The sequence below is a fragment of the Burkholderia sp. SJZ089 genome (assembly GCF_007828315.1).
In the GTDB taxonomy this organism is placed as follows: domain Bacteria; phylum Pseudomonadota; class Gammaproteobacteria; order Burkholderiales; family Burkholderiaceae; genus Burkholderia; species Burkholderia gladioli.
Genome location: NZ_VIUM01000027.1, coordinates 1 through 88,997, shown reverse-complemented (window position 1 = coordinate 88,997; position 88,997 = coordinate 1). Strand labels below are relative to the sequence as shown.

Annotated in this window: 72 protein-coding genes; 25 read left to right on the top strand and 47 right to left on the bottom strand. The window is 69.3% G+C overall.

Annotation, left to right across the window (positions count from 1 at the left end; translation table 11 throughout):
* Positions 1–90: 90 nt before the first annotated feature.
* The 17 genes from FB600_RS33820 to cysC form a co-directional block, all read right to left on the bottom strand.
* Positions 91–906, bottom strand: a complete 816-nt coding sequence (locus tag FB600_RS33820) for a galactosyltransferase-related protein (protein WP_145757639.1) — start codon at positions 904–906, stop codon at positions 91–93.
* A 57-nt stretch (positions 907–963) separates the two neighbouring features.
* Entirely contained in the window at positions 964–2,058 is a 1,095-nt protein-coding gene (locus FB600_RS33815) for a phosphoserine transaminase (protein WP_096751773.1), read from the bottom strand.
* A gap of 40 nt (positions 2,059–2,098) precedes the next feature.
* Positions 2,099–3,229, bottom strand: coding sequence for an acyltransferase family protein (locus tag FB600_RS33810; RefSeq protein WP_096751774.1), 1,131 nt, complete (start codon positions 3,227–3,229; stop codon positions 2,099–2,101).
* The gene (locus tag FB600_RS33805) at positions 3,226–4,335 is read right to left on the bottom strand and encodes a hypothetical protein (protein ID WP_145757638.1); all 1,110 of its coding nucleotides are present in this window, start codon (positions 4,333–4,335) and stop codon (positions 3,226–3,228) included. Before FB600_RS33805 ends, FB600_RS33810 begins: the two co-directional genes overlap by 4 nt.
* The gene (locus FB600_RS33800; protein WP_105821213.1) at positions 4,332–5,285 is read right to left on the bottom strand and encodes a transketolase family protein; all 954 of its coding nucleotides are present in this window, start codon (positions 5,283–5,285) and stop codon (positions 4,332–4,334) included. Before FB600_RS33800 ends, FB600_RS33805 begins: the two co-directional genes overlap by 4 nt.
* A complete protein-coding gene (locus FB600_RS33795) occupies positions 5,282–6,100 on the bottom strand; it encodes a transketolase (protein WP_046578512.1) in 819 nt (272 codons plus the stop codon). The genes FB600_RS33800 and FB600_RS33795 overlap by 4 nt, the downstream gene beginning before the upstream one ends.
* Before the next feature lie 26 nt (positions 6,101–6,126).
* A complete protein-coding gene (locus tag FB600_RS33790; protein ID WP_036051943.1) occupies positions 6,127–7,143 on the bottom strand; it encodes a sulfotransferase family protein in 1,017 nt (338 codons plus the stop codon).
* A 13-nt stretch (positions 7,144–7,156) separates the two neighbouring features.
* Positions 7,157–7,897: an ATP-grasp fold amidoligase family protein gene (locus FB600_RS33785; RefSeq protein ID WP_164467700.1), complete on the bottom strand. Its 741-nt coding sequence runs from the start codon at positions 7,895–7,897 to the stop codon at positions 7,157–7,159.
* Between the two features lie 75 nt (positions 7,898–7,972).
* Positions 7,973–8,821, bottom strand: coding sequence for a class I SAM-dependent methyltransferase (locus FB600_RS33780; RefSeq protein WP_036051945.1), 849 nt, complete (start codon positions 8,819–8,821; stop codon positions 7,973–7,975).
* Between the two features lie 77 nt (positions 8,822–8,898).
* The gene (locus tag FB600_RS33775) at positions 8,899–9,777 is read right to left on the bottom strand and encodes a TauD/TfdA dioxygenase family protein (protein ID WP_145757637.1); all 879 of its coding nucleotides are present in this window, start codon (positions 9,775–9,777) and stop codon (positions 8,899–8,901) included.
* A 4-nt stretch (positions 9,778–9,781) separates the two neighbouring features.
* A complete protein-coding gene (locus FB600_RS33770) occupies positions 9,782–10,561 on the bottom strand; it encodes a sulfotransferase family 2 domain-containing protein (protein ID WP_080742149.1) in 780 nt (259 codons plus the stop codon).
* Positions 10,558–19,491, bottom strand: coding sequence for a non-ribosomal peptide synthetase (locus FB600_RS33765; RefSeq protein WP_145757636.1), 8,934 nt, complete (start codon positions 19,489–19,491; stop codon positions 10,558–10,560). The genes FB600_RS33770 and FB600_RS33765 overlap by 4 nt, the downstream gene beginning before the upstream one ends.
* 55 nt (positions 19,492–19,546) lie before the next feature.
* Entirely contained in the window at positions 19,547–20,953 is a 1,407-nt protein-coding gene (locus FB600_RS33760) for an FAD/NAD(P)-binding protein (RefSeq protein ID WP_096751782.1), read from the bottom strand.
* A 65-nt stretch (positions 20,954–21,018) separates the two neighbouring features.
* A complete protein-coding gene (locus FB600_RS33755) occupies positions 21,019–22,545 on the bottom strand; it encodes an efflux transporter outer membrane subunit (protein WP_241171112.1) in 1,527 nt (508 codons plus the stop codon).
* Positions 22,546–22,559: 14 nt separating this feature from the next.
* Complete coding sequence (locus FB600_RS33750; protein WP_145757635.1) at positions 22,560–23,885, bottom strand: MFS transporter; 1,326 nt, start codon at positions 23,883–23,885, stop codon at positions 22,560–22,562.
* Entirely contained in the window at positions 23,882–25,714 is a 1,833-nt protein-coding gene (locus FB600_RS33745; protein WP_096751785.1) for a non-ribosomal peptide synthetase, read from the bottom strand. Before FB600_RS33745 ends, FB600_RS33750 begins: the two co-directional genes overlap by 4 nt.
* A 41-nt stretch (positions 25,715–25,755) precedes the next feature.
* Positions 25,756–27,177 (bottom strand): adenylyl-sulfate kinase, encoded by a 1,422-nt coding sequence (cysC, locus tag FB600_RS33740; protein WP_164467634.1) that lies wholly within the window; start codon positions 27,175–27,177, stop codon positions 25,756–25,758.
* Between cysC and FB600_RS37425 the strand changes: the two genes are divergently transcribed.
* The 8 genes from FB600_RS37425 (at position 27,127) to FB600_RS33705 (ending at position 37,436) form a co-directional block, all read left to right on the top strand.
* Positions 27,127–27,507: a hypothetical protein gene (locus tag FB600_RS37425; RefSeq protein WP_164467613.1), complete on the top strand. Its 381-nt coding sequence runs from the start codon at positions 27,127–27,129 to the stop codon at positions 27,505–27,507. The genes cysC and FB600_RS37425 overlap by 51 nt on opposite strands.
* A 213-nt stretch (positions 27,508–27,720) precedes the next feature.
* Entirely contained in the window at positions 27,721–28,299 is a 579-nt protein-coding gene (locus FB600_RS33735; protein WP_127840946.1) for a ParB N-terminal domain-containing protein, read from the top strand.
* Positions 28,300–28,415: 116 nt separating this feature from the next.
* Positions 28,416–29,411, top strand: a complete 996-nt coding sequence (sbnA, locus tag FB600_RS33730) for a 2,3-diaminopropionate biosynthesis protein SbnA (protein WP_098153097.1) — start codon at positions 28,416–28,418, stop codon at positions 29,409–29,411.
* Positions 29,404–30,435, top strand: a complete 1,032-nt coding sequence (gene sbnB / locus FB600_RS33725; protein WP_145757634.1) for a 2,3-diaminopropionate biosynthesis protein SbnB — start codon at positions 29,404–29,406, stop codon at positions 30,433–30,435. The genes sbnA and sbnB overlap by 8 nt, the downstream gene beginning before the upstream one ends.
* A 124-nt stretch (positions 30,436–30,559) precedes the next feature.
* Positions 30,560–31,780 carry an efflux RND transporter periplasmic adaptor subunit gene (locus FB600_RS33720; protein ID WP_088555439.1) on the top strand — a complete coding sequence of 407 codons (1,221 nt, stop codon included), beginning with the start codon at positions 30,560–30,562 and terminating at the stop codon, positions 31,778–31,780.
* Position 31,781: 1 nt separating this feature from the next.
* Positions 31,782–34,928 carry an efflux RND transporter permease subunit gene (locus FB600_RS33715; protein WP_145757633.1) on the top strand — a complete coding sequence of 1,049 codons (3,147 nt, stop codon included), beginning with the start codon at positions 31,782–31,784 and terminating at the stop codon, positions 34,926–34,928.
* A 172-nt stretch (positions 34,929–35,100) separates the two neighbouring features.
* Positions 35,101–36,132: a class A beta-lactamase gene (gene bla, locus FB600_RS33710; protein ID WP_186467883.1), complete on the top strand. Its 1,032-nt coding sequence runs from the start codon at positions 35,101–35,103 to the stop codon at positions 36,130–36,132.
* Between the two features lie 59 nt (positions 36,133–36,191).
* Positions 36,192–37,436: a hypothetical protein gene (locus tag FB600_RS33705; RefSeq protein WP_096751793.1), complete on the top strand. Its 1,245-nt coding sequence runs from the start codon at positions 36,192–36,194 to the stop codon at positions 37,434–37,436.
* 8 nt (positions 37,437–37,444) lie between these two features.
* On the opposite strand, the gene FB600_RS33700 is transcribed toward FB600_RS33705, so the two are convergent.
* The 3 genes from FB600_RS33700 to FB600_RS37960 all read right to left on the bottom strand — a co-directional run bounded on the left by FB600_RS33700 (position 37,445) and on the right by FB600_RS37960 (position 41,123).
* Positions 37,445–39,292 carry an autotransporter domain-containing protein gene (locus tag FB600_RS33700; RefSeq protein ID WP_096751794.1) on the bottom strand — a complete coding sequence of 616 codons (1,848 nt, stop codon included), beginning with the start codon at positions 39,290–39,292 and terminating at the stop codon, positions 37,445–37,447.
* A gap of 93 nt (positions 39,293–39,385) precedes the next feature.
* Entirely contained in the window at positions 39,386–40,459 is a 1,074-nt protein-coding gene (locus FB600_RS33695; RefSeq protein WP_409995246.1) for an acetyltransferase, read from the bottom strand.
* A 190-nt stretch (positions 40,460–40,649) separates the two neighbouring features.
* Complete coding sequence (locus tag FB600_RS37960; RefSeq protein WP_227742819.1) at positions 40,650–41,123, bottom strand: hypothetical protein; 474 nt, start codon at positions 41,121–41,123, stop codon at positions 40,650–40,652.
* Between FB600_RS37960 and FB600_RS33685 the strand changes: the two genes are divergently transcribed.
* On the top strand, positions 41,112–41,969 hold the full coding sequence (locus FB600_RS33685; protein WP_409995245.1) for an IS30 family transposase: 858 nt from the start codon (positions 41,112–41,114) through the stop codon (positions 41,967–41,969). The genes FB600_RS37960 and FB600_RS33685 overlap by 12 nt on opposite strands.
* A gap of 453 nt (positions 41,970–42,422) precedes the next feature.
* Here FB600_RS33685 and FB600_RS33680 read toward each other — a convergent pair whose 3' ends face one another.
* The 3 genes from FB600_RS33680 to FB600_RS33670 all read right to left on the bottom strand — a co-directional run bounded on the left by FB600_RS33680 (position 42,423) and on the right by FB600_RS33670 (position 46,666).
* Positions 42,423–43,484: a phosphorylcholine phosphatase gene (locus FB600_RS33680; RefSeq protein WP_096751795.1), complete on the bottom strand. Its 1,062-nt coding sequence runs from the start codon at positions 43,482–43,484 to the stop codon at positions 42,423–42,425.
* 142 nt (positions 43,485–43,626) lie between these two features.
* Positions 43,627–44,880, bottom strand: a complete 1,254-nt coding sequence (locus tag FB600_RS33675; RefSeq protein WP_145757631.1) for a M20/M25/M40 family metallo-hydrolase — start codon at positions 44,878–44,880, stop codon at positions 43,627–43,629.
* 79 nt (positions 44,881–44,959) lie between these two features.
* Positions 44,960–46,666 (bottom strand): M36 family metallopeptidase, encoded by a 1,707-nt coding sequence (locus FB600_RS33670; protein WP_145757630.1) that lies wholly within the window; start codon positions 46,664–46,666, stop codon positions 44,960–44,962.
* Between the two features lie 451 nt (positions 46,667–47,117).
* Between FB600_RS33670 and FB600_RS37420 the strand changes: the two genes are divergently transcribed.
* The gene (locus FB600_RS37420; protein ID WP_186048082.1) at positions 47,118–47,285 is read left to right on the top strand and encodes a hypothetical protein; all 168 of its coding nucleotides are present in this window, start codon (positions 47,118–47,120) and stop codon (positions 47,283–47,285) included.
* A 113-nt stretch (positions 47,286–47,398) separates the two neighbouring features.
* The gene (locus tag FB600_RS33665) at positions 47,399–48,292 is read left to right on the top strand and encodes a LysR family transcriptional regulator (RefSeq protein WP_096751798.1); all 894 of its coding nucleotides are present in this window, start codon (positions 47,399–47,401) and stop codon (positions 48,290–48,292) included.
* A gap of 24 nt (positions 48,293–48,316) precedes the next feature.
* Here FB600_RS33665 and FB600_RS33660 read toward each other — a convergent pair whose 3' ends face one another.
* The 5 genes from FB600_RS33660 to FB600_RS33640 form a co-directional block, all read right to left on the bottom strand.
* Positions 48,317–49,249: a 2-hydroxyacid dehydrogenase gene (locus FB600_RS33660; RefSeq protein WP_145757629.1), complete on the bottom strand. Its 933-nt coding sequence runs from the start codon at positions 49,247–49,249 to the stop codon at positions 48,317–48,319.
* Complete coding sequence (locus FB600_RS33655) at positions 49,246–51,018, bottom strand: IlvD/Edd family dehydratase (protein WP_145757628.1); 1,773 nt, start codon at positions 51,016–51,018, stop codon at positions 49,246–49,248. The genes FB600_RS33660 and FB600_RS33655 overlap by 4 nt, the downstream gene beginning before the upstream one ends.
* A gap of 96 nt (positions 51,019–51,114) precedes the next feature.
* The gene (locus tag FB600_RS33650) at positions 51,115–52,062 is read right to left on the bottom strand and encodes a dihydrodipicolinate synthase family protein (RefSeq protein ID WP_145757627.1); all 948 of its coding nucleotides are present in this window, start codon (positions 52,060–52,062) and stop codon (positions 51,115–51,117) included.
* A 58-nt stretch (positions 52,063–52,120) separates the two neighbouring features.
* Positions 52,121–53,428 carry an MFS transporter gene (locus tag FB600_RS33645; RefSeq protein ID WP_013691278.1) on the bottom strand — a complete coding sequence of 436 codons (1,308 nt, stop codon included), beginning with the start codon at positions 53,426–53,428 and terminating at the stop codon, positions 52,121–52,123.
* 384 nt (positions 53,429–53,812) lie between these two features.
* Positions 53,813–54,472 (bottom strand): HAD family hydrolase, encoded by a 660-nt coding sequence (locus FB600_RS33640; protein WP_145757626.1) that lies wholly within the window; start codon positions 54,470–54,472, stop codon positions 53,813–53,815.
* Between the two features lie 219 nt (positions 54,473–54,691).
* Here FB600_RS33640 and FB600_RS33635 point away from each other — a divergent pair, with 219 nt between their 5' ends.
* Positions 54,692–55,159, top strand: a complete 468-nt coding sequence (locus tag FB600_RS33635) for an MEKHLA domain-containing protein (protein ID WP_175427841.1) — start codon at positions 54,692–54,694, stop codon at positions 55,157–55,159.
* A gap of 119 nt (positions 55,160–55,278) precedes the next feature.
* The gene (locus tag FB600_RS33630) at positions 55,279–56,334 is read left to right on the top strand and encodes a hypothetical protein (protein WP_098153106.1); all 1,056 of its coding nucleotides are present in this window, start codon (positions 55,279–55,281) and stop codon (positions 56,332–56,334) included.
* Between the two features lie 164 nt (positions 56,335–56,498).
* Here FB600_RS33630 and FB600_RS33625 read toward each other — a convergent pair whose 3' ends face one another.
* On the bottom strand, positions 56,499–57,158 hold the full coding sequence (locus tag FB600_RS33625) for a helix-turn-helix transcriptional regulator (RefSeq protein WP_145757625.1): 660 nt from the start codon (positions 57,156–57,158) through the stop codon (positions 56,499–56,501).
* A gap of 208 nt (positions 57,159–57,366) precedes the next feature.
* Here FB600_RS33625 and FB600_RS33620 point away from each other — a divergent pair, with 208 nt between their 5' ends.
* A complete protein-coding gene (locus FB600_RS33620; protein ID WP_145757624.1) occupies positions 57,367–58,833 on the top strand; it encodes an MFS transporter in 1,467 nt (488 codons plus the stop codon).
* A 203-nt stretch (positions 58,834–59,036) separates the two neighbouring features.
* On the opposite strand, the gene FB600_RS33615 is transcribed toward FB600_RS33620, so the two are convergent.
* Positions 59,037–59,843: a sulfite exporter TauE/SafE family protein gene (locus FB600_RS33615; protein WP_013691283.1), complete on the bottom strand. Its 807-nt coding sequence runs from the start codon at positions 59,841–59,843 to the stop codon at positions 59,037–59,039.
* 792 nt (positions 59,844–60,635) lie between these two features.
* Between FB600_RS33615 and FB600_RS33610 the strand changes: the two genes are divergently transcribed.
* Positions 60,636–61,739: an SAM-dependent methyltransferase gene (locus FB600_RS33610; RefSeq protein ID WP_098182173.1), complete on the top strand. Its 1,104-nt coding sequence runs from the start codon at positions 60,636–60,638 to the stop codon at positions 61,737–61,739.
* A gap of 117 nt (positions 61,740–61,856) precedes the next feature.
* Here the strand turns inward: FB600_RS33610 and FB600_RS33605 are convergent, their stop codons facing one another.
* The 5 genes from FB600_RS33605 to FB600_RS33585 all read right to left on the bottom strand — a co-directional run bounded on the left by FB600_RS33605 (position 61,857) and on the right by FB600_RS33585 (position 65,906).
* Positions 61,857–63,278, bottom strand: coding sequence for a purine-cytosine permease family protein (locus FB600_RS33605; protein WP_098182174.1), 1,422 nt, complete (start codon positions 63,276–63,278; stop codon positions 61,857–61,859).
* Between the two features lie 492 nt (positions 63,279–63,770).
* Entirely contained in the window at positions 63,771–64,112 is a 342-nt protein-coding gene (locus FB600_RS33600) for a hypothetical protein (RefSeq protein ID WP_145757623.1), read from the bottom strand.
* A complete protein-coding gene (locus FB600_RS33595; RefSeq protein ID WP_036055467.1) occupies positions 64,109–64,477 on the bottom strand; it encodes a phage holin family protein in 369 nt (122 codons plus the stop codon). Before FB600_RS33595 ends, FB600_RS33600 begins: the two co-directional genes overlap by 4 nt.
* Before the next feature lie 58 nt (positions 64,478–64,535).
* Positions 64,536–65,528 carry a YrzE family protein gene (locus tag FB600_RS33590; RefSeq protein ID WP_096751810.1) on the bottom strand — a complete coding sequence of 331 codons (993 nt, stop codon included), beginning with the start codon at positions 65,526–65,528 and terminating at the stop codon, positions 64,536–64,538.
* Positions 65,529–65,657: 129 nt separating this feature from the next.
* Positions 65,658–65,906, bottom strand: a complete 249-nt coding sequence (locus FB600_RS33585; RefSeq protein WP_013691289.1) for a CsbD family protein — start codon at positions 65,904–65,906, stop codon at positions 65,658–65,660.
* 461 nt (positions 65,907–66,367) lie between these two features.
* Between FB600_RS33585 and FB600_RS33580 the strand changes: the two genes are divergently transcribed.
* From FB600_RS33580 to FB600_RS33570, 3 genes are all read left to right on the top strand, one after another.
* Complete coding sequence (locus tag FB600_RS33580) at positions 66,368–67,897, top strand: helix-turn-helix transcriptional regulator (RefSeq protein ID WP_013691290.1); 1,530 nt, start codon at positions 66,368–66,370, stop codon at positions 67,895–67,897.
* 55 nt (positions 67,898–67,952) lie between these two features.
* The gene (locus tag FB600_RS33575; protein WP_013691291.1) at positions 67,953–68,516 is read left to right on the top strand and encodes a lipocalin family protein; all 564 of its coding nucleotides are present in this window, start codon (positions 67,953–67,955) and stop codon (positions 68,514–68,516) included.
* 139 nt (positions 68,517–68,655) lie between these two features.
* On the top strand, positions 68,656–69,579 hold the full coding sequence (locus FB600_RS33570) for a LysR family transcriptional regulator (protein WP_096751812.1): 924 nt from the start codon (positions 68,656–68,658) through the stop codon (positions 69,577–69,579).
* A gap of 44 nt (positions 69,580–69,623) precedes the next feature.
* Here the strand turns inward: FB600_RS33570 and FB600_RS33565 are convergent, their stop codons facing one another.
* Together FB600_RS33565 and FB600_RS33560 are read right to left on the bottom strand one after the other, a co-directional pair.
* The gene (locus tag FB600_RS33565; protein ID WP_082193651.1) at positions 69,624–69,908 is read right to left on the bottom strand and encodes a hypothetical protein; all 285 of its coding nucleotides are present in this window, start codon (positions 69,906–69,908) and stop codon (positions 69,624–69,626) included.
* Positions 69,905–70,387 (bottom strand): DUF2778 domain-containing protein, encoded by a 483-nt coding sequence (locus tag FB600_RS33560; protein WP_096751814.1) that lies wholly within the window; start codon positions 70,385–70,387, stop codon positions 69,905–69,907. The genes FB600_RS33565 and FB600_RS33560 overlap by 4 nt, the downstream gene beginning before the upstream one ends.
* A gap of 301 nt (positions 70,388–70,688) precedes the next feature.
* Here FB600_RS33560 and FB600_RS37955 point away from each other — a divergent pair, with 301 nt between their 5' ends.
* Both FB600_RS37955 and FB600_RS33555 read left to right on the top strand, forming a co-directional pair.
* The gene (locus FB600_RS37955) at positions 70,689–70,817 is read left to right on the top strand and encodes a hypothetical protein (protein WP_258182189.1); all 129 of its coding nucleotides are present in this window, start codon (positions 70,689–70,691) and stop codon (positions 70,815–70,817) included.
* Positions 70,818–70,866: 49 nt separating this feature from the next.
* Positions 70,867–71,922, top strand: a complete 1,056-nt coding sequence (locus FB600_RS33555) for an Ldh family oxidoreductase (RefSeq protein WP_145757622.1) — start codon at positions 70,867–70,869, stop codon at positions 71,920–71,922.
* 55 nt (positions 71,923–71,977) lie between these two features.
* Here the strand turns inward: FB600_RS33555 and argE are convergent, their stop codons facing one another.
* The 5 genes from argE to FB600_RS33530 form a co-directional block, all read right to left on the bottom strand.
* Positions 71,978–73,174: an acetylornithine deacetylase gene (gene argE / locus FB600_RS33550; protein ID WP_261383525.1), complete on the bottom strand. Its 1,197-nt coding sequence runs from the start codon at positions 73,172–73,174 to the stop codon at positions 71,978–71,980.
* Positions 73,167–73,844 carry a DUF1028 domain-containing protein gene (locus FB600_RS33545; protein WP_096751816.1) on the bottom strand — a complete coding sequence of 226 codons (678 nt, stop codon included), beginning with the start codon at positions 73,842–73,844 and terminating at the stop codon, positions 73,167–73,169. The genes argE and FB600_RS33545 overlap by 8 nt, the downstream gene beginning before the upstream one ends.
* 20 nt (positions 73,845–73,864) lie before the next feature.
* Positions 73,865–74,302: a RidA family protein gene (locus FB600_RS33540; RefSeq protein ID WP_096751817.1), complete on the bottom strand. Its 438-nt coding sequence runs from the start codon at positions 74,300–74,302 to the stop codon at positions 73,865–73,867.
* An 88-nt stretch (positions 74,303–74,390) separates the two neighbouring features.
* The gene (locus FB600_RS33535) at positions 74,391–74,825 is read right to left on the bottom strand and encodes a RidA family protein (protein WP_013691299.1); all 435 of its coding nucleotides are present in this window, start codon (positions 74,823–74,825) and stop codon (positions 74,391–74,393) included.
* The gene (locus FB600_RS33530) at positions 74,825–76,165 is read right to left on the bottom strand and encodes a flavin-containing monooxygenase (protein WP_098151244.1); all 1,341 of its coding nucleotides are present in this window, start codon (positions 76,163–76,165) and stop codon (positions 74,825–74,827) included. Before FB600_RS33530 ends, FB600_RS33535 begins: the two co-directional genes overlap by 1 nt.
* 304 nt (positions 76,166–76,469) lie before the next feature.
* On the opposite strand from FB600_RS33530, the gene FB600_RS33525 reads away from it, so the two are divergent.
* Both FB600_RS33525 and FB600_RS33520 read left to right on the top strand, forming a co-directional pair.
* Entirely contained in the window at positions 76,470–78,986 is a 2,517-nt protein-coding gene (locus tag FB600_RS33525; protein WP_096751819.1) for an RHS repeat domain-containing protein, read from the top strand.
* Positions 78,983–79,519 (top strand): hypothetical protein, encoded by a 537-nt coding sequence (locus tag FB600_RS33520; RefSeq protein WP_096751820.1) that lies wholly within the window; start codon positions 78,983–78,985, stop codon positions 79,517–79,519. The genes FB600_RS33525 and FB600_RS33520 overlap by 4 nt, the downstream gene beginning before the upstream one ends.
* Before the next feature lie 78 nt (positions 79,520–79,597).
* On the opposite strand, the gene FB600_RS33515 is transcribed toward FB600_RS33520, so the two are convergent.
* From FB600_RS33515 to FB600_RS33500, 4 genes are all read right to left on the bottom strand, one after another.
* A complete protein-coding gene (locus tag FB600_RS33515) occupies positions 79,598–80,788 on the bottom strand; it encodes a M20 aminoacylase family protein (protein WP_096751821.1) in 1,191 nt (396 codons plus the stop codon).
* A gap of 94 nt (positions 80,789–80,882) precedes the next feature.
* Entirely contained in the window at positions 80,883–82,217 is a 1,335-nt protein-coding gene (locus FB600_RS33510) for a DUF3100 domain-containing protein (RefSeq protein ID WP_096751822.1), read from the bottom strand.
* 47 nt (positions 82,218–82,264) lie between these two features.
* Positions 82,265–83,782 carry an aldehyde dehydrogenase family protein gene (locus tag FB600_RS33505; protein WP_096751823.1) on the bottom strand — a complete coding sequence of 506 codons (1,518 nt, stop codon included), beginning with the start codon at positions 83,780–83,782 and terminating at the stop codon, positions 82,265–82,267.
* 69 nt (positions 83,783–83,851) lie between these two features.
* Positions 83,852–84,724, bottom strand: a complete 873-nt coding sequence (locus tag FB600_RS33500) for an NAD(P)-dependent oxidoreductase (RefSeq protein WP_013691305.1) — start codon at positions 84,722–84,724, stop codon at positions 83,852–83,854.
* Positions 84,725–84,867: 143 nt separating this feature from the next.
* Between FB600_RS33500 and FB600_RS33495 the strand changes: the two genes are divergently transcribed.
* A complete protein-coding gene (locus tag FB600_RS33495) occupies positions 84,868–85,776 on the top strand; it encodes a LysR family transcriptional regulator (RefSeq protein WP_096751825.1) in 909 nt (302 codons plus the stop codon).
* Positions 85,777–85,871: 95 nt separating this feature from the next.
* Positions 85,872–86,591, top strand: a complete 720-nt coding sequence (locus tag FB600_RS33490; protein WP_098151245.1) for a YceH family protein — start codon at positions 85,872–85,874, stop codon at positions 86,589–86,591.
* Between the two features lie 129 nt (positions 86,592–86,720).
* On the opposite strand, the gene FB600_RS33485 is transcribed toward FB600_RS33490, so the two are convergent.
* A complete protein-coding gene (locus FB600_RS33485; protein WP_145757621.1) occupies positions 86,721–87,983 on the bottom strand; it encodes an MFS transporter in 1,263 nt (420 codons plus the stop codon).
* Between the two features lie 723 nt (positions 87,984–88,706).
* Between FB600_RS33485 and FB600_RS37415 the strand changes: the two genes are divergently transcribed.
* Complete coding sequence (locus tag FB600_RS37415) at positions 88,707–88,844, top strand: hypothetical protein (RefSeq protein ID WP_013691309.1); 138 nt, start codon at positions 88,707–88,709, stop codon at positions 88,842–88,844.
* The last annotated feature ends 153 nt before the right edge of the window (positions 88,845–88,997 follow it).

Below are 88,997 nucleotides of genomic sequence, written 5' to 3'. Positions count from 1 at the left end.
GGATCGACTCGGCCTCGAGCCAGTCGAGGTGGCCCATCCGGCTGGCGGTGCCGGCCGGCGATGCGAAGGCGGATTGTTCGAGCGTCGTGCTCATGCGACCGCCACGAGTTCGCCCGAGAGCTGCTCGACGTCCTGCGTGAAGGTACCGAGAAAATCGTCGTCGTCGTAGAAGGCCAGGGCCTGGCGAAACATCCTGTCGCGACTTTCCCAGCGATTCGTCACCGGATACTGCGAAATCCGCGCATGGTCGTCGTGCGAGATGTGCAGCGCATGGCCCTCCTGGATGCGCGTGAGCCCCGCGCCCAGCGTGAGCCGCGAGATCATGTCCTGATCCTCCCAGCCCCAGCCGTGCAGGCGGCCGTTGTAGCCGTTGACCGCCAGGAAATCGTCGCGCCGCACCAGCAGCAGCCCCGGTGCCTGGCGCGTGCCGTCCTGCGCATCCTCCTCGTTGTCGACGATCGCCAGTTCGCGCCCGTTGCGGATCTTCACGTCGAGCCGATATCCGAACCGCACCACGTTCTTCGCCTGGCGCGAATTGCGTTCGGTCTCTCGCACCCCTTTCAGCGTTGCGAACCGGCCCGGCTCGGCGCCCAGACGCGCGACCAGCGCGTCGATCGAGGCCGGCTCGACGATGATGTCGCAATCGCAGAAGAACAGCGTGTCGTGCCGCGCGAAGTGCGCGCCGAGGTTCTGAGCACGCGTCTTGTGGAAATACAGCTGCTCGCGCAGCTCGACGACGCGCACCGCGTCGCGATACATGTCGGTCTGGCGCGCGACGGCTTCGGCGTCGCCGCCGAAGTTCACCACGATCACTTCGCCGCCGACACGCCGTGCCGTCTCGACCAGCCCCGGCAGCGCGCCGCGCAGTTCCTCGCGATTGCGCCACGTCACAATGATGGAAAGCATGGGATCAATCTCCTCCGGCCGACGGCCGTGACATGGGTATGGGTAGGCGGCCGCGCATCAGGCGTGGCGCAGCGCGAAATCCTTCAGGAAGGCCGTCAGCCGGCTCACCGCCTGCTCCGACACGGCGTTGTAGAGCGAGGCGCGCAGGCCGCCGATCGATCGATGTCCGTTCAGACCGGAGAACCCCGCCTCGGTCGCGAGTTCGAGACAGCGCGCATCGAGTCGCGCGTCGCGGAAACGGAACGCCACGTTCATGGTGGAGCGGCATTCGCGCCGCGCGTGCGCATCCACCACTTCGCGCAGCTCGTCGAGCGTGGCGTACAACAGCGCCGCCTTGCGCGCGTTGCGCTCGGCCATGCGCTCGACGCCGCCCACCTCGTCGCGGATCCAGCGCAACACCCGCGCCATCACGTAGATCGCGAGCACCGGCGGCGTGTTGTAGTTGGAGCCATGGCGGATGTGGGTGCGATAGTCGAGCATCGGCGGCAAGGTATCGGGAATGCGCTCGAGCAAGGCATTGCGGATGATCGCCACCGTCACGCCGGCCGGCCCGAGATTCTTCTGCGCATGCGCATAGACCATGCCGTAGGCGCCGACGTCGAACGGCCGGGACACGAAATCCGAGGACATGTCCGCCACCCACGGCGCGCCGTCGTCGTCCGGCACGGCCGGGAACTGCAGGCCCTCCACCGTCTCGTTCGACACGAAGTGCCGATACGAGGCGCGCGGCGCCCACTCCAGCTCGGCCAGGCGCGGCAGCGTGCGATAGCCGCTCGCCGCGCCGTCCCAGACGGTGCGCATCGCCATCACGCGCGAGGCCTCGTCGATCGCCTTGCGGCTCCAGTAGCCGCCCGTCACGTAGTCCGGCGGCGGCGCGCCGGGCACGCGAAAGTTCATCGGGATCATCGAGAACTGCAGGCTGCTGCCGCCCTGCAGGTACACCACGCTGTAGTCGTCGGGAATGCGCAGCAGCGCGCGCAGGTCGGCCTCGCTCTCCTCCAGCAGCCGCGCGAACCACCGGGAACGGTGGCTCATGCCGAGCACGGACAGCTTCGTCTCCGGCAGGGCCACCACCGCCTGCTGCAACTCGTCGAGCACGCAGTCGGGCAGCGCGCCCGGGCCGCCGGAGAAGTTCAGTTGATTGGGATGCATGGAGCAAGACTCCTGGATCGTTGGATGAGGCGATGACGGGTCATTTCTCGAGCAGGCCCGCGGCAGGACGCGGCGCGCCGCGCCGCAGCATGGCGTTGAGCGGCTCGGAGAAGTGGCGGAACACGATCTGCGCGACCAGCGCCGCCACGCAGAGATAGAACAGCAGCCAGAGCGGCTTCGCATAAAGCCCGACGTTCTCGCGCGTCACGTACTCGCGCAGCACGCCGAGCACGATGATGTGGAACAGGTAGAGCTCGTAGCTGCGCTGCCCGAACCAGCGGATCACGCGCGCCACGCCCCACGCGCGTGCCGGCCGCGCGCTCGCCGCCTCGTGCTGGAAGCAGTACAGCAGCACGGCGGTGCACAGGGCGACCACCGACACCCCCCACACCACGTGCTGCATGATCGGCCCCGACAGATAGGTCACGGCCAGCACCAGGCCGGCCGCGCAGCGCAGCGCGACGCCGGTGCTCCGCGCGATGCGTCGCGCCGGCAGCAGCGCCACGAGGCTGCCCATCGCGATCGCGTCGAAGCACGACAGATAACCGTACAGCGCCACGATCTCGTCCTCGGCATGCAGGCTCCGGTAATACGGCGCGAACAGGATCGGCACCACCAGCCAGATGCCGATGTAGCGCGGCCGGCGCAGCAGCAGGAACACGATCGGGAAGCTCAGGTAGAACACCTCCTCCACCGATAGCGACCAGAGGATGTTCATCGCGTAGTTGAAGTAGCCGACCTGCGCCATCAGCACGTTGTGCCAGAACGTCAGCACCGAGAGCACCGCCACCGGCATGCTCGCCGTGTCGGGCTTGTTCACGAACGAGCGCATCTCGAACAGGCTCAGCACCACCATGATGGCCAGCGCCAGGACCAGGCAGGGCAGGATGCGCGAGGCGCGGAACCGATAGAAGGTGCCGGGCCGGATCCGCGTGGGCGAACCGAAGCGGCGCAGCGAGGTGGAGGTGATGAGGAAGCCCGACACGGTGAAGAACATGGTCACGCCATAGTTGCCGTTGCGCGCCACCGCCTTGATCGCGTCGGACAACCATGGCAGGTCGAACGGCAGCAGATGCAGCCGATAGGTCAGGTGGAAATGCAGGATCAGCACGAGCAGGATCGCGATGCCTCGCAGCATGTCCACGCCGTTGCTACGCTTGCCTTGGTTCATTGGGTTTCCTGTTGTTGGAGCGGCGGCGATGCCACCGCCTGTAATTCGGCGCGGGTGCGCAGCATCTGCCGCGCTACCTGCTCGACGGTCTCGATCGACCAGACGCACGGCAGCGGCGCGCCGCCCGGTATGTCGTCCTCGCCATCCCGTGCGCCGGTCCGCACCGTGCCCGAGGCGTCCAGTTCCACATGCTCCCGGGCACTCCATTCGCGGTTCAGCGCGACAGCTGCCTCGAGCTCGAGGCCCGCGGGCAGATCGAGCGAAAGCCGGCCCGCCTCGATCGCGACCGGATAGCCGCCCGGCAGCCCGTTCGGGCCGGGAGCATGGCCGGCGTAGCTGGCGATGCGCCCGAGCAGCGCGGCCAGCAGCATGGCGCCGGTCGCGCCGGTGACGCGGTTCAGCGACGCGTCGGCGGGCAGCCGCGGATCCGGCAGGGCCCTCGCCTCGCAAGCCCGCGCATCCACCCAGACGCGCGGCGCCTGACGGCGCCCGTGCCCGGCGATCGCCGCGCCGACATGCCAGTGATGCGCGAGCATGCGCAGGCGCGCGCCGGGCGCCAGATCCATCTCGGCGTGGTACGCGGCGGCCAGCGTCGCCACGTTGCCGATGCCGCACACGACATCGTGGCCGAGCCGCACCAGGATCTCGTTGACCGCGTCGGGGTAGCAGGCATTGACGAGGCGGCTGCCGGGGGAATGCGCCGCGATCGCGCGCGCCACGCGCAGCGCCAGCACCACCTGCAGCGGCAGCGTCGCGCCATAGCCCTGGGCGCGGATCGTCGCGGCCCAGGCATCGCGCCCGGCGGCGATCCCCCACATCGACTGCAGCGAGGCCACGTTGAACACCAGCGCCGGCCGCAGCGCGGCCAGCAGGCTGTCGAGCGCGCCCGCCGCATCCCAGTCGAGCCGATGGCCGACCACGCGATGCGGCGTGCCATGCACCACGGCGCGCGCGTTGGTGGCCTGCACCAGCCAGGCCAGGCGCGCCGCGTTGCGCCCGGCCAGCACGATCCGCAGCGGCCTCGCGCCCGCCGGCAGGGTGGCGAGATCGAACAGCACGGCCTCGGCGAGCGAGCCGGTGCCGGTCACCAGCAGATCCGCGCTCATCGGCCCGCCTCGCGGGCGGCCCGCGCGCCGCTCCTTGCCCCGCGCCCGCCGCCGCGCAGTTCGGCGGCCAGGCGCGCGGCGATATCGTCCGCGGCGAGCCCGTGGCGCTTGAGCAGCACCTCGGTCGGCCCGAAATCGCCGCTCCAGTCGGCCGGCCAGGAAAACACCGGGTCGCACACCGCGAACCCCTCGGCATGCAGCAGGTCGGCCAGGCCGCCGCGACGCGTGTGGTCGTCCACCACCCAGAGCCCATCCACGTCGCGCAGCAGGGCCGCGAACTCGGCAGCGGGAAACGGCGCGAGCCGCGTCAGGTGAATCACGCCGGCATCGACGTCGAGCTCGCGCAGCCGGCGCGCGGCGTCGAGCGCGACGTGCGTGAACAGCCCGCAGCTCACCAGCGCGAAACGCGCGCGCGCGCCGATCCAGCGACATTCGGCAGGCTCGCCGGGCAACGCGCCCAGCGGTTCGCGCGGATAGCGCAGATAGGCCGGGCGCTCCCGCGCCAGCACCGCGTCGACCACGAATCGCGTGTCCGCCTCGCAGCCGGGCGTCCAGATATCGAGGTTCGGCAGCGATCCGATCGCCGCGATGTCGTTGAGCGCCTGGTGGCTCTTGCCGTTCGGCCCGCCGCAGCCGCCCGCGTGCGAGCCGACCAGCGTGACCGGCACGCCGGTCTGCGCGAGCCCGACGCGAATCTGGTCGTAGGCGCGAAAGCACAGAAAGGCCGCGAACGAGAACACCCACGGCCGCAAGCCGCAGGCGGCCATGCCGGCCGCGGTCGACACCATGGTCTGCTCGGCGATCCCGGCCATCAGGAAGCGCTCCGGGTGCGCCTGCGCGAAGCGGTCCACACCGTAGGAATCGGCCAGGTCGCCGTCCACCACCCAGATCCGCGGGTCGTGCCGCGCCCGCTCGACGAGCGCCTGCGCGCAATGGGCGGCGGGCCTCATGCCGGCTCCCCGGCCGCCATCACGGCGTCGCGGAACTGCGCCTCGGTCAGGCTCAGGCAATGCGACAGCCCGGGCGCGTCGGCGAAGGCCGGAATGCCGTGGCCCTTCTCGGTATGGGCCAGCAGCACGCCGGGCTGGCCGCGCCGGCCCAGCATGTCGCGCATCGCGGCCTCGAGCCCGGCCGCGTCGTGCCCCGGCGCCTCGCTGACATGCCAGCCGAACGCCTCCCACTTGCGCGCCGCGTCGGGCAACGGCGCGGGCTCGATGCCCGGCATGCCGTGCCAGCCCATCTCCTGGTAACCGTTCAGGTCCAGCACCGCATGCAGGTTGTCGACGCGGTAGCGCGACGCCAATTGCGCGGCCTCCCACACCTGCCCTTCCTGGCATTCGCCGTCGCCGAGCACCACCCAGACGCGCGCGCCCGTGCCGCGCAGCGCGAGGGCCATGCCGAGTCCGACCGACAGGCCCTGGCCGAGCGAGCCGGTGGAAAAGTCGATCGCGTCGCACAGGCTCATGTCGGGATGGCACGCCAGGCGGCCGCCGTGCTGCCCGTAGCTGGCCAGCTCGGCCTCGGGCAGCGCGCCGACCGAGGCGAGCGTCGCGTACAGCGCGACCGAGGCATGCCCCTTCGACAGGATCAGGCGATCCGCCCGCCCCTGGGCGCGCCGCGCCGGATCGCGGTCGAGAATCCGGTGATGGAGCACCATCAAGCTGTCGAGCACGCTCATCGCGCCGCCGAAATGGCCGCCCTGCGCGCCGTGCAGCATCGTCAACACGCGCTTGCGGCTCTCCCGTATCTGAATCTCGAGGTTCATCGAATCTCCCGGTTCTTGAAATCAGTTCAGCGCAGCCGCGCGAGACCGTGCTCGCTCAGCAGCGCGTCGCTGCGGATGGCGCGCCAGCAGGCATCGAACGCCGCCAGCGCCTCGGCATCGGCGCCGCGCGTCGACAATCGCTCGCGAGACAGGCCGGAGCCCGCCTGCGCGTCCCTGCCCAGCGCCGTGGCGATGGCGTCGCCGCGCGCCGCCAGGGCGGCCGGATCGGACACGATGCGCCGCAACGCCGGCAGCGGGCCGGCCAGCAGGTCCTCGTACCAGACCGGCTGGGGCCGCACGCCGGCGCGATGCAGGCGGTCGAAGGCCTCGACCGATACCTTCAGCAGCTCGGCCAGCGTCTCGCCGCGCTCGCCGAACGCGCGCGAGGTGGAGCGCACCCAATCGTCCCGCTCGCGGAACATGAAGACGTAACGCGCCTGCGGGAAGGCCTGCAGAAACACGTCCACCGCCCGGTTGCAGCGCGCGCGCAGCTTGATGACCGGCGCGCGCCCGCACGCGAGCGCGAGCCCGCACACGGCGGCGCGCACCACGCTCGGCCCCCAGCGCCGCGCCGCCGCCAGCTCGGCGTCGTCGTCGACCCAGGCGACGTTGGTCAGCACGTCCGGCTCCGAGATCGCCGGCTCGCCGGCGGCGGCCAGCAGGCGCGACAGCAGCGTGGAGCCGCAGCGGCCGATCGAGAACACGAAGGTCGGCGTCAGGCCGGCATCGTCGTGCCAGGCGTCGAGCCGCTCGAACGGCAGCTCGGCCAGCCACTGCACATGGCGGCGCTGATGCTGGTAGAGGAAGGGCACGTCGCTCAACGCGGCATCGCCCTCCCAGCGGCCATGAACGAGCCGCTCGGCGCGCCAGTCCGCGTACAGCGGCACATAGCGCGCGCGCTCGGGCAACTCGGCCAGCGAGGCGTGGCGCGCGACGACGCGGCTGTCGAAGTCGCCGGGGCGCACCATGCGGGTCGAATCGGCATGGCGGACCCGCAGCACCTGCTTGACGCACACCGGGCCGGATGAATCGGCGGATGTCATGCTTGCACTCCTGTCAGGATGGACCGGGCCCGCCTCGCCACAAGGCGCCGAGCAGCCGCTGCGCCTCGTCGGTGAAGCCCTCGCCGCCGTTGGTGCCGCCGGCGTACTCGCCGAACACCGGCCCGCGGTCCGAATCGAACAGGTCGACGCGCACGTGCTCGATGCCGGTCCAGCCGCGGTAATAGTCGGCGAGCTGTTCGGCCAGCGTGATGACACGGTCGAAGTGCGCCGGCCGCGCGATCTCGCGCTCGATCGGCTGCGCGCTGTGATAGAGCGCGGCGCGCCGCCAGTCGCGGTCGTAGTCGTAGGCGACGCAGCCCAGGTCGTAGCCCACGCTCACGTAGTGGATGTACTCCACGCGACCGTGGAAGGTCAGGCACTTGAACTGCGACACGCAGGGCGAGCCGTCGCGGTTCTCGACCATCTCCTCGACGATCACGTGATTGTTCAGGCCGCGATAGCACCATTGGCGCGCGAAGAAGGCGCGGATCTCCTCGGGCGCGAACGCCGCGCCCGTCTTCAGGTCGGTGCCGCGATCCATCAGCATCAGCACGCCGGTCTGGCAGCGCGGCTTGATCACGTAGCGTGGCGGCAGCGCGGCGAAATCGCAGTCGGCCACGTCGCCCTGGAAATACAGCTTCGGCAGGTAGGCCTCGAAAGCCTGCAGATGCGTGCGGCAGGTCAGCTTGCAGTCGAGCTGCGTCTCGCTCGCCACGCGCCGCATTTCGTCGGGCGTGGCGCCGGCCTGGAAGATGCCGCGGCGATCGTCGTAGTGCGGCCAGCGCTCGCGCACCTTGTCTCGGAAGGTCGTGCTCACGGGCGCGCTCCCTCAGGCTCGCCGCGCACGGGCTACCCAGCTCTCGCGGGAGCCGCTGCGGTAGTCCTCGAGCTCGCTCCAGTCGGTGAGGCCCTGCGCGTGCCAGTCGACCCGCTCGTGATCGAGGCCGTAATGATCGAACAGCATCTCCACGGCCGAGCGATTGGCCCAGCCCATCAGGCCGCTCTGGCGCGCGGTGGCGCCCGGCGCCGCGGCGTCCTCGTACAGCAGCACCAGGTTGCCGGTGCGGCTGCGCTCGCTGGGCAGCACGTCGTCGAACCAGCCCTGCATGCGCGTGAGCAGCGAGCGCTTGCCGAAGCCGCCCTGCTGCATGTTGCGCACGAAGGCGTTGACGCGGCGGTTGCGCAGCCGCTCGCGCAGGTTCCAGCGCTCGCGCGCCACCCAGGTGTCGAGGATGAAGGCGCCCGGCGCGATGCGGCCGATCTCGCGCATCACGTCGATATGCTCGATCAGGTGGCTCAGCACGCCGAAGCAGAGGATCGTGTCGAAGCCGCCCGGCTCGACCGAGCGCAGGTATTCCACGAGATCGCCGGCCACCACCTCGTAGCGCTCGCGCGCATGGCCGCCCTGGGCCAGGTTCGCGCGCGCGGCGTCGAGGTGGCTTTCGCGCACCTCCACGCCCACCACCTTGGCCGCGCCGTGTGCGAGCGCGGCGTGCATGAAGCGTCCGTCGTGGCTGGCGAGATCCAGCACGCGCTTGCCGCGAAAATCCTGCTCATAGCCGCTGATGAGCACCTTCGCGCGCCAGTTCAGGCGCTGCGCGACCGCGCGCACGGTGCTGGAGGCGAGATAGACGGAGCCGGAGAAGTCGACGCCGGATTGCATGGTCGATGAGTTCATGATGAGGTTCGGATTCAGGTAGGAGAACCACGGCCCTGCCGGCCGTGGCGCAATCGATCGCGCCTCGCGCGACCTCGTCAGGCAGGTTCGGCGGCGGTGGCCGCCTCGCGGGTCACGCCGAACGGCACGTCGCCGCGCACGCACACGCGCCGCGCGAAGCGCCGCCCGGCGCCGTAGTCGTCCACCGCGGTGTGCATGGTGCAGCGGTTGTCCCAGAGCGCGACGTCGCCGTTCGACCAGTGCCAGCGCACCGTGAACTGCGGCTTCTCCATCTGCGCATACAGGTAGTTCAGGATCGTCGCGCTCTCGGCGGAATGGAAACCCGCCAGGTGCGAGGTCATGAAGGGATTGACGAACAGGCACTTGCGGCCGGTCTCCGGATGCACGCGCACCACGGGGTGCTCCGCGCCGAACAGGTTGCTCAGGTCGATGTCGGTGCGGCCCTTGCCCTGGAAGGCGCCCGGGCGCTGCGAATACTGCTCGGTGGTCATGTCGTGCACCGCGCGCTGGCCTTCGAGGAAGGCCTGCATGCCCGGCGACAGGCTCTCGTAGGCGGCCTCGAGGTCGGCCCACATGGTGTCGCCGCCGCTGGCCGGCGTCTCCATCACGCACAGCACGCCCAGCGCGGTCGGCGCCTTCGCGACGCTCAGGTCGGTATGCCAGATCGACGCGCGCCCGCTGGGCACGTCGGCGTCGAATACCGTTACCTCGGGGCGCCCGTCGGGCTTGGCCGAGAACGAGGGGAAATTCGTCTCGATCTCGCCGAACAGGCGCGCGAACGCGATCTGCGTGTCGACCTCGAGCGCGGGCTGGTCGGTGAAGAACAGCACCTTGTGGCGCAGCAGCGCCGCGCGGATCTCCTCGATGCCGCCGTGCTCGACGATGCCCGCCAGCGTACGGTTGCGCACTTGGGCGCCGATGGTGCCGCTCAGCGGCCTCAGGTCCAGGGTGGTCATGGGCTCAGCTCCTTGTAGTCCTTGCAGTGTCGGTGTCTCGAAGCTCGTCGTGAACGGCCGGGACGGCCTCCCGGTCGAAGCGTTCGAGCGCGAATCGGTACAACTCGATGTCGAAGCGATTGCTGTGTTCGACATGCTCCCGGCAGGCCGGGCTCAGCGTCAGGTCGCGCGCGTAGCTGCCCTCGTTGCGCCGCTCTACGCCGGCCGCGGGCCAGCCGAAGCGCGCGCAGAAGCGCCGCATCGATTCGTCGAAGCGCTCGGTCAGGCCGAAAGCCGCGAACCGCTCGACCAGGTTGTGCTTGGCCATCTCCAGGTGCTCGGGACCGACGCGCGCGCGCGGCGAATCGAAATGCGCGCCCGAGACGGCCCGCACCTGGGCGTTGTCGAGATCGATGCTCGCCTCGCTGGCGAGGAAGCGCTCGAGCCCGATGCGGCGCTGGAACAGGTACGCATGCAGGTAGTTGAGCGGCTCCTTGAGCGCGTAGAAGTAGTACGACACGAGCCGCGAGACCGGCTCGCGCAGCAGCGTCACGTAGCGGCTGCCGTGCTCGCTGTCGTCGAAGCCATACGGGAAATGGCCACGCAGCATCGCGTACGAGGCCTTGTCCGCCTCGTCGAGCGCGCGATACGCATCGATCCGGCCGTTCACCACCGGATGCTCGTCGTCGACGTAGAACTTCGCGATCCTGGCGCCCGCGTGGAGCTGGTCGAGATGCTCGCCGAACGCGGTGCCGGCCGTGCGCGGGATATGGACGAAGGCGATGCGGGAGCCCGACGCGCTCATGCCACGGCCTCCCTGTTCGTGGCCTGCGTGGCCTGCGCGGCGTCGCGCCAGACGTCGCCGAGCGCGCGCGCCAGCGCGTCGGGACAGTCGCGCAGCAGGTAATGGCCGATGCCGGCGTACTCGACGAGACGCACCTGGCGGCCAAGATTGAGCCAGTCCTCGTGGCGCTGCGCGTACCCCTCCACCAGCGGGTCCTCGGTGCCCACCATGCACCACACCGGCACGTCCAGCGCCTCCAGCGCGCCGGCCTGTATCTCGTCGTTCAGATGATCGTAGTAGACGTCGGCGAGCCAGCTGTCGTAACGGAAATCGTGCAGGAAGAAGGCCTGCTCGTCGGCCTGGGCCGGCAGGGTCGCGCCCATGCCGCCGAGGAAGGCGAAGATCTGCGCGTCGCTGCGGGTATCGGGCTTGCCGTGACGCATGCGCATCAGCGCGCCGCCGATGCAGAGCGCGCGCAGGTCGGCCTTGCGGCGCGAGAGTTCGCGTGCGATCGCGATCGCCAGCGCCGAGCCGTTGCATTGCGCGAACACGATCACCGGCAGCGTCGTGGCCGCCAACACGTCGTCGCAGACCTGGCCGGCCAGGCGCCGAATCTCGGCCAGCAACGCCGCGTCGTCGCCCACCGGCGTGCGCGGCAGCTTCACCGCGAACAAGGCCAGGTCGGACTCGTGCTGGCCCACCGCGCGGCTGATGTCGACGAAGCTGACCGGGCCGCCGGCCGCATTGGCCACGCACACCAGCACGGCCTTCGCGCGCGCCGTGTCGCCCGCCATCAGCACCACCGAGCCGGACTCGGTGGGCGCGCGCTCCAGGTACTCGGCCAGCGCCTCGATGCTCGGATGATCGTAGATGTCGGTCACTTCCAGGGGCGCGCCGTACTTGGCCGCGATCCGGATCGCCTTGAACGAGTCGCCGCCCAGCTCGAAGAAATCGTCGTGGATGCCGAAGCCGTCGTGGCCGAGCACTTCGGCGAACACCTCGGTCAGCCGGCACTGCACCGGCGTATGCGGCGCGACGCGCGCCACCCGCGACGGCTCGTGGCGGAATTCCTCGCGCAGGCGGTTGCGGTCGATCTTGCCGCTCGGCAGTTGCGGCAGCGCCGTCTCGAAGCGGAACACCGAGGGCACCATGTAGGGCGGCAGCTTCGCCTTGAGCGCCTCGACGATCGCCTCGCGCTGGTCGACCTCGTGCGGCACCACGTAGGCGCACAGGAAGGCCTCGCCCCGCTCGGGCTGGATCAGCAGCACGGCGGCCTGGCGCACGGCCTCGATCGCGCGCAGGCTGGCCTCCACCTCCTCCAGCTCGATGCGCATGCCGCGAACCTTCACCTGCCGGTCCTTGCGGCCGTGGAACATCAGCACGCCGTCCTCGCGCATCACGCCGAGATCGCCGGTGCGGTACAGGCGGCCCTTGTAGCGGTCGGGGAACGGGCTCTCGACGAAGGCCTTGGCGGTGGCCCCCGCCATGCCCACGTAGCCGCGCCCCACGCCCACGCCGGTCACCACGATCTCGCCGCGCGTGCCGATCGGCACCGGATTCAACTGCTCGTCGACGATGTAGATGTCGAAATTGGCGAGCGCGCGGCCGATCGGCACCGGATTCTCGATCACGTCGCCGGGCGACATCAGGTGGTGGGTGATGTCGTCCGAGGCCTCGGTGGGCCCGTAGGCGTTGAACACGTGGGTGTTCGGCATCAGCGCGAACCAGCGCTGCAGCAGCGCGGCATCGATGGTCTCGCCGTTGACCATCAGGTAGGTCATCGCCTCGGGCCGCGGCAGGCCGGGGTGCGCCTCGAGATGCTCGACCAGCGCCAGCAGGTAGGTGGGCACCACCTCCAGGATCGTGATGCGATCGTCGTGGAGCCGTCGCAGCAGCCCGTCGATGTCGTGCACGGTGCGATCGTCGTAGACGAAGGTCGTGCCGCCCTGGGCCAGCGCGATGAACATCTGCCAGACCGACACGTCGAAGCTCATCGACGCGTTCTGCGCGACGCGGCACTGCGCGTCGATGCGCATGTCGTGCGCCTTGTTGACGATGTTGTTGAGCATGCCGATGTGCTCGATCATGGCGCCCTTCGGCTTGCCGGTCGAGCCCGAGGTGAACAGCACGTAGGCGAGGTCGTGCCCCGACACGTGCACGTCCGGGTTGTGCTCGAGCGTCGCGTCGGGCGCGGCCAGCTCCTCGAACACGAAGCGGCTCACGCCGGCGGTGGCCGGCTCGACGGCGGCCACCGCGGCATCGGCGATCACCACCGTCGCGGCGGCCGATTCGAGCATCTCCTGCATGCGCTGGGGCGGCAGCACCGGATCGATCGGAATATAGGCCGCGCCGATCTTCCAGATCGCCAGCACGGCCACCGCGAGGCGGTCGCTGCGCGTGATGCGCAGGCCGACCAGCGAATCCGTGCCGAGTTCGGGGCAGGCCTGCATCAGGCGATTCGCGAGCCGGTTCGCGGCGCGATTGAGTTCGTCGTAGGTATAGCGCTTGCCGTTGCAGACGAGCGCGCAGCGGGTGGGCGTGTCGGCCGCGTGATCCTCGATCAGGTGCGGCACCAGGTTGCGCCCCAGGCGCAGTTCGCCCTGCCGGCAGGTGCGGCTCAGCCCCTCGCCGGATGCCGGCGCCGGTGCCGGGCTCCCGCCCGCGAGCAGGGCCTCGACGGGCTGTTCGAGTTGGTCGGGAAGGCGGTTCAGTGCCGCGTTCAGATGGTCGGTCATGATCTCGATGTCCTTGATGTGGTACCGCGTACGATCGAATGCGATGTCGAAATGCAGGCGGGCGCCGGGTTTTACCGTCACGGTCAGCCCGTAGTGGGTGTCGTCGATGAAGTCGTAGTCGCGCATGCCCAGCGCCGCGCGCGCGTCGTGCTCGGCCGCCGGATAGTTCTCGACCACCAGCAGCGTGTCGAACAGCGGTTGCCCGGCGCGCACGCCCGATTCGCGCTGGATCTCGACGAGATCGAGCAGGCCGTGGGACTCGCGCTCCACGTGCCGCGCATGGACCGTGCGCAGCCAGTCGCCGAGCGTCGCCCGCGGGTCGATGTCGACGCGCGCCGGCAGCGTCGCGATCAGCGGGCCGACCATGGTGTCGATGCCCGGCAGCTCGACGTCGCGCCCGGAGGTGGTGACGCCGAACAGCGGCGAGGACTGCCCGCCGTGACGCCCGATCACCAACGCCCAGGCGGCCTGCAGCACGGCCGCGAGCGTCACCCTGCTGCGCCGCGCCGCCTCGACGAGGCGCCGCGTGCCGACTTCGTCGAGTTCGCGGGTCACCACCGCGGCATCGGCCGCTCGCGCCTCGAGGCCGGCCTGCTCGATCGCGAGCACGGTGCGCTCGGTGCGCGCGCCGAGCTGTTCGCGCCAGTAGCGCCGATCCTCGTCGAGCGGCCGGGCCGCGCGCCATGCCACGTATTCGCCGAACTGCACGGCCGCGGGCAGCACCGGCTCGCGCCCGGCCGCCAGCGCCGCGTAGGCCAGCGCCAGGTCCGCCCAGATCAACTGCAGGCTCCAGCCGTCGAGGATCGCGTGGTGATAGGTCCAGACGAAGCGGCGGCCGGCATCGTGCCGGATCACCTGGAAGCGCATCAGCGGCGGCTGGCCGAAGTCGAAAGGCGTCGCGCGATCGGCGAGCAGCAGCGCGCGGAACGCCGCCTCGCGCGGCTCGGCGGCGAGACCGCGATGATCCGTTTCGCGCCACGGCAACGGTACCGAGGCGGCCACCAATTGCAGCGGCTGCTCGCGCTCGAAACCGACGAAGGCGGTACGCAGGGCCGCGTGGCGCGCCACCACCCCCTCCCAGGCGCGCCGCAGCACGTCGAGCTCGACGTGCTCGCCGAGCGTCATGTGCACCTGGTTGACGTAGGCGCTGGCGTGATTCGGCATCAGGCTATGGAACACCATGCCCCACTGGATCGCGGTGGCCGGATACAGCGCGTCGAGCGCCGGCTGGCTGGCGTGCCAGCGCGCCAGCTCGTCGCGGCTCGCGCCGGCGAGCGGGAAATCCGCCGGCATCGGGCACCAGCCCGCTTGCGCGGCGCAATGCGCGGCAAGCTCGCGCAACGCCACCTCGAAGCAGGCGCCCAGTACCTCGACGTCGGCGGCATCGAAGCACTCGCAGGCGTAGTCGATCTCGAAACGCAGGCTGCCGTCCTCCACCCCGCCGTTGATGCCGAGCCGGTGCTCGCGCGGTCGATCGGGCGTGATGTCGTCGCGCGACACGGTGCTCAGCACCCGGATGTCGGCCGCCTCGTCGGCGCTCACGTCGAACTGGCCGAGATAGTTGAAGACGATCTCCGGCGCGTTGCGCGTCGCGAGTTCGGCCAGCTCGGCATCGGCCGCGAGATGGCGCAGCACGCCGTAGCCGATGCCGTGCCGGGGCGTGGCGCGGTACTGCGTCTTGACCGCGGCGATGGTCGCGGCCAGCTCCGGCTCGCCCTGCGATGCGGGCAGCGCGAGACGCTGCGGGAAATAGCTGGTGAACCAGCCGAGCGTCTCGCCCAGCGCGGGTGGCTCGTGCTCGGGCAGGTAGTGCGCGAGCGCCTCGGTCTCGCGGCCGTGGCCCTCCAGCGCGATACGCAGCGCGTCGAGCCCGCGCCAGCGCCAAGCCGCGATCAGCAAGGCGGCCAGCAGCAGTTCGACGGTCTGGGTTCGATAGGCGTGATGTGTGCCCGTGAGCAGCTCGCGCGTCGCCTGCGCGTCGAGCGCAACCTCGACGATGCGCGTGCCTTGCCGGCTCTCGCGAGCGGGCCCGCCGCGATCGGGCAGCAAGGGCGAGACCGGCTCGCGCAGCGTGCGCAGCCAGTGCTCCCGCTCGGCCAGCAAGGCCGCGCTGTGGCGCGCCGCGAGCAGCGCGCGCGCCCAGGCCTGAAAGCCGTTGCCGCGTGCGCGGCGTTCGATGCCGCCCTGCGCGCGCCATTGCGTGAAGCCAGCGCGCAGGTCGTCGAGCAGCACGCGCCACGACACGCCGTCGATCACCGCGTGATGGGCGGCCAGCAACAGCCGGCCGCGCCGCGCGCCGGCGCGCGCCAGCGCCGCCACGAACAGCGGCCCGCCCGCAAGCCGAACGGCGCGCCGCGCGGCGGCGAACAGCGCCGGCTCGTCCGTGCCGTCGGGTGCCTGGCCGACATCGTCTTGGCACATCAGGCGTGCGCTGTCCTCGCGCGACGCCGACGCGGCGAAGCTGGCCCGCCAGCCCGACGCATCGCGCACGAAGCGCAGGCGCAGCGCGTCGTGGTCGGCCACCAGCGTATCGAGCCATGCCTCGAGAAATGCCGGCGTGAGCTCGGCCGGCACGTCCAGCAGCCGTGATTGCTGGTAGTGATCCACGTGCTGCTCGTCGATCGCGAAGAAGCCGTGATGGATCGGCAGCAAGGGCATCTCGTTCGCACTGGCTTGCGCGGCGCCCTGGCTCGCGCCGTGGCCCGACGGGTGGACCGGCTCGTGGCGCGCGTTGGCGGCCAGCAGTTCGATGCTCGGGAAGCGGAACAGGTCGCGCGCCGAAAAGGCGATGCCCTGCTGGCGCGCACGTGCCGCCACCTGGATCGACAGGATCGAATCGCCGCCCAGTTCGAAGAAATTGTCGGTCACGCCGAGTGCCGGGGCGCGCAACACCGCGCGCCAGATCTCCCACAGCACGCGTTCGGTCGCGTTGCGCGGGGCGAGCGCGCCGCCGGCATCGCCGACCGGGTCCGGCAGCGCCAGCTCGGCGAGCGCGCGGCGGTCGAGCTTGCCCGCGATGCCCTTGGGCAGCGCCGCCACGAAGCCGAACGCGCCCGGCACCATGTAGTCGGGCAGGCTCGCCCGGAGCGCGGCCGCCAGCGCCTCGCGGGCGGCCGCCGGATCGGCCGCGCCCTCGCCCTGCGCGAGCGCGACGTGCGCCACCAGTTGCGCGCGGCCGTCGTCGTCGCGGCGCACCGCCACGGCCGCTTCCGCGACGAGCGGATGGGCGTTCAGGGCCGTCTCGATCTCGTCGAGCTCGATGCGATAGCCACGGATCTTGACCTGCTGGTCGACGCGCCCCAGGAACTCGATCTGGCCGTCGTGGGTCCAGCGCGCGAGGTCGCCCGTCAGGTAGAGCTTGCCGCCCGGCGTGAACGGATCCGGCAGGAAGCGCTCGGCGTTCAGCGCGTCGCGGTTGAGGTAGCCGCGCGCCACGCCGGCGCCGGCGATGTGGAAATCGCCGGGCATGCCGACCGGCACCGGCCGCAGCAGGCGGTCGAGCACGTGCACGCGATAGTTGCCCAGCGGCCGCCCGATCGGCACGCGCGCGCTCGCGAGGGGCGCCGCGTGCGAGTAGGCGGTGGTGAACACGGTCGCCTCGGTGGGGCCGTAGACGTTCTCGATCGCCGCGGGCCGCAGCACCGCCAGCGCGCTATTGGCCAGCGCCACCGGCAGCTCCTCGCCCGCGGCCAGCACGTGGCGCAGCCGGTGCCGCGCCTGGAAAACCGGGTCCGCGGCGGCTTCCCGCACGAACAGGCGCAGCATCGACGGCGTGAAATTGACGTGCGTGACGCCGAACCGGCACATCGCCGCCATGATCAGGTCGGGCGAGCCCTCGTCGCCCGGCGGCAGGATCGCGAGCGAGGCATCGCCGACGAACCAGCCAAACAGCTCCGGCACCGAGACGTCGAACGCGTAGTTGGTCTTCAACAGGTAGCAGTCGCCCTGACCGAGCGGATAGCGGGCCTGCACCGCGTCGAGCAGGTTGGTCACGTTCGCGTGCGTGACGGCCACGCCTTTCGGCTGGCCGGTGGAGCCCGAGGTGTAGAGCAGGTAGGCGGTGGCCTCGGGCGCGACGGCCGGCATCGCGCGCGCCGCGCCCGGCTTGGCGGGCGGCTGGGCCGCATCGAGGCACAGCACCTCGATCGCGTGCGCGGCGAAGCGCGCGCGGCGGATCGGCTCGACCGTCAGCAACAGGGCCGCGTCGCTGTCGCGCAGCATGAAGTCGATCCGCTCGTCGGGCAGGCGAGGATCGATCGGCAGATACGCGCAGCCGGCCTTGAGGGTGGCCAGCATCGCCACCAGCATCTCGAACGAACGCTCGAAGCACAGCGCGACATGGCGCGGTACACCGCCCGTCACGGCAAGCAGGCGGGCGGCCAGCGCGTCGACGCGCTCGCCCAGTTCGGCGTGGGTCAGCATCGCCTCGCCCAGGCGCAGCGCAGGCGCGTCGGGCATGGCGCGGCGGCGGGCCTCGAAGCGCTCGTGGATCAGCGCGCTGCCGCGCGACTCGCATGCTGTCGCGTTCCAGCGCTCGATGCTGCCGAGATCGGCGGGCGGGGTGCAGGCGAGCGTCGCGACGCTGGCCTGGGGCGCGGCCGCGATCTCGCCGAGCAGCACTTCGTACTGTTCGAGCATGCCGGCGATCGAGGCCGGCGCGAACAGCGCGGTGGCGTATTCGGCCATGCAGGCCAGGCCGTCGGCGTGATGCGCGATCTCCAGGCTCAGGTCGTACTTGGCCGCGCCGGCGTCGTGGGGCACCGCCGGCGGCAGCTCGCCCTGCCCGTCGTCGCGGCGCTCGTTGTGGAATTCGAACATCACCTGGAACAGCGGCGTGTGAGCGGTGCCTCGCGCGGCGCCGGCCAATTCGATCACCTCGCCGATCGGCAAGGCGCGCCGCTCGTAGGCGTCGAGCGTGTCGCTCGCCACCCTGGCGAGCAAGGCGCTGAACGGCGCCTCGTCGTCGATGGCCGCGCGCAGCACGACCGGGTTGGCGAAGTAGCCCACCTTCGCGTCGTCGCGCCCCGTCTCGCGCAGCGACATCGGCGTGCCGAGCACGAACGCAGGCTGCCGGCTGTAGCGGTGCAGCAGGATCTGCCAGCCGGCCAGCAGCACCATGAACAGCGAGGCCCCGTGCGCGGCACCAACCGCGGCAAGCCGCTCGGCCAGCGCGGCGGGCAGGCGCCGCGCGGCGACCGCGCCGACGCCGTCGCGCACGGCCGGACGCGGAAAATCGGTCGGCAGCTCGAGCAGATGCGGCACGTCGGCGAGCCGGGTGCGCCAGTAGTCGCGCAGCGCCTCGACGGCGGGCGCCGACGGCGGCGGTGCATCGACATGGCCTGCGTCCGCGGCAGCGCTTACGCCAATGCCATCGCGCGCACGATAAGCATCCACGATCTCCCGCGTGACGATCACACGCGAAGGCGCGTCGAACACGATGTGGTGCGCCACGAACTGCAGCACGTCGCCCGCCTCGCCGAACCGGTGCAGGCGCACGCGGAACAGCGGCCCGGCATCGAGCGCGAAGCGCGGCCGCGCGAATGCGCCGAGCGCGGCGCGCAGCGTCGCCTCGTCGGCCGGCGCCACCTCCGCCTCGGACCAGTCGAGCTCGATCGTCTCCCGCACGCGCCGGCGAAGCGCCGCGCCCTCGCCGTGGAAGCTCGCCCGCAGCATCGGATGGCGCGCCGCGATCGACGCGATCACGCGACGCATCCGATCGGGATCGAGACGCCCGTCGCGCGCGGCGTCGAAGCGCAGGGCGAACGACAGATGGTAGGCCGCGCCATCCTGGACCTGCTCGGCCAGCCACATGTCGCGTTCCGACGCCGATGCCGGCGCGTCGCCCGGCATCGCGGCCGCGCAGGCCCGGGCGGCATCGCGCACCGGATCCCGGGTGGCGCCCGGCGCGGGGAGAAGCACGTCATCGTGCGTCGCGTCGCCTGCCTGATCGCGCGGCGCTTGCCTCGATGCCGCGGCGCGCTCGCCGAGCCTCGACAGTTCATGAAGCGATCCGCAGCCGAGCACGTCGATCCGCTTGGCGTCGGGCGCCACGCATTCGCGCACGATACTCACCAGCAGTGCCGGCTCGATCGTCCGCACGGTGCGTTCGAACAGGTCTTCGTCAGGCTCCGTGCCGCTCATGCCGAGATGCGCCGCCAATCGTCCACGCAGCGCCGCGATCGGTTCGATCGCGTTGATGTTGCCTGCCTTGTCCATCAGTAATCCTATTTGACAGATATTCCATGCGGCCCTGCCGCGCGCTTGCCCGCCCTCAGCACGGCACGCGCTCGCGCTGCGGCAGCACCAGGGTTTCGGCGAGCCGTCGCACGTGGCGCCGCAACTCCGGCACCGCCGTGGCCTCCCAGTCACGCGCCTGCAGCAAGGGGCCGACGTAGTAGAGCCAGTCCGAAGCCGTGCCGCTCGCATCCAGCACGGCCCCGCTGTCGGCGACGGCGAAACCCATGCCGATCGCGTCGCGCCGGATCAGCCCGTCGGCGTGCAGGCGGCCGAACAGCGAATCCGGCGCGTCGCCGAAGTCGGGCGCCGGGCCGGTGCAGTTGATCACCGCCGCGACACGCAGCGGCTCCGGCACATCCGCGCCGCGCCGGCGCACGGCAAGCTCGATGCCATCCGGCCGCCATGCATAGCCGGTCACGCGCCCGGCCGTCAGCACCAGCGAGCCGCGTTCGAATTCGGCATGCAGCAGGGCCGCGGGCCCGGGCGCGCAGCGATGACGATGCACGTCCCAATAGGCCCGCAGGTGGCGCAGGAAGCGGCGCCGCTCGCGATCGGCGAGGCGGCGCCACAGCAGCGGCGTGGCCTCGCGAATCGAGCCGATCACGTCGCGCCAGTCGCGGCCCGTGCTCGCCGCCTCGGCCAGCGCCTCGCGCATCATCCGCAGGTAATGGCGAACCTCGGGACGCGCCAGCATCGCCGCCGCCAGCCGCCCGTCGTAGTGCGGCGGCGCATCCATCTCGCGATGCGCCTGCGGCAGCAGCCCGTGGCGCGACACCACGCGGATCGGCGCCGTGTGTCCCCGTGCGCGCAGGCCGAGCACCACGTCGACCATGGTCAGCCCGCTGCCGACCAGCAGCACCGGCGCCGCGCCGTCGATGCCGTTCAACGCGCCGGGCCGCCACGGATCGCTCACGTAGCGCCCGCTCTCCAGGACCTCGCGCGGCACGCTGCCCGCGGGCGGCTCGCCGCGCATCTGGTTGCCGTTGCTGATCACCACGCAATCGGCATGGATCACCTCGCCGTCGGCCATCGTGATCGCGGCGGGCCGCTCGCCTCGCGGCGGCGCGATGGCCACCGCGCTGCCGACCACGCTGAGAAAGCTCACGCCCTCGCAGGCCCGCTCGATGCCCTCGGTCAGGCGGGCCTCAAGGTAGTCGCCGTAGAGACGGCGCGGCACGAAGCTCGCACGGGTGTGGCGCGAATCGCGCTGCTGCGCGTAGCGATGGAAATCGTCGACGTCGGCCTCGTCGGCGCTCATGCGCCCGGCGGGCACGTTGAGCAGGTGGTCGAGCGTGCGCGTGCCGTAGGCCACGCCTCGCGCCATCGCGCCCGAGCGGTTGATCAGCAGCAGCCGCAGCGGCCGCACCGGCGGCGAGCGCAGCCAGTGCATCGCCAGCGTCGCGCCGCAAAAACCCGCGCCGATAATCGCAATTGTCGTCATGCCTTCCTCGTCTCGATTCGCAAGCTGGGGGAAAGATCGTTCATGCCGCCTGGCCCGCGCGGCGGCTAGCGCGTCGCCAAGGCCTGCGGCGCCTGCCAGCCGCCGCCGAGCGCCTTCGCGAGCCGCACCACGGTATCGGCCTGCATGCCGCGGATGCGGGCCGCCTCGCGCTCGCCGGCCAGCGCCGCGCGCTGCGCCTCGATGACGTCCAGGTAGGTGACCATGCCGTTCCGATAACGCGCGCTGGCGAGCGCCAGCAGGCGCCGCGCGTCGTCGACGGCACGGCGCGACTGCTGCGCCGCCGCCTCCAGCACGTCCAGGCCGGTGACGGCGTCCTGCACCTCCTGGAAGGCCGTCAGCACCGAGGCGCGATAACGGGCCTGCGCGGCGTCGTAACCGGCGCTCGCGAAGCGCTTGCGGGCCGCGCGCCGGCCGCCGTCGAACAAGGTCTCGCCGATCGACCCGCCGAGCGACCAGACCAGGCTTGGCACCGTCGCGAGCGTGGCGAACTGCGCGCTTTGCCAGCCGATCGACGGCGACAGCACGAGGCTCGGGAAATAGGCCGCGCTCGCCACGCCCACGCGCGCGTTGGCGGCGGCCATCGCGCGTTCGGCGGCGGCCACGTCGGGACGCCGCTGCAGCAAGTCGCTCGGCATTCCGGTGGGCAGCACCGGCAGTGCATAGGCCTCGCGATTCGGCGCGAGCGAGAACTGCGGTGCGGGCTCGTCCACCAGGGTGGCGATCACGTGTTCGTAGCGCGAGCGCTGGGTTTCGAGCAGATGCAACTGCACGCGGGTGGCGTCGAGCTCGGTCTGCTGCTGCAGCACGTCGAGCTCGGACACCTGTCCGAACTTCCACTGCTGCTGGACGAAATCGAGCGCCTTCTGCTGCCACTCGATCGAATGGGTGACGATATAGCGCTCGTCGTCGAGCGCGCGCAGCGCGAAATACGCCGAGGCGAGCTGCGCGGTCAAGGCGAGCCGCGCATTGGCCAGGTCGTCGGCCGACTGCTCGGTGTCGGCCACGGAAGCCTCGACCGAACGGCGCACGCGCCCGAACAGGTCGACCTCCCACGACAGCCACGCGCCCGCCTCGAAATCGTTCTGCACCGTGGAATAGTTCGGCGAGTCGTATTCGGTCAGCGGCCGATTGGCCGAAATGCGGCGACGCTGCGCGGCAAGACCGACGCCGGCTTCGGGCAGGCGCGCGGCGGCCACCGCCGACAACTGCGCGCGGGCCTGGTCGTAACGCGCGGCGGCCTCGCGCAGCGTCTGGTTGCGCTCGAGCACGCGGCGCTCGAGCTCGTCGAGCTCGACGATGCCGAACGTGGTCCACCAGGCGTCGTCGAGCGAGGCGCGCGACGGCTCGGCCGGGTGCCAGTTGGCGTATGCCGGATCGATCTTCCAGGCTTGCGGCACGGTCACGGCCGGCCGTTGATAGTCGGGGCCGGCCGCGCAGCCGGTCAGCGCGACAGCCAGCGCGGCGGCGCACGACAGCGCGCTCGCGCGCGCCAGCCACACCAGGCGCGGGACTCGCGCGGCGCCGGTGGCGCGATGCCTCACGGATCGAAGAGTGATGGATCGATGGATCACGGATCGATGCCTCGTCATGACGAACTTTCCCCGGGCATGGCCGGCGCGGCCTGCGCCGGCAGCACCAGCCATTTCGCCAGCATGGCGGCCAGCGCCATCAACAGCGCGGAGACAATAAAGACCAGCCGGATCGACGTGGCCGTCGCCACCAGCCCCCAGAGATAACTGCCGATCGCCAGCCCGCCGACGATGCAGGAATGGAACAGCGACAGCGAACGCCCCGCCACCCAGGCCGGCGAGGCAGTCTGGATCGTCAGGTTGTAGGTCGATACCACCGCCACCCAGTTGCCGCCCGCCATCGCGAGGCCCGCCAGGGCCGCCAGCCGCGTGGGGCTCCACGCCGCGATCGCCATGCCCGCGGCAAAGCTCAACGTACAGAGCGCGAGCAGGTTTTCACGGCCCAGCCGCATGCGCAGCGCGGCGCCCCCCAGCGCGCCGGCCGCCGCGCCGGCACCGAAGGAGGCGAGCAGGATGCCGTAGGTGGTCGCGTCGCCGCCGAAGCGCTGCCGCGCGAACAAGGGCAATAGCGCCCACACCGGGCTGCCGAGAAAACCGAACGCGGTGCTGCGCAGCAGCGCGGCGCGCACGCCCGCGTCGCCGAAGCAATAGCGCATGCCCTGCCCCAGCATCGCCGCCAGCGGTTCGCGACGGCGCTCGCGCACCACGCCGCCGCCGCGCACCGCGCGGGCGAGCACGCCCACCAGCCAGGCGCAAGCCAGCACGCTGATGCCGAACGCGGCCTGCGGCGACAGCGTCGCCACCACGAACCCGCCAAGCGACGGGCCGGCCGTGCGCGCGATATTGAGCGAGAAGCTGTCGAGCGCGATGGCCGCCGACAGCTCGCGCGCCGGCACCTGCTCGGTGACGGCCGACTGCCAGGCCGGCTGGAACATCGCGCCCGCGCAGCCGCCGAGGAAGGTGAACAACAGCACCCAGGCCGGCGTCACCACGCCCCAGGTCGCCAGCAGGGCCAGGCACAGCGCCGCGCCCAGCATCACCGACTGCGATACCAGCATCACGCGGCGACGCTCCCAGGCATCGGCCGCCACGCCCGACAGCAAGGCGAACAAGGCGATCGGCAGGGTCGAGGCGGTCTGCACCAGCGACACCATCGCCGGCGACGGCGCCATCGAGGTCATCAGCCAGGCCGCCGCGACGGTCTGGATCGATCCGCCGACGTTGCCGACCAGGCTCGCGCACCAGATCGTCCTGAACGCGCGATAGGCGAAGGGGCCACGCAGCGTGGCGAACCACGAGCGCCGCGCGGGCTGCCCGGCCGCGCCGGCCGCTGCAGCAAGCCCGGGATCGGACTTGTCGCGCGATTCGAGCAGGTCGCTCATTGCGACTCCTGCAGATGCGCGGCCAGCGCCTCGACCGTCGGATGGCGGAACAGGTCCGCCAGCTGCGCATCGATCTCCAGTTCGCGCCGCACGCGCCCCAGCAACTGGGTGCCGAGCAGCGAGTCGCCGCCGAGTTCGAAGAAGTTCTCGTCGATGCCTACCGTCTCGCGCCGCAAGACCTCGGCCCAGTAGCCGGCCAGCGCGCGGTGCAGCGGCGTGCGCGGCGCCTTGCGCGCGCCGCCGGGCTCGGGCGCACGCGGCACCGGCAGGGCCTTGCGATCGAGCTTGCCGTTCGGCAGCAGCGGCATCTCGGCGAGTGGCACGACCCGCGCCGGCACCATGTAGTCCGGCAGGCACGCGGCCACGTGCGCGCGCAGCGCGGATACGTCGACGGGACCGGCCGCGACCACGTAGGCCACGATCGAGACCGGGCCGGCGGGCGTGTCGGCGCGGGGCAAGACCACCGCCTGCCGGACCTGCGGGTGCGTGGCCAGCGCGGCCCGCACCTCGCCGAGCTCGACGCGCATCCCGCGGATCTTGACCTGGTCGTCGACGCGTGCGAGATGCTCGTAGCAGCCGTTCGCGTCGCGACGCAATACGTCACCGGTGCGATAGCGGCGCGCGCCGCCGCCCTCCGGCGCCTCGCCGAAGCGCTCGGCGCTCAGCTCGGGGCGGTTCCAGTAGCCGAGCGCGACGAAGGGGCTGACGATCGCCAGCTCGCCCTCGTTCGCGCCCGGCTGTCCCTGCGCATCGAGCAGCATGGCCTGGACGCCCGGCACGGGCCGGCCGACCGGCAAGCGCACCGCATTCGCGTCGGCCTCGAGATCGGCCACGTATTGCAGCGCCGTGGTGCATTCGGTCGGGCCGAGGCCGTTGATCAGGCCGCATCGGGGCCCGCCATGACGCGCCACCAGCGCGACGTCGCCGCCGACCGCGGCCTCCCCGCCCAGCACCACCCAGCGCAACGCGGCCGGCCGGGCGAAGCCGGGAAACGCGGCCCGCAGCACGCTCGGCGTCGAATGCCAGATCGTGATGCCCTCGCGAACCAGCCACTCGCCGATGCCGTCCACGCCGCGCCGCCGCACGTCCCATACATGCAGGCAGGCACCGCTGAGCAGCGTCGCGTGGATGTCCATCACGGAAGCGTCGAAGCCGTAGTACGGCAGCAGCGTCATGCGATCGTCCTGCTCGAGCCCGAGCGACGAGGCATAGCAGGCCGCGTGGTGCAGCACGTTGCGGTCGCATTGCATCACGCCCTTGGGCACGCCCGTGGTGCCCGAGGTGAACAGCAGGTAGCTGATCGCCTCGGGCCGCCGCGCCTGCAACTGCGTGCCGGCTTCAGGCAGCGACGCGTCGTCGATCACGCACACGGCCAGCCCGAGCGACGCCGCCAGCGCCGCATGCTCGGGGCCCGCGAGCACGATCCGGCAGCGGCATTCCCGCAGCACGGCCTGCAGGTGGGCGAGCGGATGGTCGGCGATCAGCGGCACGTAGAACTTGCCGGCGCCGAGCACGCCGTACAGCGCCGCGATCATCGGTGCGCCGTGCCCGTAAAGCAGGGCGACCGGCTCCTCGCCGGCACCGCCGGCGGCCAGCAAGGCCGCCGCGATGCGCGAGGCGCGCGCCGCGAGTTCGGCATAGGTCCAGCGGCGCCCGTCGTGCTCGACAGCGGGCGCATCGGCTTGCCGCGCGGCAATCTCGGCGAAGCGCGTCGTCAGCGAATCGGCCGATGCGATCGCCCCGGCCGAAGCGGTCGAGAAACGGCGGGCGAACGGGTCCCCCGAGGCCGGGTTCGGGTCATGCCTGCCGGCCGGGTCGTGCTGGGTCATATGGCTCTCGGTAAAGAATGCGCAAGCGGGCGGACTCGCGCTCAGGCGGCGGCCACTTCGGTATCGCCGGTTCGTGATGCGGGCTGGAACAGCCCTTCGTAGTGACGGCTCAGGCAACGCGCCGCGGACTCCACGTCCATCGCGGTGGTATCGATGTGGATGCGCGGCGCGTGGGGTATCTCGTAGCCGGAATCGATCGCGGTGAACGAGGCGATCAGCCCGGCGCGCGCGCGCCGGTACAGTCCCTTGGGATCTCGCGCCTCGGCCACCGATGGCGGGGCGTCGACGAACACCTCGACGAAACGCTCTTCGCCGATGATGGCGCGCGCGGCATCGCGAAATGCCTGCTTCGGGGAAATGCAGGACACGATCACCACGCGACCGGTGTCCGCCATCAGCGCGGCGACCTCGGCGATGCGCCGGACGTTCTCGGCGCGATCGGCGTCGCTGAAGCCGAGGTCGGCGTTGAGCCCGCCGCGTAGCGCGTCGCCGTCGAGCACGGTGACCGGCCAGCGCCGCGCGCGCGCCTGCTGCTCGAAGCGCGTCGCGATGGTGGTCTTGCCCGCTCCCGAAATGCCGGTCAGCCAGAACACCAGCGGCACCATCGCCTCCTGCGCATCGCCCTGGAGCGGCGCGGCGGCCCCGCCGTCGTCCAGCGGCATCGCCGCGCCGATATCGTCGAGCGCCACCTCGAGCGCCTCTCCCGGCGCGAGTTCCATGCGCCGCGGCAACCAGCCGACCGCACGGGCACGCCCGATCACGATGCCGTCGTGGATCAGCTCCTGGGTCCATACCACCGCGTCGGCGCGGCCAGGCTGCTCCGCGCGCAACGTCAGCGATGCCGGCGCCTGGGGCGGCACGGCAGCCGAGTCGGGCCGCGGGCCCCGCGATTGCGGTTGGCAGCTTAGGAACGCCACGCTCGCATGCAAGGGGCGCAGGCGCTCGGCGCTCACCCGCTCGCGAGCAGGTGCCGCCGCGGCCACGCGCTCGAGCGCGGGACCGAAATCGACCGCGTAGCGCTCCCCCAGCTCCCGGGCACGCGCCGCGACATCGGCATCGAACCAGGCCGCATCGCGCCATTCCACCAGTTGCGCGCTGTAGCGCACGGTGTTCGGCAGGACCGAGGCCCGTGACGTGCCGAAACGCTCGAGCAGGCTCTCGAGCCGCTGGCCGTAATGCAGATCCACGCCGTTCGCACCGATCTTCACGGGGCCGAGCACGAGGTCGAAACGCGCGCCCTGCGCGGCCAGCGCCGCCTCGTCGGCGAATGCGAGCCGATCCGCGACATCGCCGTGCCGCAGGCCGATCCGCGCCAGGGGCGCATCGGGATCGCACAGCACCGTGACCCGGGCGGCACCGTAACGCAGCGCCTGCAGCCCCGCCGCGCCCGAGCCGCTCGCGTCGAGCACCTCATGCACGGCCCCGATCGCGCGCCGCATGCCGTTGGTCGCGGCGATCGGCAAATCCGCGGCACACAGGAATTCATGGCATGCGCGAGTCAAGGCAATGCCGCGTCTATGCTCTCTCATAGCACGTTCGTCTTTGGTTTGATTTGTCACGGTACGCGTATCGCGGATACGCGGGCCCTCGGAATGGCTTTCGTCTTTTTTTCAAACGCAAGCGTATCGAATCGCTTGAATCGTTTCGCTCGAATTGTTTTTAAGCAGCGATTTTATACATCACTTATTCCGGATACACAAGCCCTTATTCGTCCTGTTCATAAGGCGGGAATCGTTGCGCCGCACCATTCCCTTCCTGTTGAATCCGGTCTCGTCGAGCGAATAACAAAATGACACGAACAGACGTGCGCGTGATAGTCGAAATATCCGCATCGTGCAATCGCATTCACGAAAATTTAACGAGGAAATTTTCTCCGGCGATTCATCACCCGTTTCGTTGACAAAATCGAAAAGGTGCTGTTGAATTCGTCAACTCGAAGTGACAGCAGACGGCATCGGCATCCCGCGAAGCGGGCCGGAACGCCTGGTCCCGGGTCCGGGCGAGGGGTGTGCAACACCTGCGCGCGGATCGTCGAAACCATCGCCGGCTGGCGGGTGAGAGAGCACCCGCCAGCCGGATCGACCAACAACGCAGAGCGCCGGGAGCGCCGCATGCGCGGCATGCGGCTGGCCCGACGAACAGTAGAAAGGCGCGACATGAATGCCGAGATTCATCGACGTGCAGATGCGGCCAATCCCAGTGTGGTGCTGCTTCCGCCCGATATCCTGCGTCCCACCGAAGAGATCCTCGCCTCGCGCTTCCGGGAAGTCAGCGAGCGTCTGTTCGCGGCCGGCGTCTGGCAGGAGCCGATCCTCGTCGAGCAGGCGTCGCTGGTGGTGATGGACGGCCATCATCGCCGCGCCTTCGCGCTGGCGAACGGCTTTGCCCGGGTACCGTGCGTGCTGCTGTCCTATGCCGAGGTGAGCGTGGAATCGCGCCGCGAAGACCAATGCGTCACGCCGCATGAGGTGATTACCCGCGGACTCGAGGGGCGACTGTATCCGGCAAAATCGACACGCCACATCATTCCCGGCTCGGCAAGGATTTCCTGTCATTTTCCTCTCGAAAGACTGAGATATTCCTGACTAACCCGGCTGCATTCGATTTCCCCAACGCGAGATTTAATTCGATTCGTCCGTCCGCCCTGTTTTAAAATCCGGCGCCGGCCCGATCATTCCCGATTGATTTATTCAGGTGCCACATGAAATTCGGCTCGATCGAACAGATAATCAACGACCGGATATTTCTGCGACTCGATGAATTCGCGGCGGGCCGGCAGGTTTATCTGAAACTGGAAGGCTTCAATCCCGGCGGCTCGATCAAGATCAAGACCGCGCTGGCATTGATAAAAGATGCGGAACAGAATGGCCGACTGTTCACGAAAAGAAAAATGATTGAATCGAGTTCGGGCAATCTCGGCTTGTCGCTGAGCCTGATCGCGGCGGCGCGCGGCTACCGGTTCACCTGCGTGGTCGACGCCAATACCAGCCAGCAGGCGATCGGCGTGATGCGCGCATTCGGCACCGAGGTGGTGGTGATCGACCGTCGCGACGAACAGGGCGGCTTTCTCGGCAACCGCCTCGCCTACATCCGCGACGCGCTCGCGCGCGACCCCGACCTGACCTGGCTCAACCAGTACCAGAACGCGGCCAATCCCGCGATCCACGCCGACATGACGGCGCGGGCGATCCACGAGGAATTCGGCCAGGTCGACCACCTGTTCATCGGCGCGGGGACCACCGGCACGCTGATGGGCTGCGTCGACTATTTCCGGTGCCACTCGCCGGGCACCGAGATCATCGCGGTCGATTCGGTCGGCTCGATCACCTTCGGCACGCCCGGCGGGCGACGCCACCTGCCGGGGCTCGGCTCCAGCGTGATGCCCCATTTCTTCGACGGCAGCCGGATCGACCGCTTGCTGCAGATCCCCGAGCCGGAAACGGTCTGCGCCTGCCGCGACCTGGCCCGCCGCTACGGCGGCCTGTTCGGCGCGTCCACCGGCACCGTGCTCGCCGGCGTTCGACGGCTGGCCGGCGAACTCGGCCCGGACGCGACCATCGTGGCGATCGCGCCCGACCTCGGCGGCCTGTACGTCGACACGGTCTACAACGACAACTGGTGCGACGACACCTACGGCCAGGCATGGCGCGACGCGCTGGGCCAAATCCACGTCATGGAGAATCTGGAAAATGTCTAATCGGCCGCGCGCGTTCAGCGTGATCGGCGGCAGCTACATCGCCGAACTGCTCGCCACCTCGAAACGCGACATCATCGACATCGTCGAACACGGCTACCGGTTGCACGAGCTCGGCGGCACGAATAATCCGGACAGCTATTTCCTGCGCTTCGACGACAAGCCCGAAGCCCGCATCATCGCCTTGCCCGCGGCGATCCGGGACGTCGATCGCGCCCGCTTCGTGTCGGGCATCAAATGGATCGCCAGCTATCCACGCAACATCGAGGCGAACCTGCAACGCGCCTCGGCCGTGGTGGTGCTCAACGACTACGAGACCGGCTACCCGTTCGCCTGCCTCGAGGCCTCGCAGATCAGCGCGGCGCGCACCGCCGCGTCGGCGGTGCTCGCCGCGACCCGGCTCGGCCCCGCGCAACGGCGCGCGACGAGCCTGGGCGTGATCGGCGGCGGCGTGATCGCGAGCACCATCCTCGAATACTTCAAGGCGGCCGGCTGGCATTTCGACGAGGTTGGCATCCACGACCAATCGCCCGAGCATGCCGAGGCCTTCGCCCGCAACCTTTCCTCGCGCGACGTCTATCCGGTGCGCACCTGCAGCGCCGCGCAGGCGCTCGGCGCCGAGCTGGTGGTGCTGGCGACCACGGCGGGCGCGCCGTGGGTGCCGGCGGACTATCGCTTCACGGCATCGCAGCGGGTCCTCAACGTGTCGCTGCGAGATCTCGAGCCCGACACGCTGCTCGCCGCGAACAACCTGTTCGACGACGTCGAGCACTGCATGAAGGCCAACACCTCGCCCCATCTCGCGCAGCAGCGCTACGGCCATCGCGATTTCGTCTCGGGTACGATCGGCCAGCATATCCTCGGCACGCTGCGCCTGGACCCCGGCAAGCCGGTGATCTTCTCGCCGTTCGGCCTGGGCGTGCTGGACCTGGCCGTCTCGATGTTCATCCACGAGCGCGCGCTGGCCGAGGGCGGACAGCATAGCATCGACGATTTCTTCGCGAGCACCGAGCGCTGGAGCCAATGATCGCCCGCGCCACGACACGCCGGCTCGCGCCGAGCGCGTCGCGCGCCCCCTCGCCTTCCTCGCCGCGACGCCGCCAGGCGCCGCGGCGCATCCTTTTCCCGTCGACCTCAGCAACCGCACGCCCATGTCTTTTGCCACACGCCGCCATCTGCTTGCCCTCACAACGACATCGCTGATCGCGGTCGGCTTGCTCGCATGGCTGGCCCGCTCGCCCGACACGGCGCATGCGCAGGCAGCCAAGGCCGCCCCCGCCGTGCCCGTGACCGCGGCCACGGTCGGCGCGATGGACGTGCCGGTCTACCTGACCGGGGTCGGCACGGTGACGCCGCTCTACGACGTCACGGTGCGCAGCCAGGTCGACGGCCAGATCACCGGGATCCATTTCAAGGAAGGGCAGCAGGTGCGCGAGGGCGACGCCCTGGTAGACATCGACCGCCGCGCATTCCAGGCCCAGGCCGACCAGGCCGCGGCGCGCCTCGCGCAGGACCAGGCCACGCTCGCCAACGCGCGCCTCGAGCTGACGCGCCACGAGCGGCTCGCCGAGGTCAACGCGACCTCCACGCAGGCGCTCGAGGCACAGCGCGCGCGCGTGGACGAACTGGTCGCGCAGGTTCGCGGTGATCGCGCGGCGGTGGCCAACGCGCGCGTCTCGGTGGATTACACGACGGTACGCGCGCCGATCTCGGGACGCGTCGGCTTCCGGCTCGCCGACCAGGGCAACATCGTGCGCGCCAACGACACGCCGATCCTGACGCTGGTCACCACCGCACCCATCACGGTGATGTACGCGCAGTCGCAGAACGCGCTGCCCGACATCCAGGCCGCCATGCGCGGCGGCAAGGTGGAGGTGGTGGCGCTGAACACCGATGGCACCCGCGTGCTGTCGCGCGGCCACCTGGAGACGATCGGCAACCGCGTCGACGTCAACAGCGGCGTGATTCGCCTGAAAGGCAGCTTCGCCAATGCCGACGGCGCGCTCTGGCCGGGGCAGTCGGTCATGATCCGCACCGTGGTGGACACCCTGCGCGACGTGCTCGCGGTGCCGGACGACGCGATCCAGACAGGGCCGAACGGTCATTTCGTCTACGTGATCGGCGCTGGCGACACGGTCGCGCCGCGCCCGGTCCGGCTCGGGCCGCGCGTGCTCGGCCATGCCGTGATCGCCAGCGGGCTGAAGTCAGGCGAGCGGGTGGTCGTGCAGGGCCAGTACCGGCTGCAGGACGGCGCGCGGGTCGCGGCGACACTGCTGCCCCCGCCCGCCGCGCCGCTGCGCGCGGATACCACCGCCGACGTCCCCCATGCGCTCGATGCGGGCTCGGGCAGCCTCACGCTGGGTGCCGACTGAGATGCGTACCAACCTGTTCGCGGTGTTCATCCGCTACCCCGTCGCCACCTGCCTGCTGACCGCCGGCATCCTGTTCGCCGGCCTGGCCGCGTACCAGCATCTGCCGGTCGCGCCGCTGCCGCAGGTAGAATTCCCGACCATCCAGGTGTCGGCCGTGCTGCCCGGCGCCGATCCGGAATCGGTCGCCTCGACGCTCGCGCAGCCGCTCGAGACGCAGTTCGCGAAGATTCCGTCGGTGGTGCAGATGACCTCGCAGAGCACGCTCAGCTCGACCTCGATCGTGCTGCAGTTCGCGCTGGACCGCAGCATCGACGCCGCGGCCAACGACGTGCAGGCCGCGATCGACGCGGCCGCGGCGCAACTGCCCGCCAACCTGCCCTCGCCGCCCACCTTCCAGAAGGTCAATCCGGCCGACGCGCCGATCCTGCTGCTCAGCGCGACCTCGGACACCCTGCCGCTGACCACCATCGACGATTACGTGGAAACGCGCCTCACCAAGAGCCTGAGCCAGATCGACGGCGTGGGCGCCGTGTCGATCGGCGGCCAACAGAAGCCGTCGATCCGGATCCAGTTCGATCCGGTCAAGCTGGCCGCGCGCGGCCTGTCCTCGGAGGAGGTGCGCCACGCCCTGGCGGCGCTCTCGGGCGTCAATCCGAAGGGCATCTTCAACGGCGCCACGCGCTCCTACACGATCTACACCGACGGCCAGCTCACCCAGCCCGCGCAGTGGAACGACGCGATCCTCGCCTATCGCGACGGCGCGCCGATCCGCGTGCGCGACATCGGGCGCGCCGTGCTCGGCCCCGAGGACAACACGCTGGCGGCCTGGATCGACGGCAAGCGCGCGGTCTCGGTCGGCATCTACAAGAAGCCCGGCGCGAACACCGTGGCCACCGTCGACCAGATCCGCGCGCGCCTGCCGGAGCTGACCGCGTCGCTGCCGCCGTCGTTGAAGGTGCGCATCCTGGCCGACCGCACCCAGACCATCCGCGCCTCGCTGCTCGACATCGAGCTGACCCTGCTGCTCAACGTGGTGCTGGTGGTGGTGGTGATCTACGCCTTCCTCGGCAGCGCGCGCACCACCATGATTCCCGCCATCACCGTGCCGGTGTCGCTGCTCGGCGCCTGCGCGCTGATGTGGGCCTGCGGCTACAGCCTCGACAACATCTCGCTGATGGCGATGACGATCGCGGTGGGCTTCGTGGTGGACGACGCGATCGTGATGGTGGAGAACATCGCGCGCCACGTGGAGCACGGCGAGCCGCCGATGCGCGCCGCGCTCAAGGGGCTCGACGAGACCAGCTTCACGATCGCCTCGATCAGCATCTCGCTGGTGGCCGTGCTGCTGCCGCTGCTGCTGATGGGCGGCATCATCGGACGGATGTTCCGCGAATTCGCGGTGACGCTGTCGATGACCATCCTGGTGTCGGCCTTCGTCTCGCTCACGCTCACGCCGATGATGGCCGCCTACATGCTGCGCGGTAGCGCCAGCGATGCCGAGCGGGCGCGGCGGCCCAGCCGCTTCGAGCGCGCCTTCGCCCGCCTCGCGCGCGGCTACGAGCGCGCGCTCGACGTCGCGCTGAGGCACCGCTTTCTCACCCTGTGCCTGTTCTTCGCCTCGGTGGCCGCGTCGGTGCTGCTCTACGCGGGCATCCCGAAGGGCTTCTTCCCGCAGCAGGACACCGGCGTGATCACCGGCGTGTCCGAGGCCTCGCAGACCATCTCCGTCGAGGACATGGCGCGCCACTCGGCGGCGCTGGCCGCCATCATCCGCGCCGACCCGGCGGTCGAGCACTGCCAGATGGCCGTCGGCGGCAGCGCCTACGCGGGCACCACCGTCAACAACGGCCGCTGGTACATCACGCTCAAGCCGCGCGGCCAGCGCGACGCCAGCGCCGACGAGGTGATCCGCCGGCTGCGCCCGCAATTCGCCAAGGTCGCGGGCGTGCGCATGTACCTGCAGGCCGCCCAGGACCTGATCATCGGCGCGCGGCTCGCGCGCACGCAGTACCAGCTCACGTTGCAGAGCGCCGACGTGGGGCTGCTCACGGGATGGTCGCCGCGGGTGCTGGCGCGCCTGTCGGAGCTGCCGCAGCTGCGCGACGTGGCGAGCGACCAGCAGGTCAACGGCTCCGCGCTGAGCATCCGCATCGACCGCGACCAGGCCGCGCGATACGGGCTGACGCCGCAGGCCATCGACGGCACCCTCTACGACGCGTTCGGCTCGCGCCAGATCGGCCAGTACTTCACCCAGCTCTCGACCTACAAGGTGGTGATGGAGGCGCTGCCCTCGCTGCAGCGCGACCCCTCCACGCTCGACAAGATGTACCTGAAGTCGCCCTCGGGCGAACAGGTGCCGCTGTCGGCGGTGGCGCGCTGGACCACCGACACCACCCAGCCGCTGTCGATCAACCACCAGGCGCATTTCCCGTCGGTGACGATCAGCTTCAACCTCGCGCCTGGGGTCTCGCTGGGCGAGGCGACCGCCGCCATCGACACGGCCCTGGCGGCGATGAACCTGCCGCCCGCCATCATCAGCGCGTTCCAGGGCACGGCGCAGGCCTTCCAGAGCACGCTCTCGACCATGCCGATGCTGATCGTGGCGGCGCTGATCGTCGCCTACCTCGTGCTCGGCGCGCTGTACGGCAGCTTCGTGCATCCGTGGACCATCCTCTCCACGCTGCCGTCGGCCGGCGTCGGCGCGATCGCCACGCTCTGGCTGTTCAAGTACGACTTCAACCTGATCGCCCTGATCGGCGTGATCCTGCTGATCGGCATCGTGAAGAAGAACGGCATCATGATGGTGGATTTCGCCATCGTGGCGACACGCGAACAGGGCATGAGTTCGTACGAGGCGATCCGCAACGCCAGCCTGCTGCGCTTCCGTCCCATCATGATGACCACCATGACCGCCCTGTTCGGCGCGCTGCCGCTGATCGTGGCCGACGGCATCGGCTCGGAGCTGCGCCGCCCGCTCGGCTACGCGATGGTGGGCGGCCTGATCGTCAGCCAGGCGCTCACCCTGTTCACCACGCCCGTCATCTATCTCTACCTCGACGCGCTGTCCAACCGGCTCGCGGCCTGGTTCCGCCGGCGCGACGCGTACTCCTCGCGGCAGCCGGCGCGGCAAGGCATCACCCAGGATTGAGTCCGCCGGACGCGCCGATCCATGATCGACCTGATCTACCATAGAGGGCCTGCCCTGGCCCGCTCCCGCGCCGAGGCGCCGCCCGTGATCCTGGCGGCGTTCGCGCAGACGGCCCGCCGCATCGCGGCGCGCGGCCGCCGCGGGCCGTCAACCGGAATGGAGATCGATGAACATGCATTGGCTATCCGCCGTCCTGCGCGCTGCCGCGGGCGGCATCGTCTGCGCCGTGCTGGCCGCGCCGCCGGCCTGCGCCGCCACGCCGGCCGCGACCGGCGCCGCGCAAGGCGGCGATGCGCGCCACGACGCGCTGCAGGCCACCCTCGAACGCTTCGCGCAGGCCGCGCGCCCCGGCACGCTGGGCGTGGTCGTGCTGGACCTGGACCGGCCCTCCCGCTGGCAGGTCAACGGCACGCTGCCGTTTCCCATGATGAGCGTCTTCAAGGCGCCGCTCGGTGCCACCGTGCTGGACCTCGCGGAACAGGGCAAGTTGCCGCTCGGCCAGCGCATCACGATCACGCGCGACCAACTGCGCGGCGGCCACAGCCCGATTCGCGAAACCTTCCAGGGCCAGCAGATGAGCTTCACGGTCGACACGCTGCTGCGCGCGGCCGTCAGCGACAGCGACAACACCGCCGCGGATGCGCTGCTGCGAGCCGTGGGCGGCCCGGCCGTCGTGACCGGCTGGCTGCGCGCGCATGGCATCGAGGGCATGCGTGTCGACATGGACGAGGGCGAGGTCTCGCGGATCTTCGGCAATCTCGGCGCATCCCCGGCCCCGCCGCCCGCGGAAAGCGCGCAGCAACGCAGCCGGCGCCTGCAGGGCGGCCTCGATGCCTACCTGGCCGACCCGCGCAACCGCACCACGCCACTGGCCGCGGCCGAATTCCTGCGCAAGCTGGCCGGCGGCGAGCTGCTCCCACCCACCGCCACGCGGCGCCTGCTCGGGCTGCTGCGGGACCAGACGACGCCGCGCCGGCTGCGCGCCGGCCTGCCGCCCGGCGTCAGCTTCGCCGACAAGTGCGGCACCTCGCTGACGGTCAACGGCACCACCGCCGCGTTCAACGATATCGGCATCCTCACCTGGCCCGACGGGCACCGGCTCGTGATTGCCGCCTTCCTGAGCGCCTCGCGTGCCTCGCGCGCCGAGCGTGACCGCCTGTTCGCCGACCTGGCGCGCGCGGTGGCGAGCGCCGCGGCCCGCTGACGATTCGAGCAGCGCCGCGGGCGGGGAACGCGGCCGGCCTTCAGGGACGCTAGGCCGGCGTGCCCCGCTCCGCCCCGCCGCCCCCGTGCAACGCGCAGCCTGATGGCGAGCGCGACCTGCCTTTCACGCTGCTGCGCGTGGCCACGCTCGCACTCGACTACGCGAAGGCCTTCACCCTGCCGCTGCTGGTATACGAGCAGAGCAGCGGCAGCACCCTCGCCGTCGGTATCGCCTACTTCGTGGAATTCCTGCCGCGCGCGCTGCTCTCGCCGATCTTCGGCTCGATCGTCGATCGCAGCAAGGGCAAGTGGCTGGTCTACGTCGTCGAGATATTGCGCGTCGTGCTGATGCTCGCCTGGGCGGTGCTGGGCCGCACGCAGTACGGCTGGACCCTCTCGAGCGCGGTGTCGCTGTGTTCGGGGATGACGCTGGTGTACTACGAGGCGAGCGCGGGTCGACGGCTCGGACCCGAGGCGCTGCAAGGCTTCCAGGTCCGCTCGCAATTGCTGGAGCCGCTGGCGCGCCTGGTGGGGCCCGGCGCGGCGGCGCTGGCCATCGCGCATCTGTCGCCGCTCGCTGCGGTCGGCGGCATCGCGCTCGGCTACGCGCTCGTGCTTGCCGTATCGTGCGCGTGGCGCGGCGCCACCTCGATCCTGGCCGCCGCCATCCTCGACAGATGGACGCCGGCCGAGGAATGGCGGCGCTTCGCGACGCTCGCCGCGAACGCGCGCCTGCTCACGCTCACCCTCGCCGCCGGCTTGCTGAACGTGCTGTTCGGGGTGTTCCAATCGCTGATCGCGCCGGTCATGATCGGCCACTACCGCATGCCGCTCGCCTACAGCGCCTTGCCGAGCTTCGTCGGCGGCACGATTTCGTTCGCGCTGTGCATCCTCGTGCCGCGCCTCGCCGGACGCCGGCCGCCCGCCGATTTCGGCACGCTCGGCACCGCCAGCCTCGCGGCGGCCGCCGCGCTGTGCGCGCTCGACGTCGGACCCTGGGCGTTCTGCGTGGCGTTCGGCTTGCTGATCGTCGGCAGCGCCCTGTATGGCATCTTCTTTCGCCACATGCGCTACGAACTGATCCCCGCCAGCCAGATCGCCCAGGGTATCGGCGCCACGACCTCGGTCACCACCGCGTTCCTGCCGGTGGCCGGCCTGGTCACCGCCTCCACCGTCGCGTTCTCGCCGGTGCTCGTGATCGGCGCGCTCGGGCTGGCGGTAGCGGCCGCGCTGTTCCTGTCGATCCGCCATGTCTGCCGCGCGAACCCGCCGCGCACCACGCCGCTCACGCCCTCCGATTCCTAGCACGGCGCCTAGAACGATGCGCCGAGCGTGGCGAACAGGTCGTAGCTGCGGCGCCGGGCGTTGCCGAAATCGGTCAGTAGGCCGAGCTTGCCGCGCCAGTAGCGGTTCGCCTGGAAGCTCGCCGCCATCGACAGCCGGCCGTAGGTCGCGCTGGCGCCATCCACCGCCGTCTCGATCGGCAAGGCCGGCGCATAGCGCTGCGAGGTTTCGAGCACGCGGCTGTCGAAGGCGTCGTGGCGCAGGGCGGCCTCGACCTCGAACTCGCCGCCGCGCAGCCCGGCCGCGGCGAGCGGCAGCGTCATGCGCAGCCCGGCCCCGCCGCTCGCGCCTTTGAGGCGCTGCACGCCGACGTTTTGCACCAGGATCGGATCGCCGGTTTCGGTGTAGCCGCGCATGACGAGCTGCTGGTAGCCGATGTCGGCCACCGGCCCGAGCCGCGCGACACCGAGCGGGTACAGGTAGCCGAGCTTGAACACGGCGCCGAAATCGAAGCCGCCGGTGCCGCCGTCGAGCGACGGCGCGAGCACCGCGATCCGCTCGAGACGGTAGCGCTCCCAGCCCCCGCCGACATAGACGCGGGTGAACAGCCCGGCGCGATCGAACGCATGATAGACGCCGAGGCGATAGGCATGCAGGCCGAGTTCGCCCTGCCCGTTGTCGAGCGAGGCGCCGGCATTGCCGCTCGACAACACCGCGCCGATGCGCGATGCGCCCGACAGGCGGTACTCGGCGCCGACCGAGACATTCTCGACGTTGCTGTCGAATGCATCGATGCCTGTCGCCGCACCATGGAAGTCGCGTGTGTAGCCGCCCGCGACCGCGATCGACACGCGCTCGGACAGCATCGTGCGCGCCGGTCCGCCGGCGCCGCCTTCGGCCATCGCGAGCGCCTGCTGCGTGCTGGCGCGCACCGCGTCGAGCCCCATCTCGGGCGCGGTGGCGAGCGCGGCTGGGGCATCGAGCTGGTTGGCGATGTAACGCGCGATGTATTGATGGACGCTGGTCATGACATGGGTGCCGTCCGCGGTCAGATAAGTGTTCTGCACCGCCACCGAGCCGCTATTGCAAGCCGGCACGACGCGGCACTGCACCTCCGGCGTGTCGTTGAGCCCGTAGGCCGCCGGGTTGGCGCGCATCTGGTTGAGCAGCCCGGCGACGTCGAACAGATGCACATTCACGCCGCGCCGCGAGAACTGCGCGAGCTCGCCGGGCAGCTTGCCGTTGTAGTCGACGTAGCCGGGCCGGCTCCCCGCGTCGTCGTTGAGGTTCAGGACCACGAACTGTCGGGCGCCCGCATCGACCAGCCGCTGCAACTGCGTGTTCAGGTTCGACAGCGTATAGGCGCTCATCTGCGCGATGTCGGTCGGCCGCGGCACGCCGAGGAACGGCTCGATGCCGTTGAGCGCGGCCTTGGTCAGGTCCTGGTCGTTGGTGCCGATCCAGATGCCGACCAGATCGTTGGCGCCCAGCCGCGGATGCGCCGCCAGCAACTCGTCCACCTGGTCGATGAAGCCCGGCATGTTGCGCCAGGCCGGCTGGTTCGCCACGATGTTCAGGTAGCCGCCGTGGCCGCTCAGCGCGCCGTTGATCGCATAGTCGTCGTCCGCCCTGAAGTTCGCGCCGATCAGGCCCGGCAGGTATTCCGCCCAGACCGGGCCGTCGGACGAGCGGCCGTCGCGGAAGATGGTGGAAGTGGCGTTGGGCAGGATTCCGGTCAGCCTGACCACCCGGCCGTTGTCGGTCAGGCTGTCGCCGAGTGCATAGAATTCGTAGCCATGGGCCGGCACGCACGCGGCGCAGGCCAGGCTGAAGGCGATCGCGCGCAGCGATCGTGAAATCGGATTGGACAGGTTCATAGGGCGCAGTGCCGTGGGTCGGGGTGACGAACGCGCGAGGCGAGCGCCCGCCAGCAGGCGCCCGGCAACCCGATCGCGCAGTGGGAGGATCGCTCAGTCGGCGTAGGTGCCGCGGAACTCGCTGGCGAAGCGATCGACGTCGCATTCGGCCAGGTGATTGATGCCGGCGGCAAGCTTGCGCCCCCCACCGGTCGCGAAACCGCGACAGAAATCGTCCGCCCCGTGCTGCCTGCCGGCCGGCACGCGCACGCTCACCACGTAGCCGCCGCCGCGCCGCGGGCTCAGCACGGCGAGCGCGCGCCCGGGCCGCTGCTGCATCAGCTCGTTGGCCAGCACGCCGCTCACACGGCGCGCCCAGCGCTGCGAAGGCAGCACCAGCATCGCGACGCCCGGCAGATCGTATTCGGGCTGCACCGCGCAGGCCTCGTGCAGGTCGCTGCGGTAACCCTCGGCCAACACCGCCAGGATGCCGGTGCCGGCCACGAAGGTGAGTGGATCGGCATAGGGCAGCATCGCCTCGGCCAGCACCTCGGGCGCATAGAACAGATCGGCCGGATCGTCGCCGTAAGCGTTGTAGTTGAGGCAGCGTCCCAGCAGCGCGAGCGCCTCCACGGTGTCGGCGGCGAGTGCATGGCGATGCGCGAGCGCCGCGCCGAGCCGCGGCAGCGAATCGCCGAAGGCCGCGGCCACCGCCCATTGCGCATGACGCCCGCCGAGATAACGGTCGACCAGCGTGCTGGTGCAAACATTGGTACTCGTATCGATATGCGCCTGCAGCGCGGGATGAGACGGCACGCTACCCGCGAAGTGGTGGTCGAAATAGCGAATCGCGGCGCCGCCCGCGAGCAGCCGGGCGACGTCGTCGCGATTGCTGTCGTGCGACAGGTCGAGCACCGTCACGCAACAATCCGCATCGGCATTCACGCGCGCGAGCAGGCGAATGTCGCGCTTGACGCCCGTCACGAGCGCACTGCCCTCGCCTTCGACGAGCCGAAGCTGTTGCAGGGCGCAAAGGCCGTCCGCGTCGCCGTTGAATACGTGGATATGCGTCGCGCGTTCGCACCATGGAATCGTCGCGTCGGTACCGCGATGCGTGTCGGCCGCATCGTGCGGTGCCAGTGTGTAGTCGTTCGTCACCACACGGCCCTCTCTTTTCGTTATTGACATGGGACCGGCAAGGGGAAACCGATGCGCTCGCCGGTCGATCGCACCGTCGTGATCGCGGCGCTGCATCGTTGTACCGCGAGTGGTACCACGAGGTCAATGCGATCGGCTGGCCCGCGATGCAGTGATTCCCGTGCCCGCCTGCACATGCGCAGACATCGGGAGCGCCGCCGCGCCCGTATCGCGAACCGGCTCAACCGCCCGCGGCGGGATGCAGCGCAAAGTGCCTGCTGTCGACACCGCGCCACTGCGTGACTTCGGCTCCTCCCATCAGCCGCGAGGCCCTCAGCATCGGGCCGACGAGCGCATACAGCCGGTCCGCGTCGGGGCCGTACATGTACAAGTAACCGTCGTTGCCGTCCAGATGCAATTCGGTCTCGCCAAGCTCGCCCGCATGCGCCCGCTCGATTTTCACGCGCAAGCTTTGCTCGAGTTGGCGCAGCCGCGGCAGGTCGCGCTCGTAGAAGGTGAAATGCACCATCATGACGGGAGCGGACGGCTTGGCGGACAAGGTGGCCGATACGACGGGGACGGACGAAGCGGACGATGCGGACGGCGTGGGCGAAGCCGCCAGCGCGCCAGCGGCAAGCAGCGCGATGCTCAGGAAGGCGGCAAATTCTCGGGTTCTCGACATGGCTGGTGGTGGATTCACCGGATGGATCGTCATTGTCGGGGATCACCGTGGCGGAGTCGAGCGCTACCCGGATCCATCGCACGCCACGGCGGTTCATGCTGCCTCCTGGAGCAGAACCGACGCCTACGCTATGCACTCGAGCGTAAGCTTTGCCGCGAATGGTCTCCAGAGCAAGTGAGCGGTTGGCTCAAGAACCGATATGCCGATGACGAGGCGATGCGCGTGTCTCACGAGACGATCTATCGCAGCCTGTTTGTGCAAGCGCGCGGCGTTCTGAAGAAGGAACTGCAGTATCACCTGCGGACCCAGCGAAAGATGCGTCACTCCCGCTCGTCCAGCACGAAGGGCGCTCGCAGTAAGATTGCTGACGCGGTTTCGATTCACGAACGACCACTTGAGGCAGCCGACCGTGCGGTACCTGGTCATTGGGAAGGCGATCTCGTCAGTGGCGCCAACAATACCCATGTCGCCACGTTGGTCGAGCGGCGCTCGAGGTTCACCATCATCGTCAAGGTAAAGGGAAAGGACACGGTGAGCGTTGTGGCGGGCCTGAAGCGCGAGGTTAAGCGGCTGCCGCAGCATCTACGCAAGTCGCTCACCTGGGACCGAGGCATGGAGCTAGCGAGCCACAAAGACTCCACGATCGCCACGGACGTGAAGGTCTATTTCTGCGACCCGCGAAGTCCTTGGCAACGTGGTACCAACGAAAACACGAACCGACTCCTGCGTCAGTACTTGCCCCACGGTACGCAACTTGATCAATACTCGCAGGCGGAACTGAACAAGATCGCAGCGCGGCTCGATGAAAGGCCCAGAAAGACATTGGGCTTCATGTCTCCGGACGATAAACTATGCCAGGCTGTTGCAGTGACTCATTGAACCTACCATCCTCGGCCACCGCCTGCGGTCCGCACTCCTTCACCTGGCAATACCACATCGTGGTCCATTCGATGTCGTCGGCCATCAGCGCGAGCGCCCGGGGCGCGTCGCCACGCTCGGGCTCCGCATAGAAGCTGTGGACGATGTCGACCGGGGTAATCATGGTGGTGTCTGCCTTCTGAACGTGAGGAAACGAGGGTCGCCCAGCCCGATGCGGAGCGCTTCCCAGCTCATGTCGATCAACCGTGGGCGTAACGTAGCACCACCGTTAGCAACCTTTCAAAGTATATTTTTACGGTTACCAAATCGAGACGAGCGAAGCGGCGACGCGGCCGGGTCAGGCAGGTGATATCGATGGAGGAATGTGATGAAGCGAACAAGCGCCGGCATGCCGGCGCTTGCAGGTGAAGCGAGGGAGGATGGAAGGTCGGTGCCTTGTCGTGGCGCGCTGGCCTATTGGATCGCGTCGGGCTTGACCTCGATCCAGTTGCGATCGGCCGTCACGCGCTGCCCGAGCGCCTTCTGCCGCGCCGCCGATTCCGCCCGCCAGCGGCGCATCTCCTGTAGGTTCTTGTCCTTCTTGTCGACCCAGACGCGCACGCCGCCATGCTCGACGTCGGTGGCGTTGAGCAGCATGTAGCCATCGGATTTCGGCGTATCGCCGGCCACCAGCACCGGCTTCTTCCATTGGTCGATATAGCCGACGATCGAGCCGAGCTTGCCCTCGTACCAGGTCATCGGGTTCATCAGGTAGGGGGTGATCACCAGCGAACGGTTGCGCATCTCGTCGTAGTCGCCCTTGCGTATCTGGATTCGCGAGGTGGTCAGCGCCTGCGTTTGCGGATCGCGCAGCAGCGTGGTAACGCCGATCACGTTCTGCGGCTTGACGTTGTAGCCGTATTTCGGATCCGCCACCACCATGCGCGTGAGTTCCTCGTGCGCGGCCGTCATCACGTAGACGGCGATGCCGTTCTCGCGCAGCTTGTTGTACAGCTCCTGCATGCCGGTGAAGAAGCGCGGCGGCTCGACTGTGCCCTCCTCCACCTTGTCGCCGCTCCAGTAGCGGATCGGGATCGGCTTGCGCGTGGCCAGCATGGCGTCGATCTGCGTCTTCAGCTCGGCCAGCGACAGCCCCGAGAAGGCCTGGGCGATCCACGGGTAGCAGACCAGGTCGTCGATCTCGCAGAGCCGGTAGTAGTAGCTGGTCAGCGATTCGCGGTAGTCGGGCGTGTCCTTGAAGGGGATCAGCTTCAGCGAGGGATCGAGCGTCTCGCGCGTGAGCCGCCCGTTCTGCTCCAGGTAGGGGAGCAGCGATTCCTCCAGGTCGTAGCGGTAGGTGGTGTTGTCGGCGTCGAATACCGCGTAGTCGCCGCGATTGGCGTGGGCGGCGATCATCGCGTCGAGCTTGCGCGCCGCCTCCGGCGGCCAGTGCGCCAGGTCGGTGGCGCCCGCCGAGGCGGCGAAGGCGAACAGGGCGAGGCTGGCGGCGGCAAGGCGCCGGACGGATTTCGGCATGGAAGGCTCCTGGGGATCGCTGCGGCAGCGTCGATTGTGCAGACGCCCCGCGATCCGAAACGTCACGAAAACGTCACACACTTGTCTACCTGCGCCATGCCGCCGGCAGGCAGCGCCCCGGGGCCGCTGCCTGCCGCCTGCCTCAGCGTTTCGCCACCGCCGCGCCGTCGCCCAGGTCCACCGCATAGGCCAGCGCCAGCTTGCCGAACTTCAGCGCATGGTTCGCCTGCCGGTCCGAATTCGCCAGCGTGTCGTTGACGGTATGGATATACGGGCTGTCGTTCTGGTCGGCCTCGAACGGGAACGAGGCGCGATAGCCCTGCGCGGTCCACGAGGCATGATCCGAGCACGCATAGCCGCACACCGAGGTTCCCACCGAGAGCTCCGGCAGGTAGGTCTTCGCGAGCGTCTGCAGATAGCTGTTCTGCGCGGCGTTCGTGTAGTCGGTGATCAGGTAGATATCCTTGGCGTCGCCCTTGTAGTTCGTCATGTCGAGCTGCAACACGCCCACCACGTTGACGTTCTGCGCGCGGAACTGCTTCGCGATCTCGTTCGAGCCCAGCAGGCCGGCTTCCTCGGCCGAGTAGCCGATGAACTTGATGGTGCGCTTCGGCTTGTAGTTGTTGGCCAGCATCACGCGCAGCGCCTCGGTCAGGCTGGCGATGCCGGAAGCATCGTCGTCAGCGCCCGGCGCGCGCGTGTTCTCCGAGGTCCGGCCGACCGTCGAATCGAGGTGGCCGCCCAGCACCACGGTGCCCGCCGACGGGTCGCTGCCCTGGATGGTCAGGATCACCGACTTCTGCGCCCACTTGCTGTGCGTGAACTGCTCGACCGTGATGTCGCCGCGCGAGCCGGCCAATTGCTTCCACTGCTGGGCCAGCCAGTTCGAGGCGGCCACGCCATGCGAGGTGGTGTAGTAGCGATTGGTGAAGTTGGTCGAGAGCGCCGTGATGGTGCTGACGATGTTGCTGGCCTGCAGTTGCTGGACCCATACCGCGATCGGCTGGGCGCTGGCGAGCGCGAAGTCGGCGGCGGCGGCCTCGGCCTGCTTGGCCTGCGGTGGCGGCTGCAGCGCGCGCCGCGCCGCGCCGAAGGAATCGTGCACGATGAAGCCGGGCCCGTGGCCGCGCCCGTGATGCACGGCGTAGGCGAGCTCGCCGAGCACGGCGTCGTCGACGCGCGCGATATGCACGGTCTCCTCGTGCGCGGCGCCGTCGGCGGTCTTGCCGGCGGAAAGCGTGGTGCTGTAGAGCGAGGCCGCGCCGGCATCGAGCTGCCGGAGCTGCTGGAAGGCCGGATCGCCGAGCGTGATCCAGACCGGCGCCGCGTGCGCCGCGGCCGCGAACAGCGCGCCGCACAGCGCGAGTGCCAGGTGTTTCGGTTTCGGTAGAGGCATGGTCGTCCCGTCAAGGGTCATGATGTCGAGAAATCGGCGCGCGCCGCGGGTCGTGCGGCACGCGCCGGCCAGGCGATCCTCAGGACTTCTGCGGCACCGTCACGGCGTAGGTGCAGCTCTTGTTGTAGGCGTTCGCGATCGCGTTGATCTGCGTGCTGCTATAGCCGAGCGCCGAGGCCGCCGTGATCACGGCCTGCGCGGCCGCCTTCTGGTTGGTCGAGCCGTTGGTCATCGACAGGCCCTTCAGGAAGGCCTTGTCCATCGCCTGGCCGCCGATCGCGTCGCGCGCCACCAGATTGCACGAGGCCCAGTACTGACCGGCCGTGTGGATCTCGGAGCTGCGGATCTGCGCATAGGTGCGGCCGACGTTGTAGTTGGTCACGCGGCCCGGCCAGAATTCGTTGTGGCCGTCCCAGTTGTAGACCCAGTTGTACTGCGCGTCGGACGGGCTCCACTGGTTGAAGTCGCGGCTGTAGCCGGCCGCCAGGTAGTCGCCCACGCCTTCCGACAGGCCTTCCGATTGCGATAGCCCGCCGTTGGTGATCCAGTCGTGGATGCCGTGGCCCAGTTCGTGGATCACCACGTCGGCGTCCTCGGCGTCGTCCACGCCGCCCTGGCCGAAGGTCAGCTGGCCGCTGCCCGACGAATAGGCCGAATTGTCGTCGCCCGATTCGCCGTGCGGATCGAACTGCACGCCGCCCGTGTACTGGTAGGGCAGCGCCTTGATGCCCAGCGTCTGGTTCACGTAGCGCAGGAAGGTATCGATGTGGTAGTAGGCGTTGACGGCCTCGAAATAGAGGTTGCCGCGCGTGAACTCGAAGGCCGGCGAGGACTGCACCGGGCAGGCGTTGTCGCGCGGCGCATCGAAGTCGACGCAGGAGGCGAACGGTCCCGACAGCGAATAGCTCGCGCCCGATTGCTTCAGGTCCTTCAGCGTCACGCGCACGCGGGCGGCGCTCAGCTGGGTGGAATCGGCGTTGTTGTTGTCCTTGTAGCCGGTGCTGCCGTAGCTGCTCTTGGTGGAGGACAGCGGATCGGGACGGAACACGTAACCCGAGCCGTCGACGGCGTAGAAGGCCTTGTCCTCGGCGCGCAGCACCTCGCCGCTGGTCGCGTCGATCAGCAGTTCCCAATCGCCCTTCGGGCCGCCGTCGGGCCGGCCGCGCACCTTCCAGGCCGTGTGCGTGCCGGCCGCGTCGCGGAACGCCACCAGTTGCGCCTCGGCGTCGCGCAGCTCGCCGATGCCGAGATAGCTGCGTGCGCGATCGAGCGCCTGCTGCTGGTCCACCGCCTGCGTCTTCGACGCCTTGGGCGCCACGCCGCCGATCGCATTGCTGGCGACGTACAGCACGCTGCCGTCCTTGCCGATCGTCACGGCGATCTCGCTGCCGTAGACGGGCAGCCCCGCCGCCACCTGCCGCAGCCGCACCACCGTGAAATCCGGGTCCTGCCGCTGCGACACCAGCTCGAGGCCGGCCAGCGCAGTCGCGTCCAGGCCAAGCTGCCTGGCCTGCGTGGCCAGGAAATCGCGGGCGGTCGCCTCGGGCGTCGAGGCGGTCTTCTTCACGCGGTAAGCCGGGTTCGCGAGCGTGACCGACACCGCGCCGGTGCCGCTCGGCGCGGCCTCGCCGCCGGCGGCGGGCTTGGCCACCCCGCGCATCAGGCTCTCGCGCAGGTTCTCGGCCTGCGGGTTGCCGGTCTTCGACTGTGCCGCGACGCCATGCACCATGCCGAGACCCAGTGCGATGCTCAATGCGAGCGGCAATGCCTTGCGTGCTGTCTGCATGTGTTCACCTCTTGCTACGGTTAGGTTGGAACCGCGCCCGGGGCGGGTCGCGGGTACGGCAGGTACGACCAGACGCCGCGCGGCGGCAAGACGATGCCGTCACGCAGTGCGGGACTGCGATGCCTTGATTAGTGAAACTAAGTATCTTGCGCGGGCCGGGCGCGCGAAGCGGGCGCGCTGACTACGAGGTGCCGGAAGGCGGCGGGCGAACGGAGGAAACCGGGGATTGGCCGCTTGCTTGCATCGTCATCTGATACCCCTCGATGGATCGAAACGTCGATGGTGCCGCGGCAGCGATGCGTACCGATTGTGTCGGCCGGATTCTCGTGCAGCCCGCGGAAGTGTCGGACATATTACAGAATATTTTCTTGGAGATTGCGAATTATTTTCGATACTTCTTTCGTTGAAATCCTCCATTAACAAAATGACCGCCGCATGCCGCTGAAGCGGCATGAAATACCAGCCGCATCGCCTTGTCGCTTATGGCGCGGCAGGAACGAATCCATTCCATTTCGCGTCGATTGCGCTGCCAATGCGGATTCTTTTATTTATGGCAATTGATCACGATTCGATTAAAGATAAACGCGATCATCGACGGCAGGCTGAATGGCGCCGGTAAAGCGGCATCCATCGCGATAGCCGGGCGAACCGGTTCCGGCCGCGGCCCGCGCGAACCCGCGCGTCAGCACTGGCACCGATGGAAGCGGTTCCGCCCCGCCCCTACAATGCGCCATGGACATTCGTTACGTGCAGAGCTTCGTCGCGGTGCTGGAATGCGGTTCGATCGCCGAGGCCGCGCGCCGGCTCGACCTGACCGCCACGGCGGTGTCGGCGCGCATCCATTCGCTGGAGGAAGCGCTCGGCGCGCAACTGGTGCGCCGCTCGGGCCGGCGCGTGGTGCCGACCGCCGAGGGCCTGAAGATCCTCGACAGCGCGCATGCGGTGCTGCGCTCGGTGCGCGACATGCAGGCGGTCGCGCAGGACGGCCGCACCGAGCTCGGCGAACTGCGCGTGGGCGTGTTCGTCTCGGCGATGGTCAGCCTGCTGCCTTCGCTGCTGCAGCGCGTCTACGCGGCTTACCCGGGCTTCCGGATCTTCGTCGAACCCGGCGCCTCGGTGGAGTTGTGCAGGAAGGTCGGCACGGGGGAGCTGGATATCGCGATCGTCGTCGAGCCGCAGTTCACCATCCCCAAGACCTGCGAATGGCGCATCCTCACCGAGGAACCGCTGGTGGTGGTTGCGCCCGCAAGCATGGCGGGGCGCGACGCGCACGAGCTGCTGCGCGCCGAGCCCTTCATCCGCTACGACCGCAACGTGCTCGGCGGCCAACTGGTCGAGCGCTATCTGCGCGACCACGATCTGCATCCGAGGCAACGCCTGGAGATCGACGGCCTGCTGGCAATCGCGGCGCTGGTCGACAAGGGGCTCGGCGTGTCGCTGCTGCCGGACTGGCCCTCGCTGTGGACCAGCGGCCTGGCGATCGCGCGGATCGCCCTGCCCGATCGCGCGCCGGTCAGGTGCATCGGCATGATCATCGCGCGACACACGCCGCGCCTGCCGCTCGCGCAGGCCTTCGCGCACGAAGCGGCCGAGTTGTTCAGTCCCGAACGCGATGGCGGTGACTGAGCCTTCGACATCGACACGCGCGCATCACACCGGCGTCAGCGGCGCCTCCCCCGCCAGCACGCGATGCACGTTGTCGAGCATCAGCCGCAACATGGTGCGGCGCGTCTCGTGCGTGGCCGAACCCGCATGCGGCGCCAGCACCACGTTGGGCATCGACATCAGCGGCGAATCCGCCAGCGGTTCGACCTCGAACACGTCGAGCGCCGCGCCGCGTATCGTGCCGCGCGCCAGTGCACTGGCCAGCGCGGCCTCGTCGACCACCGAGCCGCGCGAGACGTTGACGAGATAACCCGCGGGGCCGAGGCTCTCCAGCACGTCGGCGTCGATCAGGCGATGCGTGGCCGCGCCGCCGGGGCAACTGACGATCAGGATCTCGGCGTGCCGCGCCAGCGCCGCCGCCTCGCGGAAGTGGAGATAAGGCACCGGCTTCGGCTCGCGGCCGCAATAGGCGAGTTCGACGCCGAACGGCGCGAGCCGCTTCGCGATCTCCGCGCCGATGCGCCCGAGCCCGACGATGCCGACGCGCTTGCCGGCCAGCCCCGTGGTCAGGGGATAGGCCGCGCGCGTCCAGTCGGAGGAGCGCACATGGCGGTCCATCGCCGGAATCTCGCGCAGCAGCGCCAGCAGCAGGCCGACCGCCAGCTCCGCGACGGCCGCGTCGAGCACGCCCGGCGTATTGGCGACCACCACGCCATGCTCGCGCGCCGCCGCCAGCGGAATCGCGTCGTAGCCGACGCCCGAGGTGGCGATGATGCGCAGCGCCGGCAGACGCTCGAGCCAGGCCGGCGCGACGGGATACCGGCTGCGCGTGACGATCGCGCGGATCCGGCCGGCGAGCGTCGCGTCGCGCGCCAGGTCCGCCTCGACGTGGCATTGCAGCTCCGTGTCGATCGCCTGCTGCAGCTCGGCCGGGAATTCGCCGATCCGCAGCACATGGGGACGTTCCGGCCGGCTCATCGCGGGTCGCGCTCCCTGGCCCCGGCCTGCAGGCTCGCGGCGCGCAGGAAATCGAAGTCGACGCCTTCGTCGGCCTGCGTGACCGTCTGCAGGAACAGCTTGCGATAACCGCGCTCGGCGCTCGGCCGCTCGATCGGCGTCTCGGCCGCGCGCCGCGCCAGTTCCTGGTCGGATACCAGCACCGACACTTCGCGCCGCGCCACGCTCAGGCGGATCCGGTCGCCGCTGCGCACATGGGCCAGCGGCCCGCCGATCGCCGATTCGGGCGTCACGTGCAGCACGATGGTGCCGAACGCGGTGCCGCTCATGCGGCCGTCCGAGATCCGCACCATGTCCTTCACGCCGGCCCGCGCGAGCTTGCGCGGGATCGGGATGTAGCCGGCCTCGGGCATGCCCGGCGCGCCCAGCGGCCCGATCCGCTTGAGCACCAGCACGTCGTCGGCGCTCACGTCGAGCGCCTCGTCGTCGATCCGCGCCACCAGGTCCTCGATGCTCTCGAACACCACCGCGCGCCCTTCGTGCTCCATCAGCCGCGGATCGGCGGCCGACTGCTTGATGATCGCGCCGCCCGGCGCGAGGTTGCCGCGCAGCACCGCCAGGCCGCCCTGCGGATAGATCGGCCGCGCGAAGGGGCGCACCACGTCCTGCTCGAAGCCTGCGCCGCTCGCCTCGATCCGCTCGCCGAGCGTCTCGCCGGTCACCGTCAGCGCATCGAGGTGCAGCAGCGGCTTGAGCTCGCGCAGCAGGGTGGCCACGCCGCCGGCCTTGTGGAAGTCCTCCATGTAGTGCTGCCCGGTGGGCTTGAGGTCGAGCAGCACCGGTGTCTCGCGGCCCATGCCGTCGAGCGCGTCCAGGTCGATGCGATGGCCGAGGCGCCCGGCGATCGCGGCCAGGTGCACGATCGCATTGGTCGAGCCGCCGATCGCCAGCAGCACGCGCAGCGCGTTGTCGAAGGCCTTCGGCGTCAGCACGCGGTCGATGGTGAGCCGCTCGGCCGCCAGCTTCACGGCCGCCGTGCCGGTTTCCTCGGCCGCGCGGATCCGGTCGGCGGTCACCGCGGGCGGCGTGGCCGCGCCGGGCACCGTCATGCCGAGCGCCTCGGCGATGCAGGCCATGGTGCTGGCGGTGCCCATCACCGAGCAGGTGCCCACGCTCGCCACCAACTGGTTGTTGACGTCGGCCACCTCCGGCTCGTCGATCTCGCTGGCGCGGAACTTCGCCCAGTAGCGGCGGCAATCGGTGCAGGCGCCCACCCGCTCGCCGCGATGCGAGCCGGTCAGCATCGCGCCCGTCACCAGCTGGATCGCCGGGATGCCGGCCGAGGCAGCGCCCATCAGCTGCGCGGGCACGGTCTTGTCGCAGCCGCCGATCAGCACCACCGCGTCCATCGGCTGCGCGCGGATCATCTCCTCGGTGTCCATCGACATCAGGTTGCGCAGGTACATCGAGGTCGGCGAGGCGAAGCTCTCGTGGATCGAGATGGTCGGGAAGTCGACCGGCAGGCCGCCGGCCAGCATCACGCCGCGCTTCACCGCCTCGATCAGCTGGGGCATGTTGCCGTGGCAGGCATTGAAGCCGCTGCCGGTGTTGACGATGCCGATCACGGGACGATCGAGCGCCTGGTCGGTATAGCCCGCGCCCTTGATGAAGGCCTTGCGCAGGAACAGCGAAAAGCCGGCGTCACCGTATGAGGTGAGGCCGCGCTTCATGCCGGTGGCTTCGTCGTCACCTGGATTGCGCTTCGTCTGCTCGGAGGATCGATCGTCCATCATGTGTTCCTTGCTGGTGTCGCTGGTGTTGCCTGTGGCGCGGGCCTCGAAGGGCTCGCGCCTCCTTTGGAGTGCTGCGTGTTTCGTTTCGCGCGCTCAGGTGCGCCGCGCGGGTGCCACGCCCGGCATCGCGAAGCCGGCCGCGTCGAGCTCGGCCTGCAACTGCGCGGCGGCCGCCGCGTCGAGGGCCGTCAGGGGCGGGCGCACGATGCGCCAGCGCTCGGCGCCGCGCCAGTGCGCGAGCGTGGCCTTCATCGCCGGAATCATGGGCCGCGACTGGAAGATCTGGCGGATCGCCGTCACCGCCTGTTGCTGCGCCCGCGCCTGGGCACCGCCATCGCCGCCCAGCGCGCAGAGCCGCGCGATGGCGGCCGGATTCAGGTTGGCGGTCGCGCTGATGCAGCCCGCGCCGCCGATCGGCAGCGCCGCACCGAGCAGGGCCTCGCTGGCCGGGAAGATATCCAGGCCGTCGGCCGCGAAGCGCTCGATCATCGCGCGCGTGTTGTCCCAGTCGCCCGATGAATCCTTCACGCCGGCGATCGTGTTCGGGTAGCGGCGCAGCAGCCGCTCGATCAGCGCCGGCGTGATCGGCACGCCCGACAGCGCGGGGATGTGATAGAGGTACAGCGCGAGCCGCGCGTCGCCTACCCGCTCGATCACCTCCGAGTAGTAGGCGAACAGGCCGTCCTCGCCGAGCGGCTTGTAGAAGAACGGCGGCAGCATCAGCACGCCGGCCGCGCCGGCCCGCACCGCGTGCCGCGTGAGCCGCACCGTGTCGGACAGGGCCGAGGTGCCGGTACCCGGCATCATCCGCGCGGCCGGAACGCCGGCCGCGAGCAGCGCCTCGGTCAGCTCGATGCGCTCGCCCACCGACAGCGAGTTCGCCTCCGAATTGGTGCCGAAGATCGCCAGGCCAGCGCCGCTCGCGACGAGCCAGCGGCAGTGTTCGACGAAGGCCTCGGCGTCGGGCGCGAGATCCTCGCGAAACGGCGTGAGCACGGGCGCGAGGACGCCGCGCAGGCGAGGGAGGGAAGAAGCGTTCATGCCTGGATTTCCTGGAGATCGGGAACGGGGCCGGCGCGGCGCGGCTGGCGCGATGCTTTCATCGGTTGACGATCCGCGCGGGCAGGAAGACGACGATCAGCAGCGCCGACAGCGTCAGCGTGCCGGCCACCAGATAGAGGCCCGAGGACAGCGTGTGGGTCTGCGTCTTGAGCCAGCCGATCGCGGCGGGGCTGACGAAGCCGGCCAGGTTGCCGGTCGAGTTGATCAACGCGATGCCGGCGGCGGCGCCCGTACCGCCGAGGAACGAGGTGGGCAGCGCCCAGAACATCGGCAGCGCGCAGATCACGCCGACCGTGGCCAGCGTCAGGCCGATCATCGCCAGCGTCAGCGAGTTGCCGCCGAACGCGCACAGGCAGAAGCCGGCGGCGGCCAGCAGCGCCGGCGCGCCGACGTGCCAGCGGCGCTCGCGGGTGCGATCGGCGTGGCGGCCCACCAGCAGCATCGCCACCAGCGCGCAGGCATAGGGGATCACGGTCAGCAACCCGACCATGAACGGGTCGGCCACGCCCGAGTTGCGGATGATGGTGGGCTGCCAGAAGCCGATCGCGTAGGAGCCCATCACGATCCCGAACAGGATCAGGCACAGCAGCCAGACGCGCGCCGAGCCGAATACCGCGCCCACCGAGCCGTGCGTGCGCACGGCGGCATCGCTGCCCACCTCGTCGGCGATCACGGCCTTCTCGTGCTCGCTGAGCCAGCTGGCCTGCTCGACGCGATCGTCGAGGAAGAAATAGATCACCACGCCCAGCACGATCGCCGGCAGCGCCTCCACCACGAACAGCCACTGCCAGCCGGCGTGCCCGGCCGCGCCGTTGAAGGCATGCATGATGTAGCCCGACAGCGGCCCGCCGACGATGCCCGACACGGGATTGCCGGCCATCAGCACGGCCACCATCTTGCCGCGCCGGTGCGAGGGGAACCAGTAGGTCAGGTAGAGGATCATGCCGGGGAAGAAGCCGGCCTCGGCCACGCCGAGCAGGAAGCGCACCACGTAGAACATGGTGGGCGTGGTGACCCAGGCCGTCACCAGCGAGAGCACCGCCCAGCTCACCATGATCCGCGCGATCCAGCGGCGCGCGCCGAGCCGGTGCAGCAGCAGGTTGCTGGGCACCTCGAAGAAGAAGTAGCCGACGAAGAACAGGCCCGCGCCGAAGCCGTACACCGCCTCGCTGAAATGCAGGTCGCCGAGCATCTGCAGCTTCGCGAAACCCACGTTGACGCGATCGAGGTAGGCGACCACGTAGCAGATGAACAGCAGCGGCATGAAACGCCAGGCCGCCCGCCGGAAGGTCGCGTCGGCGGACGGCCGGGCCGCCCCCAGGGGTATCGCGGGGTGAGTCGACATTCGCTTGTCTCCGTGTGCCGGCGCGCGCCCGGACTAGGCTCGCCGTCTTGCGAGCGCGTCTCTGGCGGACGCGCTTCGTCGGTACCTGGATCGGCTCAGGTACGGTCCGCCGGAGCGTGCTGCGGGAATCGCTCGGTTTCCGGCGTTGCAGCGAGTATTGCAAGCTTCACCAGGCCGAAAAAGCAGGGATTGCGTCGTTCAGACCTCAAAATTTTTTCTGTTTGGCGTCGAGGCTCGGAACGTGGACTTCGTGGTTTCGAGGGGAAATGGCACGGCTCGCTCGAGTCAATCGAGCCAGCATGACGAATCCAGAACAAGCACATCGCGGCTGTCCACTGTCCATGGACCGTGGACAGCCGCGCAACATCGCGATCGGAATCCGGCTCAACCCTCTCTGCCCATCCCCAACACCTCCCCCAGCTCCCGCTCGATCGCGCGGCACCCGCGCTCGCGCCACTGCGCGCTCGAGATCTTCCCCGTCACCGCGCCGACGAAGCGCGTGCCGGCCGCCGCCGCGGCCTGCTGGTCGGCCGTGTGATCGCCGACGTAGAGCGCCTCGTCGGCCTTCACGCCGAGCAGGTCCAGCGCTTTGAGCAAGCCTTCGGGATCGGGCTTGTGCCGGCCGACATCCTCGTGGCCGACGATCACCGTCACCAGTTGGGCGAGATCGAGATGGCGCAGGATCTGCTCGATCCGGTAGCGGTACTTGGTCGAGACGATCGCGACCGGGATCCGCCGCGCATGCAGCTCGGCCAGCAGCGCGACCGCGTCCGGGTAGAAGCGCGTCATGCCCACCATCACCCGGTCGGCATGCGCGACGAAGCGGGTCCGGTAGCTGGCGGCCAACGCCGCATCCTCGTTGCCGCTCAGGAATGCGAAGGTCTGCTCGAGCGTCAGCCCGATCGAGTCCTCGATGCGCTCGCGCGGGGGCACCGCCTGCCCCATGTCGGTCAGCGCCGCCGCGGCGCAGAAACAGATCGCATCACTCGAATCGGCGAGCGTCAGGTCGAAGTCGAACAGGTAGGCGCGGGGGGAAAAGGACATGGTCGGGCAAGGCAAAAAGGGCTTTCGATCATAACGGATCGCGCCGCGCGACGCCGCTTCGCGTCGTCCCCGCCAAGCTCGGGCACGGCGCCGACGCGGCGCGCGTTTGTCGCCTACAATGCCCCGAGCTTCGCCGCCTCGCGCCCGCTCCGGGCGCGCCGGTTTCCTCCATCCACGCCCCGTCGCCTCACAGGTATGACCCAGCCCACCCCCGCCCCGCTGTCGCGCAGTACCGATCCCGAATTCTTCGCCCTCCTGGCCGACAGCTATCGCCGCCTGCTCGGCAAGCCGCTGGTGCCCGACAGCGTGCCCGCCGAGGCGCGCGCGGCCTGGCTCTACGACAGCGCCCCGTTCGGCATCCTCGCGCACAACACCGAGGCCGATCCGGTGTTCGTCTACGGCAACCGGCGCGCGCAGGCCATCTTCGGCTACGACTGGCAGGAGCTGACCTCGCTGCCCTCGCGCCTGTCGGCCGAGGCGCCCGAGCGCAGCGAGCGCCAGGCCTTCCTCGACCAGGTGGGCGCACACGGTTATGTCGACAACTATCGCGGCATCCGCATCGCCAAGTCGGGCGAGCGCTTCTGGATCGAGGGCGTGACGGTCTGGCAACTGAGCGATGCCGACGGCACCTGGCGCGGGCAGGCCGCGCTGCTGCCGAACGTGACGCCGATCGAGGCCGCGCGCTGAACCTCGCCCGGCGCCGCCGGGCCGCCTGTCGATCGACGGAATAAGCGCGCCCCGCCGGGCGTTCTGCCTCTGAACGGAGCGTCATCCCCGACGCCTCCCCCGCTTCGGAGCGCAGTTTGATGAAACCTACGCGCAGCACCGCCCGCCGCCGGCTCGCCGGCGCCCTGCTCGGCGCCTGCCTGGCCGGCACGATGGCCCTGCTCGCCAGCCTGCCGGCCGGCGCCGAGCCGGCCATCCACCTGAGCGACGTCGAGCGCAATTACCGCCGCCTGCTGGAGGTACTGCAGCACAGCCCCGCCGCGCTGTCCGACCCGGCCCAGCGCACCGAGCTCACGCGCGCCTCGGCGCTGTTCCTCGCCGCGCTCAAGCGCGACGGCAGCGCCCGCGACGCGCTGGTCACCGACACCCGCAACATCGTCGCCTCGCTCGGCGACGGCAGCTTCAGCGCGGCCGGCAGCATTCGCGCGCTGCAACGCGACGCGGCCGCCGGCAACGCGCTGCAATCGGGCCCCTGGGACCCGAGCACGCTGCCCGGCGCGGCGATCGCGGCACCGATCGGCATCAACCTGGTGCAGAAGCACGAGGGCGACTGCGTCGGCATCTCGGTGGTCAAGGCCTTCTCGACCACGCCGACCGGCAAGGACATCCTGCATCGCGCCGTGCGCCAGCTCGGCCGCGACCGCTACAGCGTCAGCCTGCCCGGCGATCCGTCGCGCACCTACACGCTCGCGGCCGACAGCCTCGACCAATACGGCACCGGCGATCCGGCGGCGGCCGCCATCGTCGGCGCGATGTTCCAGTATTTCCATCTCGACCCGGCCAAGGGCTCGCTGCCGACCAACAAGGTGATGGCGGTGCTGGCCGGCGGCTACGGCACGCATGCGCGCCTGGCCGATCGCGACAGCAGCAGCCAGGACATCGTCGGCTTCCTCGGCCAGCACGCCGACGAGCTCGGCTCGCGCGTGGCGATGGTGTTCGGCGGCAAACCCGACCGGCACGGCGACTGGTCCAGGGGCGACGGCCATGCCTTCGCGGTGATCCGCGTCGACGTGCCCGGCAACATGGTCTATTACACCAACCCGTGGAACGAGTCGGTGGTCAGGAAGATCGCGCTGTCCGATCTCGCCAGCCAGGCGGCAGGCACCTCGGCCGACTTCGAGTTCGTGCGCTTCTAGGCCGGCGCGACGGCTTCAGACACGGGCTTCATACCCAGGCTTCACACAGGCTTCAGAGCGAGCCCGGCCACCGGTCCGGGATTTCAGTGCCGAAGGCGTGCCACGCCTTCGGCTTTTTTTCGTCGGCGTCGCGGCGAGATCGAACGTCGAACGCCCGACCTCGCTCAGGCGGCGGCCCGCTCCCGCACGCGATAGACGCAGCGCCGCGCGCCCGCCGGCACGTGCTCGACGCGCTCGATCGAGGCCGCGTCGCCGAGCATCTCGCGAAAGATCTCCAGCTCCGAGCGGCAGAACCCCTGGCAGGCGGTAGCCGCCGCGCAGATCGGGCAATGGTTTTCGATCAGCAGCCAGCCGTCGCCGTCCTCGGCGCGCGCCCATTCCGCGAAATACCCCTCGCGATCGCGCAGCTCGGCCAGCTTCGCGAGGCGCGCCTCGAGCCCGGTCACGCCCGCCAGCGCGCGCGCATAACTCTCGCGCGTCTCGGTCTCGCGCGCGCGGATCAGCAGGTCGAGCGCGGGCTCGCCCAGCGTGCCGCGGATGATGCGGATCAGGTCGACCGTCATGTCCGCATGTGCGTCGGGGAAATGCCCGTGCCCGAGCGCCGTGAGCCGCCAGACCCGCGCCGGCCGCCCGACGCCCTGCGGCACGTTCTCGGCCGCCACCAGGCCCTCCGCCTCCAGCTTCTTCAACTGCTGCCGCGCTGCCTCCGAGGTGGTGCCCAGGCAAGCACCCAACTCGGCCGATTGCTGCGGGCCGCGGCGTTTCAATATGTTCAGCACGCGCTCGGAAACAGGTAGCGCGGGCTGCGGAAAGGATTCGTCCATCGATCGCCTGTCAATCAGGGGGCTTGTTCAAAGCAGGAAAACAATCGGAGCCAGCGCAATATTTACCCGAATAAAACAAGGGAATTCTTGACTAACTGTTCCACCAAGGCAAATCATGTGCGCGATTCTTACAAAATGCCTGGGAGATTGTCATGCCCCGTTCCCTTCTATTTCCGGTTCTCCACCGCCCAGCCCGGCGGGCCGCGCGATGAGCCCGGCCACCCCCACCTCCTCCTGGGGCGAGCTGCTGTCCGGCCGCAACGGCCTGCGCTCGATCGCGCTGGCCGGCGGCGTCGCACTGCACGCGATCAACATCTACCTCGCCACCACCATCCTGCCTTCGGTCGTGCACGAGATCGGCGGCCTCGAGTACTACGCCTGGAACACCACCTTGTTCATGGCGGCCTCGATCGTCGGCGCGCCCTTGTCGACCAACCTGCTGGCCCGGGTCGGGCCGCGCGCCGCGTACCTGGTCGCGCTGGCGGTGTTCTGCGCCGGCACGCTGGCCTGCGCGGCCGCGCGCGACATGCCCTGGATGCTGGCCGGGCGCGTGGCGCAGGGTTTCGGCGGCGGGATCCTGGTCGCGCTCAGCTACGCGCTGATCCGCATCGTGTTCGCGCCGCGGCTCTGGTCGCGCGGCATGGGCATGGTGTCGGGCATGTGGGGCATCGCCACGCTCTGCGGCCCGGCGATCGGCGGCCTGTTCGCCGAATCGGGCCACTGGCGGCTGGCCTTCCTCGCCCTGCTGCCGATCGCGGCCCTGCTGGCCCTGATCGTGATCGCGCAACTGCCGGCACGACAGACGCAACGCGTTCCGGCCGCGCCCGCCGCGCTCGGCCGGATCCTGCTGCTGGCCGCCTCGGTGCTGGTGGTGTCGGTGGCGAGCCTGTCGCGCAGCGCCGCGGCGAACGTGGCCGGCATCGCCGTCGGCGTCGCGCTCACGCTCTGGATCGCGCGCCTGGAGCGCGACCCGCGCGTGAGATTGCTGCCGAGCGGCGCCTATTCGCTGCGCCAGCCGCTCGGCGCGATCTACGCCTGCATGAGCCTGCTCGGGATCGGCGTGACCACCGAGATCTTCGTGCCGTATTTCCTGCAGACGATCCATGCCCAGCCGCCGCTGCTGGCCGGCTACCTGAGCGCCCTGATGGCGGCAGGCTGGTCGATCGGCTCGCTGGTCGGCTCGGGCCGCGGCCCGCGCGCGGCGCGCGTGCTGATGCGCGGCGGCCCGGTGCTGGTCGCGCTGGCCTTGCTCGCGCTCGCGCTGCTGATGCCGGTGCCGGGCCTGCTGGCCGCCGGCGCGGGCATGGCGGCGCTGTGCGGCGCGCTGGTGGCGGTCGGGCTCGGCGTCGGGATGGGCTGGCCGCATCTGCTCACGCAGGTGCTGACGCGCGCGCCCGCCGGCCAGGAAGACCTCGCTTCCGCCTCGCTCACCACGGTCCAGCTTTACGCGACGGCGATCGGCTCGGCGCTGGCCGGGCTGGTCGCGAATCTCGGCGGCTTCACCGAGCCGGGTGGTTTGGCCGGCGCACGGCAGGCGGCCATGTGGCTGTTCGCGGCGTTCGCGATCGCGCCGTTGCTGGCCGCGATCCTGGTGCGACGCGTATCGGGGGCGCCGCCGGCCGATGCGCCGGCCGCGCGCGTGCCGGCTGCCGCGACGACAACCGAGGACGCCTAGGTTGAATCGCCGCCGAATCGCACCGATTCGGTCTCCTCGTTGATCAGCCAGTATTTCATTGGCCCGTTGGTCGTTTGAATTGTGTTGGTTCCCGCCTCGAACCCCGGGCCGTGCCTTCAACCTCGGCCGTCCGCTGGCTCCCCCGTGGGACGGCATCATCCAGCGGCGGCGCACGCCTGTCCAAGCGCGCCCGCCGCCCGCCCTCAGGCGCCGAACGCCGCCTTGGCCAGCAAGCCGGCCGCCACCAGCGTCAGCACCACGGCGAAACCGGTCTGCACATGGCGCGCCGCGAGCCGACGCGAAGCCAGGCGCCCCGCCACCATCCCGGCCGCCGTGGTCGCGCTGAACCAGAGCGCCACCTCCACCGGCACCGGCGTGCCATGCGCGATCGTCGAGGCGATGCCGCCCGTGCCCACCAGCGCGATCACCATCAGCGAGGTGGCGACCACGCCGTGCATCGGCACGTCGGTCAGCTTGCGCAGCATCGGCACGATGATGAAGCCGCCGCCCACGCCGAGCAGGCCCGTCATCAGGCCGGTGACGGCGCCGGTGCCGGCCAGCGCGGCGGCGGTGGCGGGCGTCCAGGCCAGGCGCCCCGTGTCGGGGTTCATATGGCCGACGCACAGCGGCGAATGATCGACCGCCTCGGCGCGGCCGGCGCGCACCTGCCGCCAGAGCCGCGCCGCCACCACCAGCATCACCACCGCGAACAGCGCCAGCAGCAGCCGCTGCGGCAGCGCCTGGGCCGCGCGCACGCCCAGCGAGGTGGCCGGCACGCCGGCGGCGGCCATCAAGAGGGCCGCGCGGTAGCGCACCAGCCGGCGCCGGAACGCTTCCAGCGCGCCGATGGCGGCGCTGCCCGCCACCGCGATCAGGGCCACCGGCGTGGCCTGCTGGATGGTCCAGCCGAGCCCCGCCACCAGGGCCGGCACCGCGAGGATGCCGCCGCCGGCGCCGGTCAGGCCGAGCACCGCGCCCACCAGCGCGCCGAGGATCAGGGCGATGGTCATTCACGCCCTCCCGCCAGGGGATGCAGCGCAGGCGCCGAAGCAGGGGATCGGCCGAACGACGAACCGGGGAGACGACGGAGGATGGAGCGATCGGGCAAGACGGACCTCGAGGAATCGATCGCCCGCGCTGGCGCGGGCACATGAACTGCGCTCCCCTACACAAGTCGCGTGCCAGATGCGCCGCGCCGCCCGGGCCTGTCGCAAGCCCTTGATTTTGTTGATCGCGCCGGGCCGCGCCGGCGCGGCAGCCGGGCGAAAGCCGCCAGCCGGGCCGCATCGTGGCAGTCGATGGCAGTGCTGGCAGTCGCGCAGGCCGGGCCGCCCGGGGCCCGGCGGCGTTTCACCGCACTCAACGCCGCGCGCGAATCCTGTCGTTTCTGGCTGGGCATTCCCCCGTATTGACCTGCAGCCCGACTTAATGAAAATGGAAGCATTCATCCGCCAGGAGAGGCGATGCGTAGCGTTTTCATTTCCCACGATGCAAACCGCGCGACGAGCACGCCGATGGCGTGCGGCCTGTCTCCGACCTGCCCCTCCTTGCCCATCCCCGCGTGTGCCGCGGTCGATTTTTTTTCGCGCCGCAACCTGAGTGCTCCTGACGATCGACGCGAACCGCTCGCGGCGGCGCTGTCACGTCATGCTGCAAACGCACGTAACCGCATCCTCGCCGCCCCGGCGATGCCGATTCGGGGCCAGACATCCGGCGTGCCCGAGAGACGCGCCGGCCTCCTCCATCCCGCGACCGCCGCCGGCGGCCGACCATAACGATTCCTACGAACGGAGCCCACGATCATGACTGCGACCACCTTCGACTCGAAGTCCGTCACCGACACCGATGGCTGGTTCATCCGCTATTGCGAGCGCGGGCGAATCTCCGACTCGGTGATCCGCGGCGGCATCAGCGCGCTGCTGTGGCAGAAGCTGCGCGCCGAGCACGTCGACGACGACGTGGCGCGCATCGACGCGCTGAACGCCTTCGTCGAGGAGCTGAACCGCGCCCCGCTGATCGCCGACGCGCAGACCACCAGCCGCGAGCTGCACGACATGCCGGCCAGCTTCTTCGAGGCCTATCTGGGCCCGCGCATGAAGCAGTCCTGCTGCTACTTCCCGCAGGGCGAGGACACGCTCGCGCATGCCGAGGACGCGATGCTCGAGTTGTACGGCGAGCGCGCCGAGCTGGTGGACGGCCAGCGCATCCTCGACATCGGCTGCGGCTGGGGCGCGCAATCGCTGTGGCTGGCCGAGCGCTATCGCCAGTCGCAGGTGGTCGGGCTCACCAACTCGGCGCGGCAACGCGAATTCATCGAGCAGCGCGCCGCCGCGCGCGGCATCACCAACCTGAAGATCGTCATCGGGGACGTGGCCACCTATGAATTCGCCGCCGGCGACGCCGGCTTCGACCGCGTGCTGTCGATCGAGAACTTCGAGCACATGAAGAACTATCGCGCGCTGCTCGCGAAGATCTCGCACTGGATGAGCGACGACGGCAAGCTGTTCGTACACCTGTTCGCGCACCGCCTGATCGCCTATCACTTCACGGCGCAGGACGGCAACGACTGGATGTCGCGACACTTCTTCGGCGGCGGCACCATGCCCTCGGCCGACCTGCTGCTGCGCTTCCAGGATCACCTGCGCGTCGAGAAGCAATGGTGGCTCGACGGTACGCACTACCAGCGCACCGCCAACCACTGGCTGGCCTCGCTCGACGCGGCCCACGAACAGGTGATGCCGATCCTGCGCGAGACCTTCGGCGAGGACGACGCGCCGATCGTGTTCCAGCGCTGGCGCATGTTCTACATGGCGGTGGCCGGGCTGTTCGGTTATCGGCACGGCCGCGAATGGGGCGTCGCGCACTACCTGTTCGACAAGCGTTCGGCCAGCGGCGCGCAGGCCTGAGCGGGCCCGCATCGCCCCTACAACGACAAAGCCGCGTGGGCCTTTCGGTCCACGCGGCTTTTTGTTTGCGGGCCCGTGCATCGGGCACGGGCCCTTACTCTTTCAACGCGTCCTCGCTCAGCGCGCGGCGCCGGCGGTCGCCCGCGCATCGGCCTGGCGGCGGCGATACGCCGTGTCGCGCGTGGCCAGCCAGTAGTACAGCGGCGAGGTCAGCACCAGCCCGATCACCCAGGACAGGTCCGCGCCGTCCAGGTAGCCCGGCACCGGGCCCGCGTACATCGGCGTGTTCATGAACGGGATCTGCACCAGGATGCCCGCCGCGTAGGCGATCAGCGCCTGCGGATTGAAGCGGCCGTAGATGCCGCCGTCCACGCGGAAGATCGACTGGATGTCGTAGTCGCCCTTGTGGATCACGTAGAAGTCGATCAGGTTGATCGCCGTCCAGGGCACCAGCACCACCAGCAGCGCGAGCACCAGGTCCACCAGGCTCGACACGAAGTTGGTCGACACGCCGATCGCGAAGTAGCAGCAGGCCGCCAGGATCACGATCGAGAACACGGCGCGCGCGCGGGCGGTGGGAATCCAGCGCCAGGCGAAGGTCTGGATCGAGGTGATCGAGGACAGCACCGCGCCGTACAGGTTCAGCGCGTTGTGGCTGATCACGCTGAGCAGGAACAGCACCAGCATCAGCGGACCGAACGGGCCGGTGGCCTGCTTGACGGCGTCCATCGTATCGACGCCCGGCGCCACGGCCAGCACCGCGACCGCGCCGAACACGAAGGCCAGCGTCGAGCCGATGGTGCAGCCCAGGTAGGTGGCCCAGAAGGTCGAGGACACCTTCACGTCGGCCGGCAGGTAGCGCGAATAGTCGGAGACGTAGGGGGCGAAGGCGATCTGCCAGAGCGCCGAGAGCGACACGGTGGCCAGCCAGCCGGCGAAGTTGAAGCCGCCGCGCGTCAGGAAATCGGCGGTGCCGACGTGCGTGAAGATGTACCAGAAGCCCACCACGATGCCGATGCCCAGCACCCAGGTGCCGATCCGGTTGAGGATGTGGATGAAGCGGTAGCCGATGATGCCGATCAGGCCCGAGCCCAGCGCCCCGATCACGATGCCCACCGGCAGCGGCACCGCCGAGGAGATGCCGTGCAGCGACTTGCCGGCCAGCACGATGTTCGAGGCGAAGAAGCCGACGTACATCACGCCTGCGATCACGGTGACCAGCAGCGCGCCCCAGGAGCCGAACTGCGCGCGGCTCTGGATCATCTGCGGGATGCCCATCTGCGGGCCCTGCGCCGAGTGCAGCGCCATCAGCACGCCGCCCACCGCCTGGCCGACGATGATCGCGACGATGCCCCACAACAGGTTCAGGTGGAAGATCTGCACGCCGAGCGCGCCGGTCACGATCGGCAGCGGCGCGATATTGCCGCCGAACCAGAGCGTGAACAGGTCGCGCACCTTGCCGTGGCGGTCCTCGGGCGGCACGTAGCCGATCGTGTGTTTCTCAATCAACGGGGACGCATTGCGCTCCGGGGTGCTCACGATGGTGTCTCCTTGCGTGCGCGGGCAACCGCGCTGGTCCGGTCCAGGGCTCGCCCGGACCCCTGCGATCATCAGCCGGCATCGCTGCCGCCACCCCGCCCCGAATCCGTTCCTGTTTCGATATCCGAATCAATTTCGAATGCGCGGCGAGCTTGGCGCCGGTGCCGCGGCAAGCCCTTCCGGGCCGGCCCGCTTTGATGTGAGGCAAATTTAGCGAAGCCGAAAAGAAATGAGAAATATCGTTTTAGTGTGTCTTGCAAAGCTTTTTGCTATGTCCGGAAGTGAAACAATTCCGGCACGAAAGCGGTGCGCGCGTGCACCGGTTCGGGGGCGGGGCGGGAGGGGATGGAGACGGGCGCGGAACCTCGCCCGGATGCGGTTTTGGCGATTTCGAGCCGGTTTTCGTGGATTTCTGCGGGAAAACACGGCTCCAATCGCCGATATCGAATCGACGGCGCAACAGTCTTACATTTCGTCAGGAGGCGGATGTCGTCAGTCGCGGCCTGATTCGCGCCCCCGTCGCCCGGCCAGCGCATCACGCATGATGCGCTCGATCGCGCCGCTCAGCCCGGCGCGCATGGCGAGCCGCAGCAAGCGCCCCGGACGCAGCACCAGCACAGCGGCGAGCAGGACGGCAACGGTCGCCACGACCGCGCCGTCGATGCCGGGGCGCCTGACGACGGGGCTCGCGGCGCGACCGCCCGGCGGCAGGCGCCGCGCGGCGGCGATCTTGTCGTTGGCTTGCAGGAGGCTGGCGCGGGATCGCGCCATGTCGACGAGCAGGGCCTCGCGACGGGCCAGCGGGCGGCTTTCGGAATCGGATCGGGATGTCATCGCAGGCTCTCCCGGATCGCCTCGATATCGCGCTGCCAGGTGTCCTGCAGCGCCTGGAAGGTGCCGGCCGCATCGCGCCGGCGCACCGCCACGAACGCGCCCAGGCCCACCAGCACCCAGAAGCCGGCCACCGCCCAGGTGGTTTCGATCAGATAGGGCGTGCTCGCCGCGCTCACGATCACGGCCACGCAGACGAAGGCCAGCCCGAACATCGCGCTGAGCCCCAGCAGCGAATAAAGCATCAGGTCGCGCAGGAGCCGCTGCCGGGCGATCTCCAGTTCGACGGCCGCGAGGTTCGCGTAGTCGCTCAGGCGCGACGCGGAGAATCGCGCCACGTTCTGCCATTTCCTCAAGCTGGAAAACATCGACTCCCTCCCTGATGAAGTCGCCCGCCGGCAACGTCCGCCGGCGGGCGGGTCAGCCTCAGACGCGGGCCGCTTCCCGATCCGGATTGCTGCGGCATCCGGCGAAACCGGCCAGCCCCGAGACGATCATACCCAGCAGCAGCAGCGCCGCCCCGGCCCAGGCCGCCTGGCTGACCTTCCTGGCCGCGACCTCGCCGGCCTCGCGTGCCCGCTGCTCGGCCTGCTGCTTCAAGGCCTGGTACTTCGCGACCGCCTGGTCATAGGCCTGCACGTAATTGTCGGCGATCTGCTCGGCTTGCGCCCGGCTCTTCCCGGTGCGCGCCATGATCAGGTTGACGAGCGCGGTCTTGTCGGCGGCATTCAAGGCCGGATTGGCACGCTGCCGCAGGCTGGCGAACCAGTCGCTCAATTCGTCGGGGGCCTGCTGCGGATTGGCCGCGGCATCGCTGGCCGCCGCCTTGCCGTCGTTCATCGCCTCGCGGGCGCCCTGCTTCAGGTTCGACGGGTCGAGCTCCGGCTTGCCGGTCTGGCGCAGCAGGGTGTCCAGGCGGCCCTGCCAGTTCGCGAAATCGAACGAATCGCCGTTCTTGTGCAAGGCACCGGCTACCCCCGAGGCCAGCCCCGGCGCGGCAGCCGCCACGCCCTGCCCGGCCAGCGACAGGCCTGCCTTCGCCAGGCCCGAGGCCGCGCCGATCGCGCTGCCGGCCAGGCCCGCGAGCAGGTAGACCGTGACCAGGATCGAGACCGATCCGCTGAGCACCCCGTGCAGGGCGCCGCGCCGGATCGCCGAGCGGCCGGCGAAGAACGCGCCCACCGCCAGCGAGATCAGGGTGGACACACCCAGCCAGATGCCGGCGCCGGTACCGAAGCCGGCGAACGGATCGCGCTGGCCGAGCGGGTCGAAGCTGCCGGCGCCCAGCGCCGTGCCCAGCACCCCCAGAAACAGATAGGTCATCGAGGCCAGCAGCACCCCGGCGAACACGGCGCCCCAGGAAATTCGCGTCGCGGAGACGGCGACCACGGGATCGCCCGGCGAGAGATATCGGCTCATGTCAGTTCCTTGCTTGTTATCGATGTTCCTCCCCGGCATCGTGGCCGGGAGCTGTGCGGACAGACTGCAACGGCGGTCGGACCATTGCGCGGCCGCCGGGTCGTGCCCGGGGCTCGCGCAGGCGGCGCGTCAGCGGCGCGACCAGAGTGCGCCGATCACGAAGCTCAGGGCGGCCACCGTCGCCAGCGCGGCGAGCGGCTGGCTGGCCGTCACGTCGCGCAACTGGTCGAGCGCGCCGCCATAGGACTCCTGCATCCGGCCCGCGACCTGGCGCGCACGTCCCTCGAATTGCGTGCCGCGATCGCCGATCACGTCGCCGACCGCTTCCTGGACCTTGCCGGCGAGGTTTTGGGCACGGCCTTCGGTCTTTTCGAACATGGTGTCTCTCCTGGTCAAGATGAACGACCCGCCGGTCGTCGGCATGGATGCCCCTGGCCGGCTTGCGAGACCGACGGGCGCGGAGCGGGTGCCCCGCTCGGTCGCGCCGGCCGGCATGGGCCGGATCGCGAATCCGATGCCGGCCACTTTAGCGAGGCACGGATCGGCCCGTCTCCGTAGAAATTGACCAGTTGGACTAGTATGTTTGGCCTATCCAGCCTGCCTCGCGCGAGGCAGGCTGGAACGCCTGCCAGCCGGCCAGAGCACCGTGTTTCGGGCGTGTCCGGGGCGCGCGGCCGCCTGCCTGGTGACGCCACGGTATGAATGCACTACCCCACCCGGTGCATCCGTCCCTTGCATGGCGACCGCCCGCCGGCGAAGATTCCGCAGGCACGCCGCCGCCCGGGCAACCCGCCCGAGCCACGCCGGAACGACCCGGCACGTCATCCGGAACACCAACCATGAACGAAGCCGTCAACGAAGAGCAGGCGCTCAAATCGCATACCGACCGGCGCCAGTTGCATCAGATCATCGCCGGGCTCACCGAGGGCGTGATCCTGGTCGAGCCGGACCAGCGCATCGTCTGGGCCAACGACGCCGCGCTGGAGATGCACGGGGTACACACGCTCGACGAACTCGGCGCGAACGTCACCGAATACCGCGAGCGCTTCCGGCTGCGCTACCGGAACAATCATCCGGTGCAGGCAGGCCACTACCCGATGGACCGCGTGATCTCCGGCGAGGAATTCAGCGACGTGACCGTGGAAGTGTTCCGCGCGGACGACGAGGAGCAGAGCTGGGTGCACCGGATCCGCAGCCTGGTGCTGACCAACTCGGCGGGCGAACCCGATTGCCTCGCGCTGGTGCTGCACGACGCCACCGAGCTGGCCAGCGCGGAGCAGCGCTTCGAGCGGACCTTCAACGCGAATCCGGCACCCGCGGTGATCTGCCGGCTCAGCGATATCCGCTACGTCAAGGTCAACCAGGGATTTCTCGACATGACGGGCTACCAGCGCGACGACGTGCTCGATCGCACCGTCTACGAGGTCGACGTGCTGGAGAACGCCGAGCGCCGCGAGCTGGCGATCGAGCGCCTCGGCGAGGGTGCGACCATCCCGCAGATGGAAGCCGTGCTCAAGCTGCCGCAAGGCGGCACCAAGGCGGTGGTGGTGGCCGGGCAGCCGATCGACATCGGCGAGGAGCCCTGCATGCTGTTCACCTTCATGGATCTCGAGCCGCGCAAGCAGGCCGAGCACGCCTTGCGGCAAAGCGAGGAGCGCTTCGCCAAGGCGTTCCGCGTCGCGCCGGTGGCCACCGCGATCGTCACCGCCGAGCGCTTCGAGATGCTCGACGTGAACGACGCCTTCATCGCGCTGACCGGTTATCCGCTCGACGAGATCCGCGGCAAGTCCGTCTCGAGCATCGGCCTGTGGGTGGACCTGGACGCCTTCGGGCATGCCGCCGCCCTGCTCACGCGCGACAGCCGGCTGCTGAACGTCGACATCCAGATTCGCAGCCACGACGGCGAGGTGCGCGACTGCCTGATCTCCGCCGATTCCGTCAGCATCCACGATCAGGACTGCATCCTGTTCGCCCTGCTCGACATCAGCGACCGCAAGCGCAGCGAGACCGAGATGGTGCTGGCCATCGAGACGGCGATGCAGGACGCGTCCTGGTTCAGCCGCATGCTGATCGAGAAGCTCGCCAACGTGCGCCGCACCAACTCGCCCGATGCCGGCGCCCAGTTGTCGGACCTGACCGGGCGCGAGCGCGAGGTGTTCGACCTGCTGTGCCGCGGCCTGGCCGACAAGGAGATCGCAATCAAGCTGAATTTGTCGCCCAATACGGTGCGCAACCACGTGGCGACGATCTACGGCAAGCTGGACGTGCACAGCCGAACGGAAGCCATCGTCTGGGCGCGCGAGCGGGGCTTCTTCGGGGACGGCGAGGCGCCGCCGGCGCGCGGCGCACGGGCCAAGCCCGGCGCCTGAGCGCGGCAGGCTTCGCGCCCTTGCCTCGGTATTTCCCTTTTCCCCTGGAGTACACATGAAAGCTGGAATCCTCGGTACTTATGGAAGCTGGGCCATTCTCGCCGCGGCCGTCGCGGTGCTGGCCGGATGCGCCGCGCTCGCCGGCGGCCCCAAGGGCAACGCGAAGGTGCCCGAGCCGGCCAAGGAAGTCGAACTCGATCGCTACCTGGGACGCTGGTTCGAGCTGGCGCGCTACGAGAACCGTTTCGAGCGCGGCTGCGAAGGCGTCACCGCCGACTATTCGCTGCGTGCCGACGGCCTGATCGAGGTACGCAACACCTGCCGGCAAGGCGCGCCCGACGGGCCTGCGCGCGAATCGCTGGGCCGTGCCAAGCGGGTCCCCGACAGCCGGGGCGCGAAGCTGAAAGTGTCGTTCTGGGGACCGTTCTACGTCGGCAACTACTGGGTGCTCGATCACGCCGACGACTACACCTGGTCGATCGTCGGCGAACCGTCGGGCCGCTTCCTCTGGATCCTGACGCGCGAGGCGCGTCCTTCGGCCCAGCTCCGACGCATGCTGTTCGAGCGCGCCGCCGCCCTGGGCTACGACACCTCGCGGCTGCGGCCGACCGCCCAGTAGCTTCGCCGGGCCCAGGCGCCGACGGCAGGAAATAAAAATTATGCTCGCGGAATAGGATAAATATCGGCCGGCGGCCCGCACGCGGGCGCCCATCATGCGGTAAGGTGCCGACTGGATCGGCGCAGCAGCAGGGGTACCCGTGGCCTTCTACACACTGAGACAACTGAAGTATTTCGTGACGACGGTCGAGGCCGGCAGCGTGGCCGAGGCCTCGCGCCAGCTGTTCATCGCCCAGCCTTCGATCTCGAACGCGATCAAGGGCCTGGAGGAGAGCTTCGGCGTGAAGCTCTTCATCCGCCACCATGCCCAGGGCGTGTCGCTCACGCCGAGCGGCACGCGCTTCTATCGCAAGGCCCAGGAACTGCTGCGCATGGCGCACGAGTTCGAGCAGAACGCGCTGGCCGACAACGACGTGGTGACGGGGCAGATCGACATCGGCTGCTTCGAGACCGTGGCGCCCCTGTACCTGCCGCAACTGATCGCGGGCTTTCGCGAGCTGTACCCCGGCGTCAACATCCGGATTCGCGACGGCGAGCAGCAGGAGCTGGTGCAGGGGCTCACCGCCGGCACCTTCGACGTCGCCTTCCTCTACGACCACGAGCTCGACGGCACCATCGAGACCGAGCCGCTGATGCCGGCGCAGAAGCCCTATGTGCTGCTGCCCGAGAATCATCGCTTCGCCGGGCAGTCGCAGGTGTCGCTGCGCGACCTCAGCGTCGAGCCGATGATCCTGCTCGACGTGCAGCCGAGCCGCACCTACTTCGTGAGCCTGTTCCATGCGCTCGGCCTCACGCCCAACATCGTGTTCGGCTCGCCCTCGATCGAGATGGTGCGCGGCATGGTCGGCCAGGGCTTCGGCTTCTCGCTGCTGGTCACGCGCCCGCATTCGGAATGCACCTACGACGGCAAGAAGGTGGTGACGATCGACATCAGCGAGCCGGTGGCGCGCTCGGGGCTGGTGAGCGCGCGGCTCAAGCGCGGGCAGTTGACCAAGCCGGCGCAGTTGTTCGTGGATTTCTGCCGGGAGCGGTTGACGGAGCTGAGTTCGGCGCCGCGGGGGTGAGGGGCGCGGCAACAAGTGCTTCGTCGGCAGGGAGCTCGCCGCCCTCAGGAACGATTGGTCGACGAGCGTCGAAGTCGACCAATCCCCCTGAAAAGGGCAAACGAGAATACGAGGGATATCAAAAAACTGATCAGTAATAATCCCGCGACGAAAATATCCTCGTTTTGTTCGCCGCCGGCTGAGCCCAAGGCGCGGAACAACGGCGCCAGGGTGTTCCACCCTTCGCCGCCGTTGCCGAACCACCGAGCCATCCAGGGAAGTGACGCAATCGATATCTGCACGGGAAGCGTTAGCAGAGCCGCGACAACAACGCGGGCAAATAATTTCATCGCACGATCACCTTGCCGTAAGCACGCAACACGGCACCTGGGACTTGAAAGATCGGTTGTGCTTTCAGGAACAAACGTAATTTTTCGAATTGCGCGGGATTTTTCACTGTAATACAACCACTGCTTTCACCGATACGGCCAACAGGATGAAGCCGGAAATGCCCACGACGGATGCCCTTGATTGTTGTCCAATCATCGATCTTTCCATCATTTCGATATAGAGCGAACCACTCTGCGCGGCGTGTATTCAGCGTGACATCCTTCACCGCATCATACAGCCAGCCGAGGTGCCCGCCACTCTGCCGGTCGACAATATAGTACGTGCCGGTGGGAAGCGGCCCCTTGTCCGTGATGGCAGTCGCTGCCGGATCGTTGACATATCGGCCGTTACCTGAGAAAGCGGCAACGCTGCCGAAGCCGGGACAATTCAGTATCGATACAGCCGTCTTGTTCAGCGTAAACGTGCATTCAACCGGCATGACGCAACCTCGAATCAAGGAAGGTATTCAGTCGTCGTGCCGTGATGACTCGCGACTCCATCGTGATGGAACATCATCGCGATAACGATGCCCACAAACAAGTCGGGGCAAGTTGTTTCAAATAGGCCGGATATGCGGTCGATCAATTCCGCGCCATGTTTCCGGATCGACGGCGCCGTCCTTCGAGCCTCTTGTCGCCGCCGGGACAAAACAGTTAGCATGAGCGCGCAATCCGCGCCGGGCAGGCCACCCGCCGACATGCCCCTCCCCCCGCATGCCGTTTCGATCCGGAGTCCTGCCCATGAGCGCATCCGACGCCCTCGTGCCAAGCCGGCCCGGCAAGCCTTGCCTCCCGAACGGGCTGATCGCCGGCATGACCATGCTGCTCGGCTTCGGCGCCACCTACTGGCGCCAGCTCGGCTGGCTCTGAGCCGCGATCGCGCCGGGCCCTCATCCACCAGCCACCACGAGGAACCGAGATGCGCATTCCGCTCCACGACGCCACCGACTTCGGCAAGCGCCTGCTGCTCGCGCTGCGGGTGCCCGAGGATATCGCCGAGGACACCGCCCGCCACCTGGTGGAAGCCGATCGCGTCGGCTACGCGAGCCACGGCCTGTCGATCCTGCCGAGCTACCGCAAGGTGCTGGAGGACGGCCAGGTCGATCCGGCCGGCCGCCCCAGCGTGCTGACCGACCATGGCAACCTGCTGCTATTCGAGGGCAATCGCGGCCTGGGCCAGCACGTGGGCAAGGTGGTGGTGGAACAGGCCAAGGCGCGCGCCTTCGACAAGGGCGTGTGCATCCTGACGCTGCGCAACAGCCATCACCTGGGGCGCATGGGCCATTACGGCGAGATGTGCGCTCACGAAGGGCTGGTGTTCATCGCCTTCACCAACGTCACCAACCGCGTGCCGATGGTGGCGCCGTTCGGCGGCGCCGAGGCGCGCCTCACCACCAACCCGCTCTGCTTCGCGGGGCCCCTGCCGGACAACCGCCCGCCGCTGATCGTCGACATGGCCACCAGTGCGATCGCGATGAACAAGACGCGCGTGCTGGCCACCGAAGGACGCGAGGCGCCGCCGGGCTCGCTGATCGACAGCGCGGGCCATCCCACCAACGATCCGGACGTGCTGTTCGCCGATCCGCCCGGCGCGCTGCTGCCGTTCGGGGCTCACAAGGGTTATGCGCTCGGCATCGTCGCCGAGCTGCTGGCCGGCGTGCTGTCGGGCGGCGGCACGATCCAGCCCGAGAACCCACGCCGCGGCATGGTCACCAACAACATGTTCGCGATCGTGCTCAATCCGCAGGTCGATTTCTCGGCGAGCTGGCGCTCGCACGAAGTGGGTGCCTTCATCGACTACCTGGGCTCCTGCCCGCCGCAGCCCGGCGTCGATCGCGTGCAGTACCCCGGCGAATACGAGGCCGACAATCGCCGCAGGCATCACGACCATGTCGAGTTGACCGCGCCGATCTGGGCCACGCTGGAGAAAATGGCCGGGGAGCTCGGCGTGAGCGTGCCGCCCACCCAAGCCTGATGATCCGGTCGACCAAGGCAGACGGCCCGCATTCGCATGCGGGCCGTTCGTCGTTTCAAACCGTCGTCAGGTGCTCGACCAAACGGGCCAGCATCGCGTCGCAGCGCTGCAGCTGCTCGAGGCTGACGAACTCGTCGGGCTTGTGCCCCTGGTCCATGCTGCCGGGGCCGCAAACCACGGTCGGGATCCCGGCACGCTCGAACAGGCCGCCCTCGGTGCCGAACGCCACCGTGCCGAACTCGGTCGAGCCCGACAGCAGCGCCAGCAGTTGCGCGGCCTCGCTGTCCGGCGAGGTGGCCAGCCCCGGATACGCGCTCAGCGGCTGGAAGCGGATATCCGTATCGGGCTGCACCGCCTGCATCCTCGGCAGCAGTTCGGCGTCGGCATAGGCACGCAGATCGTCGGCCACTTCCTGCGCGTCGTAGTCGGGCAGCGCACGCACCTCGAAGTCGAACTCGCATTCGGCCGGCACGATGTTCAGCGCGCGGCCGCCCTTGATCACGCCCGTCTGCACGGTCGAGAACGGCGGATCGAAACGCGCGTCGTGATGTTCGGGCTCGGCCAGGCGACGGCCGATCTCGCCGAGCTGGCCGATCAGCCGGGCCGCGTATTCGATCGCGTTGACGCCATACGGCGCGTAGGCGGAATGGCAGGCGGCGCCCTTCACGTGGCAGCGCATCGCCAGCTTGCCCTTGTGGCCCAGCACCGGCTTGAGCTCGGTCGGCTCGCCGATCAGGCACAGGCGCGGGCGCGGCTCGCGCCGCTCGAGCTCGGCCAGCATCGGCCGAACGCCGAGGCAGCCGACCTCCTCGTCGTACGAGAAGGCCAGATGCACGGGCATCGAGAGTTCGTGCGCGCGCTCGACGAAGGCAGGCACGGCCGCCAGCACCGAGGCGAGGAAGCCCTTCATGTCGGCCGTGCCGCGCCCATACAGCTTGCCGTCGCGCTCGCTCATGCGGAACGGCTCGACGCTCCAGGCCTGGCCGTCCACCGGCACCACGTCGGTATGGCCCGACAGCACCACGCCGCCGCGATCGCGCGGGCCGATGGTGGCGAACAGGTTCGCCTTGCTGCGCTCGTCGTTGTAGAACAGCTCGCTCTCGACGCCGAAACTCGTCAGGTAGTCGCGGATGAAGTCGATCAGCGCCAGGTTCGAATCGCGGCTGACAGTGGCGAAGCCGATCAGCTTTCCGAGCAACTCGCGGCTGCCGAGGCGGCCCGCCGCCGCGGGCATGGAGGCGGTCTCACTCATCGCCGGGCACGCCATAGCTCGGCGCCGCGGTCGGGTTGATCGCGCGCGTCAGATAGTCGGCCATCTGCGGCTGGTAGGCCTGCCAGAGGCCGGCAAGCTGGCCGATCGGGTCTTGGTCGGCCCAATCCACGCGCAGGTCGATGATCGGCCAGACCACGTCGCCGACCACCTTGAGCGCCGCCGAATGCACCGGGCCGGCCTCGCCGCCCGCGGCCACTGCGGCCTGCATGGCGGCCAGCAGCCGGTCGGCGAGGGTGCCGGGCGCCGCCTCGAAGGCCGGCACCATCGCCTCGATCACCTTCTGGTGGGAGAGCAGGTTGCCGGCGGCCACGCACTGCTCGCCCGCCACGGCGTGATAGAGGCCCAGCGATTCCTTGCCGCTGAACAGCGCCGTGCGGCCCTGCCCGTCGATCACCGTCACCTGGCGATACTGGCTCCAGCCGTTCGCCGACAGCGCGCGATCGAGCGCGGCGGCCGGATCGAGCTGGCCGGCCTCGAGCAGGTCGAGGATCTGCGGGCCCAGCGCCGGCAGCGTGACGTTCTGCGTGGCCACCGCGCCCACGCCTGCGCGTACCCAGGGACAGCGCGCGCCCACCGCGATGCTCGACGAGCTGATCGCGATGCCGAGCTGCCCGGTTTCCTGACATCGTCCGACGATCGAGAAAGTCATGTTCGGCTCCTTGGCCTGGTTCAGGCCGGTTGCGGCGTCCAGTTGTCGGGAATCACGGCGATCACGTCGATCTCCATCAGCCATTGCGGCTGGCCCAGGGCACTCACCACCAGCCCCGTCGAGATCGGGAACACGCCCTTCAACCACTTGCCCACTTCCTGGTAGACCGGCTCGCGATAGCGCGGGTCGATCAGGAAAGTGGTGGTCTTGACGATGTGCGAGAGGTCGCTGCCGGCTTCCTCCAGCAGTTGCTTGACGTTCTTCATCGCCTGCTCGGCTTGCGCGCGCGGGTCGCCCAGGCCCACCAGGTTGCCGTCGAAGTCGGTGCCGACCTGGCCGCGCACGTAGACGGTATTGCCGGCTCGCACGGCCTGGCACAGATCGTTGTCGAGCGTCTGGTTCGGGTAGGTATCCTTGGTATTGAACATCCGGATACGGGTATGCGTCGGTTGGCTCATGGATGTACCTCGAAATCTTGATTCGGGAAGCCGCGTTGCGGCGGCTTCGTATGGGTCCGCACTGAGGGTCCGCGCTGAGCGTTCCCGCTCAGGCCGCGGCGGGCGGCGTCCAGTTGTCGGGGATCACGGCGATCACGTCGATCTCCATCAGCCATTGCGGCTGGCCCAGGGCGCTCACCACCAGCCCCGTCGAGATCGGATGCACGCCCTTGAGCCACTTGCCCACTTCCTGGTAGACCGGCTCGCGATAGCGCGGGTCGATCAGGTAGGTGGTGGTCTTGACGATGTGCGAGAGATCGCTGCCGGCTTCCTCCAGCAGTTGCTTGACGTTCTTCATCGCCTGCTCGGCCTGCGCCTGCGGATCGCCCAGGCCCACCAGGTTGCCGTCGAAATCGGTGCCGATCTGGCCGCGCACGTAGACGGTATTACCGGCTCGCACGGCCTGGCACAGGTCGTTGTCGAGCGTCTGGTTCGGATAGGTGTCCTTGGTGTTGAACATCCGGATACGGGTATGCGTCGGCATCAGTTCACTCCGATTTCGCTGGTCTGGTTCCGGGCTTGCGACTGGCTGGCGGCCGCGTCGGCCGGTTCAGCGGCTTCGCGCTGCGTGCTGTCGCGGTAGTCGAGGTACTTGCGCTGCGTCGCGATGTGATCGGCGACGTGCTTCGCGTCGTGCCAGACGCCCCAGATGAAGCTGGAGCCGCGACGTGACTGCCACGGCAGGCCGAGGAAATAGATGCCCGGCTCGACCGACACGCCGCGCTGGTGGCGCGGCTTGCCCTTCGCGTCGAAGGCGTCGACCTGCAGCCAGCGGTAGTCGGTGGCGTAGCCGGTGGCCCAGATGATCGAGGTGACGCCGGCCGCGGCGAGATCGAGTTCCAGCCGCGGCTCGCTCAGGCAGGCGGGATCGGCGGGAATCTCGCGCGCTTGCGGCTCTTCCGGCAGGTCGAGGCCGTTGCGCTCGATATAGGCATCGGCCTCGTCGAGCAGCGACAGGTAGTTCTCGTCGCCGCGCGCGATGTTGGCGACCAGGTCGTCCTGGAAGGTGACGACATTGCCCTCGAAGGACTTCGTCAGGCCGACCAGGTTCACGCCCTGGTGCGCGAGACGGCGGAAATCGACGGTATGGCCGCCGCGCGCGCCGCTCACGGCGATCGTCACGTGCTCGCGGCCCGGCACGGCCGCCTCGGCGTCCCACTTGCCGAGCACGCCCAGCCACCAGCAGAAGTCGCGGTTGCGATAGGCGCGCGGCGGTCGATCGTGCGGGCCGACCGACAGGTAGACGTCGCGGCCGGCGCGCTGCAGTTCGTCGGCGATCTGCACGCCCGAGGAGCCGGCGCCCACCACCAGCACGCCGCCCGCCGGCAGTTGCGCCGGGTTGCGGTAGTCGGCCGAGTGGATCTGCGTGAGCGAACTGGCTTGCGGCGCGATCGGCGGAATCACCGGGATCTGGAACGGGCCGGTGGCCACCACCACGCGGCTCGCCTCGATGGTGCCGTCGCTGGTCTCGACCGTGAAGCCGGGGCGGCCCGCGTTGCGCGCCACCTTGGTCACCTCCACGCCGGTGCGGATCGGCGCCTGGAATTTCTTCGCGTAGGCCTCGAAATAGTCGGCCACGCGATCCTTCGACGCGAACGCGTCCGGATCGAGCTCCTCGAATTCGAGCCCGGGGAAGCGGTCGTGCCAGGCCGGGCCGTTCGCCACCAGCGAATCCCAGCGGCCGGTGCGCCAGCGCTCGGCGATCCGGTCGCGCTCAAGCACCAGATGCGGCACGCCGAGCCGGCCCAGATGTTCGCTCATCGCGACGCCGGCCTGCCCGGCGCCCACCACGAGCGTGTCTACGACTGTTTTCCCGACTGTCATCTCGCGTTCCTCTGAAAGCGGTTCAGGCTGTTGTTTCGTTGTCGCCCACGGCATGGCCGCGCGCGCAAAGGCATGAATCGAATTCTGTTCAGAGAAAACGAATAGCGAAATGATGTTTTTTGTGGTCGCTGGCTAGGAAAAAGCTGGTGGGGCGCCGAGGCCCGCCAGGCTTGGGAGAAGGCGTGCCAAAAAGTCTCGGCGCAGGGTTTTTCTGACGAGTCTGGTCGCGGTCGTAGCACTCCGGGATGCATTGTGCGGATGCCTGAGGGGCTCCAAAAACACGCATCTCAATCGGCGGACATCCATGAAAAAAAATCATGCCTTACCTGGATCGACGGGCCGTGTCGTCCAGATCCTGATCACATTCATTCTATTGCTGGCCTCACTCGACATCCATGCGAGCGGCGACTGCTCGGCACTCTATGCCAGCTCCGGCGCCATACCGGGATCGCGGACCTGCGAGCTCACCGTGGCCAGCAGAACGCCCGGAGGAATGGCCAACTATGCGTGCATCAACGATATCGAGGCGATCAGCGCGTGGTGCGCCGCTGCCGTGCAAGAGCCGGCACCGCCGGAGCCGGAGGCAACGTGCCCCGTCGCCGATCCGGTGTATCCCGGCAGCGGCGCAGTCACGCTCGCCGCCTCCGACTTCGTCAGTGGCGACGAATTGCCGATGGTTTTCACGCGGACCTACGTGTCGAATCGGGTCGCCAACGGCGGTGGTGCGATGGGGGCCGGCTGGAGTCACAACTGGCAACGTCGGCTCGACGTGAGCAAGGCGGACGACGGGCAGGCGGCCAGAGTCGTGGCCTACCGCGAGGATGGGGAACCGGTCACGTTCCAGGGAGCAGCAGGCCAATGGCGCGCATCAGGCTTCACCGGCCTGGCGCTCGCTCGGAACGCCTCGGGCTGGCTGCTGACCGATCTTCACACGGAAACGGTCGAATCGTACTCGGCGCAGGGCCGGATGCTGTATGACGAGACCCTCACCAGGGTCCGCCGCACCCTGAGCTACGACGCCTCCGGGCTATTGACGCACGTCGTCCAGCACGCCGCCGGATCGGCGGAAGAATACTGGGACGTCACGCTCAAGCTCGGCTACGACGGCCAGCGCCGTTTGTCGAGCCTGACCGATCCGTTGGGACGCGTCACTCGGTATGCCTATGACGCCAACAACAACCTGAGTTCGGTCACCTGGCCCGACAACAGCGTCTACCGCTACGTCTACGAGGACTCCCGCTTCAAGCACGCGCTGACCGGCGAGATCGACGAGGTCGGCGCGCGCATCGCTACCTGGACTTATGACGACAAGGGCCGCGCGGTTTCGGTCAACCATCCCGACTCGACCCGCGACGTGCAATTCGTCTATCGGCCAGGTTCCACCACCATCGTGGGCAGCGGACAGACCACCACGCTGAACATGGCCTCGATCGGCGGCGTACTGCGACCGACTACCAGCACGTCGACGGCGGGCAACGCCAGCAGTACCTGGGACGCGTCCGGCCGTCTCGTCAAGGATATAGCCGCCGACGGTGGCACCTCGGAATACCGCTACGACGAAGCGGGACGTCCCGTCAGCGCGACTGTCACGAACCGCTCGGGCTCCTCGGTCACGTCCATCCGATATGCCGACGCGACGAGCCTGCGCCCGTCGATGATCGCCTCGCCGAACCTGATCCAGGCATTCACCTACAACAGCGCCGGAGCCACCGCGAGCATCAGCGAAACGCCGACCACCGACGCGACCGGGGCCAATGGTTTCGCCGCACCAAAAGTTCCTGGCACCGTTGCGACAGTCTATGCGCTTGGCTACACGGACATGAACCGCCTCGATAAGGTCGTCGAGTCGAACCAAGGGAACGTGCTGCGCCGGTGGTACGTCATCCGTGACCATGGCGGCAATGCGTACGAAATCCAGGGCGCTAACGCCTCGCATTTCGACGCGACCAGCGTCACGCAGCGCGACGCCGCGCACCGCGCCCTGGTCGGCAGAAATCCGACGGGCGAGTTCAAGATCCGATACGACCTGCGCGGCCGAATCGACCGCTTCACGTTCAAGCAATATGCGAGATTCGACCCAAAGGGCACGCAGCGCCTGTTCAAGGTCGCATTCGAGTTCGCACCGAACGGCCGGGTGATTTCGCGCACCGGCACGGTGGCAAGCAGCAATGACATCTATCGTCGTGACGACGGCCCCGACCTCCCGATCAGCCAGGAGGAAATCAACCAGTGGATCGATAACTACAACCATGGCGATTCGCCCATCGCGCCACAAGCCGATCTGCTCGGCACCGGCACTCTCGCTGGCCACGGGTCGATACCCATGTCGACGGTCTGTCACGACTGCCACTTCGTGGCAGGGTTGCCAGAAAGCCGGGCAAGGTGGATTGGCGGCGCGGCGCGCGGCATCGCGTTCGTCTGGAGGCTCCTCAAGAATCCGGCTATCAGGTATGGCATCGGTCAGGGCGCGAAGAAGGCGGCCGAGAAGCTCGAACGTGCCAAGGCAAAGTGCAAGCCGGCAGCCACGGCGGAAGTGGAGGGAATTCCGCCTGGACGTATAAAGTCGATGTATGTAGAAAAAACGGAAGGATTCGGCGTAACGAACATCATTACCGATGTTCCAAAATCGGAATTCGGAGCGAACTTACTCAAAGACGGCTGGACGAAAACCCTGAGCACCAACGGAAAAGTAGAAATTTTCACAAAAAACGGCGCGAAGTATTCGGTCCGGGAATACTCGAAAACCGGGCCACCAACGGCCGAATTCACGCCTCGCGGAGCAGGAAAATACACCCTTAAAATACGACTTCCAAAATCATGAGCATGATCGACTTCATCCTCGACGAGCATACCTTCAGGCCGCTATGGCGCCGCGCCGTGTCCGAAACAACATCCCTTCGGACCCAACGACGGGAAACCATGCTTTACTTCGAATCATCCGACCTTCGGACCTCGAATTTTTTCGAGCTGATTCAACACCTACTCAAAATCAAGGGAGACTCCAGTTTCTGGACAATCATCCTGGACCCCGATCCATTCAATTATTTTCATGAAAATTTCAAGAAATTCCCGGGATTCGTTCACAACAGCCACAACACCGAGAACGATTTCTTCGAAATTTTGAATCGTGATCCAGGAGGCAACCCCGCGGACTCCCTGGCGGACAATGGCCAGCAATATGTTGTCATGCCGGAGCAGGGTGAATGGATAATATTCGGCGATCGGTCATGGGACACCGGCGTTCTCTCTGGACAGCCCGACATCATGAAGGCTGCCCAAAGCAACTACCGCTTCTTCATTGAGCCCGTCGAGGATTTTCGCATCGAGCCATACTGCTCCCCCGCGAACGACTGAAAACACTTATCCGACGAGCGCCACCGGGGATCACACCGGCGGCGCTCGCTCCTCGCGATCGCTTCAAAAAATCAGCCCCTACCGCCCCAAAACCCGCTCCACCAACCGCACGAAATAACTCGCCCCCACCGGCAGCAGGGCATCGTTGAAGTCGTAACTGGCGTTATGCAGCAGGCAAGGCCCGCCGCCGTGCCCGTGCACGCGATGATCGCCCACGCCATTGCCGAGGAAGGCATAACATCCCGGCTTCTCGCGCAGCATGAACGAAAAGTCCTCCGCCGCCATGGTCGGATCGACGGCCGCGTTCACATGCGCCTCGCCCACCAGCTCGCGCATCACCGCCACCGCCACGGCCGTCTGCTCGGGGTCGTTCACGGTCGCCGGATACTGGCGCTGGAAATCCACCTCGCTCTCGCAGTCGAAGGCCGCGGCGGTCGCGGCCACCACCGCGCGCATGCGCGTCTCGATCAGGTCCAGCGTGGCCTCGGAGAAGGTGCGCACCGTGCCGCCCAGCCAGGCATCGGTGGGCACCACGTTCATCGCCTCGCCCGCGTGCACCTGCGTGACCGACAGCACCGCGCCGTCGATCGGATTGCGGTTGCGCGTGACGATCCCCTGCAGCGCGCTCAGCACCTGCCCCGCCGCGAACACCGGGTCGCGCCCCAGGTGCGGCATGGCCGCGTGGCAGCCGGCGCCGCGCAGGTTGATCCGGAACAGGCTGGTGGAAGCCATCAGCGGCCCCGGGCGCACCGCGAAATCGCCGGCCGCGATGCCGGGCCAGTTGTGCAGCCCGAACACGGCATCCACCGGGAAGCGCTCGAACAGCCCGTCCTCGATCATCGCGCGCGCGCCGCCGCCCGCTTCCTCGGCCGGCTGGAAGAACAGCTGCACGGTGCCGTCGAACTCGCCGTGCCGCGCCAGATGGCGCGCGGCCCCCAGCAGCATGGCGGTGTGCCCGTCGTGGCCGCAGGCGTGCATCGCGCCGGGCACCGTCGAACGATGCGCGAAGGTATTGGCCTCCTGCACCGGCAGCGCGTCCATGTCGGCGCGCAGGCCGATCGCGCGCGCGCTGCCGCCGCGCTTCAGGGTGCCGACCACGCCGGTGCGGCCGACGCCGCGCGTGACGGCATAACCCCATTGCTCGAGCCGCTCGGCGACGAGCGCCGCGGTGCGGAACACGTCGTAGCCCACCTCGGGATGGGCATGGATATCGCGGCGGATCGCCGTCAGTTCGTCGGCGTGCGCGACGATGGAATCGATCAGTTTCATGCGGATGGGAAGGCTCTTGTCGGTCGTCGCGTCGCGACAGCGGCAACGGCGGCAGCGGCCCTGCCCGTGCCGCCCGCCGCCGCGACGCGAGACATCAGATATGGAACAGTTGCGCCACCAGGGTCGCGCCGATGAAGGTGCCGGCGTTCGCCACGAAGGACACCAGCACGATGCGCCAGCCGAGCCGGCGGAAGGCAGGGATGTCCTTGGCGATCGACAGCCCGGCGAACACCAGCATCGGCGTGGTCACGCCGAGGAAATCGTTGTGCGAGCTGAGCGCGGCGATCTGCGAGGCCCACGGGCTCCACGGCGAGGTCAGGAACATCGCCACCACCGATACCCAGCAGACCGCCGGAATCCGCCGCCCCGTCACGCGCGCCAGCGCATCGCCGACGATCGTCGCCACCACCATGATCGCGATCCCCGGCAGCCCCACCAGCGGCGTGGTGCCATGGGCGATCCAGTCGCACACCAGCGCCATCGCGGCCGTCACGATCCAGGCCAGCAGCTTGCCGCCGTAGCCGAGCGTGGGCGCCTCGGTGCGCACCTCGCCCAGCGACGGGCTGGCCGCCTCGGGCTGCGCCGAGGCCTTGGTGGTGCGCCCGATCAGCGGCTCCAGCACGCGATAGCCCCACACCGCCAGCGGCAGCGAGATGAACAGCGTGAAGTAGGTGCCGATGGTGGTGGTGATCAGGTTGCTGGCCGCGGCGAAGGCGAGCACGGATTTCGCCGTCTCCGGATCCTGCTGCGCGGCGATCGCGCCCGAGGCGGCCGCCATCATGCTGCCCGAGCCGACGCCCGAGCCCATCGCCAGCGCGAGCGGATCGAAGATGCCGAGGCTGCTCACGAAGCCCGCGAACACGGCGATGAACACCGCGCCGAACACGGTGCCGGTCAGGTATTCGGCCAGCACGCCGCGGCCCTCGGCCGAATCCATGCCGTACTTCTCGCCGATGATCGCCAGGCTCGGCTCGCGGCCCACCGAGAAGGTCGCGCCGATCGCCTCGCGCTTGATGCCGAGCAGCAGCGCGAGCGGCAGGCCGAGCAGGATGGTGCCGACGAAATGGCCGAACTCCTGGAAGGCCAGCGCCCAGCCCGCCGAGGCCAGCTTGGGCAGCGCGCTGCCCACCATCAGCCCGAGCTTGGAGACGAACAGCAGCAGCGCCGGCTGCAGGATCGCGGCGGCGAAGAACTGGTCGGGCACGCTCAGGCGCGCGCTGCTGTTCCAGCGCGCGCTGGCCAGCCCCACCGCGGCGCCCAGCAGCAGCGCCCAGATCATCGGCAGCAGCACGACCTTGCCCGGTCCGAGCTTGAACGTGAACGAGCCGATCCATTCGGCGACCAGCAGGATGCCGGCCGCGTAGAGCAGGACCTTGGCGGTGGCCGCGCCGCCCAGCTCGCGGCGCTCGATCCCCAGTGCGTGTTGCATGGCAAGTCTCCCCTTGAAGCCCGGCTGCCGTCGGATGCGGGCCGGTGTTACAGATAACCGAACGCGGTCGGCGGCGCTTCGGCCGTCTCGACCCAGACACTCTTGGTCTGCGTGTATTCGTACAGCGCCTCGACCCCGCTCGAGCGCCCGTAGCCGCTCATGCCGTAGCCGCCGAACGGCGAGGCCACGTTGATGGTCTTGTAGCCGTTGACCCAGAAGGTGCCGGCGTTCACCTGCGCGGCCACGCGATGCGCGCGCGCCACGTCGGTGGTCCAGGCCGCGCCGGCCAGGCCGAACTCGGTGTCGTTGGCGATCGCGATCGCCTCCTCCTCGGTGTCGAACGGGATGGCGGCCACCACCGGCCCGAAGATCTCGGTGCGCGCCACCTCCATCGCGTTCGACGCGCCGGCCAGCACGGTGGGCGCCACGAAGTAGCCGCCGCGGCCTTCCTCGACGCGCTCGGCCGAGCCGGCGGCGAGCGTGGCGCCCGCCGCCACGCCGCGCTCGATCATCGACATCACGTGCTCGTACTGCTTGCGGTTGTTGATCGGGCCCACCTCGGTCGCGTCGTCGAGCGGCGCGCCGACGCGGATCTTCCTCGCGCCGGCGGCCACCATCGCGACGAACTCGTCGTAGACGGCGCGCTGCACCAGCAGGCGCGAGCCGGCCACGCAGCTCTGGCCCGCGCCGGCGAAGATCGCCGCCTGGGCGGTCAGCGCGGCACGCTTGAGGTCGGCATCGGCGAACACGATATTGGCCGACTTGCCGCCCAGCTCCAGCACGCAGGGCAGCACGCGGCGCGCGGCGGCCTCGGCGATGCGCGCGCCGGTGGCCGGCGAGCCGACGAACACCACCTTGCTCACCACGCGATGCGCGATCGCGGCCTGCCCGGCGGTATGGCCGAAGCCGGCCAGCACGTTGACCAGGCCGCGCGGCAGCCCGGCCCGCTCGCCGAGCATCGCCACCGCCAGCGAGGTGAAGGGCGTCAGCTCCGAGGGCTTGAGCAGCACGCCGTTGCCCATCGCCACCGCGGGCGCCACCTGCCAGCCGCAGGTGAACACCGGCGCGTTCCAGGGCGTGATCTGCAGCACCACCCCGGCCGGCTCGCGGCGCGTGTAGTTGAGGTGCGAGCTCGGCACCGGGATCACGCTGCCGTAGAACTTGTCGGTCCAGCCCGCGTAGTACTCGAACATCTCGGCGACCCTGGCCACTTCGCCGCGGCAGTCGCGGATCGGCTTGCCCGAGCCGAGCGCCTCCAGCCGCGCGATCGCCTCGGCCTCGGCGCGGATCGCGCGCGCCACCTCCTGCATCACGCGGCCGCGCGCGGCATGCGTGAGCGCCCACCATTCGCGCTGCGCGCGCCGCGCGCTCTCGGCGGCGTGGTCGATCACGGCCGCGCCGGCGTCGCGATAGGCGAGCGTGGCCTGGCCCGTGGCCGCGTCGTAAAGCTGGATCGGCTCGCCCTGGCCGGCGACGAGTTCGCCGTCGATATACGAGCCGATGGTGGCGGCGCCGGGGAAGAAATGCGCGAAGGCGGCGAGCAACTGGTCTGCGTGCTGGGTCATGTCTGGGTTCCGTATCTGGATCGTCGAATGTCGGGCGTCGGGCTCGATCGTGGCGCGGGCCGCCCGGCTTCAGGCCGGATCGAGGAAGTCGACGATGCGGTTGAAGTCCTCGCCGTCCGCGACGAACGCCTCGCTGGCGGCCCACAGGCGCGCCGCCTCGCGCGCCACCGGCGCGACGCTGTCGAACTGGTCGAGCAGGCCCAGCGCGAGCCGCACGTCCTTGCGCATCAGCTTCATGGTGAAGCCGGAATCGAACTTGCCGTTGAAGATCCAGGTGGGGTAGTTGGTCAGCGTGGCGCTGTTGCGGCCCGAGCCGCCGTTGAGCGCCTCGACCAGCTTCTCCGGATCGACGCCGGCCGCGCGCGCGGTGCGCACCGCCTCGCTGGCGGCCAGCAGGTGCACGCCGGTCAGCAGGTTGTTGAGCAGCTTGGTGACATGGCCGGCGCCAACCGGGCCCACGTGCACGCGCTTGGCGCTGATCACCGCGAGGATCGGCTCGACCGCCTCGATATCGGCGGCCGAGCCGCCCAGCACCATGGTCATGGTGGCGGTGGCCGCGCCCTTGGGGCCGCCGCTCACCGGGCCGTCGACCAAGCCGATGCCGCGCTCGGCCAGGGCCGCCGCCACGCGCCGCGTGCTGTCGGGGTCCGCCGTGGTGGTGTCGATCACGATGGTGCCCGGCCTGGCGTGCTCGAGCACGCCGCCCGCGCCCAGCACCACCGCCTCGACCACCGCCGAGGTCGGCAGCGAGAGCAGCAGCACGTCGGCGTCGCGCGCGATCTCGGCCACCGAATCGCGCGCCGACAGCACTTCCTGCCCGGCCAGCGCGAGCGCCACGCCGGGCGCCGCGTCGTAGCCGAGCACCGTGTAGTCGCCGCGCCGCAGCGAACCGGCCATGCCGCGCCCCATGTTGCCCAGACCGATCACGCCCACCGTTTTCATCCGACGACTCCCGATAACTGTTGGTTCGAGGGCGGCGCGCCAGCTTGCGCCCGCCTTGCATGGCCACGATGTTCGGTCCGGCGATCCGTATAATCAATCCACGCCAATATTGATATTGTTCTCTTTTTTAGAACACTCGAATCATGAGCGATACCCTCACCGACAGCCGGATCATCTATTTCTACGAGGCCGTGCGCTGCGGCACGATCCGCGCCGCGGCCGACTGGCTCGACGTGGCGCCCTCGGCCGTGAGCCGCCAGATCGGGCTGCTGGAGAAGGAGCTCGACGCCACCCTGGTGGAGCGCCATGCGCGCGGCGTGACACCCACCGAGGCGGGCCGCTGCGTGATCGAGTATTTCCGTGAGCAGCTCGCACACCGCGACGACCTGATCTCGCGCCTGCAGGAGCTGCGCGGGCTCAAGACCGGCCAGGTCAGCCTGGTGCTCGGCGAGGGTTTCGTCTCGGACCTGCTGGCCGGGCCGATGCAGCAGTTCTGCCGGCAGTTCCCGGGGATCCGCGTCAACCTCGACGTGGGCAGCACCAACGACGTGATCCGCAAGATCTCGAACGACGAGGGCGAGATCGGCCTGGTCTACAACCCGCCCACCGAGCCCAAGCTGGTGTCGCGCGCGGCCAAGCGGCAGCCGATGATGGCGATCGTCGGCCCGGATTTCCCGCGCCGCGGCAACAAGGTACTGACGGTCCAGCAGCTCGCCACCTACCCGCTGGCGGCCACCCACCCTTCCTATGGCACGCGGCAGATGATGGAGGCCGTGGAATACGCCGAGCGCGTGCGGCTCGGGCCGATCGTCACCACCAATTCCTTCGCGATCCTCAAGGAGTTCGTGAAGTCGGGGCTCGGCATCTCGGTGATGCCGGCCTTCGCGGTGGCCGCCGAGCTGCAGGCCAGGGAGCTGTTCGCGATCGAGATCGCGCATCCGATCCTCGAGAACGCCGAGGCGCACATGGTCACGCGCGTGGGCCGCAAGCTCTCGGTGGCCGCCAACAAGATGCTGCAGATGATGACGGGACAGATGCGGGCGTTCCGCTAGGCGCCGGCGCGTCGGGCTTAGCGGAACGCCCGCGAGCGTATATCATCGCGGCAACGCTTTCATCCGCCTTCCTCCGATTCCATCCCTCCCGCACGATGAACACGCCCAACGACACTCCCGCCCCGCGCGCCCTGCGTGCGCTCACCGCCCTCGAAGCCCGCATCGTCGGCGTGCTGATCGAGAAGCAGCACACCGTGCCCGATACCTACCCGCTCTCGCTGAACGCGCTGACGGCCGGCTGCAACCAGAAGACCGCGCGCGCGCCCGTGATGAGCGCGAGCGAGGCCGAGGTGCTCAGCGCGATCGAGGAGCTGAAGCTGGTCAGCCTGGTGTTCGAGGGCAGCAGCAGCCGCGTGCCGCGCTTCGAGCACAACCTGAACCGCGTGCTCGGCATCCCGAGCCAGGCCGTCGCGCTGCTGACCGTGCTGCTGCTGCGCGGCCCGCAGACGCCGGCCGAGCTGCGCCTGAATTCGGCGCGCCTGCATGGCTTCGCCGACGTGTCCTCGGTGGAGGGTTTCCTGGAGGAACTCGCCGAGCGCGCCACGCCGCTGGTCGTCAAGCTGCCGCGCGCGCCCGGCGCGCGCGAAAGCCGCTGGATGCACCTGCTTTGCGGCGAGGTGGACGTCGGCGCGTATGCCGCGCCGCGCGCGGGCAGCGAGGGCGGCGCCGTGGAGGGGCTGTCGACGGCCGAGTTCGATGCCCTGCGCGAGGATCACGACCGGCTCGCCGAGGAAGTCGCGCGGCTGCGCGCGCTGGTCGAGCGGATGGCAGGCGAACTCGGCATCGACGCCGGCTCGCCCGAGGCGGATGCCTGAGGGGGCGATTGGCACCTGAAGCGCTCGACGTCTGAGGTGCTGGCCGCCTGAAGCGCAGAATGCTTGCGCTGTCGAATGCCTGAAGCGCCGGATGCCTGAAGCACCGGCGCCGAACGACAGGCGCGCGACTCAGTCGAGCGCGCGTCCCTTCAGCTCCGGAATCAGCACCAGCGTGGCGACGATGTCGAGCACGTAGAGCGCGGCCAGCGCCGCGATCGCCACCGTGAAAGAATAGCGCGCCGCCAGCGCGCCCACCGCCAGCGGCCCGAAACCGCCGATCGCGCGGCCCAGGTTCCACAGCACGTTCTGCGCGGTGGCGCGCGCGGCGGTCGGATAGGCTTCCGACATCAGCGTGCCGTAGCCGCCCACCATGCCGTTCACGAACATCCCCATCAGCGCGCCGGCCCACAGCAGCACGGCCGGGTCGCTCAGTTGCGCGTAGACGCAGACCATCACCACCGCGCCCGCCTGGTAGAGCAGGAAGGTCGGCTTGCGGCCGATGCGGTCGGCCAGTTGCCCGAAGGCCCAGACGCCCGCCATCATGCCGAGCACCGTCACCGCGGTCCACATGCCCGACTTGGTCAGCGAGAACCCCAGCCGCTTCGACAGGAAGGTCGGCAGCCAGATCATGATCCCGTAGTAGCCGAAGTTCTGCACCGCGCAGAGGATCACGATGCCGAGGCTGGTGCGCGCCGTGCGCGCATCGGCGAACAGCATGCGCAAACGCGCGCCGAAGCCCGGCGCCCGCCCCGGCTGCCGCGTGCGCACGAAGGGCTCGGGCTCGTGCAGGCGATTGCGCAACTGCCAGGCCACCAGCGCCGGCAGCATGCCGACCGCGAACATGCCGCGCCAGCCGATCCATTGCAGCAGGGTGGGCGTGAGCAGCGCGGCCAGCAGCACCCCGCATTGCCAGCCCAGGGCCACATAGGACGACACGCGCGCCCGCTTGGCGGCCGGCCAGGCCTCGGCGGCCAGCGCCATGCCGATGCCGAATTCGCCGCCCAGCCCGACGCCGGCGATGGTGCGATAGACCAGCAGGTCGGCGAAACCCTGGGCCAGCGCGCACAAGCCGGTGAACACCGCGAACAGGGCGATGGTCCAGGTCAGCACGCGCACGCGGCCATGACGGTCGGCCAGCGCGCCGAAGATCAGGCCGCCCGCCACCGCGCCCACCAGGGTCCAGGTCACCAGCGCGCCGGCCTGGCCCGCGTCGAGCTTCAGCGCGGCCGAGATCGCCGGCAGCATGAAGCCGAGGATCAGCAGGTCGAAGCCGTCCATCGCGTAGCCGATCGCCGAGCCGGCGAGCGCCTTCCAGGCATAGCGCGAGACAGGCTCCGGCGAGGCGATGGAGGCGACGGCGCCGGGGGCGGCAGGTGAGGAATTCGGTGGCATCTCGGTCAGGCGAAGGTGGGAGTCGCGGCAAAACGGGCCCGATGAAAGGCCGATGCAGGGCAAATGCTCGGGGCGGCAAAAACCGGCCGACGCCCGGGTGCTTCCGGCGGCGGCCCGAAGCATACCGCGTCGGCGCGGGCGGCTCCACGGCGCGCCGCCCGCGCCCTCGACGAACCTCGCCAGCATGCCCTGCACAAAAATCCACAGGAAGCCCGGCCGGCCGGGCTTGACGCGGCTTCGCCGGGCTCTCTAGAATCGCAAATTCCCACTTTCGGAGCCGACGTCTTGGACGCCAGCAGTTGTCGACCTTCCCACGACATGTCCGCCTGATCGACCGACGCCAGCCCCGTCTCACGCTGCCGTTCGCCGATCCGGCAAACGGTGCGCGCGGCAGTATCCGCAGTCCCCTCCTCGTGCATCGCTGAAGCGCCGGAACGCGCCACGCCCTCCTTGCGTGCGCGATCCGGTCCCGCCGTCCGGCGGCCCGTGCCCGCGCGCGCCCTTTCCAGGGCAGGCGCCGGCGCCGCCCGCCGCGATGGCCAACCGACCAGGAGCCCGCCATGAACAGCGACAGTTGCCCCTTATGCCGCAAGACCCTTTACCCATCTGGGCGCGGCGAGCATCCGGCCGTCTGACCCGGCATCCCCGGGATTGCCGTCAGACGGCAGAGGCCCGCGCCCACTGAAGCGGCGAGACCGAGCGTCCGCCGCACGGAGCCTCATCATGAATTTCGGCCTTCTGCTGTCGCAACTCCCGCACGTCGACGAATCGCGCACGCATTACGAAGCGATGCTCGACCTCGACGACCGCAAGCCGCTGCTGGTGCGATGCTTCCAGCGCATCCGGGCGATCTTCGCCTGACCGGCTCGGCGGCGCCGGGGCGGCCCCCCCCCCCCCCCCCCGGGCCCCCCCCCCCCCCCCCCCACCCCCGCGCCGCCCCCCCCCCCCCCCCCCCCCCCCCGCGCCCGCCCCCCCCCCGCGCCCAACCCCCCCCCCCGCGCCCCCCGCCCCCAG

What these genes read in the sequence shown, in the direction of transcription:
- FB600_RS33700 (WP_096751794.1), bottom strand. Translation starts at nt 39,292, where the DNA reads ATGAACCTGTCCAATCCGATTTCACGATCGCTGCGCGCGATCGCCTTC.
- FB600_RS33670 (WP_145757630.1), bottom strand. Translation starts at nt 46,666, where the DNA reads ATGCAGACAGCACGCAAGGCATTGCCGCTCGCATTGAGCATCGCACTG.
- bla (WP_186467883.1), top strand. Translation starts at nt 35,101, where the DNA reads ATGCATTGGCTATCCGCCGTCCTGCGCGCTGCCGCGGGCGGCATCGTC.
- FB600_RS33815 (WP_096751773.1), bottom strand. Translation starts at nt 2,058, where the DNA reads ATGCATCCCAATCAACTGAACTTCTCCGGCGGCCCGGGCGCGCTGCCC.
- FB600_RS33495 (WP_096751825.1), top strand. Translation starts at nt 84,868, where the DNA reads ATGAGCGATACCCTCACCGACAGCCGGATCATCTATTTCTACGAGGCC.
- FB600_RS33750 (WP_145757635.1), bottom strand. Translation starts at nt 23,885, where the DNA reads ATGAGCGACCTGCTCGAATCGCGCGACAAGTCCGATCCCGGGCTTGCT.
- FB600_RS33645 (WP_013691278.1), bottom strand. Translation starts at nt 53,428, where the DNA reads ATGTCGACTCACCCCGCGATACCCCTGGGGGCGGCCCGGCCGTCCGCC.
- FB600_RS33610 (WP_098182173.1), top strand. Translation starts at nt 60,636, where the DNA reads ATGACTGCGACCACCTTCGACTCGAAGTCCGTCACCGACACCGATGGC.
- FB600_RS33795 (WP_046578512.1), bottom strand. Translation starts at nt 6,100, where the DNA reads ATGAACCTCGAGATTCAGATACGGGAGAGCCGCAAGCGCGTGTTGACG.
- FB600_RS33575 (WP_013691291.1), top strand. Translation starts at nt 67,953, where the DNA reads ATGAAAGCTGGAATCCTCGGTACTTATGGAAGCTGGGCCATTCTCGCC.
- FB600_RS33665 (WP_096751798.1), top strand. Translation starts at nt 47,399, where the DNA reads ATGGACATTCGTTACGTGCAGAGCTTCGTCGCGGTGCTGGAATGCGGT.
- FB600_RS33780 (WP_036051945.1), bottom strand. Translation starts at nt 8,821, where the DNA reads ATGAACTCATCGACCATGCAATCCGGCGTCGACTTCTCCGGCTCCGTC.
- FB600_RS33745 (WP_096751785.1), bottom strand. Translation starts at nt 25,714, where the DNA reads ATGACCCAGCACGACCCGGCCGGCAGGCATGACCCGAACCCGGCCTCG.
- FB600_RS33625 (WP_145757625.1), bottom strand. Translation starts at nt 57,158, where the DNA reads ATGGACGAATCCTTTCCGCAGCCCGCGCTACCTGTTTCCGAGCGCGTG.
- FB600_RS33685 (WP_409995245.1), top strand. Translation starts at nt 41,112, where the DNA reads ATGGATCGTCATTGTCGGGGATCACCGTGGCGGAGTCGAGCGCTACCC.
- argE (WP_261383525.1), bottom strand. Translation starts at nt 73,174, where the DNA reads ATGAGTGAGACCGCCTCCATGCCCGCGGCGGCGGGCCGCCTCGGCAGC.
- FB600_RS33565 (WP_082193651.1), bottom strand. Translation starts at nt 69,908, where the DNA reads ATGAAATTATTTGCCCGCGTTGTTGTCGCGGCTCTGCTAACGCTTCCC.
- FB600_RS33800 (WP_105821213.1), bottom strand. Translation starts at nt 5,285, where the DNA reads ATGAGGCCCGCCGCCCATTGCGCGCAGGCGCTCGTCGAGCGGGCGCGG.
- FB600_RS33655 (WP_145757628.1), bottom strand. Translation starts at nt 51,018, where the DNA reads ATGGACGATCGATCCTCCGAGCAGACGAAGCGCAATCCAGGTGACGAC.
- FB600_RS33805 (WP_145757638.1), bottom strand. Translation starts at nt 4,335, where the DNA reads ATGAGCGCGGATCTGCTGGTGACCGGCACCGGCTCGCTCGCCGAGGCC.
- FB600_RS33490 (WP_098151245.1), top strand. Translation starts at nt 85,872, where the DNA reads ATGAACACGCCCAACGACACTCCCGCCCCGCGCGCCCTGCGTGCGCTC.
- FB600_RS33630 (WP_098153106.1), top strand. Translation starts at nt 55,279, where the DNA reads ATGAAACCTACGCGCAGCACCGCCCGCCGCCGGCTCGCCGGCGCCCTG.
- FB600_RS33820 (WP_145757639.1), bottom strand. Translation starts at nt 906, where the DNA reads ATGCTTTCCATCATTGTGACGTGGCGCAATCGCGAGGAACTGCGCGGC.
- FB600_RS33510 (WP_096751822.1), bottom strand. Translation starts at nt 82,217, where the DNA reads ATGCAACACGCACTGGGGATCGAGCGCCGCGAGCTGGGCGGCGCGGCC.
- FB600_RS33720 (WP_088555439.1), top strand. Translation starts at nt 30,560, where the DNA reads ATGTCTTTTGCCACACGCCGCCATCTGCTTGCCCTCACAACGACATCG.
- FB600_RS33585 (WP_013691289.1), bottom strand. Translation starts at nt 65,906, where the DNA reads ATGTTCGAAAAGACCGAAGGCCGTGCCCAAAACCTCGCCGGCAAGGTC.
- FB600_RS33660 (WP_145757629.1), bottom strand. Translation starts at nt 49,249, where the DNA reads ATGAGCCGGCCGGAACGTCCCCATGTGCTGCGGATCGGCGAATTCCCG.
- FB600_RS33810 (WP_096751774.1), bottom strand. Translation starts at nt 3,229, where the DNA reads ATGAACCAAGGCAAGCGTAGCAACGGCGTGGACATGCTGCGAGGCATC.
- FB600_RS37955 (WP_258182189.1), top strand. Translation starts at nt 70,689, where the DNA reads ATGAGCGCATCCGACGCCCTCGTGCCAAGCCGGCCCGGCAAGCCTTGC.
- FB600_RS33530 (WP_098151244.1), bottom strand. Translation starts at nt 76,165, where the DNA reads ATGACAGTCGGGAAAACAGTCGTAGACACGCTCGTGGTGGGCGCCGGG.
- FB600_RS37415 (WP_013691309.1), top strand. Translation starts at nt 88,707, where the DNA reads ATGAATTTCGGCCTTCTGCTGTCGCAACTCCCGCACGTCGACGAATCG.
- FB600_RS33595 (WP_036055467.1), bottom strand. Translation starts at nt 64,477, where the DNA reads ATGTTTTCCAGCTTGAGGAAATGGCAGAACGTGGCGCGATTCTCCGCG.
- FB600_RS37420 (WP_186048082.1), top strand. Translation starts at nt 47,118, where the DNA reads ATGAAATACCAGCCGCATCGCCTTGTCGCTTATGGCGCGGCAGGAACG.
- FB600_RS33545 (WP_096751816.1), bottom strand. Translation starts at nt 73,844, where the DNA reads ATGACTTTCTCGATCGTCGGACGATGTCAGGAAACCGGGCAGCTCGGC.
- FB600_RS33540 (WP_096751817.1), bottom strand. Translation starts at nt 74,302, where the DNA reads ATGAGCCAACCGACGCATACCCGTATCCGGATGTTCAATACCAAGGAT.
- sbnB (WP_145757634.1), top strand. Translation starts at nt 29,404, where the DNA reads ATGTCTAATCGGCCGCGCGCGTTCAGCGTGATCGGCGGCAGCTACATC.
- FB600_RS33520 (WP_096751820.1), top strand. Translation starts at nt 78,983, where the DNA reads ATGAGCATGATCGACTTCATCCTCGACGAGCATACCTTCAGGCCGCTA.
- FB600_RS33765 (WP_145757636.1), bottom strand. Translation starts at nt 19,491, where the DNA reads ATGGACAAGGCAGGCAACATCAACGCGATCGAACCGATCGCGGCGCTG.
- FB600_RS33680 (WP_096751795.1), bottom strand. Translation starts at nt 43,484, where the DNA reads ATGCCGAAATCCGTCCGGCGCCTTGCCGCCGCCAGCCTCGCCCTGTTC.
- FB600_RS33770 (WP_080742149.1), bottom strand. Translation starts at nt 10,561, where the DNA reads ATGAGCGCGTCGGGCTCCCGCATCGCCTTCGTCCATATCCCGCGCACG.
- FB600_RS33555 (WP_145757622.1), top strand. Translation starts at nt 70,867, where the DNA reads ATGCGCATTCCGCTCCACGACGCCACCGACTTCGGCAAGCGCCTGCTG.
- FB600_RS33640 (WP_145757626.1), bottom strand. Translation starts at nt 54,472, where the DNA reads ATGTCCTTTTCCCCCCGCGCCTACCTGTTCGACTTCGACCTGACGCTC.
- FB600_RS33650 (WP_145757627.1), bottom strand. Translation starts at nt 52,062, where the DNA reads ATGAACGCTTCTTCCCTCCCTCGCCTGCGCGGCGTCCTCGCGCCCGTG.
- FB600_RS33485 (WP_145757621.1), bottom strand. Translation starts at nt 87,983, where the DNA reads ATGCCACCGAATTCCTCACCTGCCGCCCCCGGCGCCGTCGCCTCCATC.
- FB600_RS33525 (WP_096751819.1), top strand. Translation starts at nt 76,470, where the DNA reads ATGAAAAAAAATCATGCCTTACCTGGATCGACGGGCCGTGTCGTCCAG.
- FB600_RS33600 (WP_145757623.1), bottom strand. Translation starts at nt 64,112, where the DNA reads ATGACATCCCGATCCGATTCCGAAAGCCGCCCGCTGGCCCGTCGCGAG.
- FB600_RS33695 (WP_409995246.1), bottom strand. Translation starts at nt 40,459, where the DNA reads ATGTCAATAACGAAAAGAGAGGGCCGTGTGGTGACGAACGACTACACA.
- FB600_RS33775 (WP_145757637.1), bottom strand. Translation starts at nt 9,777, where the DNA reads ATGACCACCCTGGACCTGAGGCCGCTGAGCGGCACCATCGGCGCCCAA.
- FB600_RS33580 (WP_013691290.1), top strand. Translation starts at nt 66,368, where the DNA reads ATGAACGAAGCCGTCAACGAAGAGCAGGCGCTCAAATCGCATACCGAC.
- FB600_RS33590 (WP_096751810.1), bottom strand. Translation starts at nt 65,528, where the DNA reads ATGAGCCGATATCTCTCGCCGGGCGATCCCGTGGTCGCCGTCTCCGCG.
- FB600_RS33615 (WP_013691283.1), bottom strand. Translation starts at nt 59,843, where the DNA reads ATGACCATCGCCCTGATCCTCGGCGCGCTGGTGGGCGCGGTGCTCGGC.
- sbnA (WP_098153097.1), top strand. Translation starts at nt 28,416, where the DNA reads ATGAAATTCGGCTCGATCGAACAGATAATCAACGACCGGATATTTCTG.
- FB600_RS33760 (WP_096751782.1), bottom strand. Translation starts at nt 20,953, where the DNA reads ATGACGACAATTGCGATTATCGGCGCGGGTTTTTGCGGCGCGACGCTG.
- FB600_RS33500 (WP_013691305.1), bottom strand. Translation starts at nt 84,724, where the DNA reads ATGAAAACGGTGGGCGTGATCGGTCTGGGCAACATGGGGCGCGGCATG.
- FB600_RS37425 (WP_164467613.1), top strand. Translation starts at nt 27,127, where the DNA reads ATGCACGGCCCCGATCGCGCGCCGCATGCCGTTGGTCGCGGCGATCGG.
- FB600_RS33620 (WP_145757624.1), top strand. Translation starts at nt 57,367, where the DNA reads ATGAGCCCGGCCACCCCCACCTCCTCCTGGGGCGAGCTGCTGTCCGGC.
- FB600_RS33790 (WP_036051943.1), bottom strand. Translation starts at nt 7,143, where the DNA reads ATGACATCCGCCGATTCATCCGGCCCGGTGTGCGTCAAGCAGGTGCTG.
- FB600_RS33505 (WP_096751823.1), bottom strand. Translation starts at nt 83,782, where the DNA reads ATGACCCAGCACGCAGACCAGTTGCTCGCCGCCTTCGCGCATTTCTTC.
- FB600_RS33560 (WP_096751814.1), bottom strand. Translation starts at nt 70,387, where the DNA reads ATGCCGGTTGAATGCACGTTTACGCTGAACAAGACGGCTGTATCGATA.
- FB600_RS37960 (WP_227742819.1), bottom strand. Translation starts at nt 41,123, where the DNA reads ATGACGATCCATCCGGTGAATCCACCACCAGCCATGTCGAGAACCCGA.
- FB600_RS33535 (WP_013691299.1), bottom strand. Translation starts at nt 74,825, where the DNA reads ATGCCGACGCATACCCGTATCCGGATGTTCAACACCAAGGACACCTAT.
- FB600_RS33715 (WP_145757633.1), top strand. Translation starts at nt 31,782, where the DNA reads ATGCGTACCAACCTGTTCGCGGTGTTCATCCGCTACCCCGTCGCCACC.
- FB600_RS33675 (WP_145757631.1), bottom strand. Translation starts at nt 44,880, where the DNA reads ATGCCTCTACCGAAACCGAAACACCTGGCACTCGCGCTGTGCGGCGCG.
- FB600_RS33515 (WP_096751821.1), bottom strand. Translation starts at nt 80,788, where the DNA reads ATGAAACTGATCGATTCCATCGTCGCGCACGCCGACGAACTGACGGCG.